This is a genomic window from Xanthomonas sp. LF07-6, from assembly GCF_034105445.1.
Lineage (GTDB): Bacteria > Pseudomonadota > Gammaproteobacteria > Xanthomonadales > Xanthomonadaceae > Xanthomonas_A > Xanthomonas_A sontii.
Genome location: NZ_JAXGGI010000001.1, coordinates 798653 through 911427, shown reverse-complemented (window position 1 = coordinate 911427; position 112775 = coordinate 798653). Strand labels below are relative to the sequence as shown.

The 112775-nt window shown below is 68.0% G+C and carries 104 protein-coding genes and 8 tRNA genes (2 of these 112 running past the window's edge); 84 read left to right on the top strand and 28 right to left on the bottom strand.

Annotated features, from left to right (window positions below; genetic code table 11):
- From rpoB to SLW56_RS03715, 34 genes are all read left to right on the top strand, one after another.
- A protein-coding gene (rpoB, locus tag SLW56_RS03880) for a DNA-directed RNA polymerase subunit beta (RefSeq protein WP_017908393.1) crosses the window boundary here: on the top strand, positions 1-3840 show its 3' portion. Its footprint begins 312 nt before the window's first position; the window shows 3840 of its 4152 coding nt (coding positions 313-4152); its start codon lies beyond the left edge, outside the window; it ends in the stop codon at positions 3838-3840.
- A gap of 130 nt (positions 3841-3970) precedes the next feature.
- Positions 3971-8188, top strand: a complete 4218-nt coding sequence (rpoC, locus tag SLW56_RS03875; protein ID WP_267100714.1) for a DNA-directed RNA polymerase subunit beta' — start codon at positions 3971-3973, stop codon at positions 8186-8188.
- A gap of 228 nt (positions 8189-8416) precedes the next feature.
- The gene (rpsL, locus tag SLW56_RS03870) at positions 8417-8791 is read left to right on the top strand and encodes a 30S ribosomal protein S12 (RefSeq protein WP_003469157.1); all 375 of its coding nucleotides are present in this window, start codon (positions 8417-8419) and stop codon (positions 8789-8791) included.
- A gap of 12 nt (positions 8792-8803) precedes the next feature.
- Positions 8804-9271: a 30S ribosomal protein S7 gene (rpsG, locus tag SLW56_RS03865; RefSeq protein WP_010341334.1), complete on the top strand. Its 468-nt coding sequence runs from the start codon at positions 8804-8806 to the stop codon at positions 9269-9271.
- Between the two features lie 138 nt (positions 9272-9409).
- Positions 9410-11500: an elongation factor G gene (gene fusA / locus SLW56_RS03860; RefSeq protein WP_320694364.1), complete on the top strand. Its 2091-nt coding sequence runs from the start codon at positions 9410-9412 to the stop codon at positions 11498-11500.
- Between the two features lie 90 nt (positions 11501-11590).
- A complete protein-coding gene (gene tuf, locus SLW56_RS03855; protein ID WP_043093035.1) occupies positions 11591-12781 on the top strand; it encodes an elongation factor Tu in 1191 nt (396 codons plus the stop codon).
- A 475-nt stretch (positions 12782-13256) separates the two neighbouring features.
- Positions 13257-13568: a 30S ribosomal protein S10 gene (gene rpsJ, locus SLW56_RS03850; RefSeq protein ID WP_010341589.1), complete on the top strand. Its 312-nt coding sequence runs from the start codon at positions 13257-13259 to the stop codon at positions 13566-13568.
- Positions 13569-13579: 11 nt separating this feature from the next.
- Positions 13580-14230 carry a 50S ribosomal protein L3 gene (gene rplC, locus SLW56_RS03845; RefSeq protein ID WP_010341590.1) on the top strand — a complete coding sequence of 217 codons (651 nt, stop codon included), beginning with the start codon at positions 13580-13582 and terminating at the stop codon, positions 14228-14230.
- Positions 14231-14242: 12 nt separating this feature from the next.
- Positions 14243-14848: a 50S ribosomal protein L4 gene (gene rplD / locus SLW56_RS03840; protein ID WP_010341591.1), complete on the top strand. Its 606-nt coding sequence runs from the start codon at positions 14243-14245 to the stop codon at positions 14846-14848.
- Entirely contained in the window at positions 14845-15144 is a 300-nt protein-coding gene (gene rplW / locus SLW56_RS03835; RefSeq protein WP_010341592.1) for a 50S ribosomal protein L23, read from the top strand. The genes rplD and rplW overlap by 4 nt, the downstream gene beginning before the upstream one ends.
- Positions 15145-15154: 10 nt before the next feature.
- Positions 15155-15982: a 50S ribosomal protein L2 gene (gene rplB / locus SLW56_RS03830; protein ID WP_010341593.1), complete on the top strand. Its 828-nt coding sequence runs from the start codon at positions 15155-15157 to the stop codon at positions 15980-15982.
- 6 nt (positions 15983-15988) lie between these two features.
- Positions 15989-16258, top strand: a complete 270-nt coding sequence (gene rpsS / locus SLW56_RS03825) for a 30S ribosomal protein S19 (protein WP_010341594.1) — start codon at positions 15989-15991, stop codon at positions 16256-16258.
- A gap of 12 nt (positions 16259-16270) precedes the next feature.
- Positions 16271-16606: a 50S ribosomal protein L22 gene (gene rplV / locus SLW56_RS03820; RefSeq protein WP_003470663.1), complete on the top strand. Its 336-nt coding sequence runs from the start codon at positions 16271-16273 to the stop codon at positions 16604-16606.
- Positions 16607-16623: 17 nt separating this feature from the next.
- Positions 16624-17358 (top strand): 30S ribosomal protein S3, encoded by a 735-nt coding sequence (rpsC, locus tag SLW56_RS03815; protein WP_010341595.1) that lies wholly within the window; start codon positions 16624-16626, stop codon positions 17356-17358.
- 5 nt (positions 17359-17363) lie between these two features.
- Positions 17364-17777, top strand: coding sequence for a 50S ribosomal protein L16 (rplP, locus tag SLW56_RS03810; protein WP_003470657.1), 414 nt, complete (start codon positions 17364-17366; stop codon positions 17775-17777).
- Positions 17777-17962, top strand: coding sequence for a 50S ribosomal protein L29 (gene rpmC, locus SLW56_RS03805; protein ID WP_010341597.1), 186 nt, complete (start codon positions 17777-17779; stop codon positions 17960-17962). The genes rplP and rpmC overlap by 1 nt, the downstream gene beginning before the upstream one ends.
- A gap of 11 nt (positions 17963-17973) precedes the next feature.
- The gene (rpsQ, locus tag SLW56_RS03800) at positions 17974-18243 is read left to right on the top strand and encodes a 30S ribosomal protein S17 (protein ID WP_010341599.1); all 270 of its coding nucleotides are present in this window, start codon (positions 17974-17976) and stop codon (positions 18241-18243) included.
- Between the two features lie 14 nt (positions 18244-18257).
- The gene (rplN, locus tag SLW56_RS03795) at positions 18258-18626 is read left to right on the top strand and encodes a 50S ribosomal protein L14 (RefSeq protein WP_003486699.1); all 369 of its coding nucleotides are present in this window, start codon (positions 18258-18260) and stop codon (positions 18624-18626) included.
- A gap of 15 nt (positions 18627-18641) precedes the next feature.
- Complete coding sequence (rplX, locus tag SLW56_RS03790; protein WP_043093029.1) at positions 18642-18959, top strand: 50S ribosomal protein L24; 318 nt, start codon at positions 18642-18644, stop codon at positions 18957-18959.
- An 11-nt stretch (positions 18960-18970) separates the two neighbouring features.
- Positions 18971-19513, top strand: coding sequence for a 50S ribosomal protein L5 (gene rplE, locus SLW56_RS03785; protein WP_010341606.1), 543 nt, complete (start codon positions 18971-18973; stop codon positions 19511-19513).
- 108 nt (positions 19514-19621) lie between these two features.
- Positions 19622-19927 (top strand): 30S ribosomal protein S14, encoded by a 306-nt coding sequence (gene rpsN, locus SLW56_RS03780; protein WP_010341607.1) that lies wholly within the window; start codon positions 19622-19624, stop codon positions 19925-19927.
- 254 nt (positions 19928-20181) lie between these two features.
- The gene (gene rpsH / locus SLW56_RS03775; RefSeq protein WP_010340446.1) at positions 20182-20580 is read left to right on the top strand and encodes a 30S ribosomal protein S8; all 399 of its coding nucleotides are present in this window, start codon (positions 20182-20184) and stop codon (positions 20578-20580) included.
- A 16-nt stretch (positions 20581-20596) separates the two neighbouring features.
- On the top strand, positions 20597-21124 hold the full coding sequence (gene rplF / locus SLW56_RS03770) for a 50S ribosomal protein L6 (protein WP_017908703.1): 528 nt from the start codon (positions 20597-20599) through the stop codon (positions 21122-21124).
- A 91-nt stretch (positions 21125-21215) separates the two neighbouring features.
- Positions 21216-21575 carry a 50S ribosomal protein L18 gene (gene rplR, locus SLW56_RS03765; protein WP_010340448.1) on the top strand — a complete coding sequence of 120 codons (360 nt, stop codon included), beginning with the start codon at positions 21216-21218 and terminating at the stop codon, positions 21573-21575.
- A 155-nt stretch (positions 21576-21730) separates the two neighbouring features.
- Positions 21731-22276: a 30S ribosomal protein S5 gene (gene rpsE / locus SLW56_RS03760; protein ID WP_010340449.1), complete on the top strand. Its 546-nt coding sequence runs from the start codon at positions 21731-21733 to the stop codon at positions 22274-22276.
- Positions 22269-22460 (top strand): 50S ribosomal protein L30, encoded by a 192-nt coding sequence (gene rpmD, locus SLW56_RS03755; protein WP_010340450.1) that lies wholly within the window; start codon positions 22269-22271, stop codon positions 22458-22460. The genes rpsE and rpmD overlap by 8 nt, the downstream gene beginning before the upstream one ends.
- Positions 22461-22466: 6 nt before the next feature.
- A complete protein-coding gene (rplO, locus tag SLW56_RS03750) occupies positions 22467-22910 on the top strand; it encodes a 50S ribosomal protein L15 (RefSeq protein ID WP_010340451.1) in 444 nt (147 codons plus the stop codon).
- Positions 22911-22917: 7 nt separating this feature from the next.
- Entirely contained in the window at positions 22918-24288 is a 1371-nt protein-coding gene (secY, locus tag SLW56_RS03745; RefSeq protein ID WP_026143874.1) for a preprotein translocase subunit SecY, read from the top strand.
- A gap of 340 nt (positions 24289-24628) precedes the next feature.
- On the top strand, positions 24629-24985 hold the full coding sequence (rpsM, locus tag SLW56_RS03740) for a 30S ribosomal protein S13 (protein WP_010340453.1): 357 nt from the start codon (positions 24629-24631) through the stop codon (positions 24983-24985).
- A 9-nt stretch (positions 24986-24994) separates the two neighbouring features.
- Positions 24995-25387 (top strand): 30S ribosomal protein S11, encoded by a 393-nt coding sequence (gene rpsK / locus SLW56_RS03735; protein ID WP_003470632.1) that lies wholly within the window; start codon positions 24995-24997, stop codon positions 25385-25387.
- A gap of 14 nt (positions 25388-25401) precedes the next feature.
- Complete coding sequence (rpsD, locus tag SLW56_RS03730; protein WP_010340454.1) at positions 25402-26031, top strand: 30S ribosomal protein S4; 630 nt, start codon at positions 25402-25404, stop codon at positions 26029-26031.
- Between the two features lie 51 nt (positions 26032-26082).
- Entirely contained in the window at positions 26083-27081 is a 999-nt protein-coding gene (gene rpoA, locus SLW56_RS03725) for a DNA-directed RNA polymerase subunit alpha (RefSeq protein WP_010340455.1), read from the top strand.
- Between the two features lie 200 nt (positions 27082-27281).
- Positions 27282-27665, top strand: coding sequence for a 50S ribosomal protein L17 (gene rplQ, locus SLW56_RS03720; protein ID WP_010340456.1), 384 nt, complete (start codon positions 27282-27284; stop codon positions 27663-27665).
- 194 nt (positions 27666-27859) lie between these two features.
- Positions 27860-28372, top strand: coding sequence for a disulfide bond formation protein B (locus SLW56_RS03715; RefSeq protein WP_152237238.1), 513 nt, complete (start codon positions 27860-27862; stop codon positions 28370-28372).
- A 137-nt stretch (positions 28373-28509) separates the two neighbouring features.
- Here SLW56_RS03715 and SLW56_RS03710 read toward each other — a convergent pair whose 3' ends face one another.
- Entirely contained in the window at positions 28510-29412 is a 903-nt protein-coding gene (locus SLW56_RS03710; protein WP_320694363.1) for a CocE/NonD family hydrolase, read from the bottom strand.
- A 316-nt stretch (positions 29413-29728) separates the two neighbouring features.
- Entirely contained in the window at positions 29729-31870 is a 2142-nt protein-coding gene (locus SLW56_RS03705) for a TonB-dependent receptor (protein ID WP_320694362.1), read from the bottom strand.
- Between the two features lie 200 nt (positions 31871-32070).
- Here SLW56_RS03705 and SLW56_RS03700 point away from each other — a divergent pair, with 200 nt between their 5' ends.
- Together SLW56_RS03700 and SLW56_RS03695 are read left to right on the top strand one after the other, a co-directional pair.
- Positions 32071-33465, top strand: a complete 1395-nt coding sequence (locus tag SLW56_RS03700) for a 3-deoxy-7-phosphoheptulonate synthase class II (RefSeq protein WP_043093024.1) — start codon at positions 32071-32073, stop codon at positions 33463-33465.
- A 267-nt stretch (positions 33466-33732) separates the two neighbouring features.
- A complete protein-coding gene (locus tag SLW56_RS03695; protein WP_026143871.1) occupies positions 33733-34896 on the top strand; it encodes a mechanosensitive ion channel domain-containing protein in 1164 nt (387 codons plus the stop codon).
- A 162-nt stretch (positions 34897-35058) separates the two neighbouring features.
- Here the strand turns inward: SLW56_RS03695 and SLW56_RS03690 are convergent, their stop codons facing one another.
- Positions 35059-35544, bottom strand: coding sequence for a DUF2127 domain-containing protein (locus SLW56_RS03690; RefSeq protein WP_017913015.1), 486 nt, complete (start codon positions 35542-35544; stop codon positions 35059-35061).
- A 16-nt stretch (positions 35545-35560) separates the two neighbouring features.
- Positions 35561-37390: a translational GTPase TypA gene (gene typA / locus SLW56_RS03685; RefSeq protein ID WP_010340464.1), complete on the bottom strand. Its 1830-nt coding sequence runs from the start codon at positions 37388-37390 to the stop codon at positions 35561-35563.
- Positions 37391-37589: 199 nt separating this feature from the next.
- On the opposite strand from typA, the gene SLW56_RS03680 reads away from it, so the two are divergent.
- The 10 genes from SLW56_RS03680 (at position 37590) to prpE (ending at position 47373) form a co-directional block, all read left to right on the top strand.
- On the top strand, positions 37590-38084 hold the full coding sequence (locus SLW56_RS03680; protein ID WP_048490063.1) for a peptidylprolyl isomerase: 495 nt from the start codon (positions 37590-37592) through the stop codon (positions 38082-38084).
- Between the two features lie 91 nt (positions 38085-38175).
- A complete protein-coding gene (locus SLW56_RS03675; RefSeq protein WP_267100336.1) occupies positions 38176-38553 on the top strand; it encodes a glutaredoxin family protein in 378 nt (125 codons plus the stop codon).
- Positions 38554-38590: 37 nt separating this feature from the next.
- Positions 38591-39577 (top strand): malate dehydrogenase, encoded by a 987-nt coding sequence (locus SLW56_RS03670; RefSeq protein ID WP_152182218.1) that lies wholly within the window; start codon positions 38591-38593, stop codon positions 39575-39577.
- Positions 39578-39646: 69 nt separating this feature from the next.
- Positions 39647-40525 (top strand): LysR family transcriptional regulator, encoded by an 879-nt coding sequence (locus tag SLW56_RS03665; RefSeq protein WP_320694361.1) that lies wholly within the window; start codon positions 39647-39649, stop codon positions 40523-40525.
- A 79-nt stretch (positions 40526-40604) separates the two neighbouring features.
- The gene (gene gstA / locus SLW56_RS03660) at positions 40605-41225 is read left to right on the top strand and encodes a glutathione transferase GstA (protein ID WP_152182216.1); all 621 of its coding nucleotides are present in this window, start codon (positions 40605-40607) and stop codon (positions 41223-41225) included.
- Between the two features lie 99 nt (positions 41226-41324).
- On the top strand, positions 41325-43835 hold the full coding sequence (locus SLW56_RS03655; RefSeq protein ID WP_320694360.1) for a prolyl oligopeptidase family serine peptidase: 2511 nt from the start codon (positions 41325-41327) through the stop codon (positions 43833-43835).
- A gap of 21 nt (positions 43836-43856) precedes the next feature.
- Complete coding sequence (locus SLW56_RS03650; protein ID WP_267093581.1) at positions 43857-44171, top strand: hypothetical protein; 315 nt, start codon at positions 43857-43859, stop codon at positions 44169-44171.
- Between the two features lie 59 nt (positions 44172-44230).
- Positions 44231-45058: a hypothetical protein gene (locus SLW56_RS03645; protein ID WP_152182213.1), complete on the top strand. Its 828-nt coding sequence runs from the start codon at positions 44231-44233 to the stop codon at positions 45056-45058.
- Between the two features lie 49 nt (positions 45059-45107).
- Positions 45108-45374, top strand: coding sequence for a hypothetical protein (locus tag SLW56_RS03640; protein ID WP_152182212.1), 267 nt, complete (start codon positions 45108-45110; stop codon positions 45372-45374).
- A gap of 127 nt (positions 45375-45501) precedes the next feature.
- Positions 45502-47373 (top strand): propionate--CoA ligase, encoded by a 1872-nt coding sequence (prpE, locus tag SLW56_RS03635; RefSeq protein ID WP_320694359.1) that lies wholly within the window; start codon positions 45502-45504, stop codon positions 47371-47373.
- 49 nt (positions 47374-47422) lie between these two features.
- On the opposite strand, the gene SLW56_RS03630 is transcribed toward prpE, so the two are convergent.
- The 6 genes from SLW56_RS03630 to SLW56_RS03605 form a co-directional block, all read right to left on the bottom strand.
- The gene (locus tag SLW56_RS03630; RefSeq protein WP_017911124.1) at positions 47423-48031 is read right to left on the bottom strand and encodes a glutathione binding-like protein; all 609 of its coding nucleotides are present in this window, start codon (positions 48029-48031) and stop codon (positions 47423-47425) included.
- 122 nt (positions 48032-48153) lie between these two features.
- Positions 48154-48615, bottom strand: a complete 462-nt coding sequence (locus SLW56_RS03625; RefSeq protein ID WP_019797714.1) for a cell wall hydrolase — start codon at positions 48613-48615, stop codon at positions 48154-48156.
- A gap of 299 nt (positions 48616-48914) precedes the next feature.
- A complete protein-coding gene (locus SLW56_RS03620) occupies positions 48915-50219 on the bottom strand; it encodes a hypothetical protein (protein WP_320694358.1) in 1305 nt (434 codons plus the stop codon).
- A 275-nt stretch (positions 50220-50494) separates the two neighbouring features.
- Positions 50495-51652 (bottom strand): glycerophosphodiester phosphodiesterase family protein, encoded by a 1158-nt coding sequence (locus tag SLW56_RS03615; RefSeq protein WP_017911121.1) that lies wholly within the window; start codon positions 51650-51652, stop codon positions 50495-50497.
- Positions 51653-51861: 209 nt separating this feature from the next.
- Positions 51862-52758 (bottom strand): glycerophosphodiester phosphodiesterase family protein, encoded by an 897-nt coding sequence (locus tag SLW56_RS03610; RefSeq protein WP_320694357.1) that lies wholly within the window; start codon positions 52756-52758, stop codon positions 51862-51864.
- Between the two features lie 23 nt (positions 52759-52781).
- On the bottom strand, positions 52782-55280 hold the full coding sequence (locus SLW56_RS03605; protein ID WP_320694356.1) for a TonB-dependent receptor: 2499 nt from the start codon (positions 55278-55280) through the stop codon (positions 52782-52784).
- Between the two features lie 113 nt (positions 55281-55393).
- On the opposite strand from SLW56_RS03605, the gene SLW56_RS03600 reads away from it, so the two are divergent.
- On the top strand, positions 55394-56515 hold the full coding sequence (locus tag SLW56_RS03600; RefSeq protein WP_320694355.1) for an ROK family protein: 1122 nt from the start codon (positions 55394-55396) through the stop codon (positions 56513-56515).
- A gap of 101 nt (positions 56516-56616) precedes the next feature.
- Here the strand turns inward: SLW56_RS03600 and SLW56_RS03595 are convergent, their stop codons facing one another.
- Positions 56617-57981, bottom strand: a complete 1365-nt coding sequence (locus SLW56_RS03595; RefSeq protein WP_320694354.1) for an MFS transporter — start codon at positions 57979-57981, stop codon at positions 56617-56619.
- Between the two features lie 140 nt (positions 57982-58121).
- Here SLW56_RS03595 and SLW56_RS03590 point away from each other — a divergent pair, with 140 nt between their 5' ends.
- Entirely contained in the window at positions 58122-58457 is a 336-nt protein-coding gene (locus SLW56_RS03590; protein WP_267104414.1) for a Rap1a/Tai family immunity protein, read from the top strand.
- 170 nt (positions 58458-58627) lie between these two features.
- Here SLW56_RS03590 and SLW56_RS03585 read toward each other — a convergent pair whose 3' ends face one another.
- The 5 genes from SLW56_RS03585 to SLW56_RS03565 form a co-directional block, all read right to left on the bottom strand.
- The gene (locus SLW56_RS03585) at positions 58628-60676 is read right to left on the bottom strand and encodes an NADPH-dependent 2,4-dienoyl-CoA reductase (protein WP_320694353.1); all 2049 of its coding nucleotides are present in this window, start codon (positions 60674-60676) and stop codon (positions 58628-58630) included.
- Positions 60677-61201: 525 nt separating this feature from the next.
- Positions 61202-62224, bottom strand: coding sequence for a zinc-binding alcohol dehydrogenase family protein (locus SLW56_RS03580; protein ID WP_295961849.1), 1023 nt, complete (start codon positions 62222-62224; stop codon positions 61202-61204).
- 42 nt (positions 62225-62266) lie between these two features.
- Positions 62267-63301 carry an aldo/keto reductase gene (locus SLW56_RS03575; RefSeq protein ID WP_267107709.1) on the bottom strand — a complete coding sequence of 345 codons (1035 nt, stop codon included), beginning with the start codon at positions 63299-63301 and terminating at the stop codon, positions 62267-62269.
- A 45-nt stretch (positions 63302-63346) separates the two neighbouring features.
- Positions 63347-64642: an SGNH/GDSL hydrolase family protein gene (locus SLW56_RS03570; protein ID WP_295961846.1), complete on the bottom strand. Its 1296-nt coding sequence runs from the start codon at positions 64640-64642 to the stop codon at positions 63347-63349.
- Entirely contained in the window at positions 64639-65889 is a 1251-nt protein-coding gene (locus SLW56_RS03565; RefSeq protein ID WP_267100323.1) for an MFS transporter, read from the bottom strand. The genes SLW56_RS03570 and SLW56_RS03565 overlap by 4 nt, the downstream gene beginning before the upstream one ends.
- A 99-nt stretch (positions 65890-65988) precedes the next feature.
- On the opposite strand from SLW56_RS03565, the gene SLW56_RS03560 reads away from it, so the two are divergent.
- The 4 genes from SLW56_RS03560 (at position 65989) to SLW56_RS03545 (ending at position 69929) form a co-directional block, all read left to right on the top strand.
- Complete coding sequence (locus SLW56_RS03560; protein ID WP_017914119.1) at positions 65989-66900, top strand: LysR family transcriptional regulator; 912 nt, start codon at positions 65989-65991, stop codon at positions 66898-66900.
- 277 nt (positions 66901-67177) lie between these two features.
- On the top strand, positions 67178-68275 hold the full coding sequence (locus SLW56_RS03555; RefSeq protein WP_160966123.1) for an OmpA family protein: 1098 nt from the start codon (positions 67178-67180) through the stop codon (positions 68273-68275).
- A 282-nt stretch (positions 68276-68557) separates the two neighbouring features.
- Complete coding sequence (locus SLW56_RS03550; RefSeq protein WP_152236546.1) at positions 68558-69052, top strand: hypothetical protein; 495 nt, start codon at positions 68558-68560, stop codon at positions 69050-69052.
- A 136-nt stretch (positions 69053-69188) separates the two neighbouring features.
- The gene (locus SLW56_RS03545; protein ID WP_295916333.1) at positions 69189-69929 is read left to right on the top strand and encodes a pseudouridine synthase; all 741 of its coding nucleotides are present in this window, start codon (positions 69189-69191) and stop codon (positions 69927-69929) included.
- Here the strand turns inward: SLW56_RS03545 and SLW56_RS03540 are convergent.
- Both SLW56_RS03540 and kbl read right to left on the bottom strand, forming a co-directional pair.
- Positions 69883-70272: an HNH endonuclease gene (locus tag SLW56_RS03540; protein ID WP_320694352.1), complete on the bottom strand. Its 390-nt coding sequence runs from the start codon at positions 70270-70272 to the stop codon at positions 69883-69885. The genes SLW56_RS03545 and SLW56_RS03540 overlap by 47 nt on opposite strands.
- Position 70273: 1 nt before the next feature.
- The gene (gene kbl / locus SLW56_RS03535; protein ID WP_017910772.1) at positions 70274-71476 is read right to left on the bottom strand and encodes a glycine C-acetyltransferase; all 1203 of its coding nucleotides are present in this window, start codon (positions 71474-71476) and stop codon (positions 70274-70276) included.
- 193 nt (positions 71477-71669) lie between these two features.
- Here kbl and SLW56_RS03530 point away from each other — a divergent pair, with 193 nt between their 5' ends.
- The 5 genes from SLW56_RS03530 to SLW56_RS03510 all read left to right on the top strand — a co-directional run bounded on the left by SLW56_RS03530 (position 71670) and on the right by SLW56_RS03510 (position 76803).
- Positions 71670-72692, top strand: coding sequence for a sulfate ABC transporter substrate-binding protein (locus tag SLW56_RS03530; protein WP_267084692.1), 1023 nt, complete (start codon positions 71670-71672; stop codon positions 72690-72692).
- Positions 72693-72948: 256 nt separating this feature from the next.
- Positions 72949-73797: an ABC transporter permease subunit gene (locus SLW56_RS03525; protein ID WP_320694403.1), complete on the top strand. Its 849-nt coding sequence runs from the start codon at positions 72949-72951 to the stop codon at positions 73795-73797.
- Positions 73797-74753, top strand: coding sequence for a sulfate ABC transporter permease subunit CysW (cysW, locus tag SLW56_RS03520; RefSeq protein WP_295925499.1), 957 nt, complete (start codon positions 73797-73799; stop codon positions 74751-74753). Before SLW56_RS03525 ends, cysW begins: the two co-directional genes overlap by 1 nt.
- A 7-nt stretch (positions 74754-74760) precedes the next feature.
- Complete coding sequence (locus tag SLW56_RS03515; RefSeq protein WP_017914302.1) at positions 74761-75801, top strand: sulfate/molybdate ABC transporter ATP-binding protein; 1041 nt, start codon at positions 74761-74763, stop codon at positions 75799-75801.
- A gap of 303 nt (positions 75802-76104) precedes the next feature.
- Positions 76105-76803 carry a TorF family putative porin gene (locus SLW56_RS03510; protein ID WP_152244630.1) on the top strand — a complete coding sequence of 233 codons (699 nt, stop codon included), beginning with the start codon at positions 76105-76107 and terminating at the stop codon, positions 76801-76803.
- Between the two features lie 89 nt (positions 76804-76892).
- On the opposite strand, the gene tdh is transcribed toward SLW56_RS03510, so the two are convergent.
- Positions 76893-77924: an L-threonine 3-dehydrogenase gene (tdh, locus tag SLW56_RS03505; RefSeq protein WP_026144006.1), complete on the bottom strand. Its 1032-nt coding sequence runs from the start codon at positions 77922-77924 to the stop codon at positions 76893-76895.
- 151 nt (positions 77925-78075) lie between these two features.
- Between tdh and SLW56_RS03500 the strand changes: the two genes are divergently transcribed.
- The 10 genes from SLW56_RS03500 to SLW56_RS03455 all read left to right on the top strand — a co-directional run bounded on the left by SLW56_RS03500 (position 78076) and on the right by SLW56_RS03455 (position 89737).
- Complete coding sequence (locus SLW56_RS03500; protein WP_320694351.1) at positions 78076-80235, top strand: S46 family peptidase; 2160 nt, start codon at positions 78076-78078, stop codon at positions 80233-80235.
- Positions 80236-80400: 165 nt separating this feature from the next.
- A complete protein-coding gene (locus tag SLW56_RS03495; RefSeq protein WP_152236555.1) occupies positions 80401-81045 on the top strand; it encodes a histidine phosphatase family protein in 645 nt (214 codons plus the stop codon).
- A 422-nt stretch (positions 81046-81467) separates the two neighbouring features.
- Positions 81468-82727, top strand: coding sequence for a bifunctional tetrahydrofolate synthase/dihydrofolate synthase (gene folC, locus SLW56_RS03490; protein ID WP_320694350.1), 1260 nt, complete (start codon positions 81468-81470; stop codon positions 82725-82727).
- Positions 82728-82796: 69 nt separating this feature from the next.
- On the top strand, positions 82797-83882 hold the full coding sequence (locus SLW56_RS03485; protein WP_320694349.1) for an SPOR domain-containing protein: 1086 nt from the start codon (positions 82797-82799) through the stop codon (positions 83880-83882).
- Positions 83883-83977: 95 nt separating this feature from the next.
- Positions 83978-84739 carry a CvpA family protein gene (locus tag SLW56_RS03480; RefSeq protein WP_017908612.1) on the top strand — a complete coding sequence of 254 codons (762 nt, stop codon included), beginning with the start codon at positions 83978-83980 and terminating at the stop codon, positions 84737-84739.
- Positions 84740-84767: 28 nt separating this feature from the next.
- Positions 84768-86234: an amidophosphoribosyltransferase gene (gene purF, locus SLW56_RS03475; RefSeq protein WP_017913998.1), complete on the top strand. Its 1467-nt coding sequence runs from the start codon at positions 84768-84770 to the stop codon at positions 86232-86234.
- 37 nt (positions 86235-86271) lie between these two features.
- Complete coding sequence (locus tag SLW56_RS03470; RefSeq protein ID WP_150410606.1) at positions 86272-86820, top strand: hypothetical protein; 549 nt, start codon at positions 86272-86274, stop codon at positions 86818-86820.
- Positions 86772-87623, top strand: coding sequence for a ferritin-like domain-containing protein (locus SLW56_RS03465; RefSeq protein WP_267100339.1), 852 nt, complete (start codon positions 86772-86774; stop codon positions 87621-87623). The genes SLW56_RS03470 and SLW56_RS03465 overlap by 49 nt, the downstream gene beginning before the upstream one ends.
- A 230-nt stretch (positions 87624-87853) precedes the next feature.
- Entirely contained in the window at positions 87854-89098 is a 1245-nt protein-coding gene (locus SLW56_RS03460) for a zinc-dependent metalloprotease (RefSeq protein ID WP_152236565.1), read from the top strand.
- Positions 89099-89239: 141 nt separating this feature from the next.
- Entirely contained in the window at positions 89240-89737 is a 498-nt protein-coding gene (locus SLW56_RS03455) for a hypothetical protein (protein WP_320694402.1), read from the top strand.
- Between the two features lie 317 nt (positions 89738-90054).
- Here SLW56_RS03455 and lpxH read toward each other — a convergent pair whose 3' ends face one another.
- The 8 genes from lpxH to SLW56_RS03415 form a co-directional block, all read right to left on the bottom strand.
- A complete protein-coding gene (gene lpxH, locus SLW56_RS03450) occupies positions 90055-90792 on the bottom strand; it encodes a UDP-2,3-diacylglucosamine diphosphatase (RefSeq protein ID WP_320694348.1) in 738 nt (245 codons plus the stop codon).
- A 269-nt stretch (positions 90793-91061) separates the two neighbouring features.
- Positions 91062-91586 carry a phosphatase PAP2 family protein gene (locus SLW56_RS03445; protein ID WP_152180698.1) on the bottom strand — a complete coding sequence of 175 codons (525 nt, stop codon included), beginning with the start codon at positions 91584-91586 and terminating at the stop codon, positions 91062-91064.
- Entirely contained in the window at positions 91570-92703 is a 1134-nt protein-coding gene (locus SLW56_RS03440) for a glycosyltransferase family 1 protein (protein ID WP_017907842.1), read from the bottom strand. The genes SLW56_RS03445 and SLW56_RS03440 overlap by 17 nt, the downstream gene beginning before the upstream one ends.
- 422 nt (positions 92704-93125) lie before the next feature.
- Positions 93126-94652, bottom strand: coding sequence for an exopolyphosphatase (ppx, locus tag SLW56_RS03435; RefSeq protein WP_017907841.1), 1527 nt, complete (start codon positions 94650-94652; stop codon positions 93126-93128).
- A gap of 55 nt (positions 94653-94707) precedes the next feature.
- On the bottom strand, positions 94708-96807 hold the full coding sequence (gene ppk1 / locus SLW56_RS03430) for a polyphosphate kinase 1 (RefSeq protein WP_267084683.1): 2100 nt from the start codon (positions 96805-96807) through the stop codon (positions 94708-94710).
- An 11-nt stretch (positions 96808-96818) separates the two neighbouring features.
- On the bottom strand, positions 96819-98144 hold the full coding sequence (gene phoR, locus SLW56_RS03425; protein WP_017907839.1) for a phosphate regulon sensor histidine kinase PhoR: 1326 nt from the start codon (positions 98142-98144) through the stop codon (positions 96819-96821).
- Positions 98145-98208: 64 nt separating this feature from the next.
- Positions 98209-98898 carry a phosphate regulon transcriptional regulator PhoB gene (gene phoB, locus SLW56_RS03420; protein WP_017907838.1) on the bottom strand — a complete coding sequence of 230 codons (690 nt, stop codon included), beginning with the start codon at positions 98896-98898 and terminating at the stop codon, positions 98209-98211.
- An 83-nt stretch (positions 98899-98981) separates the two neighbouring features.
- On the bottom strand, positions 98982-100625 hold the full coding sequence (locus SLW56_RS03415; RefSeq protein ID WP_017907837.1) for a M48 family metalloprotease: 1644 nt from the start codon (positions 100623-100625) through the stop codon (positions 98982-98984).
- Between the two features lie 149 nt (positions 100626-100774).
- Between SLW56_RS03415 and grxC the strand changes: the two genes are divergently transcribed.
- The 3 genes from grxC to SLW56_RS03400 all read left to right on the top strand — a co-directional run bounded on the left by grxC (position 100775) and on the right by SLW56_RS03400 (position 102662).
- On the top strand, positions 100775-101086 hold the full coding sequence (gene grxC, locus SLW56_RS03410) for a glutaredoxin 3 (RefSeq protein ID WP_017907836.1): 312 nt from the start codon (positions 100775-100777) through the stop codon (positions 101084-101086).
- Positions 101083-101493: a carboxymuconolactone decarboxylase family protein gene (locus SLW56_RS03405; RefSeq protein WP_017917387.1), complete on the top strand. Its 411-nt coding sequence runs from the start codon at positions 101083-101085 to the stop codon at positions 101491-101493. The genes grxC and SLW56_RS03405 overlap by 4 nt, the downstream gene beginning before the upstream one ends.
- 161 nt (positions 101494-101654) lie before the next feature.
- Positions 101655-102662 carry an isocitrate dehydrogenase gene (locus SLW56_RS03400; RefSeq protein WP_017907834.1) on the top strand — a complete coding sequence of 336 codons (1008 nt, stop codon included), beginning with the start codon at positions 101655-101657 and terminating at the stop codon, positions 102660-102662.
- A 144-nt stretch (positions 102663-102806) separates the two neighbouring features.
- On the opposite strand, the gene SLW56_RS03395 is transcribed toward SLW56_RS03400, so the two are convergent.
- Positions 102807-103607, bottom strand: coding sequence for a Bax inhibitor-1/YccA family protein (locus tag SLW56_RS03395; RefSeq protein WP_017917385.1), 801 nt, complete (start codon positions 103605-103607; stop codon positions 102807-102809).
- Between the two features lie 153 nt (positions 103608-103760).
- Between SLW56_RS03395 and SLW56_RS03390 the strand changes: the two genes are divergently transcribed.
- The 14 genes from SLW56_RS03390 to SLW56_RS03325 all read left to right on the top strand — a co-directional run.
- Positions 103761-103837: transfer RNA gene (locus SLW56_RS03390), tRNA-Pro, on the top strand.
- A 44-nt stretch (positions 103838-103881) separates the two neighbouring features.
- Positions 103882-103958, top strand: a tRNA-Arg gene (locus SLW56_RS03385).
- 34 nt (positions 103959-103992) lie between these two features.
- Positions 103993-104069: transfer RNA gene (locus SLW56_RS03380), tRNA-His, on the top strand.
- Positions 104070-104145: 76 nt separating this feature from the next.
- Positions 104146-104221 (top strand) — tRNA-Lys (locus SLW56_RS03375).
- Positions 104222-104310: 89 nt separating this feature from the next.
- Positions 104311-104395, top strand: a tRNA-Leu gene (locus SLW56_RS03370).
- A 190-nt stretch (positions 104396-104585) separates the two neighbouring features.
- Positions 104586-105881, top strand: a complete 1296-nt coding sequence (gene tig / locus SLW56_RS03365; protein WP_295908074.1) for a trigger factor — start codon at positions 104586-104588, stop codon at positions 105879-105881.
- Between the two features lie 141 nt (positions 105882-106022).
- A complete protein-coding gene (gene clpP / locus SLW56_RS03360; protein WP_267095971.1) occupies positions 106023-106649 on the top strand; it encodes an ATP-dependent Clp endopeptidase proteolytic subunit ClpP in 627 nt (208 codons plus the stop codon).
- A gap of 128 nt (positions 106650-106777) precedes the next feature.
- Complete coding sequence (gene clpX / locus SLW56_RS03355; RefSeq protein ID WP_017907830.1) at positions 106778-108064, top strand: ATP-dependent Clp protease ATP-binding subunit ClpX; 1287 nt, start codon at positions 106778-106780, stop codon at positions 108062-108064.
- 177 nt (positions 108065-108241) lie between these two features.
- On the top strand, positions 108242-110710 hold the full coding sequence (gene lon / locus SLW56_RS03350) for an endopeptidase La (protein WP_267123383.1): 2469 nt from the start codon (positions 108242-108244) through the stop codon (positions 110708-110710).
- Positions 110711-110798: 88 nt separating this feature from the next.
- Positions 110799-111212 carry an HU family DNA-binding protein gene (locus tag SLW56_RS03345; protein ID WP_157835168.1) on the top strand — a complete coding sequence of 138 codons (414 nt, stop codon included), beginning with the start codon at positions 110799-110801 and terminating at the stop codon, positions 111210-111212.
- Between the two features lie 11 nt (positions 111213-111223).
- A tRNA-Val gene (locus SLW56_RS03340) sits at positions 111224-111298 on the top strand.
- 27 nt (positions 111299-111325) lie between these two features.
- Positions 111326-111402, top strand: a tRNA-Asp gene (locus SLW56_RS03335).
- A gap of 117 nt (positions 111403-111519) precedes the next feature.
- A tRNA-Asp gene (locus SLW56_RS03330) sits at positions 111520-111596 on the top strand.
- A 186-nt stretch (positions 111597-111782) separates the two neighbouring features.
- Positions 111783-112775, top strand: the 5' portion of a protein-coding gene (locus SLW56_RS03325; protein WP_152237579.1) for a peptidylprolyl isomerase. 996 nt of this gene lie beyond the right edge of the window; the window shows 993 of its 1989 coding nt (coding positions 1-993); it begins with the start codon at positions 111783-111785; its stop codon lies beyond the right edge, outside the window.

Genomic DNA, 112775 nt, shown 5'->3' with positions numbered 1-112775 from the left:
GTGCGCCTGGTGATCTACGACCGCGAGTCCTCGACCAAGGCGATCAAGTACGTCAAGGAGCAGGAGGTCTACCTCGGCGAAATCCCGCTGATGACCGACAACGGCACCTTCATCGTCAACGGCACCGAGCGCGTCATCGTTTCGCAGCTGCACCGTTCGCCGGGCGTGTTCTTCGACCACGACCGCGGCAAGACCCACAGCTCGGGCAAGCTGCTGTACAGCGCCCGCATCATCCCGTACCGCGGCTCCTGGCTGGACTTCGAGTTCGACCCGAAGGACGCGCTGTTCACCCGTATCGACCGCCGCCGCAAGCTGCCGGTGTCGATCCTGCTGCGCGCGCTCGGCTACTCGAACGAGGAGATGCTGTCCGAGTTCTTCGAGATCAACACCTTCCACATCGACCCGAAGGAAGGCGTGCAGCTGGAGCTGGTGCCCGAGCGCCTGCGCGGCGAGACCCTGAACTTCGACCTGGCCGACGGCGACAAGGTCATCGTCGAAGCCGGCAAGCGCATCACCGCGCGCCACGTCAAGCAACTCGAGGCCTCCGGCATCGCCGCGTTGGCCGTGCCCGACGAGTACCTGGTCGGCCGCATCCTGTCGCACGACGTGGTCGATGCCTCGACCGGCGAACTGCTGGCCAGCGCCAACGACGAAATCAGCGAAGATCAGCTGACCGCGTTCCGCAAGGCCGGCGTCGATGCCGTGGGCACGCTCTGGGTCAACGACCTGGATCGCGGCCCGTACCTGTCCAACACCCTGCGCATCGATCCGACCAAGACCCAGCTCGAGGCGCTGGTCGAGATCTACCGCATGATGCGTCCGGGCGAGCCGCCGACCAAGGACGCCGCGCAGAACCTGTTCCACAACCTGTTCTTCACCTTCGAGCGCTACGACCTGTCGACGGTCGGCCGCATGAAGTTCAACCGCCGTGTCGGCCGCAAGGAAGTCACCGGCGAGTCGGTGCTGTACGACAAGAAGTACTTCGGCGAGCGCAACGACGAGGAGTCCAAGCGCCTGGTCGCCGAGCACGCCGACAGCTCCGACATCCTGGACGTGATCAAGGTCCTGACCGAGATCCGCAACGGCCGCGGCGTGGTCGACGACATCGACCACCTGGGCAACCGTCGCGTGCGTTCGGTCGGCGAAATGGCCGAGAACGTGTTCCGCGTGGGCCTGGTCCGCGTCGAGCGCGCGGTCAAGGAGCGCCTGTCGATGGCCGAGTCCGAAGGCCTGACCCCGCAGGAACTGATCAACGCCAAGCCGGTGGCCGCCGCGATCAAGGAGTTCTTCGGCTCCTCGCAGCTGTCGCAGTTCATGGACCAGAACAACCCGCTGTCGGAAGTGACGCACAAGCGTCGCGTCTCCGCGCTGGGTCCGGGCGGTCTGACCCGCGAGCGCGCCGGCTTCGAAGTGCGCGACGTGCATCCGACCCACTACGGCCGCGTCTGCACCATCGAAACGCCGGAAGGCCCGAACATCGGCCTGATCAACTCGCTGGCGGTGTATGCCCGCACCAACCAGTACGGCTTCCTGGAGACGCCGTACCGTAAGGTCGTGGACGGCCAGATCACCGACGAAGTCGAGTACCTGTCGGCGATCGAAGAGAACGAGTACGTCATCGCCCAGGCCAACGCGCTGCACGACGCCAAGAGCCGCCTGACCGAGCAGTTCGTGCCGTGCCGCTACCAGGGCGAGTCGCTGCTGAAGCCGCCGGCGGAAGTGCACTTCATGGACGTGTCGCCGATGCAGACCGTGTCGATCGCGGCCGCGCTGGTGCCGTTCCTGGAGCACGATGACGCCAACCGCGCACTGATGGGCGCGAACATGCAGCGCCAGGCCGTGCCGACGCTGCGTGCGCAGAAGCCGCTGGTCGGTACCGGCATCGAGCGCGCCGTGGCGCGCGACTCGGGCGTGACCGTGAACGCCCGCCGTGGCGGCGTGATCGAGCAGATCGACGCCGGCCGCATCGTGGTCAAGGTCAACGAGGCCGAGATCGGCGGCGGCACCGACGCCGGCGTCGACATCTACAACCTGATCAAGTACACCCGCTCCAATCAGAACACCTGCATCAACCAGCGTCCGCTGGTGAACGTGGGCGACGTGATCGCGCGCGGCGACGTGCTGGCCGATGGTCCCTCGACCGACATCGGCGAGCTGGCCCTGGGCCAGAACATGCTGATCGCGTTCATGCCGTGGAACGGCTACAACTTCGAAGACTCCATCCTGCTCTCCGAGCGCGTGGTGGAAGAGGATCGCTACACCACGATCCACATCGAAGAGTTGACCTGCGTGGCGCGCGACACCAAGCTGGGGCCGGAGGAAATCTCCGCCGACATCCCCAACGTGTCCGAGCAGGCGCTGAACCGTCTGGACGAGAGCGGAGTGGTGTACATCGGTGCGGAAGTGCGTGCCGGCGACATCATGGTCGGCAAGGTCACGCCGAAGGGCGAGAGCCAGCTGACCCCGGAAGAGAAGCTGCTGCGCGCGATCTTCGGCGAGAAGGCCTCGGACGTGAAGGACAGCTCGCTGCGCGTACCGCCGGGCATGGACGGCACCGTCATCGACGTGCAGGTGTTCACCCGCGACGGCATCGAGAAGGACAAGCGCGCCCGCCAGATCGAGGAAAACGAGATCAAGCGGGTCAAGAAGGACTTCGACGACCAGTTCCGCATCCTGGAAAGCGCGATCTACGCGCGTCTGCGTGGCCAGCTGATCGGCAAGGTCGCCAACGGCGGTCCGAACCTGAAGAAGGGCGACACCATCAGCGACGCCTACCTGGACGGTCTGAAGAAGTCCGACTGGTTCGCGCTGCGCATGAAGGACGAGGACGCCTCCGAGGCGATCGAGCGCGCGCAGAAGCAGATCCAGGCGCACGAGAAGGAGTTCGAGCGTCGCTTCGCCGACAAGCGCGGCAAGATCACCGCCGGCGACGACCTCGCCCCGGGCGTGCTGAAGATGGTCAAGGTGTTCCTGGCGGTGAAGCGCCGCATCCAGCCCGGCGACAAGATGGCCGGTCGCCACGGCAACAAGGGTGTCGTGTCGATGATCCAGCCGATCGAGGACATGCCGTACATGGCCAACGGCGAGACCGTGGACATCGTGCTGAACCCGCTGGGCGTGCCGTCGCGTATGAACATCGGTCAGGTGCTGGAAGTGCACCTGGGCTGGGCCGCCAAGGGCCTGGGTCGCAAGATCCAGAACATGCTCGAGGCCCAGGCCAAGGTCGCCGACCTGCGCAAGTTCCTGGCGCAGATCTACAACCACGACCAGAAGCTGGGCGAGGACCGCGTGGATCTGGACCAGTTCAGCGACGCGGAGCTGCTGGCGTTGTCGAAGAACCTGACCGACGGCGTGCCGATGGCCACCCCGGTGTTCGACGGTGCCACCGAGGCCGAGATCAAGCACATGCTCGAGCTCGCCGACCTGCCGATCAGCGGCCAGACCCAGCTGTACGACGGCCGCACCGGCGAGGCGTTCGATCGCCACACCACGGTCGGCTACATGCACATGCTGAAGCTGAACCACCTGGTCGACGACAAGATGCACGCGCGCTCCACCGGCCCGTACTCGCTGGTCACCCAGCAGCCGCTGGGCGGCAAGGCGCAGTTCGGCGGCCAGCGCTTCGGCGAAATGGAAGTCTGGGCGCTGGAAGCCTACGGCGCGGCCTACACCCTGCAGGAAATGCTGACGGTGAAGTCCGACGACGTGCAGGGCCGCAACCAGATGTACAAGAACATCGTCGACGGCGAGCACGAGATGGTCGCCGGCATGCCGGAGTCCTTCAACGTGCTGGTGAAGGAAATCCGCTCGCTGGCGATCAACATGGAACTGGAAGACTGAGGGCAGGGAATGAGGAGTCGGGACTAGGAAACCGCCCGGGCGTTTGCCCACAGGCCGCCGGCGTTTCCTGTCCCGCCTCTCCGCTTCCAACGATTCCCTATTCGCTATTCCCGATTCCCGGAGAAATCAAATGAAAGACCTGCTCAACCTCTTCAACCAGCAGCGCCAGACGCTGGACTTCGACGCGATCAAGATCGCGCTGGCCTCGCCGGACCTGATCCGTTCGTGGTCCTTCGGCGAAGTGAAGAAGCCGGAAACCATCAACTACCGGACCTTCAAGCCCGAGCGCGACGGCCTGTTCTGCGCCGCCATCTTCGGCCCGATCAAGGACTACGAGTGCCTGTGCGGCAAGTACAAGCGCATGAAGCACCGCGGCGTGGTCTGCGAGAAGTGCGGCACCGAAGTGACCCTGGCCAAGGTGCGCCGCGAGCGCATGGGCCACATCGACCTGGCCTCGCCGGTCGCGCACATCTGGTTCCTGAAGTCGCTGCCGTCGCGCATCGGCCTGATGCTGGACATGACCCTGCGCGACATCGAGCGCGTGCTGTACTTCGAAGCCTACGTGGTGACCGAGCCGGGCCTGACCGCCCTGGAGCGCCGCCAGCTGCTGACCGAAGAGCAGTACCTGACCGCGCGCCAGGAGCACGGCGACGACTTCGACGCCGCCATGGGCGCCGAGGCCGTGTACGAACTGCTGCGCACCATCGACCTGCAGTCGGAGATGACCCGCCTGCGCGAAGAGATCGCCAGCACCGGTTCGGAAACCAAGCTCAAGCGCTTGACCAAGCGCATCAAGCTGATCGAGGCCTTCATCGAGTCCGGCAACCGTCCGGAGTGGATGGTGATGACCGTGCTGCCGGTGCTGCCGCCGGATCTGCGTCCGCTGGTGCCGCTGGACGGCGGCCGCTTCGCGACCTCCGATCTGAACGACCTGTACCGCCGCGTCATCAACCGCAACAACCGCCTGCGCCGCCTGCTCGAGCTGAACGCGCCGGACATCATCGTGCGCAACGAAAAGCGCATGCTGCAGGAATCGGTCGATGCGCTGCTGGACAACGGCCGTCGCGGCCGTGCCATCACCGGCACCAACAAGCGCCCGCTGAAGTCGCTGGCCGACATGATCAAGGGCAAGCAGGGCCGGTTCCGCCAGAACTTGCTCGGCAAGCGCGTGGACTACTCCGGCCGTTCGGTGATCGTGGTCGGCCCGACCCTGCGCCTGCACGAGTGCGGCCTGCCGAAGAAGATGGCGCTGGAGCTGTTCAAGCCGTTCGTGTTCGCCAAGCTGCAGCGTCGCGGCCTGGCCACCACCATCAAGGCCGCCAAGAAGCTGGTCGAGCGCGAAGAAGCCGAGGTCTGGGACATCCTGGAAGAGGTGATCCGCGAGCACCCGGTGCTGCTGAACCGTGCGCCGACCCTGCACCGCCTGGGCATCCAGGCGTTCGAGCCGGTGCTGATCGAAGGCAAGGCGATCCAGCTGCACCCGCTGGTCTGCACCGCGTTCAACGCCGACTTCGACGGTGACCAGATGGCCGTGCACGTGCCGCTGTCGCTGGAAGCGCAGCTGGAAGCGCGCGCGCTGATGATGTCCACCAACAACATCCTGTCGCCGGCCAACGGCGAGCCGATCATCGTGCCGTCGCAGGACGTGGTGCTGGGCCTGTACTACATGAGCCGCGCGCTGGAGAACAAGAAAGGCGAGGGCATGGTGTTCGCCAACATCGCCGAAGTGAAGCGCGCCTACGACAACCGTGCGGTCGAACTGCACGCCAAGGTCAAGGTCCGCATCACCGAGACGGTGATCGACGAGGACGGCAACCGCAGCAAGAAGACCTCGATCGTGGACACCACGATCGGGCGCGCGCTGCTGGCCGAGATCCTGCCGGAAGGCCTGCCGTTCGCGCTGGCCAACACCGAGCTGACCAAGAAGAACATCAGCCGCCTGATCAACTCCAGCTACCGCCAGCTGGGTCTGAAGGACAGCGTCGTGTTCGCCGACAAGCTGATGTACACCGGCTTCGCCTACGCGACCCGCGCCGGCGTGTCGATCGGCATCGACGACATGCTGATCCCGTCGGAGAAGAAGGGCATCCTCGGCGAAGCCGAGCAGGAAGTGCTGGAAATCCAGGAGCAGTACCAGTCCGGCCTGGTCACCGCCGGCGAGCGCTACAACAAGGTCGTGGACATCTGGTCGCGCACCAACGAGCGCATCGCCAAGGCGATGATGGACACCATCGGCACCGAGAAGGTGGTCAACGCCAAGGGCGAGACCATCGACCAGAAGTCGATGAACTCGCTGTACATCATGGCCGACTCCGGCGCGCGTGGTTCGCAGGCGCAGATCCGTCAGCTGGCCGGCATGCGCGGCCTGATGGCCCGCCCGGACGGCTCGATCATCGAGACGCCGATCAAGGCGAACTTCCGCGAAGGCCTGAACGTGCAGGAGTACTTCAACTCCACCCACGGTGCCCGTAAGGGTCTGGCCGATACCGCGCTGAAGACCGCCAACTCCGGTTACCTGACCCGTCGCCTGGTCGACGTGGCGCAGGACGTGGTGATCACCGAGCCGGATTGCGGCACCACCGACGGCCTGACCATGACCCCGATCGTGGAAGGCGGCGACGTGGTCGAGCCCTTGCGCGACCGCGTGCTCGGCCGCGTGGTGGCCGAGGACGTGTTCCTGCCGGGCAACGACGAGGATCCGATCGTCACCCGCAACACCCTGCTCGACGAGCAGTGGGTGGCCAAGCTGGAAGAGGCCGGCGTGCAGTCGGTCAAGGTCCGCTCGACCATCACCTGCGAATCGGCGTTCGGCGTGTGCGCGCGCTGCTACGGCCGCGACCTGGCCCGTGGCCACCTGGTCAACATCGGTGAAGCGGTGGGCGTCATCGCTGCGCAGTCGATCGGCGAGCCGGGTACCCAGCTGACCATGCGTACCTTCCACATCGGCGGCGCGGCCTCGCGTGCGGCGGCGGTGGACAACATCACGGTCAAGACCACCGGTTCGATCAAGTTCAACAACCTCAAGTCGGTCGAGCACGCCAACGGCTCGCTGGTGGCGGTGTCGCGTTCGGGCGAACTGTCGGTGCTCGACGGCCACGGCCGCGAGCGCGAGCGCTACAAGCTGCCGTACGGCGCCACCATCACCGCCAAGGACGGTGACGCGGTCAAGGCCGGCCAGTCGGTGGCGAACTGGGATCCGCACAACCACCCGATCGTGTCGGAAGTGGCCGGTTTCATCCGCTTCATCGACTTCATCGACGGCGTCACCGTCATCGAGAAGACCGACGAACTGACCGGCCTGGCCTCGCGCGAGATCACCGATCCGAAGCGTCGCGGCACCCAGGCCAAGGACCTGCGCCCGATCGTGCGCATCGTCGACGCCAAGGGCAACGACCTGACCATCCCGGGCACCGATCTGCCGGCGCAGTACCTGCTGCCGCCGCGCTCGATCGTCAACCTGCAGGACGGCGCGCCGGTCGGCGTGGGCGACGTGGTCGCCAAGATCCCGCAGGAAGCGTCCAAGACCCGCGACATCACCGGTGGTCTGCCGCGCGTGGCCGACCTGTTCGAAGCGCGCAAGCCGAAGGATCCGGCGATCCTGGCCGAGCGTTCGGGCATCATCAGCTTCGGCAAGGACACCAAGGGCAAGCAGCGCCTGATCATCAAGGACACCGACGGGTCGGAGCACGAAGAGCTGATCCCGAAGTACCGCCAGATCATCGTGTTCGAAGGCGAGCACGTGGCCAAGGGCGAAACCGTGGTGGACGGCGAGCCGAGCCCGCAGGACATCCTGCGTCTGCTGGGCGTCGAGCCGCTGGCCGCGTACCTGGTCAAGGAAATCCAGGACGTGTACCGCCTGCAGGGCGTGAAGATCAACGACAAGCACATCGAGGTCATCACCCGGCAGATGCTGCGCAAGGTCGAGATCACCGACCAGGGCAACAGCAAGTTCCTCAACGGCGAGCAGGCCGAGCGCCAGCGCGTCATCGAGGAGAATGCCCGCCTGGTGACCCGCAACGAACTGCCGGCCAAGTACGAGCCGGTGCTGCTGGGCATCACCAAGGCCTCGCTGGCGACCGAGTCGTTCATCTCGGCCGCGTCGTTCCAGGAGACCACCCGCGTCCTCACCGAGGCGGCGGTCCGCGGCACCAGTGACACGCTGCGCGGCCTGAAGGAAAACGTGATCGTGGGTCGCCTGATCCCGGCCGGTACCGGCCTGGCGTACCACAACACGCGCCGCCGCAACGCCAGCGGCCTGACCGAGTCGGAGATGCAGACCCTGTCCGGCGGCAGCGCCGAGCCGGCGGTCGAGACCTCCGCCCCGGCGGCTGCCGGCAGCGAAGAGTAAGCAACACGCCGGACCGGTCCCGCCCGCGGGGCCGGTCTACCACGCGAAAGGGGGCGCAGCGGAAGCGCCCCGTATTCCGGCCCCGGATGGGCCAGCAAGTAAAAATTCCGTTGTGTTGACGGCGCTTTGACTTGCCCGCTATACTTTCCTGTCTCGGCAGGCCGTCCTTCGGCCTGCCTTCGTTTTCACGCATCCAGGCCCGACGGCCTCAATCAGAAGAATCCACTGATGGCGACGATCAACCAGCTGGTCCGCAAGCCGCGGCAGGCGACCACCTACAAGAGCGCCTCTCCGGCGCTGGACAAGTGCCCGCAGCGCCGTGGCGTCTGCACGCGCGTGTACACCACCACCCCGAAGAAGCCGAACTCGGCCCTGCGCAAGGTCGCCAAGGTGCGCCTGACCAACCAGGAAGAGGTCATTAGCTACATCGGCGGCGAAGGCCACAACCTGCAGGAGCACTCCGTGGTCCTGATCCGCGGCGGCCGCGTCAAGGATCTGCCGGGCGTGCGCTACCACACCGTGCGCGGTTCGCTCGACGCCGCCGGCGTCGCCAAGCGTCGCCAGGGTCGTTCCAAGTACGGCGCCAAGCGCCCGAAGAGCTAAGGGAAAGTACACATGTCTCGTAAAGGTAATACGCCGCAGCGCGCCGTTCTCCCGGACCCCAAGCACGGGAGCGAAACCATCGCCCGCTTCATCAACATGGTGATGCTGAGCGGCAAGAAGTCGGTCGCCGAAAAGATCGTGTACGGCGCGATGGACGTGATCGGCGAGAAGAACCCCAACGCCATCGAGCTGGTGCAGAAGGCGCTGGACAACGTCGCTCCGGCGGTCGAAGTCAAGTCCCGCCGCGTCGGCGGTGCCACCTACCAGGTGCCGGTCGAGGTGCGTTCCTCCCGTCGCATGGCGCTGGCGATGCGCTGGCTGATCGACTCGGCGCGCAAGCGCGGCGAGAACTCGATGCCGCGCAAGCTCGCGGCCGAGCTGGTCGATGCTTCGGAAAACCGTGGCGGCGCCATCAAGAAGCGCGAAGAGACTCACCGCATGGCGGAAGCGAACAAGGCGTTCGCGCACTACCGCTGGTGACCTTCCGGGCCTTGGAAACGGGGCCCGCTGGCACCATCTGAGTGCCGCTAGCCGCGCCGTTGCGCGTGGCACAAATCCGAAGGCCGCCGCAAGGCGGCGTTCGGCCATCCGAAATCCAAGAAATTTGAGAGGCTCCCTGTGGCCCGTACCACTCCCATCGAGCGTTACCGCAACTTCGGCATCATGGCTCACATCGATGCCGGCAAGACCACCACCTCCGAACGCATCCTGTTCTACACCGGCGTCAGCCACAAGATCGGCGAGGTGCATGACGGTGCCGCGACGATGGACTGGATGGAGCAGGAGCAGGAGCGTGGCATCACGATCACCTCCGCGGCCACCACCGCGTTCTGGACCGGCATGGACAAGTCCATGCCGCAGCACCGTTTCAACATCATCGACACCCCCGGGCACGTGGACTTCACCATCGAAGTCGAGCGCTCGCTGCGCGTGCTCGACGGCGCGGTGTTCGTGCTGTGCGCGGTCGGCGGCGTGCAGCCGCAGTCCGAGACCGTGTGGCGTCAGGCCAACAAGTACGCGGTGCCGCGTCTGGCGTTCGTCAACAAGATGGACCGCACCGGCGCCAACTTCGACAAGGTCGTCGAGCAGCTGAAGGCCCGCCTGGGCGCCTACCCGGTGCCGATGCAGGTGCCGATCGGCGCCGAAGACGGCTTCGAGGGCGTGGTCGACCTGGTCAAGATGAAGGCGATCCACTGGGATACCGCCTCGCAGGGCACCGTGTTCGAATACCGCGACATCCCCGCGCACCTGGTCGACAAGGCCACCGACGCGCGCGCGTTCATGGTCGAGGCCGCTGCCGAAGCCAACGAAGACCTGATGGACAAGTACCTCAACGAGGGCGACCTGTCCGAGGCCGAGATCCTGGGCGGTCTGCGCGAGCGCACCCTGAAGGTGGAAGTGGTGCCGGTGTACTGCGGTACCGCGTTCAAGAACAAGGGCGTGCAGGCCATGCTCGACGGCGTGATCCAGCTGCTGCCGTCGCCCAGCGACCGTCCGCCGGTCAGGGGCATCGACGAGGACGAGAAGGAAGACAGCCGTCCGGCCACCGACAACGCCCCGTTCTCGGCGCTGGCGTTCAAGATCATGACCGACCCGTTCGTCGGCTCGCTGACCTTCTTCCGCGTCTACTCGGGCACGCTGAACTCCGGCGACCAGGTGTACAACCCGGTCAAGTCGAAGAAGGAGCGCGTGGGTCGCATCCTGCAGATGCACTCCAACAACCGCGAAGAGATCAAGGAAGTGCGCGCGGGCGACATCGCCGCGGCGGTGGGCCTGAAGGACGTCACCACCGGCGACACGCTGTGCGCGCAGGACCACATCATCACCCTGGAGCGCATGGTGTTCCCGGAGCCGGTGATCTCGATGGCGGTCGAGCCGAAGACCAAGTCGGACCAGGAAAAGATGGGCATCGCGCTGAGCCGTCTGGCGCAGGAAGATCCCTCGTTCCGCGTCAACACCGACGAAGAGTCCGGCCAGACCATCATCCGTGGCATGGGCGAGCTGCACCTGGAAATCATCGTCGACCGCATGAAGCGCGAGTTCAACGTCGAAGCCAACGTCGGCAAGCCGCAGGTGGCCTACCGCGAGACCATCCGCAAGGCGGTCAAGCAGGAAGGCAAGTTCGTGCGTCAGTCCGGCGGTAAGGGCCAGTACGGTCACGTCGTGCTCGAGATCGAGCCGCAGGAACGCGGCCAGGGCTACACCTTCGAGAACGCGATCGTCGGCGGCGTGGTGCCGAAGGAATACATCCCGGCGGTGGACAAGGGCATCCAGGAAGCGGTGGCCAACGGCGTGATGGCCGGCTATCCGATCGTGGACGTCAAGGTGCGCCTGATCGACGGTTCGTACCACGACGTCGACTCGTCGGAAATGGCGTTCAAGATCGCCGGCTCGATGGGCTTCAAGGAAGGCTTCAACAAGGCCAACCCGGTGCTGCTGGAGCCGATCATGAAGGTCGAGATCGTCACCCCGGAGGATTACCTGGGCGACGTGATGGGCGACGTGAGCCGTCGTCGCGGCATCCTGCAGGGTCAGGACGACAGCCCGTCGGGCAAGGTGATCAACGCGATGGTGCCGCTGGGCGAAATGTTCGGCTACGCCACCACGCTGCGCTCGATGTCGCAGGGTCGCGCCACCTTCTCGATGGAGTTCGACCACTACGCCGAAGCGCCGGCCAACATCGCCGACTCGGTCATCAAGAAGAACTGAGATTAGAGCGACGGGATGCGTGCCGCGGACCCGGTCCGCGCCGCATCCCGCTCGCTCGTCCCCCAATACGAATCACGAGGTAGAGAAGACATGGCAAAGGGTAAGTTCGAGCGCACCAAGCCGCACGTCAACGTCGGCACCATCGGTCACGTCGACCACGGCAAGACCACGCTGACCGCGGCGCTGACCAAGATCGGCGCAGAGCGCTTCGGCGGCGAGTTCAAGGCGTACGACGCGATCGACGCGGCGCCGGAAGAGAAGGCGCGCGGCATCACGATCTCGACCGCCCACGTGGAATACGAATCCCCGACGCGCCACTACGCGCACGTGGATTGCCCGGGTCACGCGGACTACGTCAAGAACATGATCACCGGTGCGGCGCAGATGGACGGCGCGATCCTGGTGTGCTCGGCCGCTGACGGCCCGATGCCGCAGACCCGCGAGCACATCCTGCTGTCGCGCCAGGTCGGCGTGCCGCACATCGTGGTGTTCCTGAACAAGGCCGACATGGTCGACGACGCCGAGCTGCTTGAGCTGGTCGAGATGGAAGTGCGCGAGCTGCTGAGCAAGTACGACTTCCCGGGCGACGACACCCCGATCATCCACGGTTCGGCCCGTCTGGCGCTGGAAGGCGACCAGAGCGAGATCGGCGTGCCGGCGATCCTGAAGCTGGTGGACGCGCTGGACTCGTTCATCCCGGAGCCGCAGCGCGACGTGGACAAGCCGTTCCTGATGCCGGTAGAAGACGTGTTCTCGATCTCGGGCCGCGGCACCGTGGTGACCGGTCGTATCGAGCGCGGCATCATCAAGGTGGGCGACGAAATCGAAATCGTCGGCATCCGTGCGACGCAGAAGACCACCGTGACCGGCGTGGAAATGTTCCGCAAGCTGCTGGACCAGGGCCAGGCGGGCGACAACGCGGGCCTGCTGCTGCGCGGCACCAAGCGTGACGACGTGGAGCGCGGCCAGGTGCTGTGCAAGCCGGGTTCGATCAAGCCGCACACCGAGTTCGAAGCCGAGGTGTACGTGCTGTCGAAGGACGAAGGCGGCCGTCACACCCCGTTCTTCAAGGGCTACCGTCCGCAGTTCTACTTCCGCACCACCGACATCACCGGTGCGGTGCAGCTGCCGGAAGGCGTGGAGATGGTGATGCCGGGCGACAACGTCAAGATGGTGGTGACGCTGATCAACCCGGTGGCGATGGACGAAGGCCTGCGCTTCGCGATCCGCGAGGGCGGCCGTACCGTCGGCGCCGGCGTGGTGGCCAAGATCATCAAGTAATGCCCTCCGGCGGCGCAGGCCGCCGGCTGGAATCGCCAGTGACCTCGGTCGCCGGCATCGCGAAGGGTCGGCGCAAGCCGGCCCTTCGTCGTTTCCGGGCAGGCGAATGTTCTGGCGATTTGTTGTCCCGAGGTGTTGCGGAGGCGTGAAGTCGTCGCTATAATGCGCGGCTCGGCGTTCCTGGGTAGGGCGCCGGTAAGACAGCGAAAAGAGAGGCAGGACGCCGCTCGTGTTCGCAGGACCGGGAAGGTCGCGTCGCATGGAGCACTCAACAGCCCCGGGTTGTTGACGCTGCTCTAGCTGCGCATTATACTTTTCCGTCTGGGCAGGCCGGGTCGACTGGTCTGCCCCAGTTTTTGGGGCGGAGGAATGCCCCCGCCGAGCCGGATGCTCTGCGGTACGACATCAGGAAACAACCGGGGCAGGTATCCCAGAGGCCTTGCCCGTCGCTCTTTTAACGAAGGAACCCACCGTCATGGCGGACCAAAAGATCCGGATTCGGCTGAAGGCGTTCGATCATCGTTTGATCGACCGTTCGGCCAGCGAGATCGTCGAGACGGCCAAGCGGACCGGCGCGCAAGTGCGTGGCCCGATCCCGCTGCCGACCAAGATCGAACGCTACACCATCCTCGTTTCCCCGCACGTCGACAAGGACGCGCGTGACCAGTACGAGACCCGCACGCACAAGCGCGTGCTCGACATCGTCGACCCCAACGACAAGACCGTGGACGCGCTGATGAAGCTCGAGCTCGCGGCTGGCGTCGATGTCCAGATCAAGTTGACCTGAGGACTACGACCATGACGAAGAAGTATTCGTTGGGCTTCGTGGGCCGCAAGGCCGGCATGAGCCGCGTCTTCACCGAAGACGGCCGCTCCATCCCGGTCACCCTGATCGAAGCGACCCCGAACCGCATCACCCAGCTCAAGACCGTCGAAGCCGACGGCTACAGCGCCGTGCAGATCACCGTGGGCGCCCGTCGCGCCGCGCTGGTCAACAAGCCGGCGTCCGGCCATTTCGCCAAGGCGAAGGTCGAAGCGGGTCGCGGCCTGTGGGAGTTCCGCGTCGAGGACGCGCAGCTGGGCGAGTTCGCCGTCGGCGGCGAAATCAAGGCGGACATCTTCGCTGTCGGCCAGAAGGTCGACGTCCAGGGCGTCACCAAGGGCAAGGGCTTCCAGGGCACCATCAAGCGGCACAACTTCCGCATGGGCGATGCCACTCACGGTAACTCGCTGTCGCATCGCGCGCCGGGTTCGCTGGGTCAGCGCCAGACCCCGGGTCGCGTTTTCCCGGGCAAGAAGATGTCCGGCCACATGGGCGCGGTGCAGCAGAGCACGCAGAATCTGGAAGTGGTCAAGGTCGACGTCGAGCGTGGCCTGATCGCCATTCGCGGCGCTGTGCCTGGCGCTGCCGGTGGCGACGTGATCGTGCGTCCGGCTAGCAAGGCATAAGGAGAGATGACGATGGAACTCGTTATCACGGGTAGCAACAACAAGGTCTCGGTCTCCGACGCCGTGTTCGGCCGCGATTTCAGCGAAGATCTGGTTCACCAGGTCGTCGTCGCCTATCGCAACGCCGGCCGCGCCGGCACCAAGGCGCAGAAGACGCGTTCGGAAGTCAACGGCACCACCAAGAAGTCGAAGAAGCAGAAGGGCGGTGGCGCTCGCCACGGCGCGCTGACCGCTCCGATCTTCGTCGGCGGTGGCGTGACCTTCGCGGCCAAGCCGCGCAGCTTCGAGCAGAAGGTCAACCGCAAGATGTACCGCGCGGCCATCTGCGCGATCCTCTCGGAACTGAACCGTCAGGGCCGCCTGATGGTCGTCGACGCGTTCGACGTCGAGGCCAGCAAGACCAAGGGCCTGGTCGAGAAGCTGAAGGGTCTGGAAGTGGGCAAGCGCCCGCTGATCGTGACCGAAGAAGCGTCCGAGCATCTGTACCTGTCGGCCCGCAACCTTCCCTACGTGGAAGTGCGCGACGTGCAGGGCCTGGATCCGGTGTCGCTGGTCGGGGCCGACACGGTCGTGATCACCGCCGATGCGGTCAAGAAGGTCGAGGAGTGGCTGGCATGAGCAGCAACGAAAAAATCTTCAGCGTGCTGCGCGCTCCGCGTGTCTCCGAAAAGACCGCGCGCCTGCAGGAACTCTCCAATCAGTACGTCTTCGAGATTTCGAACGAAGCCACCAAGGCCGATGTCAAGGCCGCGGTCGAGCAGCTGTTCGACGTCAAGGTCGAGTCGGTCAACGTGTTGAACGTCAAGGGCAAGAACAAGTCCTTCCGTTCGCGCAGCGGTCGTCGCGGCGATTGGCGCAAGGCGTACGTGCGTCTGGCCGAAGGCCAGTCCATCGACGTAACGGCCAAGGCCTGAGGTACATCCCATGCCATTGATGAAATTCAAGCCCACCTCCGCAGGCCGTCGTTCGGCCGTGCGCGTGGTCACGCCCGATCTGCACAAGGGCGCCCCGCACGCTGCACTGGTGGAAAAGCAGAGCAAGTCCGGTGGTCGTAACCACCACGGCCGCATCACCACCCGCCACGTCGGCGGTGGCCACAAGCAGCACTACCGCGTCATCGACTTCAAGCGCAACAAGGAAGGTATCCCGGCGCGCGTGGAGCGGATCGAATACGATCCCAACCGCACCGCCCATATCGCCCTGCTGTGCTACGCCGACGGCGAGCGCCGCTACATCATCGCGCCGAAGGGCCTGAAGGCCGGCGACCAGGTGATCGCGGGTTCGGATGCGCCGATCAAGACCGGCAACACCCTGCCGCTGCGCAACATCCCGGTCGGTACCACCGTCCACGGGATCGAGCTGAAGCCGGGCAAGGGCGCGCAGATCGCGCGTGCCGCCGGCGCCGCGGTGCAGCTGGTCGCGCGTGAAGGCATCTACGCCACCTTGCGTCTGCGCTCCGGCGAAATGCGCAAGGTGCCGTCCGAGTGCCGCGCCACCATCGGCGAAGTCGGCAACGACGAGCACAACCTCGAGAAGCTGGGCAAGGCGGGCGCCAAGCGCTGGCGCGGCGTGCGTCCGACCGTTCGCGGTGCGGCCATGAACCCGGTCGACCACCCGCACGGTGGTGGTGAGGCGAAGGCCGGTCAGGGTAATCCGCATCCGGTCACCCCGTGGGGTGTCCCGACCAAGGGTTACAAGACGCGCCATAACAAGCGCACCGAACAATTCATCGTCCGCGATCGTAGGGGCTAATCGACCATGGCACGTTCACTCAAGAAGGGCCCGTTCGTCGATCACCACCTCGTCAAGAAGGTGGAGGCCGCGGCCGGTAGCAAGCGTCCGATCAAGACTTGGTCGCGTCGCTCGATGATCCTGCCGGAGATGGTGGGTTTCACCATCGCCGTGCATAACGGCAAGAACCACGTTCCGGTGCTGGTCAACGAGAACATGGTCGGCCACAAGCTCGGCGAATTTGCCGTCACCCGGACCTTCAAGGGTCACGGTGGCGACAAGAAGTCGGGCCGGTAAGGAGAGATGACGATGGAAGCGAAAGCAATCCTGCGCACCGCGCGCATCTCCCCGCAGAAGGCCCGCCTGGTCGCCGACCAGGTCCGTGGTCTTTCCGCCGAGCGGGCGGTCAACCTGCTGAAGTTCTCGGACAAGAAGGCTGCCCACCTGATCAAGAAGGTGGTGGAGTCGGCGATCGCCAATGCCGAGAACAACCAGGGCGCGGATGTCGACGAGCTGAAGGTCAAGACCATCATGGTTGATGAAGGTCCGACCCTGAAGCGTTTCATGGCGCGGGCGAAAGGCCGCGGTACCCGCATCCTCAAGCGCACCAGCCACATCACTGTGGTTGTGGGCGCCGCCAAGTAAGCGGAAAGGAAAAGACGATGGGTCATAAAGTTCATCCGATCGGAATCCGCCTGGGTATCGCCAAGGACTGGAATTCCAAGTGGTACGCCAACAAGGCCGAGTTCGCCGGTTACCTGGCAGCCGACCTCAAGGTCCGCGAAATGCTGCGCAAGAAGCTGGCGCAGGCGGGCATCAGCAAGATCCTGATCGAGCGTCCGGCCAAGACCGCGCGCGTGACGATCCACACCGCCCGTCCGGGCGTGGTGATCGGCAAGCGTGGTGAGGACATCGAGAAGCTGCGCAAGGAAGTGAGCGAGATGATGGGCGTCCCCGCCCACATCAACGTCACCGAAGTGCGCAAGCCGGAGCTGGACGCGCAGCTGGTCGCCGAGTCGATCGCGCAGCAGCTGGAGCGTCGCATCATGTTCCGCCGCGCGATGAAGCGCTCGGTCGGCAACGCGATGCGCCTGGGTGCCCTGGGCATCAAGGTCAACGTCGCCGGCCGTCTGAACGGTGCGGAAATCGCCCGTTCCGAGTGGTACCGCGAGGGCCGCGTGCCGCTGCACACGCTGCGTGCCGACATCGACTACGGCTTCGCTGAAGCCAAGACGACCTACGGCATCATCGGCATCAAGGTCTGGATCTACAAGGGCGAGATCTTCGATTTCTCCCAGGTTGGCCAGGAAAAGCAGGACGATTCCCCGCGCAACGATCGTAATGATCGCGGCGACCGTGGCGACCGTCCGTCGCGTCCGGCCCGTGAAGCGAGGTAACGGCAATGTTGCAACCCAAGCGAACCAAATACCGCAAGATGCACAAGGGTCGTAACGACGGCCTGGCATGGAGCGGAAACGCCGTCAGCTTCGGCGAGTACGGGCTGAAGGCCACGGCGCACGGTCAGCTGACCGCGCGCCAGATCGAGGCGGCGCGCCGCTCGATCAGCCGCTACGTCAAGCGCGGCGGCAAGATGTGGATCCGCGTGTTCCCGGACAAGCCGATCACCAAGAAGCCGATCGAAGTGCGAATGGGCTCCGGTAAGGGTAACGTCGAGTACTGGGTCGCGCAGATCCAGCCCGGTCGCATGATCTATGAAATCGAAGGCGTCGGCGAAGATGTCGCGCGCGAGGCGTTCCGCCTGGCCGCTGCCAAGCTTTCGGTGACCACCACCTTCGTGACCCGGACGGTACGCTGATGGACATCAAACAACTCCGCGAGAAGTCGGCCGACGATCTGAAGGCCCACCTGACCGATCTGCGCAAGGAGCAGTTCGCCCTGCGCATGCAGCAGGTCACCGGGCAGCTGCCGAAGACTCACGAAACCCGCCGGGTGCGCCGCGAGATCGCTCGCGTCAAGCACCTGCTCGGCAGCACGAAGTAAGGATGGCCGCGATGAGCGACAATAACGAAAGCAAGACGCTGCGCACGGTCGAAGGCCGTGTGGTCAGCAACAAGATGGACAAGACCGTCACCGTGCTGGTGGAGCGTCAGGTCAAGCATGCGCTGTACGGCAAGTACATCAAGCGCTCGACCAAGCTCCACGCCCACGACGCCGACAACGCCTGCAACGAAGGCGATGTCGTGCGCGTGACCGAGATTGCGCCGATGTCCAAGACCAAGAACTGGCGGGTGGTGGAAATCGTCACCCGCGCGGCCGAATAAGGGAGATCTGAATCATGATCCAGATGCAGAGCTACCTCGACGTCGCCGACAATTCCGGTGCCAAGGAAGTGATGTGCATCAAGGTGCTCGGCGGCTCCAAGCGCCGCTACGCGCACATTGGCGACATCATCAAGGTCACCGTCAAGGACGCGATCCCGCGCGGCAAGGTCAAGAAGGGCGAAGTCTACGACGCCGTCGTCGTGCGTACCCGCAAGGGTGTGCGTCGTCCGGACGGTTCGTTGATCCGCTTCGACGGCAACGCCGCGGTGTTGCTCAACAACAAGCAGGAGCCGATCGGCACGCGCATCTTCGGGCCTGTGACCCGCGAGCTGCGGTCCGAGAAGTTCATGAAGATCGTCTCGCTCGCTCCCGAAGTGCTGTGAGCGGAGGACATACACATGGCTAACCGTATCAAGAAGGGCGACCAGGTCGTCGTCACCACCGGCAAGGACAAGGGCAAGCAGGGCGAAGTCGTCCGCGTCGACGGCGACCGCGTGGTCGTCTCCAACGCGAACATCGTCAAGCGCCACACCAAGCCGAACCCGCAGGCGGGCGTCGCCGGCGGCGTGGTCGAGCGCGAAGCGTCGATCCATATTTCCAACGTGGCGATCGTCAACCCGGCGACGGGCAAGGGCGACCGCGTTGGCTTCAAGGTGCTGGAGGATGGACGCAAACTGCGTGTGTTCCGCTCCAGCGGTGAGGCGCTCGACGCCTGAGGAATGACACAATGACTTCCCGTCTCGAAAAGATCTACAAGGAAGAAGTGGTACCGGCTCTGATGAAGAAGTTCGGTTACACCAATCCGATGGAAGTGCCGAAGCTGGTCAAGGTCACGCTGAACATGGGCGTGGGCGAAGCCGCGACGAACAAGAAGATCCTGGAAAACGCTGTCGCCGACATGGCCAAGGTCTCCGGCCAGAAGCCGGTGGTGACCAAGTCGCGCATCTCGGTGGCGTCGTTCAAGATCCGCGATGGTTGGCCGATCGGCTGCAAGACCACGCTGCGTCGCGCCAAGATGTACGAGTTCCTGGACCGCCTGATCAACATCTCGCTGCCGCGCGTGCGCGACTTCCGTGGTGTCTCGGGGCGTTCGTTCGACGGCCGCGGCAACTTCAACATGGGCGTGAAGGAGCAGATCATCTTCCCGGAAATCGACTTCGACGCCGTCGACGCGATCCGCGGTATGGATATCGCCATCACCACCACCGCCAAGACCGACGCCGAAGCCAAGGCGCTGCTCGAAGCGTTCAAGTTCCCGTTCCGTAACTGATTGACGCCGGGATTCGGGATTCGGGATTCGGGATGGAAGGGCGTCAGGCCCGCCACCCCGAGTTCCGCAGATCTCAAATCCCCAATCTCGAATCCCGAGGATTTACAGATGGCAAAGACCTCCATGGTCAACCGCGACATCAAGCGCAAGAAGCTGGCGAAGAAGTTCGCCGACAAGCGTGATGCGCTGAAGAAGATCATCGCCTCCGGCACCGCCTCGTACGACGAGAAGGCCGAGGCCGTGACCAAGCTGCAGAAGCTGCCGCGCGATTCGTCGCCGAGCCGCCAGCGCACCCGTTGCGAACTGTCCGGCCGCCCGCGTGGCGTCTACGGCAAGTTCGGCCTGGGCCGCAACATGCTGCGCAAGGCGACCATGAACGGCGACGTTCCGGGCCTGCGCAAGGCCAGCTGGTAATGCCAGCGGCGCCGGTCCCGTTCGCGGGGCCGGGCAGGGCGGTGTAGCCGCCCGCGTGTCGTTCAAACAACGAGTCCGACGCAAGTCGGACTTTTTGTCGTATACTCCCGCTCCTTGCCTCGCGGCAGGGACGGGTATGGCAGCCGCCGCGGGTTCCTCCGGCGGTTGCGCGCTTCACCCCCTGCGTCATTCCACCGCTCCACCACACAAGATTTTCGCGAAAGCGGATATCGGTGCACTCAAAGGTAGACACCATGAGCATGACTGATCCCATCGCCGACCTGCTGGTCCGCATCAAGAATGCGGCTGCGGTTGGCAAGCCGACGGTGAAGATGCCGTCCTCCAAGATCAAGGTTGCGATCGCCGAAGTGCTGAAGGCCGAAGGCTACATCAGCGATCTGCGCGTCAACGCGATCGAGAACAACAAGTCCGAACTGGAAATCGTGCTGAAGTATTTCGAGGGCCGTCCGGTCATTGATACGCTCAAGCGCGTTTCGCGTTCGGGTCTGCGCCAGTATCGCGGCAAGACCGAGCTGCCGAAGGTTCTCGGCGGTCTGGGCGTTGCCATCATTTCCACGTCCAAGGGCATCATGACCGATGCGCAGGCCCGTCAGGCCGGCGTCGGTGGCGAAGTCCTGTGCTTCGTGGCCTAAGGGAAGGAGTACTCACATGTCCCGCGTAGCCAAGAAGCCGATCTCCCTCCCGAAGGGCGTCGAACTCACCGTCCAGGCCGATCAGGTCAGCGTCAAGGGCCCGAAAGGCACCCTGTCGCTGCCGAAGCCGGCCGGCGTCGAAATCAAGCAGGAAAACGGTGTCGCCACGCTGTCGGCGAACGATCCGTCGCACATCGCCATCACCGGCACCGTTCGCGCCATCCTGGCGAACATGGTGCAGGGCGTGTCCGCGGGCTTCGAGCGCAAGCTTGAGCTGGTGGGCGTCGGCTACCGTGCCACGATGCAGGGCAAGGACCTGAGCCTGGCGCTCGGTTTCTCGCACCCGATCGTGTTCAGCGCGCCGGAAGGCATCACCCTGGCCGCTCCGACCCAGACCGAGATCCTGGTGCAGGGCGCCGACAAGCAGCGCGTCGGCGAAGTCGCCGCCAAGATCCGCGGTTTCCGTCCGCCGGAGCCCTACAAGGGCAAGGGTGTGAAGTACGCCGGTGAAGCCATCATTCGCAAGGAAGCCAAGAAGGCCTAAGGCAGGTCCTTCTGCGAGGAGCCCGGCCATCCATGGCCGGACTCTCCACTGCAAAAGCCTGTTCCCCTTCAGCTTTCCTAGGACACATACCATGAGCATCAACAAGAACATCGCCCGCCTGCGTCGCGCCAAGTCGACCCGCGCCCACATCCGCGAGCTCGGCGTCGCCCGCCTGTCGGTGCTGCGCACCGGCCAGCACCTGTACGCGCAGGTCTTCACCGCCGACGGCTCCAAGGTCCTCGCCGCGGCGAACACCCTGCAGGCTGACGTCAAGGACGGCCTGAAGAACGGCAAGAACAGCGACGCCGCCGCCAAGGTCGGCAAGCTGATCGCCGAGCGCGCCAAGGCCGCGGGCGTCGAGAAGGTCGCCTTCGACCGTTCGGGCTACCGCTACCACGGCCGCATCAAGGCGCTGGCCGACGCCGCGCGCGAAGGCGGCCTGCAGTTCTGATCCTTGCGGGCGCGGCGATGCCGCGTCCGTCCCGCCGATGCGGGCTGCATCGGACCTTGGCGCGCCTTCTGCGCGCGTCCGGGGAACACGGCTCCAGACCACAACCACAAGCGGCAACGAAGCCGTAAATCTTTTCCTCTATCAAGGACATCACAATGGCTGAAGAACAGCGTGCACCGCGGGGTCGTGATCGCGACCGCAACCGCGAAGAGAAAGTCGACGACGGCATGATCGAGAAGCTGGTCGCGGTCAACCGCGTCAGCAAGACGGTCAAGGGCGGTCGCCAGTTCACCTTCACCGCGCTGACCGTGGTCGGCGACGGCAACGGCAAGATCGGCTTCGGTTACGGCAAGGCGCGCGAAGTGCCGGTCGCGATCCAGAAGTCGATGGAATATGCGCGCAAGGGCATGCTCAACATCGATCTGAACAACGGCACCCTGTGGCACCCGGTGAAGTCCGGCCACGGCGCGGCGCGCGTGTTCATGATGCCGGCCTCGGAAGGTACCGGCGTGATCGCCGGCGGTGCCATGCGCGCCGTGCTGGAAGCGGTGGGCGTGAAGAACGTGCTGGCCAAGGCCGTCGGTTCGCGCAACCCGATCAACCTGGTGCGCGCCACCCTGCGAGGCCTGGAAGACATGCAGTCGCCGGCCCGCATCGCGGCCAAGCGCGGCAAGAAGGTGGAGGATCTGACCCATGGCTAATGAATCCACCAAGACCGTCAAGGTGCGCCTGGTGCGCGGCCTGCGTGGTACCCAGTCGCGTCACCGCCTGTCGGTGCGTGCCCTGGGCCTGAACAAGCTCAACGATGTGCGCGAACTGAAGGACAGCCCGCAAGTGCGCGGCCTGATCAACAAGGTTCAGTACCTCGTCCAGGTTGAGGAGTAATCGACCATGACTTTGCATCTGAATGATCTGAAGCCCGCGCCGGGCGCGCGTACCGAGCGCACCCGCGTCGGTCGCGGCATCGGTTCCGGCCTCGGCAAGACCGCCGGCCGCGGCCACAAGGGTTCGTTCGCGCGCAAGGGCGGCGGCAAGATCAAGGCTGGCTTCGAAGGCGGCCAGACCCCCATGCAGCGCCGTCTGCCGAAGATCGGCTTCCGTTCGAAGATGGCCAAGGACACCGCCGAGGTGCTGTCCTACCAGCTCGACAACCTGCCGGCTGGCGAGATCGATTTCGCTGCGCTGCGCGCCGCTAAGCTGGTCCCGAGCACCGCGAAGAAGGCCAAGGTGGTCCTGAAGGGCGAACTGACCAAGAAGTTCGTGCTGAAGGGCGTTGCGGCGACCGCCGGTGCCAAGGCGGCAATCGAAGCTGCCGGCGGCAGCGTGCAGGAGTAACACGCAGATGGCGCAGGCTGGCATGGGTAACCTCGGCGGCGGGCTCGGCAAGTTCACGGAACTTCGCCAGCGCCTGTTGTTCGTTCTCGGCGCATTGATCGTCTATCGCATCGGCTGCTACGTGCCGGTGCCGGGCGTCAATCCCGAAGCCATGCTTGCGCTGATGCAGGCGCAGGGCGGCGGCATCGTGGACATGTTCAATATGTTCTCGGGCGGCGCCCTGCACCGTTTCAGCATCTTCGCGTTGAACGTGATGCCGTACATTTCGGCATCGATCGTGATCCAGCTGGCCACGCACATCTTTCCGTCGCTGAAGGCGATGCAGAAGGAAGGCGAGTCGGGCCGGCGCAAGATCACCCAGTATTCGCGCATCGGCGCGGTGCTGCTGGCGGTGGTGCAGGGCGGCAGTATCGCCCTGGCGCTGCAGAACCAGACTGCACCGGGCGGTGCGCCGGTCGTCTACGCCCCCGGCATGGGCTTCGTGCTCACCGCGGTGATCGCGTTGACCGCTGGCACCATCTTCCTGATGTGGGTCGGCGAGCAGGTGACCGAGCGCGGCATCGGCAACGGCGTCTCGCTGATCATCTTCGCCGGCATCGTCGCCGGCCTGCCGGCGGCGGCGATCCAGACCGTGGAAGCCTACCGCGACGGCAACATGAGCTTCATCTCGCTGTTGCTGATCGTCCTGACCATCCTCGCCTTCACCCTGTTCGTGGTGTTCGTCGAGCGCGGGCAGCGGCGGATCACGGTGAACTACGCGCGCCGCCAGGGCGGCCGCAACGCGTACATGAACCAGACCTCGTTCCTGCCGCTGAAGCTCAACATGGCCGGCGTGATTCCGCCGATCTTCGCCTCGAGCATCCTCGCCTTCCCGGCGACGCTGTCGATGTGGTCGGGCCAGGCCGCTTCCAACAGCACGTTCGGTATGTGGCTGCAGCGCATCGCCAACGCGCTGGGCCCGGGCGAGCCGGTGCACATGATCGTGTTCGCCGCGCTGATCATCGGCTTCGCGTTCTTCTATACCGCGCTGGTGTTCAACTCGCAGGAAACCGCGGACAACCTGAAGAAGTCCGGCGCGCTGATTCCGGGCATCCGTCCGGGCAAGGCCACCGCCGACTATGTCGACGGCGTGCTGACCCGCTTGACTGCGGCCGGCTCGGTGTACCTGGTGATCGTGTGCCTGCTGCCGGAAGTGATGCGCGCCCAGCTCGGCACCTCGTTCCACTTCGGCGGCACCTCGCTGCTGATCGCGGTCGTGGTGGTGATGGACTTCATCGCGCAGATCCAGGCGCACCTGATGTCGCACCAGTACGAAAGCCTGTTGAAGAAGGCCAACCTCAAGGGTGGCTCGCGCGGCGGCGGTTTTGCCCGCGGTTGATTGCTATACTGTTTGAATCCTTCCGCGAAGACGCCCCCGGATCCCGGGCGCAGTCTTCCGACTTGAAGGGCGGCCCGTGCAGCGGTCTCGTGCGCGGGTGAGACGTGGTGGTCCTGCGCTGGAGTAGCGCGGGCGACAGGGCGGAGGTTTCTCCCTGTCAACGACGTCCGGCGCCGGAGCATGGGCACACTCCCCATGCCGGGCTTGCGGAACCTTGCGGTTCCGCGGGCTTCCATGTAACCCGAGACCTTGCTAGACTTACAAGTTCACTTTTTGATCCATCCTGCCGGATGGCGCCGTGGTGCGCCGTCGGGCCATCACTCAGTTGGAGAACCGCGTCATGGCGCGTATTGCAGGCGTCAACCTGCCAGCCCAGAAGCACGTCTGGGTCGGGTTGCAAAGCATCTACGGCATCGGCCGTACCCGTTCGAAGAAGGTCTGCGAAGCCGCAGGCGTGACCTCGACCACCAAGATCCGCGACCTGTCCGAGCCGGAAATCGAGCGCCTGCGTCTCGAAGTCGGCAAGTACATCGTCGAAGGCGACCTGCGTCGCGAAATCGGCATCGCCATCAAGCGACTGATGGACCTGGGCTGCTACCGCGGCCTGCGTCACCGTCGTGGCCTGCCCCTGCGCGGTCAGCGCACCCGTACCAACGCCCGCACCCGCAAGGGTCCGCGCAAGGCGATCAAGAAGTAAGGGACCGACATGGCTAAGCCCGCAGCAGCAAAGACCAAGAAGAAGATCAAGCGCGTCGTCACCGACGGCGTCGCCCACGTCCACGCTTCGTTCAACAATACCATCGTGACCATCACCGACCGTCAGGGCAATGCGTTGTCCTGGGCGACCTCCGGTGGCGCCGGTTTCCGCGGTTCGCGCAAGTCCACGCCGTTCGCGGCGCAGGTGGCCGCCGAGAAGGCCGGGCGCGCTGCGCTCGACTACGGCGTGAAGTCGCTGGAAGTGCGCATCAAGGGCCCGGGTCCGGGTCGCGAGTCCGCCGTCCGTTCGTTGAACAACGTCGGATACAAGATCACCAACATCATCGACGTGACGCCGATCCCGCACAACGGGTGCCGTCCGCCGAAGAAGCGTCGCGTCTAAAGGAGCGATAAGAAATGGCTCGTTATATCGGTCCTACCTGTAAGCTCGCGCGCCGCGAAGGCGCCGATCTTTCCCTCAAGAGCCCGGCGCGTGCGCTGGACTCCAAGTGCAAGCTGGAGCAGAAGCCCGGCCAGCACGGCGCGACCGCCCGCAAGGGCAAGCTGTCCGACTACGCCACCCAGCTGCGCGAGAAGCAGAAGGTCAAGCGTATCTACGGTCTGCTGGAGCGTCAGTTCCGCAACTACTACAAGAAGGCCTCGACCAAGAAGGGCAACACCGGCGAGAACCTGCTGCAGCTGCTGGAAACCCGCCTGGACAACGTCGTCTACCGCATGGGCTTCGCCGTCACCCGTCCGGCCGCGCGCCAGCTGGTGTCGCACCGCGGCGTGCTGGTCAACGGCAAGTCGGTGAACCTGGCCTCGTACCAGGTCAAGGCCGGCGACGCGATCGCCCTGTCGGAAAAGGCGCAGAAGCAGCTTCGCGTGCAGGAAGCGCTGACCGTTGCCGAAACGCACGACCTGAACCCGTCGTGGGTCGAGGTCGATTCGAAGAAGTTCAGCGGCATCTTCAAGGCCGTGCCGGACCGTGCGGACCTGCCTGCCGACATCAACGAAGCGCTGATCGTCGAGTTGTATTCGAAGTAATCACATCGGAGAGCCTCCGGTCCACGGAGGCTCGTCAGGAGAACCCGCAACATGACGGTTACCGCCAACCAGGTTCTGCGCCCGCGTGGGCCGCAGATCGAACGCCTTACCGACAACCGCGCCAAGGTCGTGATCGAGCCCTTGGAGCGCGGGTATGGGCATACGCTGGGCAACGCCCTGCGTCGCGTGCTGCTGTCCTCGATTCCCGGCTTCGCGATCACCGAAGTCGAGATCGACGGCGTGCTGCACGAGTACACCACGGTCGAAGGGCTGCAGGAGGACGTGCTGGAAGTCCTGCTGAACCTCAAGGACGTGGCCATCCGCATGCATACCGGTGACAGCGCCACGCTGTCGCTGTCCAAGCAGGGGCCGGGCACGGTCACTGCCGCCGACATCAAGACCGACCACAACGTCGAGATCCTCAACAACGACCACGTGATCTGCCACCTGACCAAGGACACGGCGATCAACATGCGTCTGAAGATCGAGCGTGGCTTCGGCTATCAGCCGGCCGCCGCGCGCCGCCGTCCGGACGAAGAGACCCGCACCATCGGTCGCCTGGTCCTGGACGCCTCGTTCTCGCCGGTGCGCCGCGTCGCCTACGCGGTCGAATCGGCCCGCGTCGAGCAGCGTACCGACCTGGACAAGCTGGTCCTGGACATCGAAACCAACGGCACGATCGATGCCGAGGAAGCCGTGCGCACCGCCGCCGACATCCTCAGCGACCAGCTGTCGGTGTTCGGCGACTTCACCCATCGCGACCGTGGCGCGGCCAAGCCGGCCAGCAACGGCGTGGATCCGGTGCTGCTGCGTCCGATCGACGATCTGGAACTGACCGTGCGTTCGGCCAACTGTCTGAAGGCCGAGAGCATCTACTACATCGGCGATCTGATCCAGAAGACCGAAGTCGAGCTGCTCAAGACCCCGAACCTGGGCAAGAAGTCGCTCACCGAGATCAAGGAAGTGCTGGCCCAGCGTGGCCTGTCGCTCGGCATGAAGCTGGAGAACTGGCCGCCGGCCGGCGTCGCCCAGCACGGCATGCTCGGCTGAGTTTTGCGCATCCGGCCGGTGCCGCAAGGCATCGGCCGCGTGTCGTTCGCTTCATCCGCATCACCACGTCGACGGGTCGCCAAGCCCGCGGCGTCGCCCGGTCAGGGACGGCCGGCACGGACCATCCGCAGTCCACTTTCAACGCCAGGACGGCGACAGCGATCTCCAACAGTCACACTCTTCCATAGGAATCCCAACCCATGCGTCACCAGAAATCCGGCCGCAAGTTCAGCCGCACCAGCGCCCACCGCGAAGCGATGTTCAAGAACATGGCGGCGTCGCTGATCAAGCACGAGCTGATCAAGACCACCCTGCCGAAGGCCAAGGAACTGCGCCGCGTCGCCGAGCCGCTGATCACCCTGGCCAAGGTCGACAACGTCGCCAACCGCCGCCTGGCGTTCGCCCGCCTGCGCGACAAGGAAGCGGTCGGCACCCTGTTCACCACGCTGGGCCCGCGCTACCAGGCGCGCCCGGGTGGCTACCTGCGCATCCTCAAGTGCGGCTTCCGTGCCGGCGACAACGCGCCGATGGCGTACGTCGAGCTGGTCGATCGCCCGGCCGTGGCCGAGGAAGTGGCCGAGTAATCGGTTCGCATCTGCAGCATCAAGAAGCCCGGCATGTCCGGGCTTTTTGTTTTTGGGGGATCGCGGAGTCGGGCTTGGGGACGGGGAGAGCGCGGTCGCGGCGCGGGCTGGGGCGGCGGACAGCGCCATGACACATGGTGATGGAGCGCACGATCGCGGATAATGCGTGGATCGTCGATGCGAGTTCGAGTCCGATGAATCCGTTACGTTGGGGTTTCCGCGCGCAGTTCCTGCTCGGCTTTCTGATCTGTGCCGCCCTGCTGGGCTATGCGATCTTCGTGCAGCTGCAGCTGGGCATCGAGCCGTGCCCGCTGTGCATCTTCCAGCGCATCGCGTTCGCCGCACTGGGCGTGCTGTTCCTGCTCGGTGCCCTGCACGGGCCGCGCAGCGCCGGCGGGCGCAAGATTTATGGCGTCCTGGCGTTCCTGGCCGCGCTCGTGGGCGCCGGCATCTCCACCAAGCATGTCTCGGTGCAGCTGTTCCCGGACCCGATGGCGTCCTGCGGCCCGCCGCTGAGTTTCCTGCGCGAGACCATGGGGCCGTTCGAGGTGCTGCGCCGGGTGCTGACCGGAACCGGCGACTGCGGCAACATCGACTGGCGCTTCCTCGGCCTGTCGATGCCGATGTGGTGCCTGATCTGCTTCGTGTTGCTGGGGGTGTTCGCGCTGTATGCGGGCTTCAAGAGCCGCAAGCGCACGTTGATCTGAGCATGCGCCTGCTGCGCGTCGATCGCCCGGCCTGACCGGGCGCCTGGCGGCAGCGTTGCTGGGCGGTGCCGCGGTCACGCCGGGAAGCGTCGGCGCTCGCTGTCGTCGCGTACAGGTCGCCCTGCGATCCTGCCGACCTACTTGGCTGGCGCCTCCATCGCTGGCGCGAGACCGGCCTGCGCAGGCGCCTTCGCAGCCTTCGGCAGGACCTGGGCGAGAAACGCCGCCACCGGTGTTGCCCACACCGACGGATCGGCCTGGGCGAAGCTCTTGTGGCCATCGTCGCCGAACGGCGGCAGGTCGACGAAGGTCACCGGCGGGGTCGAGCCCGCGCGGTAGGCGGCGTACATGCGGTGCGCCAGGTCGCGCCGGAAGAAGTGATCGTTCTCGGCGTACAGCCATAGCTGTGGCAGCATATTCGCCGCGCCCAGGGTTTTCTCCGCCTCGACCAGGCGGTCCTCGCCGGCGCAGATGACCTCCTTGCCGTTGCTGCCGCGCCCGCCGGCGAAGCTGATCACGCCACGCACGCCGGGTGGCGGCGCATCGGCCAGCGCCACCGCGCCGAGGCCGCCGGCGGACTGGCCGACCACGACGATGCGCTGCGGGTCCACGTCGGGAAGGCGAGCGGCGGCGTCGACGATTGCCGCCTCGGCCGCCGCGATCCTGCGCCCGGCGACGACGAAATCGACGTCGTGGCAGTTGCCTGCGCCTTCCAGGTAGCTGCCGCTGGAACTGCCGTAGCCAGGCCGCAGCGCCAGCACCACCATGTAGCCACGGGCGGCGAACCAGCGCGCGGCGCGGGCGAAGCCGAGGCGGGTGTCGGCGAGCTTGCGCTTGTCCGCGGGCGTGCCGTGGTGGATGACGATCAGCGGGAACGGACCGTGGCCCGTGGGGCGATACACGCGCGCGGCGAGATCGTAGCCGACGCCTTCTAAGACCACCGGCATCCGGAAGTCCGTAACGCGCTTGGCATGCACCGGCAATGGCGCAACGCAGGCGAGAAGGGTGGCCGCGAAGGCGGCGAACAGGTGCTGGCGCATGTGCGAAACCTGCCTGGACGGGCGTGGCAACGCGTCGTGGCGGTTCGTGTGCGATCGGCGTGCCGTGTGGCGCTGCCTCCGCTGGCGATCCCACGGCCACGACGCGGCGCGCGGCTTCGCTGTCCTGCTGGACGTGCCTTGGTCGGGTGGTCCGGATGCATCTTACCCGGCGATTGGCGGCGGCCCCTCGACCGATCGGTAGCGGCTTCCTGGCCACCGTTGCGTTTGCATCACTCCGCCACAACCGCCGTCATCCATCGTGTCGTGGCCTGCGGCACGTCGCGCGACATGCCGCAGGCCGCCGTCAGGGACTTGCTCAGAAGTCCTGCTGCAGGCTCAGGTAGACGCCACGGCGCGGCGCCCACTGCGGCGCGAACACGCCGATGCCGCCGCCGTCGCGCAACTGGTAGTGGCGGTCGAGCACGTTGAGCACCGCTAGCTGCGCGTGCAGCGGGTGGCTGCTGGCCAGGGCGAAGTCGTGGCCGGCGCTGAGGTTGAGCTGGAAGTAGGCCGGCAGCTCGCCGCCATTGGGCACGCCGTCGGCGTCGGTGCGCAGGCCGCTGCCGAACAGGTAGTCGGCGCCGATGCGGCTGTCGTCGGCCAGGGCGTAGTTGATGCCGCCGGAGGAGGTCAGCTTCTGGTCGTGGTCCAGGTGGATCCAGTGGTCGTAGGCGTAGGCCAGCGCATCCGGGTCGAAGTTGTACAGGCTGGTCATCACCCGCTTGCCCATGGCCTTGCTGTAGGCCGCGTTGAAGTAGGCGTTGATCGGGCCGTTGCTGTAGTCGGCGCTGAACTCGGCGCCGCGGATGCGACCGTAGCGGTAGTTGAAGGTGGAGTAGACGTAGGCGGCGCCGAACTGGCCTTCGTCCTGCAGGCGATCGGCCTTGCGGTAGTAGGTGTCCAGGCCCAGGGTCAGGTGGTCGCCGACCATCTGCGAGATGCCCAGGTCGTAATAGTCGCTGCGCTCGCTCAGCGGCTTGGTCGGGCCGCCCGCCGCCGACTGCTGGTTGGTGGTGCCGTCGTACAGGGCGATGTCGCTGGTGGAGATCAGCTCGGTGGCCGGCGGGGTGAAGTAGCGCGCATAGCCGGCGTGCAGGGTGGTGCTGTCGCTGGCGTGCCAGACCACGCCCAGGCGCGGGCTGAGCTGGCCCTCGGTGGTGCCGAAGGCCTTGTAGCGGTCGCCGCGCACGCCGTAGTTGATGGTCCAGGCGTCGCTCGGCTGCCATTCGTCCTGCAGGTAGACCGCGTAGGTGCTGGCGTGGAAGCGGCTGCTGTCGGGAATGAACAGCGGCACGTCGCTGCTCTGGCTGCCGTCGTCGTTGGCCGGGAACACATAGGCGTTGTTGCTGGCGTTGGCGTGTTCGAAGTTGCCGTACACGCCGTAGCGCAAGGTGTGGGTGCTGCCCCACGGCGTGGAGAAGTCGGCCTGCAGGGTGCTGGCGCGGTTGGCGCGCTGCACCTGCGAGGCGATGCCGTTGAAGATCAGGTCGCCGGCGATGTCCGGGGAGAAGGCGACGCTGCTGTAGCGCTGGCCGGCCGACAGCTGGTAGCTGGTGTCGCCGAGCGCGCCCTGCAGCACCAGGGTGCCGAAACGGGTGTTCTCGCGCTGGTTCTCGTCGAGCTGCGCCGAATCGAAGGTGCTGTTGCCCTGGTAGGTGAACGCCGGCGTCTGTCCCGGGTTGTTGGGGATCTGGAAGCGGTTGTTGGCGTAGCCGACCAGCAGGCTGAGCCGGGTGTTCTCGTTCAGCAGATAGCTGAGGTCGGCGAAGCCCTTGCCCTGGTGGGTCTTGTCGTGGATCGGGTTGTCGCTGTCGGTCGGGTTCTCCATGCCGATGCGGTTCTGCAGGTAGTTGCCGCTGGCGAACCAGCTGAAGCGGCCGTCGCTGCCCCACCACGAGGCGTTGGGGTTGAGCGTGCCGTAGGAGCCGCCGGTGATGCCGACGCTGCCGCCGTTGCCCAGTTCCACGCCGTTCTTGGTGGTGATGTCGACCACCGCCGCGGTGCGGTCGCCGAACTGCGCCGGCAGTGCGCCGTCGAGCAGGCGGATGTTCTTGATCGTGCGCGGATCCAGGGTCTGGCCGAAGCCGGAGATGGATTCGGGGATCATCACGCCGTTGATGCGGTACTGCAGGTTGGCGTGGTCGCCGCGCACATGGATGCCGCCATAGGAATCCTGGACCACGCCCGGTGCCTGCAGCAGCACCTGGTTGAGCGGGGTGGAAGCGCCCAGCGGCAGGCGCGCGATGTCCTCGGCGCTGATCGCGTACTGGCTGCTGCCGATGTCCGGCGACAGCGCGTTGCGCGCGGCTTCCAGCTTGGCGGTGACGGTGACCGGATCGAGATCGACGGTCGGCTCGGCGGCAGCGCTGCTGTCGGCGGCGGTATCCGCAGCGAGGGCGAGGCCGGGGGCGAGCAGGAGGATCAGGGCGATGGCGGAGGAGAGGGGGCGAGGTGTCATGGCGAGGTGGACCGAATGGAAAGGAATTGTTACTTAATAACAGTGTGCTTTCGCAAAAACGCCGGCGTAGGCCGGAAGTCATGGTGGCGTCGCGATGTTGCTTGCCGTTCATGTCCTGGCGCTGCCAGCGTGACCGGTATGCGGCGCTATGCGGCGCGCCCCGGCTCTGCGAACATCGCACACTGCCAAGGAGTCCTTTCATGAATCTGTCCGCCGCCGCCGTGTCCGCATCCGCCTCGTCGTCCTGGTCACCTGCCAGTTGGCGTGACAGGCCGGCGCTGCAGATGCCGGTGTATCCGGACCCGCAGGCGCTGGAGACTGCGCTGACGGAACTGCGGCAGTTGCCGCCGCTGGTGACCTCCTGGGAGATCTTCGCGCTGAAGAAGCAGCTGGCCGAGGCGCAGGAAGGCAAGCGCTTCCTGCTGCAGGGCGGCGATTGCGCGGAGAACTTCAGCGATTGCGAATCCGGCACCATCTCCAACCGGCTCAAGGTGCTGCTGCAGATGAGTCTGGTGCTGGTGCACGGCCTGCGCCTGCCGGTGGTGCGGGTCGGTCGCTACGCCGGGCAGTACGCCAAGCCGCGCTCGGCCGATACCGAGACCCGCGACGGCGTGACCCTGCCCAGCTACCGCGGCGACGTGGTCAATGGCCCGGAGTTCACCGCGCAGGCGCGGGTGCCGGACCCGCGGCGCATGATCACCGCGCACTCGCGTTCGGCGATGACCATGAACTTCGTGCGCGCGCTGATCGACGGCGGCTTCGCCGATCTGCACCATCCAGAGTACTGGAACCTGAGCTGGGTCGGCTGCTCGCCGCTGGCCGAGGACTACCAGAAGATGGTGGCCTCGATCGGCGATGCGGTGCGCTTCATGGAGACCCTGTCCGGCGCGCAGCTGTACAACCTCAACCGCGTCGATTTCTACACCTCGCACGAGGCCTTGCTGCTGCCCTACGAGGAAGCGCTGACCCGCGAGGTCCCGCGGCAGTGGGGCTGGTTCAACCTAAGCACGCACTATCCGTGGATCGGCATGCGCACCGCGGCGCTGGACGGCGCGCATGTGGAGTACTTCCGTGGTATCCGCAATCCGATCGCGATCAAGGTCGGGCCGTCGGCGCAGCCGGACCAGTTGCTGCGCCTGATGGACGTGCTCAATCCGGAAGACGAGCCGGGCCGGCTGACCTTCATCCACCGCATGGGCGCGGCGCAGATCGCCGAGAAGCTGCCGCCGCTGCTGGACGCGGTGAAGCGCGACGGCCGCCGCGTGCTGTGGGTGTGCGATGCGATGCACGGCAACACCGAAAGCACCAGCAACGGCTACAAGACCCGGCGCTACCAGAACGTCCTGGGCGAGGTGGAGCAGTCGTTCGACATCCACGCCGCGGCCGGCACCCGCCTGGGCGGCGTGCATCTGGAGCTGACCGGTGAGGACGTCACCGAGTGCACCGGCGGCGCGCGCGAACTCACCGAGCGCGACCTGGAGCGGGCCTACCGTTCCAGCGTCGACCCGCGCCTGAACTACGAGCAGTCGCTGGAGATCGCGATGGCGATCGTGCGCAAGCAGAACGGGCGCAACGTCGCCACGCCGCTGGCGTAGTCGGTTGGTGTAGTCCGCGGCGCGTGCCGCTGCCGCACGTGCGGCGCATTATCGTGCCGTGGCCCGAGGGCTGCGGCATCGCTGCGTGCGATGCCGCGCATCGGCTTCGCGTCGCCAGCGGCATGCGCCGCTTTTCGGAAGCGCTTGCACGCGCGCCTGTATGCCATGCGGCTGCCGTCGCCCGGCGCCGCCGCGCGTGCTCGACATCGCGCTAATCCCTCCACTGCCAGACTGTCGCGACTCCTCCCCCCGACAAAGGAGCGCATCTTGACCCTCGATCTTCATTGGGTGCCCTGGCGTGCCTATACGCTGCCGATCGGCGCCGCGCTGATTCTCGGTTTTCTGGCCTGGTGGCTGCTGTTGCGCATCGCCCAGCGCATGCGCGGCCGCGACTACCGGCGTGCGCGCATCGTGCGCGTGATCAGCGTGCCGGTCGCCTTCCTGCTGCCGATGCTGATGCTCAGCTTCGCGCTCGAATCCACGCCGCTGGACGAGAAGGCGCTGACCGACCTGCAGCACCTGCTGCACATCGGCATGATCGGCTGCGTGACCTGGCTGCTGGTGCGCGGCGTGGCGGCGCTGGAAACGGCGATCCTGCGCAGCCATCCGATCGAGGTGGCGGACAACCTCACCGCACGCCGCGTGCAGACCCAGACCCGGGTGCTGGCGCGGGTGGCGATGGGCACGATCATCCTGGTGGGCACCTCGATCGTGCTGCTGACCTTCCCGGCGGTGCGGCAGATCGGCACCACCTTGCTGGCCTCGGCCGGCATCATCGGCCTGGTCGCCGGTATCGCCGCCAAGCCGGTGTTCGGCAATCTGATCGCCGGCCTGCAGATCGCGCTGACCCAGCCGATCCGACTCGACGACGTGGTCATCGTCGAAGGCGAGTGGGGCCGCATCGAGGAGATCGGCAGTTCCTACGTGGTGGTGCGGATCTGGGACGAGCGGCGCATGGTGGTGCCGCTGACCTGGTTCATCGAGAACCCGTTCCAGAACTGGACGCGCAACAGCGCCGACCTGCTCGGCACCGCGTTCCTGTGGCTGGACTACCGCACGCCGATCGCACAGGTGCGCGCCGAGCTGGAGCGGATCTGCAAGAGCGAGCCACTGTGGGACGGACGGGTCTGCGTGACCCAGGTGACCGACACCAGCGAGCGCACGATCCAGGTGCGCCTGCTGGTCAGTGCGCGCAACTCCGGCGACGCCTTCGACCTGCGTTGCATCGTGCGCGAACGCATGCTGGATTTCCTGGTGCGCGAGCATGCCTACGCGTTGCCGCTGCTGCGCGCGGAAGTGGCGCCGGAGCCGGTGCGGCTGTCGCACCCGCCGGTGCGCGCCAGCGATTCGGAGGCGATGCGTTCGCCCGGTGCGGAGGATGGGGCGCCGGCAGTGAATGCGACAGCGGGCGAGGCACGTGCGTCCCGCTGATCGCTGAGCGGTCTTGCCGCATGATCATGCGGCGTGGGATGGGATTTTCTGCGCGACCACCAGCGGTGCCCGCCGAATGCCAGGAACGCGAATGCGCCCACCGGTGACTGGCAGGCGCATATCGCTTGAAGAAAGCCGGCACCGCCGCGGCGCGGGGTGCGGCTAGGCTGCAGGAGGATGCCGCCGCCGCCGCACCAGGTCGCGGGCGAGGATGCCGACCACGGCGAGATTGATCGCCAGCACCGCCCACGACGCCCAGCCGGGGTGGCGCACGATCGCGTAGACGTCGAAGGGCAGGTAGATCGCCGCGGAGATGCAGCCTAGCAGCGAGGCCCAGGCCTTGGCGCGCCACAGGCCCCAGGCCTCGATGATGTGCAGCACGCCGTAGGCGAGCATGCCGGCGGCGGCCAGGTGCACCGCGCCGGGGTTGATCATGGTCAGCAGCGAGGGCAGGGCGCCGTGGTCCGGGTCCAGGCTGAAACGCACGATCAGCTTGTCCACCCCCGCGCGCAGCGGGGCCGGACCCATCAGTTCCAGCCCCGTGGCCGCCAGCACCGCGAGCAGGCCCTTGCCGGCCTCCAGCAGTGCGATCAGGTGCAGACCCGGATGCGCGTGCGGATCCGGGTTGTACGCCTTGTCGGCGGCCATGGGCGTGCGCTATCCCTTAGCCCGCGCGACCGGCGCGCTTGCGCTCGTTTTCGGTCAGGTGCTTCTTGCGCAAGCGGATCTCCTTCGGGGTGACTTCGACCAGTTCGTCGTCCTCGATGAAGTCCAGCGCCTGCTCCAGCGTGTACTTGATCGCCGGAGTCAGCTTGATCGCATCGTCCTTGCCCGAGGCACGCATGTTGGTCAGCGGCTTGGTCTTGATCGCGTTGACGGTCAGGTCGTTGTCCTTGGAGTGGATGCCGACCAGCTGCCCTTCATACACGTTGTCGCCTTCGGCGGCAAACAGGCGGCCGCGCTCTTCCAGCGGGCCCAGCGCGTAGGCGGGGGTGGCGCCCGGCGCATTGGCGATCATCACGCCGTTCTGGCGCTTGGCGATGGCGCCCTGCTCCTTCGGGCCGTAGTGGTCGAACACGTGGAACAGCAGGCCCGAGCCCTGGGTCAGGGTGCGGAACTCGTTCTGGAAGCCGATCAGGCCACGCGCCGGGATCATGTAGTCCAGGCGCACGCGGCCCTTGCCGTCCGGCTCCATGTTCTTCAGCTGGCCCTTGCGGATGCCCAGCTTCTCCATCACGCCGCCCTGGTGCTGCTCCTCGATGTCCACCACCAGCTGCTCGACCGGCTCCATCAACTGCCCGTCGATCTCCTTGATGATCACTTCCGGGCGCGACACGGCCAGTTCGAAGCCCTCGCGGCGCATGTTCTCGATCAGCACCGACAGGTGCAGTTCGCCGCGGCCGGAGACCAGGAACTTGTCGGCGTCTTCCAGCTGCTGCACCTTCAGCGCCACGTTGTGCACGGTCTCGCGCTCCAGCCGGTCCTTGAGCTGGCGGCTGGTCAGGAACTTGCCGCCGGACAGGTCCTTGTTGCCGGCGAACGGCGAGTTGTTGACCTGGAAGGTCATCGAGATGGTCGGCTCGTCCACGGTCAGCGGCGGCAGCGCCTCGGGGGCTTCCAGCGCGCACACGGTGTCGGAGATGGTCAGCTCCTGGATGCCGGAGATGGCGACGATGTCGCCGGCCTGCGCGCTGTCCTGCTCGATCCGCTCCAGGCCCAGGAAGCCCAGCACCTGCAGCACCTTGCCCTGGCGCTTCTTGCCTTCGCGGTCGATCACCGCCACCGGCATGTTCTTCTTCAGCACGCCGCGCTGGATGCGACCGATGCCGATCACGCCGACGAAGTTGTTGTAGTCCAGCTGGCTGATGCGCATCTGGAACGGACCGTCCGGGTCCACGTCCGGCTTCGGCGCGTGCTGCATGATCGCTTCGTACAGCGGGGTCATGTCGCCGTCGCGCACGCTGTCGTCCAGCGAGGCGTAGCCGTTCAGCGCCGAGGTGTAGACGATCGGGAAGTCGAGCTGCTCGTTGGTGGCGCCGAGCTTGTCGAACAGGTCGAACACCTGGTCGATCACCCAGTCCGGGCGCGCGCCGGGGCGGTCGATCTTGTTGACCACCACGATCGGCTTGAAGCCCATCGCGAACGCCTTCTGGGTCACGAAGCGGGTCTGCGGCATCGGGCCGTCCATCGCGTCGACCAGGATCAGCACGGTGTCCACCATCGACAGCACGCGCTCCACCTCGCCGCCGAAGTCGGCGTGTCCGGGGGTGTCGACGATGTTGATGCGGTTGCCCTGCCAGGTGATGGCGGTGTTCTTGGCCAGGATGGTGATGCCGCGTTCCTTTTCCTGGTCGTTGCTGTCCATCACGCGCTCGGCCAGCACCGTGCGCTCGGACAGGGTGCCGGACTGCTTCAGCAGGCAGTCGACGAGGGTGGTCTTGCCGTGGTCGACGTGGGCGACGATGGCGATATTGCGAAGATTTTCGATGGACATGCGAAAGGGGGCCAGCCGGCGCCAGAAGGAAGGAAAGGAAGCCACCTAGTATACCCGGATCCCGTGACGCCTGCCGGCGGCCGGCGGCGGTGGGAAGGGCGGGGGCATTCAGGCGCCGGCGGCGGGCGCGGGCAAAGCCTGAACGAGGCGACGTGTATCCTATGCGCCCCTCATGACGCCCCCGTTTCCAAGGAATCCCATGTCCCTGATCGCCCATTTCGACACCGCCCGCGGCCCGATCAAGATCGAGCTGTATCCCGACAAGGCCCCGCTGACCGTGGCCAACTTCGTGAACCTGGCCAAGCGCGGCTTCTACGACGGGCTGAACTTCCACCGCGTGATCGCCGACTTCATGATCCAGGGCGGTTGCCCGGAAGGCTCCGGCCGCGGCGGCCCGGGCTACCGCTTCGAGGACGAGACCAACAACGGCGTGCGCCACGACCGCGGCGTGCTGTCCATGGCCAACGCCGGCCCCAGCACCAACGGCAGCCAGTTCTTCATCACCCACACCGCTACTCCGTGGCTGGACGGCAAGCACACCGTGTTCGGCAAGGTGCTCGAGGGCCTGGACGTGGTCGACAGCGTCGCCCAGGGCGACGTGATCAACAAGATCACGATCGAAGGCGACGCCGACGCGGTGCTGGCGGCCAAGGCCGACCGCGTCGCCGAGTGGAACCGCACCCTCGACGCCTGATCCGGCGCTGTCCGCGCGACCGGCCCTGCGGCCGGGCGCGCGGAACCTGCGTGCTACCATTTTCCCGATTGATTGCCGCACCCGACCGCCGATGACGATGCGCCCCCTTGTGTTGTGCCTGCTGCTGCTCGTGATCGGCGGCGGCGTGCACGCGTGGTGGCGCAGTGCGGCCTCGACACCGTCGGCCGCACTGGCCGCCGGCGACCCGCGGCTTCTGACCGGCGAGGCCGGCATCGTCATGCTCGCCGCCGACTGGTGCGGCTATTGCCGCCGGCAACAGGCCGATTTCGCCCGCGCCCAGGTCCGCTACACGGTCCTGGACGTGGAGCAGGAGGCCGGCCGCCAGGCCACCGCCGCGCTGGGCCTGGAAGGCGTGCCGATCACCGTGATCGGCCAGCACGTGGTCGAAGGCTACGACACCACCGCCCTGGACCTGCACCTGCAGCCGCTGGGCTATCGCGTCTACTGATCCACCCCACCCACTTTCTTAGCAGAGGAATCCCCCCATGAAAGCACCCGTTCGTGTTGCCGTGACCGGCGCCGCCGGCCAGATCGGTTATGCCCTGCTGTTCCGCATCGCCTCCGGCGAAATGCTGGGCAAGGACCAGCCGGTGATCCTGCAGTTGCTGGAACTGCCGATGGAGAAGGCCCAGGCCGCGCTGAAGGGCGTGATGATGGAGCTGGAAGACTGCGCGTTCCCGCTGCTGGCCGGCATGGTCGGCACCGACGACGCCGAAGTCGCGTTCAAGGACGCCGACATCGCCCTGCTGGTCGGCGCGCGTCCGCGCGGCCCGGGCATGGAGCGCAAGGACCTGCTGCTGGAGAACGCCAAGATCTTCACCGCGCAGGGCGCGGCGCTGAACAAGGTGGCCAAGCGCGACGTCAAGGTGCTGGTGGTCGGCAACCCGGCCAACACCAATGCCTACATCGCCATGAAGTCGGCACCGGACCTGAACCCGAAGAACTTCACCGCGATGCTGCGCCTGGACCACAACCGCGCGCTGAGCCAGCTCTCGCTCAAGCTCGGCAAGCCGGTCGGCGGCATCGAGAAGCTGGTGGTGTGGGGCAACCACAGCCCGACCATGTACCCGGACTACCGTTTCGCCACCGCCGACGGCGCCTCCATCGCCGATGCGATCAACGATCAGGAATGGAATGCCGGCACCTTCATCCCGACCGTGGGCAAGCGCGGCGCGGCGATCATCGAAGCGCGCGGCCTGTCCTCGGCCGCCTCGGCCGCCAACGCCGCCATCGACCACGTGCGCGACTGGGTGCTGGGCAGCAACGGCAAGTGGGTGACGATGGGCGTGCCGTCCGACGGCTCCTACGGCATTCCCGAAGGCGTGATCTTCGGGTTCCCGGTTACCACCGAGAACGGCGCGTACACCATCGTCAAGGATCTGCCGATCGACGACTTCAGCAAGAAGTACGTCGACAAGACCCTGGCCGAGCTGGAAGAAGAGCGCAGCGGCGTGGCCCACCTGCTGGGCTGATCGCCAACGCGATCGCGTCGTCACGGAACGCCGGGCCCCGCCCGGCGTTTCGCGTTGTGGGAATCCGACATGATGAATCTGATCCACTGGCGGCTGTACGTCGCCGTGGTCGAGTGCGGCAGCATCAGCGCCGCTGCCGCGCGCTGCGGCATCACCCAGTCCGGCGCCAGCCAGGCCATCGCGCAGATGGAGCACGTGCTGGGCGCGGCGCTGCTGCTGCGCGAGCGCGGGCGGATCCGGCCGACCCCATTCGGGACGCGTGCGCTGGAACATGCACGGGCGATGCTGGCCGAACTGGGGCAGATCCAGGCCCTGGCCAGGGCGCAGCGTGCAGCGGGTGCGGCCTCGCTGCGGGTGGCAGGCTTCGCCTCGTCGCGGCCGTGGCTGGCGCCGCGCCTGCGCGCGTTCGAGCGGGCGCATCCGGACACGGGCGTGGTCTGGCTGGAAGGCAGCGACGAGGAGGTCGAGGCCTGGCTGGCCGACGGGACGGTCGACCTGGGCGTGGTGCTGGATCCGGCGCCGGAGCGCGACGCCATGGTGTTCGGCATGGACGACTGGCTGGCGGTGCTGCCGCCGGCACTGGCGCGTCCGCAGGCGCGCGACATCGCCCTGGCGGAACTGCTGGCGCTGCCGTTCGTGCTGGCCACCGGCGGTTGCTGGCTGCACGCGCAACGCCTGGCCGAACGCGCTGGGCTGGCGATCGCCGACCTGCGCCTGCAGGTGCGCGACTGGTCCAGCGCCTGGGCGCTGGTGCGCGACGGCGCGGGCGCCAGCCTGCTGCCGACGTCGGTGCTGCCGGCCGAGCGCGACGGCGTGCAGGTGCTGCCGTTGCAGCCGCGGCTGCAGCGCCGCTTCGCCCTGGTCGCTGCTGCACACGCGGCGCCGGCCGCGCTGCAACTGCGCCGGTTCCTGGACGAGGCCATTAGCGGCGCTACTGACCCGGCCTGACATTCTTGTTTCTCCGCAGGCCGCCGTGCCGCACACACTGCGCGCGCCGACTGTCCGGCGCCTCTTCGAGACCGTTCCGATGCTCCTCTATGCCGCCCCTGGCGCCTGTTCCCTGGCGCCGCACATCGTGTTGCGCGAACTGCAGCTGCCGTTCCGGTTGGTGCGCGTGGACAACCACAGCAAGCGCACCGCCGATGGCGAGGACTTCCGCGCGATCAATCCCAAGGGCTACGTGGCCGCGCTGCAACTGGAGGACGGCCAGGTGCTGACCGAGGGGCCGGCGATCCTGCTGTACCTGGCCGACCGCTGCCCACAGGCGGCGCTGGCGCCACCGGCGGACGCAGACACTTTGCCGCGCTACCGCCTGTACGAGTGGCTGGCCTTCATCAACAGCGAACTGCATGCCGGCAGCGTGCCGCTGTTCGATGCCGGGCTGGCACCGGCGCGGCGCACCGCGGTCGCCGCTCGCCTGCTGCAGCGCTATGCCCATGCCGAGGCTGCGCTGCGCACGCAGCCGTACCTGCTCGGCGAGCGCTTCGGTGTGGCCGATGCCTATCTGTTCACCGTGCTCGGCTGGCTGCCGCGGTTCGGCCTGTCGCTGGACGCGCATCCGGCGTTGGCGGCGTACGCGGTGCGCATCGCGCAGCGTCCCAGCGTGGCGGCGGCGCTGGCCGCCGAGCAGGCGCTGCAACCGGCCTGAGCGCGGCACGCAGGCGGTGCCAGGCATGACCTTCGGCGCTCGGCCGCAGCGCGGCGGCCGTGCTAGGTTGCCCGGGCCATTCGAAAGGGGATTTCGACCATGCTCATGCCGTTCCGCTGGATCGGCGCCCTGGCGCTCGCCAGTGCGTTGCCTGTCGCCGCCCACGCCGCCACCGCCGATAGCGGTTACCGGCAACCCCCCGAGCCGCTGCTGGGGGTAATGCGCGCGCCGCTCAATCCGTCGCCGCGGCTGGATCCGACCGGGCGCACCCTGTTGCTGGTGGAGCGCCAGGCCTACCCGCCGATCGCGCGCGTCGCCGAGCCGTACCTGAAGCTGGCCGGGGTGCGCGTGGAACCGCGCACCCACGCCCGCCACGACATGTCCAACGGCTACGGCATCCGCGCCTGCCTGGACGGCTTCAGCCTGGTCGACGTGGCCAGCGGCAAGCAGACCGCGGTGACCCTGCCGGCCGGCGCCTGCCCGGCGCAGCCGGTGTGGTCGCCGGACGGGCGCCGCTTCGCCTTCAACAACACCGCGGCCGACCGCGTCGAACTGTGGCTGGGCGACGTCGCCACCGGCGCGGTGCGTCGCATCGACGGCGTGCAGCTCAACCCGGTACTGGGCGGCGAGATCCAGTGGCTGGGCGGCAGCGACACGCTGCTGGTGCGTGCGGTGCCGCAGGACCTCGGCCCCGCGCCGGTGAAGGCGGCGGTACCGCCGGGGCCGGAGGTCAAGGAAGCGATCCGCGGCAAGGGCGAGAGCAGTACCTACGAGGCCCGCGACACCCTGTCCAGTCCCGAGGACGAGGCCCAGTTCACCTACTACGCCACGGCGCAGCTGGTCACTGTGGATGCCGCCAGCGGCAAGCTGCGCACGGTCGGCAAGCCGGCGGTGTACTCGGTGGTCGACGGTGCGCCGGACGGCCGCCACGTGCGCGTGGAGCGCCTGCAGCGCCCGTACTCCTACGTCACCACCTACGGCCGCTTCGCCCACGACGTGGCGGTGCTGGACCTGGCAGACGGCAGCGAGCGCGTGCTGGCGAACCTGCCGGTGGCCGATCGCGTGCCGGTACACGGCGTGCCCACCGGGCCGCGCGCCTACGGCTGGCGCGCCAACCAGCCGGCCACCCTGGTCTGGGCCGAGGCGCTGGACGGCGGCGACTGGAAGACCAATGTGCCGGCGCGCGACAAGCTGCTGACCCTGTCGGCACCGTTCACCGGCAAGCCGCGCGAACTGGCCAAGGTGACCCAGCGCTACGCCGGCCTGAGCTGGTTCGCGCAGGGCGGGCAGGCGCTGCTGGACGAGTACGACGAGAACCGCCACTGGCGCCGCACCACGCTGCTGGACGCGGACCGCCCCGGCAGCGCCGGGCGGGTGCTGTTCGACCTGTCCACCGACGACCTCTACGCCGATCCCGGCACGCCCGAACTGCGTCGCCTGGCCAACGGCGAATACGTGCTGCGCGAGGACAACGGCGCACTGTTCCTGAGCGGGCAGGGCGCCACCCCGGCCGGCGACCGGCCGTTCCTGGACCGCTATGATCTGGCGAGCGGCAAGACCCAGCGTCTGTTCCGCAGCGGCGCCGATGTTGATGAGGCCTTCGCCGGGTTTGCCGGCGAGGACACCACCCGCCTGCTGACCTGGCGGCAGTCGCCGAGCGACCCGCCGAACGTCTACCTGCGCACGCTGGGCCAGCCGCAGCCGGCTGCGGCAGCCGGCGAGGCGGTGGTCGCCTCCACCCTGGCGCCAGTGACTCGCTTCCCCGATCCGACCCCGCTGGTGCGGCAGATCAAGAAGCGGCTGGTGACCTACAAGCGCAAGGACGGCGTGGAACTGTCCTTCACCCTGTACACGCCACCCGGCTACAAGGAAGGCACGCGGGTGCCGGCGATCCTCTACGCCTATCCGCTGGACTACGCCGATGCCTCCAAGGCCGGCCAGGTCAGTGGCGCCAACGACCGCGACTTCACCCGCCTGCATTCCTACCAGCTGTTGCTGCTGGCCGGCTACGCGATCATCGACGACGCCGCGTTCCCGATCGTCGGCGATCCCAAGACCGCCTACGACACTTACCTGCAGCAGCTGGTGGAGAACGCGCAGGCGGCGGTGGACAAGGCGGTGGCGCTGGGTGTGGTCGACCGCGACCGCATCGGCGTCACCGGCCACAGCCACGGCGCGCTGATGGCGGCCAACCTGCTGGCGCACACCGACCTGTTCCGCGCCGGCGTGGCCACCAGCGGCAGCTACAACAAGACCCTGACCCCGTTCGGCTTCCAGAACGAGCGGCGGTCGTTCTGGGCCGCACCGGAGGTGTACGCGCAGGCGTCGGCGTTCTTCCACGCCGACAAGATCAACGAGCCGCTGCTGCTGGTACACGGCATGGACGATGCCAACCCCGGCACCGAGACCACCCAGGCCCCGCGCATGTTCCAGGCCATCCGCGGCCTCGGCGGCACCGCGCGGCTGGTGCTGCTGCCGTTCGAACCGCACTGGTACACCGCGCGCGAGTCCAACGAGGACGTGGTGGCGGAAATGCTGGAGTGGTTCGACCGCTACGTGAAGCAGGCGCCGCCGCGTGCGGCGTCGGCGGACAAGGCGAAGACACAGTAGTCGGCCGACCTAGCGCGCACGATGACATGGCGTTTGCTCTGCGCGCCGGTGTTGCTGGCGCTCACTGCATGCGGTGCGGTCGACACAGTGAAGAATGCGTACGCGTATTCGCGGGAGGTGGCTGCCGACTTGGAGAAATCGGTCGGCAGCAAGCCAGCGGTGGGCTTCGACTGGGCGAACGGCGCGCTGGTCCAGGTCACGGTCAATTTCCAGGGCGTGCCGCACAAGCCGTTGGCGCAGATCATGCAACTCAGCAAGGATTCGGTGGCCACGCGCTTCGAGCAGGCGCCGGGGGGGGGGGGCGTTTACGGTGCCGGGGAAGTAGCTAGTAATTGATGCTCATGGTCGCGGAAGCACTGTGCGCATCTCAGTCAACCGTCTAGGAAGACGTATCCATGGATCCTCTGTCCTTCAGTTTGCCGACCGTCATTTGGTCGGGAATTGTCGCTGCATTTATCTCTTTGAGTGGCGTGGTCCTTTCCAATCGTGCCAGCATGAGCCGGCTTAAGGAGCAGTTGCGGCATGATGCAAAAGAGAAGCATCAGGATCGTCTCGCAAGTCTGAGGCGAGATGTGTACTTGCCGCTTATTGCCGAAACAAATAGAGCGAATGGGTACCTTGGATCTCTCTCTGCTCAAGATCCAACTGAGGGCGGTTTTGGAGAGCCTCTGCAAGGTGTGATCGCAATGTTGGCGAAAGTCCAACTTGTTGGCTCTCGAGAAGCTACAGCGGCCGCGGCCGAGTTGACTGCGCTGTATGGGGAGGCGCTTCTAAGGCTTATCGGCTTTGCAAAGCCAATGCATGAGGCAAAGATCGACATTAGGATTTCGGATGAACTGTATCAACAGAGTGCTGCTCAGGTGCAGCGAGTGCTTTCCGAGATTGCAGCGGAAAACGAATCAGGGGTGCCAAATCAAATTCGGCTGGCTTCGCTGTTTAACTCATTGAGCAACTATCGTGAGCAGTCTTCAATTCATTCAGGCGCGCGCAATGCCGCCTGGGATGTCTACAACTCTAATCAGCAAGGCTTCGCAAGAGCGGTCCTTGAGGAAATAAAAAGGCTTGGCCCCGCGCAGATCAGTCTAATGTGCGCAATTCGAAGTGAATCAGGTTTGGATGGTGATGCTTCTGAGCTCAGGGCTCGGCTAGAGGAGAATAGCAAGAGGGGAGGTCAGGCAATTGATGAGTTGCTGAGTAAGCTGAATTCATCTGTTGATGGCTGAAAATTGCTGGGCTCAGTGCGTTTGCCGGCGGATCTTTGGGGTAAATACGATGAAGAATGAATTTGAAGACGATCTCATCATTGTGCCAGTGCCTCCGCTAGTTGCAGTTTTGCTTAATCTGGAAAAAAAGAAGGGATCTTCTCTCACAGAAGGCGAAGTCCTGGAGGCGAGAGACAATGCTGTTTGCATCGCATTGCCAAAGGGCGTATGCGATGCTATCGCGGAATCTCGCGGATACAACGACATCGATCCTGAGCGGGCCTGGGAAGAGTGGGTTGAGATTCGCTCCTCACTTCAAGCTGGGTCTGACAGTTAGCTCAGCCCAAACTCGCCCCTAGGGATTGTGAGGAGAACGTTTATGTTCTTCGACCAAGGTCGGAACGACGCCCTCCCCACCGAAGGACTATGCTCGGAGCCGGTGCACCGGCCTTGGGAGGGGCGGCATGGACTACGCGACGCTGTACCGACGTTCGATCGAGCGGCCCGAAGAGTTCTGGGCCGAGCAGGCCAGGGCGATCCACTGGGAGCGGCCGCCGCAGGCGATCCTGGAGTACGACACGCCGCCGTTCCGGCGCTGGTTCGTCGGCGGCCTGACCAATCTGTGCCACAACGCGGTGGACCGGCATCTGCCCGAACGCGCCACGCAACTGGCGCTGGTCGCGGTGTCCAGCGAAACCGGGCAGACTCAGGAGATCACCTATGCGCAGCTGCATCGCGAGGTCAACGCCTTCGCCGCGGTGCTGCAGCGGCTGGACGTGCAGCGGGGCGACCGCGTGGTCATCTACATGCCGAACATGGCCGAGGCGGTGTACGCGATGCTGGCCTGCGCGCGCATCGGCGCGGTGCATTCGGTGGTGTTCGGCGGCTTCGCCGCGCACAACCTGGCGCTGCGCATCGACGACGCGCGGCCCAAGCTGCTGATCGCCGCCGATGCCGGCAGCCGCGGCGGCAAGCGCATTCCCTACAAGCCGCTGGTCGATGCCGCCTGCGCGGAGGCCAGTGCGCCGCCGCCGACGGTGCTGATCGTCTCGCGCGGGCTGGACCCGGCGCTGCCGCGCGTGCCCGGGCGCGACGTCGACTATGCCGAGCTGCGTGCCGACGTCGGCGATGCGCAGGTGCCGGTGGCGTGGCTGGAATCCAACGAGCCCAGCTACCTGCTGTACACCTCCGGCACCACCGGCAAGCCCAAGGGCGTGCAGCGCGATGTCGGCGGGCATGCGGTGGCGCTGGCGTTGTCGATGCGCACGGTGTTCGACTGCGGCCCGGGGCAGACCATGTTTTCCACCTCCGACGTGGGCTGGGCGGTGGGGCATTCGTACAACGTGTACGGTCCGCTGATCGTCGGCGCGACCTCGCTGTTGTACGAAGGCCTGCCGGTGCAGCCGGATCCCGGCGTGTGGTGGGCGCTGTGCGAGAAGTACCGGGTGCGCACCATGTTTTCCTCGCCGACCGCGATCCGCGTGCTGAAGAAACATCCGGCGCGCTACCTGCGCGAGCGCGACCTGAGCGCGCTGCGCTATCTGTTCCTGGCCGGCGAGCCGCTGGACGAGCCGACTGCGTTGTGGATCGGCGAGGCGCTGGGCAAGCCGGTGATCGACAACTACTGGCAGACCGAAACCGGCTGGCCGGTGCTGACCCTGTTGCCGGGCGTCGAGTTGCGGCCGGTGAAACCGGGATCGCCCGGCTTTCCCAATCTTGGGTACCGCACGCGCATCGTCGACGAGCACGGCGTCGAGGTGCCGGCCGGGCGCAAGGGCGTGCTGGTGATCGAGCCGCCGTTGCCGCCGGGCTGCATGACCACGGTGTGGAACGACGACGCGCGCTTCCTGCGCAGCTACTTCAGCCATTTCGATACGCTGCTGTACAGCTCGCTGGACTGGGCGATCCGCGACGAGGACGGCTACACCTTCATTCTCGGCCGCACCGACGACGTGATCAACGTGGCCGGACATCGCCTGGGCACGCGCGAGATCGAGGAAGCCATCGCCGGCCATGCCGACGTGGCCGAGGTCGCGGTGATCGGCATGCACGACGAATTGAAGGGGCAGGTGCCGGTGGTGTTCGCGACGCTGAAGCAGGTCGCGCCGGATGCGGCGGCAGTGATCGAGGAACTGCGCCAGTGCGTGGTGCAGCGTCTTGGCGCGGTGGCGCGGCCGGCGCAGGTGTATCTGGTGCAGGCCTTGCCGAAGACGCGGTCGGGCAAATTGTTGCGGCGCTCGCTGCAGGCGCTGGCCGAGCAGCGCGATCCGGGCGATCTGTCGACGCTGGACGATCCCGGCGCGCTGGAGGAAATCCGTCGCGCCTTGCGCGGTTGACGTGCGACCGGCGACGCCGGCGCAGCCGCGCCGGCGTCCGCATCATCGCTTAGCTCAGGCCTTCGGCCTGCAGCGCCGCCTGCACCTGCGGATCGGCGGACATGCGTTCGAAATGCAGCTGCAGATTGGGGCCGAGCGCGATCTGCTGCGCGCGCGCCCAGCGCAGGGTGACGAACAGGTAGGCATCGGCGATGGAACGGCGCGCGCCGCCCAGCCAGGTCTGCTGTTCCAGCGCAGCTTCCACGCGCGCGTACAGCGTGCGCACGCGTTCGCGTGCATGTTCCTGGGTGCGGGCGATCACCGCGGCATCGTCGAGATAGCGGGTGCTGCCGAACAGCGGATGAAACGCCGGGTGCAGATCGGCGTTGAGGAAGGCCAGCCAGCGCTGCACTTCGGCACGGCTGCGCGGGCTGCCGTCGCCGGCCAGGTGCGCGTCGGGCGCGAGATCGGCGATGTAGTTGAGGATCGCCGAGTTCTGGGTGAGCACCCAGTCGTCCATCTGCAGCGCAGGCACCGCGCCGGCCGGATTGATCGCCAGGTACGCCGGCGCCTTCATCGCCGCGGCATCCAGCAGCTTCAGTTCGAACGGCAATCCGGCCCAGCGCAGCGCGATGTGATCGGCCAGCGAACAGGCGCCGGGCTTGGAATAGAGTTTCATGGCAGGCGGCTCCGCATCGGTCAGGACGGCAGAGCGTACCTGCTGCGCGGGGCGCTTGGCGATGAAGGCGCGCCTTGCGTGGCGCGCGCGCCTGCGTCAGGACATGCCTGTGTGGCGAACAATCAGGACGCGTTGCGTGGACGCAGCTTCTGCACGCGATAGAACGTGTGGTCGCCGATGGTCGCGACCTGATAGGCATTGCGCCAACTCGGGCTGGCGATGGCATGCGCGGCGAAGTGGCTGGCGCCCGGCACGATCTCCTTGCGCTGGCCCTGCGGCAGCGCCCAGTTGCGCTCGGCGGCGAAGGCGACCTTGACCGCATCGGCCCAGGCGTCGTCGTTCTTCAGTTCGGTGCCCGGCTTCACCAGGCCTGGCGCGAACTGCTTGCGTGCGGTGACCACCTGGCACATCGAATCGCCCCACAGACCGCTGTCCAGGCGACGCAGCGCCACTTCGGCGACGGCTTGTTGTCCGCGCAGCGTCTGGTCGCGCGCTTCCAGGTACACGGTGGTGCTGAGGCAAAGCGAATCGGCAGCGGGTTGCGGCAACAATTGCGAGAGCCAGAGAATCCAGGCCAGTTTCATCGTACTCCTTGCTCCGTATGGGCCGTCGTCGTGGCGCTGCGCCGGGATGGCGCGGCAAGCGATGCGGCTTGGCGTCATGGGGAGGCGGCCTGTCACGGGCCGCCCGGGTGCCGGCAATCTGAAGTCCGGCGGATCCGCCAAGATGGGCGGATCGAGAAGAGGCGCGAACGATAGGGGCCGGTTCCCGAATCGCAACTGAATCCCGAGTGTTGACAGGGTTCACATCTCGCTGTGTCGAGATGCCGTCGTGCCTGGCCGCACGACGGCATTGTGCAGCGCCGCACTGCGGCGCATGAGGCTCAGGGAAACTGCTTGCGCTGCATCAGCATGGCGTACACCTTGACCACCGGATCGGCGTGCCCGCTCAGTTGCGCCAGGCGTTGATCGCGATCCGGCCAACGCTGCGCCTGATCGGCGAGCACGCGCAGATCGCCGAACCAGGTGTCGTGATCGCGTGCGTAATACGGGCCGCTCAGCAGCGTGGCGAGCAGGTGCATGCCGCGGTCGCGCGCCGCGCCCGCCGGCGCGTACTCGAGATAGCGCAACAGTTCGCGCAGGCGCGCGCGCTGCACGCGGCCGCTGTCGTCGCTGGCGGCGGTCTGCTGCAGCACGCCGTGGTCGAGTTGGTCGAGGAACTCGATCGATGCTTTTTCCGTCGCCGCATCGCCTGCACTGGAAGCCGGATCCAGCAACTGCGTGCGGATGTTGTAGCCGGCCTGGCGGATCAGCGAGATCGCATCGGCGTCGATCGACTGCGCGGGGAGCTGCGGTGCCGGCACGATGCGCTCGGCCGGCAGCTCGGCGACGAAGCGCTGTTCCAGCAGCCAGTGGTTGCCGAGCACGCTGGAAGCGCAGCGCGTCTGCGCTAGATGCGCGGCGACGTAGCCGCGGTAGGCGGCGTGCAGGCGCTCGCGCAGGGCGCTGTCGGACATTTGTTGCAGCACCAGCGGCATGTCGCCGGCCACGCTGAGTTCGGTGGCGGTGAAACCGGCATCGTCGCCGCGGATGCGTTCGAACATGCGCACCAGGCCGTCGCCGAGCTGTGCCTGTCCCGCAGTATCCAGCGGTGCCGCGGCGAGCGCCATCTTCAGTGCCGGGGCGGTGTCGGTTTCGTGTTGCGCCGCGTCCACGCGTGCGGCGATTGCGCTGGCGCGCGCTGCCGGTGACGCTGGCTGCAATGCGCTGGCCAACGCATAGGTCGGGCTGGGATCGTCGAGATAGTCCGCATCGCAACTGCCGGCGTGCGGCGTCGGCAGCGCGGCGAACAACGCCTGAACCTGCGCTGGCGTGGCGTGTTGTGCGGCGCGTGTCTGCAGCGTCAGCCGATCCAGACCAGCGGTGCGCGGTGAGCGAAGTTCGTCGTCGTGCTCTTCGTCGATGCTGCCGACGCGGGCCAGGCCTGGCATGCGCCGTTGCGCGCGCTCGGCCAGTGCCACGGCCTGTTGGGTCAGCCGTTGCGCGGCAGCGGCCCGGTTGCCGTCGGCTGGAAGATCGGCGGATGCAGCCAAGCGCAGCAGCACATCGGCCTGGAAGTCGGCAGGCAGCGCCTGCGCCGCGGCCAGCACCGCACTCGCAGGTGGCCCGGGCACGGCGCTACCGTTCATCGAAGCGGCACCAGTGGACGGCGGCGTCTGCGCACTGGCCGGGCCGGCATGCGGGTGTGTTGCGAGGGAAGCTGGCGCTGTGGGTTGCGCGCCGTGGGCGGTGGCCGCGCGTTGCAGCAGCGGCACACAGGCGCCGGCGACCAGCAGCGCGAGAAGCAGATGGCGGGGACGTGGGGCGGAACGCATGCGAACTCCTGAAGGCGGGCGACGGACTGCACGGCGCATGGGCGCCGTGCAGGACCGGGGAGCGCACTCCCCGGGCGACCATCCAGTGGTCAGTTGTAGCGCGCGGTGTTGCGCGGCACGTTGGCGCGAATCACCCCGAGCGGATCGTCGGTGATGATGCTGGTGAAGCCGGCTGTGACCTGCGCGCGGAAGTCCGGACGGTCGTCGGCGGTCTCGTTGCCGAAGTACTTGGTACGGGTCAGGTAGTCGTCGAGCGAGGCACAGCAGGTGCCGTTGCTGCGCACGTAGTGCTGGCCGTCATGGCTGCTGAGGCGGTACTCGGGCACCGGCGAGAACGCGCCGATCGCGCGTTTCTGCGCCTGGTTCTCGGCCAGCAGTTCGGCGGTCGGGTCGCCGCGGCGGGGCTGCTTGTTGCCGATTTCCAGCCAGGCGAAGCCGTTTTGGCGACGCGCCTCGTTGATCCAGGCGTTGACCCGGCACGCCGGCGTGTCGCCGCGCCCCGAGCCGCACTCGCCGACGTAGCCGCCATCGGCCAGCCTGTCCATGTCGCCAGCGTAGATGGTCGGCGCGAATGGCACACCCTTGGTGAAGCGGGTGATCTCGCTGGGCGTCTTCGGCAGCAGCGAGGCGCTGAATTTCAGCACCACCTGGTTCTCCATGCGGAACGCATGGACCTGGTCGGCCGCGCGCGAGACTGCATCCAGGTTCTTCAGATCAAGCACCACCACCATGTGGTTGGCGTAGGTCACCACGGTGTTCAGCGCCTTGGCCAGCGAGGTCGGATTGTCGTTGGTCTTGGCGAAGTTCTTGTCGCGCAGGAACGAGTTGACCAGATCATGACTGGTCAGGGTGCTGATGTCCGGATTCCAGCCCTTCGGATTGGTCGCCGGCTGGAAGATATAGAAGCCGGGTTCGTGATACACCACGCGACCGGCGTTCTGGTCGTGGAACAGCCAAAGGATGCCGTCGGAGGCCTGCTTGACATCGAGTTCGATCGCTTCGATGTTGTTGTTGTAAGTGCTGAGGATCGAGCAGGTGGAGTTTTCCGCGCAGCCGTTGCCGACCAGCCCGCGATGCGAGATCACCACGACGTCGGCGTGATTCCCCTGGTAGGGATTCTTCATCACGTTGAGGATATGTTGCGGGTTCCAGTTGCTGGCGGCCGACGCCATGCCGGACAGCGTGGCCAGCGACGCGCAGGCCAGCGCCAGGGCGAGAACCTTGGCGGGTTTCTTGGGCAGTTTCATGTGCTCTCTTCCGTTCGGGGTTGATGGAATGAAGTGAAGCAGCGCAGCGCGCGGCAACCGCCGCGCCCATGGGCGCGGTTGTCTGCAGCGCAATGCTCGAAGCGACGGGCATCGTCCTGGCGTTGCACGCCACCCGTCTGAAACTGGACTCCTGGCGACACCGCGCGTGGGCCACCGCGTGATGTCGCCGGGATTTGGACCGAGGCCCGCTACCGGGGCGTGTCCGCGCCGTGCAGGTAGCGTTGCAATGCCAACGGCTCGTCGGTTTGGATCATGCTGACGCCGTGCTTGCGCAGCCCGCCCCAGACCGCAGCCGGATCGCGCAGCGCGCGCTGGTCGGTGTAGTGCGCCGACAGCCGCATCGGTTTGCCGCTGGCGATGTCGTTGGTCATGGTGTTGACGAACAGCCGCGCGTGCGGCGCCAGTTCGCGTTGCGCAATGTCCAGCACCACCGGGTCGTCGAACATCAGCTGCACCACCGCCGGCTGCAAGCTGGCGGCGCGGCGCAGGGCCTGCTCGGGCGGCAGCGTCGATTCACGCTGCAGGTACAGCGCCTGCACCGCGATGTCGGCCTTGCGCGCGCGCTGCAGCACCGCAGCGGGCGCGTCCAGCGGCACGTTGAGCAGCACGTCGCGCTGCGCGCCGGCGGCCTCCACCACGTCGATCACCTGGTCCAGCGCCGCGGCCTTGACGTCCAGGTTCACCAGGACCTTGCCGCGCGCCATGGCCAACGCCTGCGCCAGCGTCGGCGGATGCCGCGCGGTGAGCGTGCTGTCGCGGCCGCCACCCCGGCTGCGCACGCGCAAGGCGGCGATCTGCACCGCGTCCAGATCGGCCACCGCGCCGTGCCCATCGGTGGTGCGGTCCACCGTCTCGTCGTGCATCAGCACCAGCGCGCCGTCGCGGGTGGTGCGCACGTCGATCTCGACCATGTCCACGCCGCGCGCGATGCACGCGGCGATGCCGTCCAGCGTGTTCTCCGAGGCGAACGTCCAGCAGGCGCGGTGCGACACCACCAGCGCCGGCCCATGCGGGTCGCGTAGCTGGTCGGGCAGGCTCGGCGTTGCCGCCATGGCCAGGACCGGCATCGACAGCACGGCGCTCATCAGCAGTCTCCGGCAGCGCATGCTCACCATCTCCAGGTCAGCGACGCGTTGTAGTTGCGGCCGAAGATCGGCCGCGCGTAGATCGCGTCGGCGGTGCCCTGGCCGGACAGCGTGTCCACGCGCGCATTGCCTTCGGTCAGGCCGAGCGCGTTGCCGACGTTGGCGGCGTGCAGCTGCAGTTCCAGGTGGTCGGTCAGCCGCGCGAACAGGCTCAGGTCGTAGGTGGTGTAGGCGGGCAGGGCGGTGGCGTTGGTGTAGTCCACATAGCGCTGGCCCATGCGATAGGCGGTGGCCGACAGTTCCAGCGGCCGGCCGTCGATGTCGAAGTACAGGGTCGGGCTGATCGACGCCATGAACTTCGGGATGCGCGAGATCTGCTTGCCGTCCAGGTTGCCGTAGCTGAGGCCGGTGGTCGCGTTGCTCAGGCCGCGCGTCTGCGGATCCTGCAGCGTGGCCGAACCGGTGATGCCGAACAGCGGCGACGGCCGCCAGGTGAACTCCGATTCCAGGCCCAGGGTGCGCGTCTTGCCGACCAGCGCCAGGCTCTGCACCGCACCGCTGCCGTCGAGCACGATGGCGCTGATCGACAGATCGTTGAAGCGGCTCCAGAAGCCGACCGTGGAGAACGAGAAGCTGTCGCCGAAGCTGCCGCGCAGGCCGGCCTCGGCCTGGTCGATATCGGTGACGTCGGCGTTCTGGGTCTGGTAGACGTTCTGCAGCCGCGGCAGGCGCTGCGACTGGGTGTAGCGGGCGAAGGTCTGCAGCTGCGGGGTCAGCGCGAACTCGGCGCCGAGCGTCCACTGGGTGGCATGGCGATGATCGGTGCGCGGGCTGAACGCGCCGCTGAGGCCGCCGACGTTGTCGTCGGCCAGCGTGGTCGGATCGCCGAGATTGCGCGTGGTGTTGGCGTAGACGCCGCCGTTGGCGTTGTAGCGGGTGTAGCGCACGCCGGCATCCAGGCCGAGGCGGCCGAAGCGCACCGAATCCCACAGGTACGGCGACAGGTAGGTGCCGTTGGCGAAGCCGCGGGTGACGCCATTGCCGTAGCGCACGAAGCCGTTCTGGGTGACCGAACCGACCACGTTGCCGGCGGCGTCGTAGGCCAGCACGTCCAGGCGCTGCGCGTTGTTCTGCAGCGTGGTCAGCACGGTGTTCTGCAACCGGTCCTGGCGGTATTCGAAGTGCTGCACGTTGAGGCCGGCGGTGAGCGTGTGCTGGCCCAGCGCGGTGTCGTCGAACGCCTTGCTCAGGCGCAGGTCGTCGGACAGCGTGCGCAGATGCGTGCGCGCATTCCACAGGCCGCTCTCCAGCACCAGGCCGTCGGCCGCGGCTGGATCGTAGGCGGCGCCGTTGCGGCTGGCGACGTAGCCGACCCGCGCCACCCGCGTGCCGAAGCCGCTGCGCGCACGGCCGAGTTGCGTGTTGAGGTAGGTGCCGGCGTCGTAGGGTGCGGCGCCGGAGAACAGCGCGGTGTAGTCCACCTCCGCATCGACGAAGCGCATGCGGTTGTTGAGGGTCAGGCCGTCGCCCAGATCCCACTCCAGGTGCGTGCCGAGTTGCTTGACCTTGCTGTGGATGCCGTCGGCCAGGTCCAGGTTGCGCGCCAGCGGTGTAGTGCCGTCGAAGGTCAGGGCCGTGGTGTGGCGCAGGTCGTTGGACAGCAGGGTGCCGTCCAGCGGGTCGATCAGCGCCGACAGCGATTGCGACGGGTTGCGCGGGTCGGCCAGCGGGATCGGGTTGTAGAAGGCGGTACGGTCGTTGAGGTACTTGGCGTCGACGTCGAGGATCGCATCGCCCATCAGGAAGGTCAGGTTGCCGCGCAGCTGGCCACCCTGGTCGGCGGTGTAGCCGGTGCGACGCAGGCCGTCGTCGCTGCGGTGGTAGCCGCCGATGCTGTACAGCACGTTCTCGCTGAGCGGGCCGGCGCTGTAGGCGTCCTCGCGGCGCAGGCCGTCGCTGCCCACGCTCATGCGCACCGCGCCTTCGGGCGTGGCGGTGCCGTGGCGGGTGATGGCGTTGACCGTGCCGCCCGGCGCATTGGTCGCGAACAGCGGCGAGGTACCGCCGCGCACCACTTCCAGGCGCTCGGTCATCATGTCCAGCGCGAACAGGGTATCGACGTTGAAGAAGCTTTCCTGCGGCTCGTCGAACAGGGTCAGGCCGTCTTCCTGGTACTGCACGTAGTACCAGCCGCCGGCCGGCAGGCCGCGCACGTAGAGATTCTGGCCGCCGCCCTGGCCGCCGGAGGGTTCGGCGGAGAAGCCGGGGACCGCCCGCAGCATGTCCACGCTGCTGCTCGGGGTGCTCCGCTCCAGGCGTTCCTTGGACACCACGCTGATCGCGAAGGGGGCGTCCTTCTGCGACTGGCCCTGCGGCGTGCCGGTGACCACCATCTGGTCCAGCGTGGTGGTGGCGTCTGCCGGGGGCGCTGGCGCGTCCTCAGCATGGACGGTCGCGGCGCTGCCGAGGATGGACGCGAGCGCCAGGGCCAGCAGGCTCGGGTGCGGATGAACGGTACGCATGAAGACCCCCAGTAAAAGAATGTTGGATTAATACTATTTGTCATGTATGAAAATTGGATGTCCACGTGCTAGGTTGTTGCGGTTCGTGCATCCATCACGCTTTGCGTCCGCCTATGCCGCATCCCGATTTCCCGCCGCGCGTCAGTGCCGGCGGCCGCCAATTGCTCGACCGTGTGTTCAAGACCGGGGTGCAGACCCAGGCGGCGCTGAGCCGCGACCTGGCTCTGTCGCAGCCCACCGTGGCGCGCCTGCTGCAGGGCTTCGTGCAGGACCGCATGGTCCAGCTCAGCGCCCGTGCCGCCGAGGGTCGCGGCAACCCCAGCGTCGATGTGCGGCTGGCGCCGGATTACGCCTACGCCTTCGGCATCGGCCTGATGGGCGACGTGGTGGCGCTGGCGCTGGTGGATTTCGCCGGCACCGTGCGCGGCCAGCGCCGCGTGGGCCTGGCCGACATGCGCCGTGCACCGGTGCTGGCGCAATTGCAGCGATTCCGTGCGGAGCTGCTGGCCGAGACCGGAGTGGACCCGGCGCGGGTGGTCGGCATGGGCATGGCGATTTCGGCGTTCTTCACCGGGCAGGGCCGGCAGATGGCCGGGCCGCCGGCGCTGGAGGACTGGACCCAGGTGGACCTGGTGCCGATTCTGGAAGAAGCCCTGGGCTGCGCGGTCACCATCGAGAACGATGGCGCGGCGGCGGCGGTCGCCGAGAGTCTGTACGGGGTCGGCCGCGACTGCCGCGACTTCGTCTACCTGCACCTGACCAACGGCTTCGGCGGCGGCATCATCGCCGATGGCCGGCTGTTCCGCGGCCACCGCGGCAATGCCGGCGAGTTCGGCGGCATCTGGACCGTCGGCGGCATGGCCTATCCGAACCTGGACGCGCTGCTGTCGCTGGTGCGGGCCGCCGGCCAGGACTACGCCGGAGTCGAGCAGATGCTCGGCGCGATCGACGCGCACACCCCGGGCGTGGACGCCTGGCTGGACATGGCCGAGGCACCGTTCTCGCAGTTGTGCGCGTATCTGGCCTATGCGCTGGATCCGCAGGCGATCGTGATCGGCGGGCGCCTGCCGGCCGCGATCGGCGCACGCCTGATCGAGCGCCTCCGCATCCCGCGCGCACCCAACCGGCACGGCCTGGCGCCGCCGCTGCCGCAACTGTGCATCGCCCGCACCGTCGGCGACGCGGTGACCCTGGGCGCGGCGTTGATGCCGCTGCAGCGGGCGTTTTTCGCCTGAGACATGCAGCGGCGGGCGCAGTGCGTCGCGCCGCGGTGCAGGTGTTGCTTGCCAGACGGCTAGCCCGCGTTGTATCGCGGTGGCGTCGACCGTGCGCCGCCTCAGCCGCTGCTCGCGTTCGCCGCCAGGCCGGCACCGATCGGATGCGATCGCCGGCGTCCCGTCAACAGCGCCAGCAGCAGGCATAGCGCCCCGCACAGCAGCGGGCCGGCCGCCATCGCCCAGCACAGCAGCAGGCAGTGCCCGTCGCGGTAGTCCAGCGCATCCAGCAGCACGCCGATCAGCACCACCCCGGCGGCCAGCGCGACCTGTGCGGCGGCGGTCAGTGCGGCGAAGCACAGCGCATGCTCGGCGACCGCCCGGGTCGCGGTGCACTGCGCGTGCCAGGCCCATACCAGTTGCCCGCCGCTGCCGCCGATGGCGCCGATGCAGGCGGCCGCGGCCAGGCTCAGCAGTGGCTGCGCCGGCAACGCCAGGGCGAACAGCGGCGCGCACAGCAACAGGGCGCTGCCGAGCCAGGCCAGCCGTTGTGTCGGCGTGCGCTGTCGGCCCCAGCGCGCGGCCAGCGGCTGCACCAGCACCGTGCCGAGCGCATAGGCGATCAGGACCGCGCTGCCCCAGCCGGGCGAGAGCAGACCGTAGGCAGCCACGTACGGGGCGAGCTTGGTGAACGCGGGCAGGGTCAGCGAGACCGCTGCGATCAGTGCCAGCGGCTGCCAGGGAATCGCGCGCCACGAGGGCGCTCGGTCGATCGCGATCACGGCCGTGGCGTCGGCCGGGGCCGGGTGCGCAGTGGCGTGATGGCGCAGCACCCGCTGCAACTGCCAGGCGCACAGCATCGCCACCGCCGCCAGCACCGCGCTGGCCTGCAGCGCCAGGCTGCCGCCATCGGTCCCGCGCGCCAGCACCGCACCGACCACACTGCTGATCAGCAGCGCCGCCGCGCCGCTGCCGGCCAGGCGCAGCGCGCTGGCGCCGTCGTGGCCGCGCCAGGGCCACTGCGCCAGGCTCAGCAAGGTGTTCTGGGCCACGTCGCAGGCGGCGTAGGCCAGCCGGAACAGCAGGCTCACCGCCAGCACATAGCCCGGCCGCCACGGCGGCGGCAGCAAGGGTGCGGCGAACACCAGCAGCAGCGCCAGCGCCGCGGCGGCCAGACCGTGCCATTGCAGGCGCCCGGCGCTGCGCACGTCGCGCAGGCGCCGGCGCAGGCCCCAGCCGGCGCCGAGGCCGATCGCGGCGCTGAGCAGCAGGCCCAGCGCCAGCACCAGCCCGGCCGTGATCGCGCGCAGGCCGGCATGTTCGGTCATCGAGTAGATCAGCAGCAGTTCGCCGGCGTACCACAGCAGGCTCTTGCCGAAATGCGCGCCGGCATACGCCGCCAGCGCCGTTTGCGGCAGGCGGGGCAGGGCGGGCAGGGGCGAGGCGGGCGGCATGCCCAGGCTTATAGCCGCGCGATGCGACAGCACCAAGTCCGCCGCGCCGGCTTGCTAGGATCGAAGGCGCTGGTCCCCGTCGTTCGAGGAGTTCGCCGATGTCGCTGTCATGGTCATGGCCCCGGTTGCTGTGCCTGTGTCTTGCCGCCTTCGCTGCGCCTGCCGTCGCGTCCGTGGCCGCGCGCCCGCAGGCGGTGTATCAGCTGTCCGCCGCCGACCTGTTGCGTCTGCTGCGCGGCGATGCGCAGGCCGCGGCGACGCCGCTCGCCGGCAGCGCCGAGCAACGCCGCGCGCAGGCCGGCGCGCTGGCGCGGCTGTACATCGCCGGCGTCGCCGACGCCAGCGAAGGCAGACAGTGGTGCGCCGGCGCGCAGGGCGTGCTGACGCACGAACTGGTCGATCGCGTGTTCACCGCGCTCGCCGCGCTGCCGCCGGCGCAGTTGCGGCAGCGCGCCGCGGTTCCGGTGGAGCAGGCGCTGCACGACGCGTTCCCCTGCGCGGCGCGTTGAGCGTCACAGGCCCGTCGGTGGCGGGCGCCGGGCGTGACTGCTGCGGGCGACCTGGGCTTGCGCGTGCCGGGATCGAGAGCGATCGCCGACTGTGCCCGACAGAGCGCCGCGTGCCTCGACACGACGCTGCCCGCGATGGTCGCCGATGGCCGACCAGGTCAGCGCACGCCCTACAACTGCGCCGCCAGCCGGCTGCCCTGGGCGATGGCGCGCTTGGCGTCCAGTTCCGCGGCGATATCGGCACCGCCGATCAGGTGCGCGCTGCGGCCGGCGGCCTGCAGCGCCGCCTGCAGGTCGCGCCGCGGTTCCTGGCCGGCGCAGACCACCACCGTGCCCACCGGCAACAGTTGCTCGGCGCCGTCCACGCGGATGCGCAGGCCGCTGTCGTCCACGCCCAGGTATTCGACGCCGCCGAGCATGGTCACGCCCTTGGCCTTGAGCGTGGCGCGATGGATCCAGCCGGTGGTCTTGCCCAGCCGCGCGCCGGGCCGGCCCGGGCTGCGCTGCAGCAGCCACACGCTGCGCGCCGGCGGCTCCGGGCGTGGCTTGCACAGCGCGCCACGGCCTTCGAATTGCGGGTCCACGCCCCACTCGGCCATCCAGCGCGCCGGGTCCAGCGCGGTCGACTCGCCGGCGTGCACCAGGAACTCGCCGACATCGAAGCCGATGCCGCCGGCGCCGATGATCGCGACCTTGTCCGCGGCCTGTACCCGGCCCTGCAGCACGTCCAGATAGCTGACCACACTGGGATGATCGGCGCCGGGGAAATCCACCGTGCGCGGCACGATGCCGGTGGCCAGCACCACCTCGTCGAAGTCGGCCAGCAGGGCCGCATCGGCGGTGGTGTGCAGGCGCAGTTCCACGCCGGTGGCGTCGAGCTGGTGGCGGAAGTAGCGCAGCGTCTCGTGGAATTCCTCCTTGCCGGGAATCCGCTTGGCCACGTTGAACTGGCCGCCGATCTCGCTGGCGCTGTCGAACAGGGTGACGCGGTGGCCGCGCTGTGCGGCCACGGTCGCGCAGGCCAGGCCTGCAGGGCCTGCGCCGACCACGGCGATGCGCTTGGGCGCGCGGGTCGGCAGGTAGTTCAGTTCGGTCTCGGCGGCCGCGCGAGGATTGACCAGGCAACTGGCGGTCTTGTTCTCGAACACGTGGTCCAGGCAGGCCTGGTTGCAGGCGATGCAGGTGTTGATCGCCTGCGCCTGGCCGCGCTGCGCCTTGTTCGCCCATTCCGGGTCGGCCAGCAGCGGCCGCGCCAGCGACACCATGTCGGCGCCGCCGCCGGCCAGGATGCGCTCGGCCACGTCGGGCATGTTGATGCGGTTGGTGGCGATCAGCGGCAGCCGCACGTGCGGCTTGAGCTTGGCGGTCACCGCCGCGAACGCCGCGCGCGGCACCGAGGTGGCGATGGTCGGCACGCGTGCTTCGTGCCAGCCGATGCCGGAGTTGATGAGGGTCGCGCCGGCGGCCTCGATCGCCTGCGCCTGCAGCACGATCTCCTGCCAGTCGCTGCCGTCCTCGACCAGGTCCACCAGCGACAGCCGGTAGACGATGATGAAGTCCGGTCCGCAGGCGGCGCGGATGCGGCGCACGATCTCCACCGCAAAGCGCATGCGCTTGGCCGCATCGCCGCCCCAGGCGTCGTTGCGGCGGTTGCTGCGCGGGGCGATGAACTCGTTGATCAGATAGCCTTCCGAGCCCATTACCTCGACGCCGTCGTAGCCGGCCTCGCGCGCCAGCCTGGCGGCGTGCGCGTAGGCATCGATCTGGCGTTCGACGCCGCGCGCCGACAGTGCGCGCGGGGTGAACGGGTTGATCGGCGCCTTGAGCTTCGACGGTGCCACCGACAGGGGGTGGTAGGCGTAGCGCCCGGCGTGCAGCAGTTGCAGGCAGATCTTGGCGCCATGCGCGTGCACCGCGGCGGTCACCTGCCGGTGCGGGCGCACTTCCCATGGCCAGGACAGCTTGCCGCCAAACGGTTTCAGCCAGCCGACCACGTTCGGTGCGAAGCCGCCGGTGACGATCAGGCCGACGCCGCCGGCGGCGCGCTCGGCGAAGTACGCGGCCAGTTTGGGGAAGTCGCGGGCGCGGTCTTCCAGGCCGGTGTGCATGGAGCCCATCAGGATGCGGTTGCGCAGTTGGGTGAAGCCCAGGTCCAGCGGGGCGAACAGGTGCGGGTAGGCGGCGGGGGCGGGGACGGGCTGGCCGGGGGCGGGCGACATGGCGTGGATACGCAGGCGTACGGAAGGGCGCAGGGTGCCGTGAAACCGGGCTGGCGGCAAGAGGGGCGTTGCTTTTACGTAGACCTAAACGTTGCCTTGGTCCTGGTGCTTGGACTTCTGAAGCTTGGAGCTAAGAGCTTCGAAGCAAGAGCAACAGCTTCCGCTGACGCGGGTTACTTTTCTTTGCTTGTGCAAAGAAAAGTAACCAAAAGAAGCGCTTCACCACAGCCGAAGGCTGGTCAAGCACACCCCGCAGCGCGCCCTCCGCGCTGCGCGCTCCGGGTTCGCAGCCACGACGGGGATTCGCGGAAGGGGCATCCTGCCCCCGCCGCGAACGGCGCACATCCATGTGCGCCGCCCTTCGGGTTTTTCCCCGCCGCGTCTGCCGCGCTGAGGGGACCCGGTAGATCAAAAGCACAGCAAAAGCACAGCAAAAGCACAGCAAAAGCACAGCAACAGCACCAACGGGAGCGGTTACGGTCGGCGGGGCGGTCGCGCCAATGTTTCGATCGCTGCGCCGCCTGCTCAGCCCCAGCCGACCAGCGCCAGTTTGCCGATGGTGCTGCCCGACTCCAGGCGCCGGTGCGCCTCGCGCAGGGTGGTGGCGTTGATCGGGGTCAGGGTCTCGGTCAGGGTGGTGCGCAGTTCGCCTGCGTCCACCAGGCTGGCGGTGCGTGCCAGGATGCGGTGCTGTTCGATCATGTCGTCGGTGCGGAACCGGGCGCGTGCGAACATCATTTCCCAGTGGATGCCGATGCACTTGGCCTTGTACGGGTCGCCGATGTGCAGCGGACCGCTCGGTTCGACGATCAGGCCGACGTGGCCCTGCGGCGCCAGCAGCTCGCCCAGCGCCTGCCAGTAGCGGTCGGTGTCGGCCAGGTTCAACGCGGCGTCCACTTGGTCGATGCCCAGTGCCTGCAGCTGCGGCGCCAGCTCCTGGCGATGGTCGATCACGTGGTGCGCGCCGAGTTGCAGGCACCAGTCGCGGGTCTGCGGCCGCGAGGCGGTGGCGATCACCTCGAAGCCGGCATGCCGCGCCAATTGGATCGCGATCGAGCCGACCCCGCCGGCGCCGCCGATCACCAGCAGGCGGCGGCCGCGGTTGTGTTCGTCGTCGAAGTCGAAGGGCATGCGCTGGAACAGCAGTTCCCAAGCGGTCAGGGTGGTCAGCGGCAGCGCCGCGGCCTGGGCGAAGTCCAGCGTGGCCGGCTTGCGCGCGACGATGCGCGCATCCACCAGTTGGTATTGCGCGTTGCTGCCGGCGCGGGTGATGTCGCCGGCGTAGTAGACCTCGTCGCCCGGCTCGAAGCCGTCGACCTCGGGTCCGACCCCCTCGACCACGCCGGCGGCGTCGTAGCCCAGCACCTTGGGCTGGCCGTCGCTCGCGCCCTTGGCGCGAACCTTGGTGTCCACCGGATTGACCGACACCGCCTCCACCCGCACCAGCAGGTCGTGGCCGGCGGGCGCGGGCGGCGTCGGAAGGTCGAGGTCGTGCAGCGACTGCGGATCGTCGATCGGCAGGGGATGGAGGGTGGCGACCGCTTTCATGGAGGCTCCTGGACGTGAAGGAAAGGAGGGCACGGCCGCAGCTCAGACCGGCCGCGGGTTGCGCTCGGCGAAGCCGCGCTGGTGCCAGTACGGATACGCCGGTACCGCCGCGCTGGCCGCATCCAGCTGTTGCACGTGGGCGGGATCGAGGGTCCAGCCGACCGCCCCCAGATTCTGCCGCAACTGGTCTTCGGTCCGTGCGCCAATGATCACGCTGCTGACCGTCGGTCGCTGCAACAGCCAATTCAGTGCGATCTGCGGCACGCTGCGGCCGGTTTCGGCGGCGATGGCTTCCAGGGCGTCGATCACCCGGTACAGGCGCTCTTCCTCCACCGGCGGCCCGGCCTCGGTGACCGCCTTGTCGTGCAGGCGGCTGCTTTCCGGCAGCGGCTGGCCGCGGCGCAGCTTGCCGGTCAGCCGGCCCCAGCCCAGCGGGCTCCACACCAGCGCGCCCACGCCCTGGTCCAGGCCCAGCGGCATCAGTTCCTCCTCGTAGTCGCGCCCGATCAGCGAGTAATAGGCCTGGTGCGCGACATAGCGCGACCAGCCGTGGCGGTCGGCCACCGCCAGCGACTTCATCAAGTGCCAGCCGGAGAAGTTGGACACGCCCAGGTAGCGGATCTTGCCGGCACGCACCAGGTCGTCGAGCGTGGACAGGGTTTCCTCCACCGGCGTGTGCGCGTCGAAGCCGTGCAACTGGAACAGGTCGAGGTAGTCCGTGCCCAGGCGGATCAGCGCCGCTTCCACCGCGCGCACCAGGTGGAAGCGCGAGGAACCGACACTGTTGGCTGCGGCCCGGTCGAAGCGGAAGCCGGCCTTGGTCGAGAGCAGCACCTGGTCGCGGCGGCCCTTGATCGCCGCGCCCAGCACCGATTCGGCGGCGCCGCCGGAATAGACGTCGGCGCTGTCGAACAGGGTGACGCCGGCTTCCAGGCAGATGTCGATCAGGCGCCGGGCCTGATCCACGTCCGAATTGCCCCAGGTGGCGAAGAAGGGATCGGTGCCGGCGAAGGTGCCGGTGCCGAAGCTGAGCACGGGGACCTTGAAGCCGGACGCGCCGAGATGACGGTATTCCATGGAGAACTCCTGATAGCGAAGGGGGAAGTGAGGAGAGAGAAGGCGTCAGCGCGCCGCGGCGTCGGTGTCGACGGCGTCGGTCGCAGCGGAGGTGGAAGCGGCTGCGGTGGCGCCGAGCAACTGCGCGGCGGCCTCGGCCATGGCCGCGTAGCCGGCGTCGCCGGGATGCAGGTGATCGCCCGAGTCGAAATCCGCGCGCATCCGCGTGGGATGCGCGGGGTCGCGTAGCAGGGCGTCGAAATCCAGGATCGCGTCGAAGCCGTTGCCGGCGCGCAGCCAGGCATTGACCTGCTGGCGCACGGCTTCTTTCTGCGGGCTGTAGTAGCCGGGGATCGGCGAGTCCGGCAGCGCGCCCTCGAACGGGGTGAGGGTGGCGCCGATCACCCGCAGGCCGCGCGCCTGCGCGCGCTGCAGCACCTGCCGGTAGCCGGCGATCAGGTCCTCGGCCGGCACCGGCGCATCGTCCGGCGCGAACGGCGTGGCGTACCAACTGATGTCGTTGATGCCCATCAGCAGAATCACGGTGTGCACGCCGGGCTGCGCCAGCACGTCGCGGTCCAGCCGCGCCAGCGCGTTGCGGCCCATGCGGTCGCGCAGCACGCGCCCGCCGGAGATGCCCGCGTTGAGCACCGCCACCCGCTGCGCGGCCAGCCGCGTGGCCAACTGGTCCGGCCAGCGCCGGTCCTGCCCCGGCGTCGACGCGGCGCCGTCGGTGATCGAATCGCCCAGCGCCACCACCGCGCCGATGGCATCGGCACGGCGCACCTGGATGCCGCTGACGAACAGCCGCACCGGCAGCGCGCTGGCGCCGGCCAGCGTGGCGTCGGCGGTGCGCTCGCCCGCGGCCAGCCAGGCGCTTTGCAGGCCCTCCCAGTGGAAGGTGGACGGCGCGGTCGGCTGCGGCAGGTACAGGCTGATGCTGAGCCGGGCCAGGTCCGGCACGCTCAGCGCCACCGGGTCGCTGAGCACCGGCGCGCCCGGCGGCACGGTCACCTCGGTCTTGCCGCCGAAGCGCAGCGGCCGCTGCGAGCCGGGCAGGGTCGCGGCGCCGTCGCCGGCCAGGGCCAGCGAGGCGGCGCCGATGTGTAGCGGCGCATCGCCATAGGCGTTGCTCAGTTCCACCCGCACCTCGCTGCCGCCGAGGCTCACCCGCGCCACCTGGCGCACGGTCTGCCGCCACAGGCGGAACGGCGTCTGCGTCGGGAACGGGAAGTCCGCGGCCCACAGCGGTTGCGGGCTGGCCTGCCAGGTCGCGACCCACTCGCGCGACGCCGCGTCCCCAACGAGCGCCGCGCCCAGCAGCGCCGTCGCCAGCGCAGCCCGCGCCATCGGCCGGCTCATGCCGCACCGCCGGCGGCGCAACCCGCGCCGTGATTGGCGGCGGGTGTGGCGGTGGCCGGCGACAGCCGCAGCGCGCCCAGCGCCACCGCCAATCCGGCCAGGGTCAGCAGTGCCGCCACCCAGGGCAGTTGCGACAGGCTGCCGCCATGGCCGAGCACCAGGCCGCCCAGCCAGGCACCCAGCGCATTGCCCAGGTTGAACGCACCGATGTTCAGGCTTGAGGCCAGATGCCGGCCGGCCTCGCCGGCCTTGCCCAGCACCCACACCTGCAGGGGCGCCACCGTGGCGAACGCGGCCACGCCCAGCAGGCCGATGCCCAGCGTCATCGCCGGCGCCGACGGCAAGGCGAGGGGCAGTGCCGCCAGCACCACCGCCAGCACGCCCAGGCTCAGCGGCAGCGCCTGCTGCGGGCGGCGGTCGGCCAGACGTCCGCCGAGCACGTTGCCGACGATCATGCCCACGCCGAACACCAGCAGCAGCGGCGACACCGCACTCTCGGAAACTCCAGTGACCTGGGTCAGCAGCGGCTGCACATAGGTGTACACGGCGAACACGCCCGCATAGCCCAGCACCGTCGTCGCCAGGCCCAGCAGCACCGGGGCGCGGCCGACCGCGCGCAGTTCCTCGCGCAGCGGCACGGCCGCCGGTGCGGCACGATCGGCCGGCACCAGCGCGGCGATCACCACGGTGGCCAGCGCGCCGATCCCCGCCACCGCCCAGAACGTGGCGCGCCAGCCGTAATGCAGGCCCAGCCAGGCGCCGGCCGGCACTCCGAGCAGGGTGGCGACGGTGAGGCCGGTGAACATGGTCGAGATCGCCGAGGCCTTGCGCTGCGGGGGCACCAGGGTGGTGGCGACCACCGCGCCGACGCCGAAGAAGGTGCCGTGCGCCAGCGAGGTCACCACCCGCGCCGCCATCAGCGCCGCGTAGCTCGGCGCCAGCGCGCAGGCCAGGTTGCCGGCGGTGAACACCAGCATCAGCGCCAGCAGCACGCGCTTACGCGGCCAGCGCCGGCTGGCCACGGTCAGCAGCGGCGCGCCGAGGAACACGCCCAGCGCATAGCCGGAGATCAGCAGTCCGGCGGACGGAACGCTGACCCGCAGGTCGGCGGCGACCTGCAGCAGCAGGCCCATGATCACGAACTCGGTGGTGCCGATGCCGAAGGCGCCAGCGGTCAGCGCGAACAGCGCGATCGGCGTGCGCCCGGCAGCGGGCGGATGGGGAGGCGGGGCGAGCGAGGCGGCCATGCGGCGGCTCCGGAAGTGACGGGAGGACGGCAGCCTAGGCCTGCAGGTTCTCAGCAAAAACAGTAAAAATATTGAACGACTTTCAATGGAATCCACACAATGGACCGGATCGGCGATATCGCCCTGTTCCTGCGCGTGCTCGACCTCGGCTCGATCAGCGCCGCCGCGCGCAGCCTGGACCTGTCGGTGGCGGTGGCCAGCCAGCGGCTGCAGCGGCTGGAGCGCGCGCTCGGCGTGCGCCTGCTGCACCGGACCACGCGGCGCCTGCACCCGACCCCGGAAGGCCTGCAACTGGCCGAGCAGGGGCGGCCGCTGGTCGAGGACCTGGAATCGCTGGCCGGCGGCCTGCGCCAGGCCGGTGTCGTCGCCGCCGGCACCTTGCGGGTGACGATGTCGGCGGCATTCGGCCGCCTGTATGTGTCGCCGCTGCTGCCGCGCTTCATGGCGCTGCATCCGCAGGTGCGGCTGAGCGTGCACCTGAGCGACAACGTCGTGGACCTGGTCAGCGAAGGCTTCGACCTGGCGATCCGCATCGGCACCCTGCGCGACTCCAGCCTGGTCGCGCGGCGCCTGGCCGGCAATCGGCGCATGCTCTGCGCCTCGCCCGACTACCTGCGCCGCCACGGCACCCCGGCCACGCCGGCCGACCTGGCCGCGCACGCCTGCCTGCTGCTGACCGGCAGCGACGGCCGCCAGGACACCTGGCGGCTGCAGGGACCCGACGGCGAAATCGCCGTCCGCGTGGCCGGGCCGCTGGAGACCAACTTCGGCGAGGTGCTGCGCGATGCCGCGGTCAACGGCCAGGGCATCGCCCTGCATTCGGAATGGCACGTGGCCGAGGACCTGCGGCAGGGGCGGTTGCGTCAGGTGCTGGCCGATTACCCGCTGACCGAAACCGGCATCCACGCGGTGATGCCGCAGCGCCGGCTGGTGCCGCCGCGGGTGCGGGCCTTCGTCGAGTTCATGCAGGCCGAGTTGGCCGACCCGCCGCCATGGGCGCGGCCGCGGTGAGAACTGGGTCGCCCTGCTGGCCGTTGTCTACGACCGCAAACGGTCATCTCCGTGCCGCATTGCGGGATTTCATTAACCTGTATAGGGTGTATCCACGGCCTAGGAGGGGCTGGCGTTGACTTTCACATGTTACGTGCTCGTTAACGCCATCTTCACTATGCCGCGCATAATGTGCGCGGCGATGGCGTGCGGAAACGGCCGTCTGGATGTGACGAGACATCTGTACTGAACCATGCCTCTACCGGTTTCTATCTCCCCGAAACAAGGAGTTGTATTAATGAACAAGAAAATTCTCACCGCCGCGTTGCTGGGCGGTCTGGCCGTCGCCCAGGCAGCGTCCGCGCAGGAATTCGACGACCGCTGGTACCTGACCGGTTCGGCTGGTTTCAACTTCCAGGACAAGGACCGCACCACCAACGATGCGCCCTTCGTCACCCTGGGCCTGGGCAAGTTCATCAACCCGAACTGGTCGCTGGACGGTGAGCTGAACTATCAGAACCCGAACTTCGACAAGAACCAGGACCTGAACTGGAGCCAGTACGGCATCTCGTTCGACCTGCGTCGCCACTTCATCCAGGAAGGCCGCGGCTGGAACCCGTACCTGCTGTTCGGCCTGGGCTACCAGCGCTCGGAAGAAGAGTTCGACACCGGCGGTCCGGTCTCCCCGGGCCAGCGCAAGGACGGCAACTTTGCCGCCAAGGCCGGCGTCGGTCTGCAGACCACCTTCGACAAGCGCGTTGCCGTGCGTGCCGAAGTGGCCTACCGCGCTGACTTCGACGACCAGAGCGTTGCCGCTCCGTCGCAGAACTGGTTCGGCGACGTGCTGGCTTCGGTCGGCGTCGTGATCCCGCTGGGCCCGCCGCCGGCTGCCCCGGTCGCCCCGCCGCCGCCGCCGGCCGCTGCGCCGAGCTGCGCCGATCTGGACGACGACGGTGACGGCGTCAACAACTGCGACGACAAGTGCCCGAACTCCCAGCCTGGCCAGACCATCGGTCCGGACGGCTGCCCGGTGCCGGTGTCGATCGACCTGAAGGGCGTCAACTTCGACTTCAACAAGGCGAACCTGCGTCCGGACGCTGTGGCGATCCTGGGCGAGGCCACCGAGATCCTGAAGCGTTACCCCGACCTGCGCGTCGAGGTTGCCGGTCACACCGACTCGAAGGGTACCGAAGCCTACAACCAGAAGCTGTCCGAGCGCCGCGCCCGCGTCGTGTACGACTACCTGACCAAGAACGGCGTGGACGCTTCGCGTCTGGTCGGTCCGATCGGCTACGGCGAGAGCCGTCCGATTGCCCCGAACACCAACCCGGATGGTTCGGACAATCCGGAAGGCCGTGCGAAGAACCGTCGTACCGAGCTGAACGTCCAGAACTAATCGGACGCTTCCAGTCTCGAGCAAAGCCCGGCCTCGTGCCGGGCTTTGTTTTTGTGGGTGGGAAATGTATGTCGGTGTCGTTGTGGGAGCGGCTTCAGCCGCGACAGACGTCCTGGAAATGCCTGCCGCAGCTGAAGCCGCTTCTGCAGGATGCACAAAGCATTCAAGCTGAATTTTTTCAGCAATCCCAATTATTTAGCGCATGTAGTGCCGGTAACAGTTGAAAGCACGCCGGGGCCTGCCTACACTCGCTCGTCGACTCGCCTGAATGGAAAAAAACCGATGCTGCGTATCGTGACGGCCAGCCTGCTCGCGCTCGCCCTGATTCCTGCGGCCCATGCCGCACCGGATTGCTCCGGCGATCTGCTGCCCAAGCCGCTGGCGTTGCCGGCCACGGTCGCCGCGCCGGTCGCTTCGGAACTGTTCAGCCGCAACGTGCAGCTGGGCATGCCCAGCGGCGTGCTGACCCAGTCCTACAGCAGCGACCAGTCGCTGGACCGCGTGCTGCTGCGACTGCGCGCCGAAGGCTGCCAGAGCCTGGCCAACGCCACCCCGGGCGCGGTGAAGCCGAACGATCCGGCTGCCTACAAGCCGGCCACGGCCTTCGACAACACGCCGTGGCGGTTCGACATGAGCCAGAACGGCAAGCGCATGACCGCCGAGGAGTTCGACGCCTGGATGAAGGCGCGCGGCGTGCGCGTGGTCAAGGCGCGTCCGGCTCCGGCACCCGCCGCCGCCGCCGAGGCGCCGGCGCCGGCCGACGCCAACAAGCAGTAAGTCCGGCGCGCGGCCGCTCGCGGCCGCGCCCGTTCGCGCCGTGCGAGGGGCCAAGCCGCCGCGTTCCCGCCGTCCGGCGTCGTCCCCGGCGGCGCCCGCGCGTCCGCGCTCGCCCGCGCGCAGCACCGCGCCGGCCGTGCCGAGGCACGGCCTGGCCCGCACCCTGTCCAAGCTGGGCCTGTGCTCGCGCACCGAGGCCGCGCGCTGGATCGCCGCCGGCCGCGTCGCCGTCGACGGACGCATCGTCACCGATCCCGAATTCCCGATCCTGCAGGGCCGCCACCGGCTGGCCGTGGACGGCGCGCCGCTGGCCGACACCGCGCGCCGGTACCTGATGCTCAACAAGCCGCGCGGGCTGGTCACCAGTGCGCAGGACGAACGTGGCCGCGACACCGTGTACCGCTGTTTCGACGGTGCCGGCCTGCCGTGGCTGGCGCCGGTCGGGCGCCTGGACAAGGCCAGCGAGGGCCTGCTGCTGTTCAGCAACGACCCGCAGTGGGCGGCGCGGGTCACCGATCCGGGCAGCGGCCCGGACAAGACCTATCACGTGCAGGTGGACGCGGTGCCCGACGCGGCGCTGCTGGCACGGATGTGTGCCGGCGTGGTCGACGATGGCGAACCGCTGCGGGCCAAGCAGGCGCGCCTGCTGCGCCAGGGCGAGCGCCATGCCTGGCTGGAAGTGGTGCTGGACGAAGGCCGCAACCGGCAGATCCGGCGGCTGCTGGCCGCGCTTGGCCTGGACGTGCTGCGGCTGGTGCGGGTAGCGATCGGCGACCTGGTGCTGGGCGACCTGGGCAAGGGCGCGTGGCGCGAGCTCAGCGCCGCCGAAGTCACGGCGTTGGCGCCGGCGGACGCCAGCGCGCCAGCCGCGCGCTGAGCAGGGCGGCGACCACCTCACGGGCGCGCGCGTCCTGCGGCCCGCGTGCGTCGTGGTGGCGGCCCTTGGCGTGATTGCAGCCGGCGCAGGCCAGCGCCAGGTTTCGGGCATCGTTGGGATCGTCGCCGACCTGGGCGCAGAGCGCCGCGGCGACGCGGCGCCCGAACCAGGCCTGCGGCACTACGTGTTCCAGCGTGCTGTGTCCGAGCGGTTCGCCGTCAGCGCGCAGGCGCAGGCGCCGGCGGCAATGCAGGCAGCGGGTCTCCCAGCCGTCCTCCAGCGCTTGCGCCTGGGCGTCGGTCTGCGCCGCCAGCAACAGCCGTTGGCGCAGCGCGGCGCGCATCTCAGGCGGCGAGTACGCCCAGTTCGCGGCCGATGCGGGTGAACGCGTCGATCGCCTGGTCCAGGTGGGCGCGGGTGTGCGCGGCGCTGATCTGGGTGCGGATCCGCGCCTGGCCCTTGGGCACCACCGGGAAGAAGAAGCCGATGGCGTAGATGCCCTCCTCCAGCAGCCGCTCGGCGAAGCGCTGCGCCAGCGGCGCGTCGTACAGCATCACCGGGCAGATCGGATGGGTACCGGGCTTGATGTCGAACCCGGCGGCGGCCATGCGCTCGCGGAAGTAGGCGGTGTTCTCGACCAGGCGCGCGCGCAGGTCGTCGGCCGCGTCGAGCATCGCGAAGGCCTTGATGCCGGCCGCGACCACGTGCGGCGGCAGCGAGTTGGAGAACAGGTAGGGTCGCGAGCGCTGACGCAGCAGTTCGATCACCTCGCGGCGGCCGGTGGTGAAACCGCCCAGCGCGCCGCCCATGGCCTTGCCCAGGGTGCCGGTGACGATATCGATCCGGTCCAGCACGCCCTTGACCTCGGCCGAGCCGCGGCCGCTGGCGCCGAGGAAGCCGGTGGCATGGCATTCGTCGATGTGCACCAGCGCGTTGTACTTCTTCGCCAGCGCGGTGATCTCGTCCAGCGGGGCGATGAAGCCGTCCATCGAGAACACGCCGTCGCTGGTGATCAGCTTGGTCTTGCAGCCGGCGGCGTCGGCCGCCTGCAGCTGCGCTTCCAGGTCGGCCATGTCGCAGTTGGCGTAGCGGAAGCGCTTGGCCTTGCACAGGCGCACGCCGTCGATGATCGAGGCATGGTTGAGCGCGTCGGAGATGATCGCGTCGTGCTCGCCGAGCAGCGGTTCGAACAGGCCGCCGTTGGCGTCGAAGCAGGCGGCGTAGAGGATGGTGTCCTCGGTGCCGAAGAACGTGGCGATCTGCGCTTCCAGTTGCTTGTGCAGGTCCTGGGTGCCGCAGATGAAGCGCACCGAGGCCATGCCGAAGCCGTGCGTGTCCAGCGCGTCCTTGGCGGCTTGGATCAGTGCCGGATGATCGGCCAGGCCCAGGTAGTTGTTGGCGCAGAAGTTCAGCACGCGGCGGCCGTCGGCGAGGACGATTTCCGCCGCCTGCGGGCCGACGATGATGCGCTCGGACTTGAACAGGCCCTGGGCGCGGATCGCGTCCAGTTCCTCGGCGTAGTGCTGGGTGAGGCGGGAGTCGGTCATGACGGGCACGCGCGGCGGAAAGAAGCGGCGATGTTACCGCGGCGCCCGCGCCGGCCGCGGCCGTCATGCACAAATGGCATGAGTCGCTGCCGGGAAGTCATTTCACCCGCCGCCTGCCGCTGCGCAGCATGCGTCATGGTCCGCGGCGGGTATCGGCCGCGGCGTCGGCCTGTGTGTTTTCGGAGAACCGCCCATGTCCAGCCTTCCGCCGCGCCGCTGGCGCCCGCTGCTCGCGCTCGCCTTGTGCGTGTTCGCCGGGGCCGCGGCCGCCGCCGAGACGCAACTGCTCAACGTATCCTACGATCCCACCCGCGAGCTGTACCGGGACTACAACGCCGCCTTCGCCAGGCACTGGGCGCAACTGCATCCCGGCGAGCAGGTCGCGGTGGAGACCTCGCACGGCGGCTCCGGCAAGCAGGCGCGCGCGGTGATCGACGGGGTCGAGGCGGACGTGGTGACGCTGGCATTGGCCTACGACGTCGATGCGATCGCCGCCAAGAGCAAGCTGATCGATGCGAACTGGGCCACGCGCCTGCCCGACAACAGCGCGCCGTACACCTCGACCGTCGTGTTCCTGGTGCGCAAGGGCAATCCGAAGGGGATCAAGGACTGGCCCGACCTGCTGCGCAGCGGCGTGTCGGTGATCACGCCCAATCCCAAGACCTCCGGCGGCGCGCGCTGGAACTATCTGGCCGCCTGGGCCTACGCCGACCACATCTTCAAGGGCGACCGCGAGCGCATCCTCAACTACATGCGCGCGCTGTTCCGCAACGTGCCGGTGCTGGATACCGGCGCGCGCGGCGCCACCACCACCTTCGTCCAGCGCGGCATCGGCGACGTGCTGCTGGCCTGGGAGAATGAGGCGTTCCTGGCGCAGCAGGAACTGGGCCAGGACAAGTTCGAGATCGTGGTGCCGAAGCTGTCGATCCTGGCCGAGCCGTCGGTGGCGCTGGTCGACAAGAACGTGGACAAGCACGGCACCCGCGCGGTGGCCGAGGAATACCTGAAGTACCTGTACTCGCCGGAAGGACAGAAGATCGCGGCCAGACACTATTACCGGCCGCGCCATCCCGAGTACGCCGATCGCGCCGATCTGGCGCGGCTGCCGAAGGTGCGCCTGGTCACCATCGATCAGGCGTTCGGGTCCTGGGCCAAGGCGCAGGCCACGCACTTCGACGACGGCGGCCTGTTCGACCAGATCCAGGCGAGCAAGTGACGCGATGGCCGTGACCGCCGCCGCCGTCGCCCGCGCCCCGCGCCAGCGCCGGGTGATGCCGGGGTTGGGGCTGAGTCTGGGCATCACCCTGACCTGGCTGGGACTGGTGGTGCTGATCCCCTTGTTCGCGGTGCTGCTCAAGACCAGCGGGCTGGGCTGGGACGGCGTGTGGCGGGTGTGGAGCGAGCCGCGGGTGCTGGCGGCGTTGCGCTTGAGCTTCGGCACCGCGTTGGCCGCGGCCGCGTTCAATGCGGTGATGGGCACCTGGGTGGCCTGGGTGTTCGTGCGCTATCGCTTTCCCGGCAAGCGCCTGTTCGACGCGATGATCGATCTGCCGTTCGCGCTGCCGACCGCGGTGGCCGGCATCGCCCTGACCGCGTTGTACGGCAGCAACGGCTGGATCGGACGCTGGCTGGAGCAGCCGACGCAGGCGCTGGCGGCCAGCCTGCCGACGCTGGTCTGGTGGTGGCCACGGCTGGCGCTGCTGCTGGCGCTGGCGGCGACCGGCTACGCGCTGCTGCGGCGTAGCCAGGCGCTGCTGCCGGCACCGCTGCGTGCGCTGCAGCGCCTGCTCGGCACGGTCGCCGTGCTGAGCCTGGCCGCACTGGGCGTCGGCGGCCTGCTGATCGGCTATGTCGGGCTGATGCAGGTCAGCGGGGCGAGCGGGGTCAAGGTCGCTTACGCGCCACTGGGCATCGTCGTGGCGCTGGTGTTCGTGGGGCTGCCGTTCGTGGTGCGGATCGTGCAGCCGGTGCTGGCCGAGGCCGAGCGGGAACTGGAAGAGGCGGCGGCCACGCTCGGTGCCGGGCGCTGGCAGACGGTGCGCCGGGTCGTGCTGCCGACCCTGTGGCCGGCGGTGCTGACCGGATTCGCGCTGGCCTTCGCGCGTGGCGTCGGCGAGTACGGCTCGGTGATCTTCATCGCCGGCAACCTGCCCAATGCCACCGAGATCGCGCCGTTGCTGATCACCATCCGCCTGGAAGAGTTCGACTACGGCGGCGCCAGCGCGATCGCCGCGGCGATGCTGCTGTTGTCGCTGCTGTCGCTGCTACTGGTGAATGGGGCGCAGGCCTGGTTCGCGCGGCGCGGCAGGGCGGTGGCGTGATGGTGTCGGTCGTGTCCGCGCTGGCCGCGCACGTCCCCGGGCAGGCCGGTGCGGTCGCCGTCGCCGCGCACGTGCAGGCTTCGGTGGTCGACGAGCCGCGCTGGGTGCGGCGGTTGCTGATCGGCGGCGCGCTCGGCTTCCTGCTGGCGTTCCTGCTGCTGCCCTTGCTGCTGGTGTTCACCGAGGCGTTGCGCAGCGGCGTCGGCGTGTTCTGGCGCGCGATCTCCGATCCGGACGCGCTGGCGGCGATCCGCCTGACGCTGCTGGTGGCGGCGATCGTGGTGCCGTTGAACCTGGTGTTCGGCGTGGCCGCGGCCTGGGCGGTCAGCAAGCACCGTTTCCCCGGCAAGCGCCTGCTGGTGAGCCTGATCGACCTGCCGTTCTCGGTGTCGCCGGTGGTCGCCGGCCTGTTGTTCATCCTGATCTTCGGCCGCAACGGCTGGGCCTGGCCGTTGATCGACAAAGGCGTGTGGCTGCACCTGCCGCCGCTGGGCGACGTGTCGCTGCATCTGCCGCGCATCGTGTTCGCGCTGCCGGGCATCGTGCTGGCGACCACCTTCGTCACCTTTCCCTTCATCGCCCGTGAGCTGATGCCGCTGATGGAGCAGCAGGGCGACGACGAGGAACTGGCGGCGCTGAGCCTGGGCGCCAGCGGTTGGCAGACGTTCCTGCGGGTGACCTTGCCGAACATCCGCTGGGGCCTGCTGTATGGCGTGCTGCTGTGCAGTGCGCGGGCGATGGGCGAGTTCGGCGCGGTGTCGGTGGTGTCCGGACAGATCCGCGGGCGCACCAACACGCTGCCGCTGCATGTGGAGATCCTCTACAACGAATATGCCTACAGCGCGGCCTTCGCCTGCGCCAGCCTGCTGGCGCTGACCGCGCTGCTGACGCTCGCCGTCAAGTCCTGGCTGCACTGGCGCCACGGCGCGGCGCTGGCCGCCACTCACCGACATTGAGGTTGCAATGAGCATCCGCGTACAGCATCTGGGCAAGCGCTTCGGCGATTTCGCCGCGCTCGACGACGTCAGCCTGGACATCCGCCAGGGCGAACTGCTGGCGCTGCTGGGGCCCTCCGGCTCCGGCAAGACCACGCTGCTGCGGGTGATCGCGGGGCTGGAACATGCCGACCGCGGACGCGTGCTGATCCACGGCGAGGACGCCACCGCGCTGTCGGTGCAGGCGCGCCGGGTCGGCTTCGTGTTCCAGCACTACGCCTTGTTCAAGCACATGAGCGTGTACGAGAACATCGCCTTCGGTCTGCGTGTCCGCCGCGAGGCGCGCTGGAGCGAGTCGCGCATCCGCGCGCGGGTGCAGGAACTGCTGGCGCTGGTGCAGTTGCACGACCTGGAGCGACGCTACCCGGCGCAACTGTCCGGCGGCCAGCGCCAGCGCGTGGCGCTGGCCCGCGCGCTGGCGATCGAGCCGCGCGTGCTGTTGCTCGACGAACCGTTCGGCGCGCTCGACGCGCAGGTCCGCCGCGACCTGCGGCGCTGGCTGCGCGAGCTGCACGAACGCACCGGCCTGACCACGGTGTTCGTCACCCACGACCAGGAAGAGGCGCTGGAACTGGCCGACCGCGTGGCCATCCTCAACCGCGGCCGGATCGAGCAGATCGGCAGCCCGGCACAGGTCTACGAACAGCCGGCTTCGCCCTTCGTCTACGCCTTCGTCGGTGCGGTGAACCGGCTGCCCGCGCGTCTGCACGACGGGGCGGTGCAGGTCGGCGGCCTGGCCTTGCCGGCGCCGTCGACGCCGCTGTCCAGTGGTCCGGTCGAGCTGTATGTGCGGCCGGAAGACCTGGCGCCAGGCAACGAGGGCTGGGCGGCGACGGTGCTGTCGATCCAGCGCAGCGGCCCGCGGCTGCGCCTGCGTGCGCAGTTGGCGCACGGCCACGACGAGGTCGAGGTGGAACTGCCGGCGGGTGAGGGGGCACCCGACTACGCGCCGGGCCAGCCATTGCACCTGCGCGCACGCCGTTTCGGGGTCTTCGCCCGGCCCGACTGAGGCGCCATCGCGCCCTGCCGATCGGCGATCGCCCGCGCCTGCGCATTGGTGTGGCCAGCGGCTGCCTGCCCGGTCGCGGCCTGACCGCCAACTCCCGGACGAGGGCCTTCCCTGGCAGGCCGGCTCCCGCTGTCGGCGGCTCGCTGTGTCCGCGCTTGGCGCGAATCCGGGGTTTTGTGTCACGGCGTGGCATGCGCCGCGTGAAAAGTTGTTGCACTGCACGATCAAAGCAGTTAAAAAACCGTAAAGGCGCATCCGCCTCGTCGCTGCACCCCTCCCTCGTCAACCCTAGGAGAATGACCGGTGAACAAGACCACTCTCGCCCTGGCCGTCGCACTGGCCGCTTCGCCGCTCACCGTCCTGGCCCAGGACGAGCCCACCTCGCCGATCACCGGCTCCTATGGCGTGGTCAGCGACTACGTGTTCCGTGGCGTCTCCCAGACCGACAAGGGCCCGGCGTTCCAGGCCGGCCTCACCTACACCTCGCCGTTCGGCCTGTACGTGGGCACCTGGGGTTCCAACGTCGATTTCGGCGCGGGCGATCCGGATTGGGAAGTGGACGGCTTCGTCGGCTACAACGTCGATTTCTCGCCGGACTGGAACTTCGACGTGATGGTCAACCGCTACGGCTATCCGGGCGCCGGCAAGTCGAACTACAACGAACTGATCACCAAGACCAAGTTCCTCAAGACCTACACCCTGACCGTGGCCTACACCGACAACGTGTACAACCTGGACCGGGACAGCTTCTACTACGCGCTGGACGGGAACTGGTCGCTGCCGCAGGGCTTCAGCGTCGGCGCGCACGTCGGCCGCACCACCTACGAAAGCGCGTTGACCGCGTACCAGGACTACACCGACTACAACGTCAGCGTGGGCAAGATGGTCGGCCCGCTGGCGTTGAGCGTGGGCTACTACGACACCGACAACAAGGGCGCGGCGAACTTCACCGAGCGCCTGGCCGGTCACCGCGTGGTGGTCTCGGGCACGATCGCGTTCTGATCGCATCGTCTCGTGAAACGACGAAGGGCGCCGCGAGGCGCCCTTCGTCTTTTTCGGCATCGCATCGCCGCGTAGCCGCGGCGCGCGCATCACCAGCTCAGCACGACCTTGCCGGCCTTGCCTTCTTCCATCAGGTCGAAGCCCTTCTGGAATTCGTCGATGGTCAACTGGTGGGTGAGCACCTTGCCCAGCGGGAAGCCGGACAGCACCAACTGGGTCATCTTGTACCAGGTCTCGTACATCTTGCGGCCGTAGATGCCCTGCACGGTCAGGCCCTTGAAGATGATCTTGTCCCAGTCGCAGCCGGCGCCGCGCGGCATGATGCCGAGCATGGCGATCTTGCCGCCGTGGTACATGCAGTCGAGCATGTCGTTGAACGCGCGCGGATTGCCGCTCATCTCCAGGCCCACGTCGAAGCCTTCCATGTGCAGGTCGGCCATCACGTCCTTGAGCGAGGTGTTGGCGACGTTGACCACGCGGGTCGCGCCCATGTCCGCGGCCAGCTTCAGGCGGAAATCGTTGACGTCGGTGACCACCACGTTGCGCGCGCCGATGTGCTTGCAGATGCCCGCGGCGATGATGCCGATCGGGCCGGCGCCGGTGATCAGCACGTCCTCGCCGATCACGTCGAACTCCAGCGCGCAGTGCGCGGCGTTGCCGTAGGGGTCGAAGAACGCGGCCAGTTCGGACGGGATCTGGTCGGGGATCGGCCACAGGTTGGAGGCCGGCATCACCATGTACTCGGCGAAGGCGCCGTTGACGTTGACGCCGATGCCGACCGTGTTCGGGCACAGGTGCGGACGCCCGCCGCGGCAGTTGCGGCAGTGGCCGCAGACGATGTGGCCTTCGGCCGAGACGCGCTGCCCGACCTCGTAGCCGGTGACCGCCGAGCCGAGCTGGGCGATGCGGCCGACGAACTCGTGGCCGATGGTCAGGCCGGGCTTGATGGTGCGCTGGCTCCACTCGTCCCACAGGTAGATGTGCAGGTCGGTGCCGCAGATCGCGGTCTTTTCCAGCTTGATCAGCACCTCGTTGGGGCCGGGCACCGGCACCGGCACCTGTTCCAGCCAGATGCCCTTGGCGGCCTCGCGCTTGACCAGCGCCTTCATTGTTTGCGCCATGTCGGTGCAGATTCGATGGGAAGAGGGCGCGCAGTATAAGCGCCCGGCCGACGCGGCCATGTTGCGGCGCGGTCAGGGTGCCATTGGTCACGGTCCGGCCGCTTGATGACAGCCGTTACACTCTAACGTCTGTCATCAAGGAAGCTATTCGATGCGTTCGAATTCGTTGGCTGTCGCCATCGCCGCCGTGGCCGCCCTGTCCGGCGCCTCCGTCGCCCACGCTGGCGAGGGCATGTGGGTCCCGCAGCAGTTGCCGGACATCGCCGGGCCGCTGCAGCAGGCCGGCCTGAAGCTGTCGCCGCAACAACTGTCCGATCTCACCGGCGACCCGATGGGCGCGGTCGTCTCGCTCGGCGGCTGCACCGCCAGCTTCGTCTCGCCGCAGGGCCTGGTGGTGACCAACCACCACTGCGCCTACGGCGCGATCCAGCTCAACTCCACTCCGCAGAAGAACCTGATCCGCGACGGCTTCAGCGCCGCCAGCCAGGGCGCCGAACTGAGTGCGGGCCCGAACGCGCGCATCTACGTGCTCGACCGCATCACCGACGTCACCGCGCAGGCCAAGGCGGCGATGGCCGCCGCCGGCAACGATGCGCTCAAGCGCACGCAGGCGCTGGAGGATTTCGACAAGGCCCAGGTCGCCGCGTGCGAAGCCGATGCCGGCTACCGCTGCGAGCTGTACAGCTTCTCTGGCGGCAACACCTACCGCCTGTTCCGCACCCTGGAAATCCGCGACGTGCGCCTGGCCTACGCGCCGCCGTCGGGCATCGGCAAGTTCGGCGGCGACGTCGACAACTGGATGTGGCCGCGCCACACCGGCGACTTCTCGTTCTACCGCGCCTACGTCGGCAAGGACGGCAAGCCGGCCGCCTACGCCAAGGACAACGTGCCGTACCAGCCCAAGCACTTCCTGAAGTTCGCCGACCAGCCGCTGGGCGCCGGCGATTTCGTCATGGTCGCCGGCTACCCGGGCCGCACCAACCGCTATGCGCTGGCCTCCGAGTTCGACGCCACCGCGAGCTGGGGCTACCCCATCGCCGCGCGCCAGTACCGCGACCTGATCGCGTTGGTCGAGCAGGCCGGCAAACAGAACCCGGACATCCAGGTGAAGTACGCCGCGACCATGGCCAGCTGGAACAACGTCGCCAAGAATTACGAGGGCCAGCTGGAGGGCTTCAAGCGCATCGACGCGGCGGCCAAGAAGCACGCCGAGGAAGACGCGGTGCTGGCCTGGCTCAAGCGCCAGGGCGGCGAGGGCAAGGCCGCCCTGCAGGCGCATGCGCAACTGCTGGCGCTGGGCGAGCAGGCCAAGGCCACCCGCGATCGCGACCTGGTGCTGCGGCAGATGCGCCGCACCGGCGTGCTCGGCAGTGCGGTGTCCCTGTATCGCCTGTCGATCGAACGCGCCAAGCCGGACGCCGAACGCGAGCCGGGCTACCAGGAGCGCGACCTGCCCGAGATCGAGGGCGCGATGAAGCAGATGGAGCGCCGCTACGTCGCCGCCATGGACAGCCAGTTGCAGCGCTACTGGTTCGACCAGTACCTGAAGCTGCCGAAGGCGCAGCGCCTGCCGGCGCTGGACCAGTGGCTGGCCGGTGCCGACGCGCAGGCCGCCGCCACGCGTCTGGCCGGCACCCAGCTGGGCAATACCGAGGCGCGCCTGAAGTGGCTGCATGCCGACCGCGCCGCGTTCGAGGCCAGCGACGACCCGGCGCTGCGCTATGCGGTGGCACTGATGCCGACCCTGCTGCAGATCGAGCAGGACGAGAAGCGGCGTGAGGGCGAGGAACTGCTGGCGCGTCCGCGCTACCTGCAGGCCGTGGCCGACTACAAGAAGAGCCAGGGCGAGTTCGTGTATCCGGACGCCAACTCCTCGCTGCGCATCACCTTCGGCAACGTCAAGGGCTACGTGCCGAAGGACGGCGTGGCCTACACCCCGTTCACCACGCTGGAAGGCGTGGTCGCCAAGGACACCGGCGTGGAGCCGTTCGACTCGCCCAAGGCGCTGCTGGAGGCGGCCAAGGCCAAGCGCTACGGTGGGCTGGAGGACAAGCGGCTGGGCACGGTGCCGGTCAACTTCCTGTCCGACCTGGACATCACCGGCGGCAATTCCGGTTCGCCGGTGATGGACGCGCACGGCAAGCTGGTCGGCCTGGCCTTCGACGGCAACTGGGAGTCGGTGAGCTCGAACTGGGTGTTCGATCCGGCGATGACGCGCATGATTGCGGTCGATTCGCGCTACCTGCACTGGATCATGCAGGAAGTGATGCCGGCGCCGCGGCTGTTGAAGGAGTTGAACCTGGCCAGGTGAGCCGGGTTCCGGCGGGCGGCGGCTACGGCCGCCGTCCGCATGTCCGCCCCGGCACGCGGCGGCGGGCACGCGGGATGCAGCACAGGGTTTCCGGCGACGGAGCGGGTATCATGCCGCTCCGTTTTCGTTTGCGAGACGGCCCCTTCCCCCCAAGGAATCCAGCGCATGCGCATTCTGCTCGCCCGCCATGGCGAAACCCCGTGGAACGCCGAAGGCCGCTACCAGGGCCAGATCGACATCCCGCTGTCGCCGGTCGGCGACGCCCAGGCGCAGGCGCTTGGCGCACGCCTGCGCGAGGTGTCGCTGACCCGCGCCGTGGCCTCGCCGCTGTCCCGTGCGCAGCGCACCGCGCGCTTCGCGCTGGGCCCTGAGCGCGAGGCGTTGCTGCAGACCGATCCGGACCTGCAGGAGATCGCCCATGGCGAGTGGGAAGGCCTGCTGGCCAGCGAGATCCACGAGAAGGACCCGGCACGCCTGCGCGCCTGGCGCGAGGAACCGGATACGGTGCTGATGCCGGGTGGCGAGTCGCTGCGGCAGGTGCTGGAGCGTTCCTGGCGCGGCCTGACCCGCGCCGCCGAGGGCCTGGGCGAGCACGACACGCTGCTGGTGGTGGCGCACGATGCGGTCAACCGGGTGATCCTGTGCCGGGTGCTGGGCCTGCCGATCGCGCGGCTGTGGAGTTTCCGCCAGGCGCCGACCACGCTGAACCTGCTGGAAGGGCCGGATGTGGAGCATCTGGAAGTGGTGCGCTTGAACGATTGCGCGCACCACACGCCGTTCTTCGGCGAGGCGAAGCATCGGGCGCTGTAGGACGAACAAGATGCGCGTATAGCGTGCGTCGTCTCGTCGACGAGTTGATCTGTCCCGCTTCCGATGCGGTTCGCTTGGCCGTTGCCGTTGCCGTTGCCGTTGCTGTGCTTTTGCTTTGCTTTTCGGGATCCCGTGAGCCGCGGCACTTGGCCTGGGCGAAAACCCCGAAGGGGCGGCGCGCAGGAAGCGCGCCGTTTTTCGCCGGCACATGGATGTGCCGTCGAAAAATGCCCAGGCCAAGTGCGCACCCGGAGCGCGTAGCGCGGAGGGCGCGGCGCCCGGGTGTGCTTTCTTTTGGTTACTTTTCTTTGCACAAGCAAAGAAAAGTGACTCGCGCGTCAGCGCGAAAGCTGTCGCTCCAAAGCTGTTGCTTCTGACGAAGGCGAGCGAGCGCGCTTGCCTGAAAGGCTAGAAATACACAAATGAACACCCTCCCCGAATGGCTCGCCTACATCGAGCGCCAGCACCCCCAGGACATCGCCATGGGCCTGGAACGGGTGCGCGCGGTCGCCGCACGCATGCACCTGACCAAGCCAGCCAAGCACGTCATCACCGTTGGCGGCACCAACGGCAAGGGCTCGACCGTCGCCTTCGTCGAGGCCATCGCGCGTGCCGCCGGCTGGCGGGTGGGCAGCTACACCTCGCCGCACCTGCTGCGCTACAACGAGCGCGTGCGCATCGACGGCGAAGAGGCCAGCGATGCCGATCTGGTGACCGCCTTCGCGGCAGTGGAGGCCGCGCGCGGCGACACCGCGCTGACCTACTTCGAGTACGGCACGCTGGCGGCGTTGTGGCTATTCCAGCAAGCCAAGTTGGATCTGGCCGTGCTGGAAGTCGGCCTCGGCGGCCGCCTGGATGCGGTGAACCTGGTCGATGCCGATGTGGCGGTCATCACCACCGTGGACATCGACCACACCGACTGGCTCGGCACCGACCGCGAAGCGATCGGTGCGGAGAAGGCCGGCATCGCGCGGCCGTGGAAACCGCTGGTGCTCGGCGAGATCGATCCGCCCTCCAGTGTGCTGCGCCGCGCCTACGCGATCGGCGCCAACGCGCTGCGCGCCGGCAGCGACTTCTTCCACGAGCCGATCGACGCCGGCCGCTGGCGCTGGCGCGACGTCGGCACCGAACTGCAGTTGCCGTTGCCGCAGCTGCGCGCGCCGGTGCAGCGCGCCAACGCCGCCACCGCCATCGCTGCCTTGCGCGCGCTGCGCCGCTCGCTGCCACGCAACGCCTACGCCGAAGGCATCGGCGCCGCGCGCCTGCGCGGACGCCTGCAGCCGTGCGTGCGCGACGGGGTGGAGGTGCTGGTCGACGTCGGCCACAACCCGCAGGCGGCCCGCGAACTGGCCACCGCGCTGCAGGCGCAGCCGGTCGCCGGCCGCACCTGCGCCGTGTTCGCGGCGCTGGCCGACAAGGACGCCGCCGGGGTGGTGGAGGCACTGGCCGCGCAGGTCGATGCCTGGCACCTGGCCGGCCTGGCCGGCAACCGCGGCCAGAGCGCTGCGCAGTTGCGCACGCGGCTGGCGGGGACCGCCGCCGCCGAGGCCGGCGGCGCCGAGAGCGTGGCGCAGGCGCTGCAATCGGCGTTGGCGCAGGCGCATCCGGGCGACCGGGTGCTGGTGTTCGGTTCGTTCCATACCGCCGCCGAGGCCTTGCACTGGCTGCATTCAGCCGGCTGATCCCGCCTCCGCGCGGGCCCACCTTATAATCGGCACGGCACTCCGCCACGCCGCCCCCTCAGCCTTTCCGTGGATACCGTCCTGAAACAGCGATTGATTGGCGCCCTTGTCCTGGTAGCGCTCGCCGTGATCTTCCTGCCGATGCTGGTGAAGGGGCCTGCGCCCGACAGCGGCGTGGCCAATGTGCCGCTGAAGGCGCCCGACGCGCCGGCCGACGGCCAGTTCGAGACCCGCGAGCTACCGCTGGTGACCCCGGGCGACGCACCCAGTGGCGGGGCGGTGGGCATGGCCAAGGCGCCGGGCGCCGCCGCTGCGCCGGCGCCGGTCAAGGACAACCCCGATGCCGCCGATCTGGCCGATCCGGCCGCCGGCAGCGCCGCGCAACCGTTGCCGCCGAGCACGGCCGCCGGCAACTACGCGGTGAATTTCGGCGCCTACGCCACCGCCGCCGACGCCGATGCGGTGATCGCGCGGCTCAAGCAGGCGCAGCTGCCGGGCTTCCGCGAGCAGGCCACGATCGGCGGGCGCCAGGCCTGGCGGGTGCGGATCGGGCCGTATGCCGATCGCGCCCAGGCCGAATCCGTGCGCCTGCAGGCGGTCAAGGTCCGCAACGACGTCAACGCCCAGGTGGTGACCCTGGATGCGGCGCCGAGCAACGCCACCCCGGCCAGCGCTACGCCGGCCGCCGCCAGCAACGTCGCCGCCGTCGCGCCCGCCGCCCCGGCCAGGACCGAGGCGCTGCCGCCGGAGCCGGCCAAGCCGGTCGCCACCACCAAGCCGGCGACGCCGCCGGCGCCCAAGCCGGAGCCGGCCAAGCCGGCTGCGACCAAGCCCGAACCCGCCAAGCCCGTGGCCACCCCGGCCACCACGGCGGCCGCCAAGCCGGCGCCGAGCGTGCCCGCCGCGCCTGCCGCTTCCGGCACCGGCTTCGCCGTGCAGCTGGGCGCGTTCGGCAAGGCCGAGGACGCCAATGCCCTGCGCGACAAGGTGCGCGCGGCCGGCTTCAGCGCCTTCGTCGAGCAGGTGCGCACCGACAAGGGCGCGCTGAACCGGGTGCGGGTCGGCCCGGTCGCCAACCGCGCCGATGCCGAGCAGTTGCGCGCCCAGGTGGCAGCCAAGGTCGGTATCAGCGGTATGGTACGTCCACATCCTTGATCGGGCTTCGGCCCATGGAGTAGCACGATGGTCCAGGGAAGGCAGGCGCGACGCGCGATCGGCGCGATGCAGCGGCTCGGCCGCGGGAGGCGCGCATGATCGACATGGTGCTGTTGACGGTGATCCTGGTCTCGGCCCTGCTCGGGGCCCTGCGCGGGTTCGTCGGCATCGTGGTCGGCACGCTGTCCTGGTTCCTGGCCGGCTGGGCCACGTTCCAGTTCGGCGGCAATGCCGGGCAGTGGCTGGCCAACGGGTCCCGGCCGAGCATGAGCTACTACCTGGGCGGCTACGCGCTGACCTTCGTGACGGTGATGGCGGTGGTCGGCATCACCGGCATGGTGATCCGCACCGCGGTGCGCTCGACCGCGCTGTCGGGCACCGACCGCGCGCTCGGCTTCGGCCTGGGTGCGGCGCGCGGCGGCTTCTTCGCCGCGGTGCTGGCGTTCCTGATGAGCTTCACTCCGCTGACCCGCGAGCCGGACTGGCAGCATTCCATGGTGCTGCCGGTGCTCAAGCCGGGCGTGGGCTGGATGCGCGCGCAGATACCGGACTGGCACATGCCGCAGATGCCGCAGATGAACCTGTCGCAGATGCCGCAACTGAACGTGTCGCAGATGAATTTGGGCAACTTGCCCGCGGCAGGCGATAATGCCGCGCTGGGCAACGCCCTGCAGGCCAGTGGGCTGCAGGAGATGATGTCCAAGGCCCTGGGACGTCCCGGGGTGCGGTCCGCGCAGCCCGGGGGCGATCCGTCGCAACTGATGCCCGCGAACATCGATCCGGCGCAGGCGCGTCCGGCGCAATTCGACCCGGCACGGGTCGAACCCAACGGCCAGGCACGGCCACCTTCCCAATAGCGGCATCCCCGCCGCGGAGAGCGTTGACATGTGTGGCATCGTCGGAATCGTCGGCAACCAGAACGTGGCCGGGCAACTCTATGACGGCCTGGCCGTGCTGCAGCACCGCGGCCAGGACGCGGCGGGCATCGCCACCGCCGACGGCACCCGCCTGCGCGTGCAGAAGGCCAACGGGCTGGTCCGCGACGTCTTCGACGAGAAGCGCATGGCGGTGCTGGAAGGCCGCGTCGGCATCGCCCATTGCCGCTATCCGACCGCCGGCTCGGAAGGCATGGACGAGGCGCAGCCGTTCTACGTGAATTCGCCGTACGGCATCGCGCTGGCCCACAACGGCAACCTGGTCAATACCGAAGCCCTGCGCCAGCAGGTGTTCGAGGCCGACCGCCGCAACATCAACACCGATTCGGACAGCGAAGTGCTGCTGAACGTGTTCGCCTACGAGCTCGACGCGCAGCGCATGCTGACCCCGGAGGCGGCGATCCGCGCCGTGGCCGGCGTGCACCGCCGCTGCAAGGGCGGCTACGCGGTGGTCAGCGTGGTGCTGGGCCTGGGCCTGGTCGCGTTCCGCGACCCGCACGGCATCCGTCCGCTGGTGCTGGGCAAGCGCGAGAGCGTGGAGGGCGACGAGTACATCGTCGCCTCCGAGTCCTCGGCGCTGGACATCCTCGGCTTCACCCGCGTGCGCGACGTGCGCCCCGGCGAAGCGCTGGTGATCACCGGCCGCGGCGAGCTGTTCTCCGAGGTCTGCGCCTCGCCCACCGACCACACCCCGTGCATCTTCGAGTACGTGTACTTCGCGCGGCCGGACTCGATGATCGACAACGTCTCGGTGCACAAGGCGCGCATGCGCATGGGCATGAAGCTGGGCGAGAAGATCCTGCGCCTGCGCCCGGACCACGACATCGACACCATCATTCCGATCCCGGACACCTCGCGCGACGCCGCGCTGGAGATCTCCAACGTGCTCGGGGTGAAGTACCGCGAGGGCTTCGTCAAGAACCGCTACATCGGCCGCACCTTCATCATGCCGGGGCAGGGCGAGCGGGTGAAGTCGGTGCGCCGCAAGCTCAACCCGATCCACCTGGAATTCCGCAACCGCGTGGTGCTGCTGGTCGACGACTCGATCGTGCGCGGCACCACCAGCCGGCAGATCGTGCAGATGGCGCGCGACGCCGGCGCGCGCAAGGTGTACCTGGCCAGCGCCGCGCCGCCGGTGCGCTATCCCAACATCTACGGCATCGACATGCCGGCCGCCGACGAACTGGTCGCGCACGGCCGCAGCGAGCAGGAGATCCAGGAATTCCTCGGCTGCGACTGGCTGATCTACCAGGACCTGGAAGACCTGGAGACCGCGGTGCGCGAGGGCAACCCGGAACTGAAGGCGTTCGACTCCTCGTGCTTCAACGGCCAGTACACCACCGGCATCGAACCCGGCTATTTCGAGCGGATCATGCAGCTGCGCTCGGACGAGGCCAAGCGCAAGCGCCGTGCCTGAGTCCCGCCGCCGCCGCGCCCGGGCGCGGGCGCGGCGCATGCTCGCGCTGGCGGGTCTGGCGGCGCTGTGCGGCGGCTGCACTGCTGACGACGCCACGCGGCCGGTGCAGGCGCTGGACGATCCGCGCCTGCGCGACGGCAGCGTGCCGAGTGCGCAGTTGACCATGCTGCAGCTGTACATGGCCCCGGACCAGCTGGCGGTGCTGCAGCCGGGCTACCGCGCACCGTTGGCGATCGCCGGCGCGCAGCGCATTGGCGAGGACCTGCTGCTGCTGCGCCTGCGTGCGCAGGGCTCCTCCGACGACGTGCGCGCCGATGCGCCGCAGTGGGGGTATGCCGTCGATTGCCGGGATGGCACGGCGCGCCTGCTTGCCGCCGGCATCGGCGTCGACGCCGGCTGGCCGTCGGGCGCACCGCTGGCGAGCATCCCCGAACCGCCCGCGGCCGACCGCCGCAGCGCCTTCGCCCTGGCCTGCGCACATCGCGTGGACTGCGTGTTCAAGGTGCCCGGCAACCGCTGCGAGCAGGCCCAGCGCACCTGGCTGGAACGGCGCCAGGCGGCAGCGCATCCGCCGGTGGCACCGTGAACGGCGACCTGTACCAGGCCGCGCGCGCCTGCCTGGACGCCGCCGACCCCGACGAGAAGGTGGCGCTGACCCAGCGCCATGCCGCGGCCTGGCGCGACGGCGCGCTCGCGGTGCCGGCCGTGGCGCCGGCGCCCGAGCCGATCCGCATGCCGGGGCGGCCACCGCGACCGCTGCTGGTGCATCCACGCGAGCTGCCGCGGCGCGGCCTCGGCAGTGCCGAGGGCCGTGCGGCGTTCATCCACGCCATCGCCCACATCGAACTCAACGCCATCGACCTGGCCTGGGACGCGGTCTACCGCTTCCGCGGCCTGCCGCCGGCGTTCTACGCCGACTGGGTGGCGGTGGCGGACGACGAATCGCGCCATTTCGTGCTGCTGCGCGACCGCCTGCGCGCGCTGGGCCATGCCTACGGCGATTTCGCCGCGCACAACGGCCTGTGGGAGATGTGCGAGAAGACCGCCCACGACGGCCTGGCGCGGATGGCGTTGGTGCCACGCGTGCTGGAGGCGCGCGGCCTGGACGTGACCCCGGGCATGATCGCCAAGCTGCGCGCGCTCGGCGACGACGCCACCGCCGATATCCTGGACATCATCCTGCGCGAGGAAGTGGCGCACGTGGCCGCCGGCTCGCGCTGGTACCGCTGGTACTGCGCGCAGGCCGGGATCGAACCGCGCGCCCGCTTCGCGGCGCTGCTGCGCGAGTACGCCGGCGGCTACCTGCACGGCCCGTTCAACCTGCAGGCGCGCCTGCTGGCCGGGTTCGACGAGGAGGAATTGCTGGCGCTGCAGCAGCAGGCCGGCTGAGGCGGCGTCCTCCCGCGGCATGGCGCCCGGGTCGCGTCAACGCGCAGGCGGCGGCATGAACGCCTGCGCGCGCGTTCTGTGACGCCTATCTCCGAGCGGAGACCCCGCTGCATTTGTTGCTTGCGCTGAACGGTGGCTGAGCGGCTAATCGAACTCCCCCGCGCGGCCTCCCCCGTCTCCGGCCGCGCGCGGGGCGACGTTCGTCCCTACTCACCACCCAGGAGTCCGACATGAAGTCGATGTGCAGCCTTACCGCGATGCTTGCCCTGTGTGTCGCCGGTTCCGCCTCCGCAGCCGGAACGCCCCTTTTCCAGAGCAGCCAGTACGTCTCCAAATCCATCGCCGGCGAGCCGGCGCTGAGCCGCCTGCTGGCCAATCCCGCCACCGGCGCGGTGCAGCGGGTCGGCGTGAACGCCGCCGCGGTCACCGCCGGACAGAAGCAACTCGAACTGGACCTGCTGGGCCAGCGCATCACCGCCACGCAATTGAAGACCGAGCAATTGGAAGGCGGCAACAGCATCTGGTACGGCAATCTCGGCAATGCCGCGGTGGCGCGGACCCGCGCGCTGTCCGGCCTGGATCCGCTGAACTCGGCGATCCTGGTGCGCAGCGGCGACACCATCACCGGCAGCATCCGCAGCAACGGCACCCTGTTCCACCTGCGTCCGATCGCCGGTGGCGGCCATGTGCTGGTGGAGGTCGACGAACGGCGCATGCCGGCCGAGCATCCGGCCGACTACGCGCTGTTGCCGACCGTGCAGATGCCGCAGTCGGTGATCGACGAACGCGTGACCGCCGCCGGTGCCTCGTCGGGCTCGCCCGCGACCATCCGCGTGCTGGTGGTCGCGACCAACAAGGCGGTGACCAGCTACGGCGGCAACATGCAGTCGCTGGTGCAGTTGGCGGTGGCCGAGTCCAACCAGGGCTATACCAACAGCAACGTCGGCATCACCATGCAACTGGCCGGCTACGAGACCACCAACTACACCGAGTCGGGCGACTTCAACACCGATCTGACCCGCTTCCGCGGCACCAGCGACGGCTACATGGACAGCATCCATACCTCGCGCAACAGCACCGCGGCCGACGTCGGCGTGCTGATCATCGACAACTCCGCCTATTGCGGCCTCGCCTCGGGCATCGGTTCCACCGCCGCCACCGCGTTCGCGGCGGTGTACTGGGATTGCGCCACCGGCTACTACAGCTTCGCCCACGAGATCGGCCACCTGCAGAGCGCGCGCCACGACGTGGCCACCGACTCCAGCACCTCGCCGTACGCCTATGGCCACGGCTATCGCTACGGCAACAGCTGGCGCACGATCATGGCCTACAACTGCACCAGCAGCTGCCCGCGGCTGAACTACTGGTCCAACCCGAACGTGTCCTACAACGGCGTGCCGATGGGCAATGCCAGCACCGCCGACAACCAGCGCGTGCTGGTCAACACCAAGGCGACGGTGGCCGGGTTCCGCTGAGCCGGCGCGCGCGTGGCGCAGGCTGCCTGCCTGCGCCACGTGCGGCGAAGACGGCCGGAGCGGGCGCGGCGGCGCCCGCTTCGGCTATGCTGGGAAGCGGCGCCGGCACGGCCGGTGGCGACCGACTTCCTGGGAACGACGATGTTCAAGCGCATGCGACTGCCGGCCGCGCTGCTGCTGGCGATGCTGAGCGCGGGCTGCGGCCCCGCCCCCGATCGGCAGACCGATACGCCGTCGCCGACCGCCAAGACCGAGGCGCCACGGGCGACCCCGCCGGCCGCACCGGCCGACACCTTCGACGGGAACCGCGCGATGGACGTGTTGCAGGCGCGCCTGTCGGCCGATCATGCCTATCCCGATCTGCAGTGCCTGGGCTACGCCGTCGAGGACGGCGAGGGCGCCGCCTCCCCGGCAGCGTCTGCAGCGGCCGCACCCGGGGCCGCCGCGCCGGCGGCGATCGAGATCGCCGTACGCGAAAAGCACGGCGACGGCTGTCCGGGCGACCCGCAGACCGAGCCGGTCCGCGACCGCTTCCGTGTCGAGCGCTCCGGTGCGATCCAGTGGTACGACGTGGTCGACGGCGATTTCGTCGAATACGCGCAATGGCGGCAGCAGCAAGCCGGTGGCGGCTTGCCCTGACAGGCGGATTTTCGCACCGCGCCGCGCGCGTGGTCGCGGCGCTGCGCGGCCAGAAAACGCGGGTGGAGGACGGTGGCCTGGATGTGAGCGGTGTCGACGTCGCGGCCCGGATTGTCAGGCCTGATTGCGGACTGCCATGAAGTGGGCGGAGACGACCCGGTGTACTGGGATGCCGTCATCGGCGGCCCTGCGGAATCCGGGGCCGGAGCGCTATTCGGCGCCGTCCTGTAGCCGCGCCGCGTTCTCAGGGAAATGCGTTGCCGCGAAGTGCCGGGTGCGCATCGCCGGGCTGCCCGCGGCCGCGCCGGACGCTGGCGCTAGAGCTGTTGCAGTTGGCAGCCCTGCGCGTCCACGCGCAGCACCGAACCCTGTTCGTACCAGTCGCCGAGCACGATGCGGGTGCAGGCGCGGCCCTCCACGTCCAGCGCATGCACCGCTGGCCGGTGGGTGTGACCATGGATCATCCGCGCCACGCTGTAGCGGGCGAAGGTGGCGGCGACTTCGGCCGGGGTCACGTCGGTGACGGTTTCGAACTGCGCGCTGTCGTCCTGTTTCAACTCGGCCTGGCGCGCCTGGCTGGCGGCGCGCGCCTGTTGCGCGTAGGCGATGCGCGCGGCCAGCGGCTGCGCCAGGAACTGCTGCTGGAAGGCCGGGTCGCGGGTCTGCGCGCGGAACGCCTGGTAGGCGGTGTCGTCGGTGCACAGCAGGTCGCCGTGCAGCAGCAGGGTCGGCTCGCCGTACAGATCGATCACGCAGGGATCGGGCAGCAGGCGCAGGCCGGCACGCTGCGCGTAGTCGGCGCCGAGCAGGAAGTCGCGGTTGCCGTGCATGAAGAACACCGGCACCCCGGCCTCGTGCAGCGCGTGCAGCTCCACCGCCACCGCATCGGCCGCCTCGGACGGCGTGTCGTCGCCGATCCAGGCCTCGAACAGGTCGCCGAGGATGTACAACGCCTCGGCCTGCCGCGCCTGCCCGCGCAGGAAGTCGAGAAACAGCGCGGTGATCGCCGGCCGTGCCGGGTCCAGATGCAGGTCGGAGATGAACAGCGTGGTCATTCGGCCATTGTAAGGCCGGGAGTGGGGAATCGGGATTGGGGAATGGTGAGTGTTCGCGAGCGCAGGCGTTGCTACGCTTTCGAAGGGCCGGGATTGGGATTCGGAACGGGAATTAGGGATTCGGAGGGTGCGCTAACGCAGGCGATGTTGCGCTCTCGTAGGAGCGGCTTCAGCTGCGACCTTGTCCGGAGCCAGGAGTGAGGAGAGAGCATGGAGCCGGACGGCGCCGGCTGTTTCCATTCCCTATTCCCGGTTCCCCATTCCCGGCCTTATATCAACCACAACGACACGCCCGCCAACAACGTGCCGATGCCGGTGGCGGCGAGCACGTCGCTGGGGTAGTGCAGGCCCAGCACCACCCGCGACAGCGCCACGCAGGCGATGAAGGGCACCAGCAGGGGCGCCAGCCAGGGGTAGTAGGCCAGGGCGACGATGCCGAAGGACACCGCGTGCAGGGTGTGGCCGGAGGGGAAGCTGAACTCGTCCAGCGGCGCCACCCAGGCGCGGATGCGCATATCGGCGGCGTACGGACGCGGGCGGCGGGTCCAGCGCTTCAGACCCTTGTACAGGCTCAGCGCGACCACGCCGGTGGCGGCCATGTGCGCGGAGGCGAACACGCCGTCCATGCCGTCGCACAGCACCAGCAGGGTCATCAGCGCGTACCAGAACACGCCGTCGCCGAGGCGGCTGATCACCGCGAAGAAGCGTCGCACCGAGCGCCGCCGGCACCAGTGGTTGGCGCGCCGGCACCAGCGGGTCTCGTGCCCGCGCAGGATCTCAAGCCGCGTCGACATGCGTCCTCCGGGTGTCCGCCAGTTGGTTGAGCAGGGCATCGAAATCGGCCACCACGCGCTCCGGGCGCAGTTGCTGCATCGACGCGCAGGCCGCCTCGCCGAGACGCTGGCGCAGCGCGTCGTCGCTGCCCAGGCGCAGCGCGGCGGCGATGAAGGCCTCGTCGTCGGCCACCGCCGCACCATTGATGCCGTCGCGCAGGTATTCGCGTGCCGCGCCGTAGTCGAAGGCGACGGTGGCCACGCCACTGGCCATCGCTTCCAGGGTCACGTTGCCGAAGGTCTCGCTGCGGCTGGGGAACAGGAACAGGTCGCCGCTGGCGAAATGCCGCGCCAGCGCGTCGCCGCGCTGGATGCCGCAGAAAATGAAGTCGGGATTCTCCTGCGCCAGGCGCTCGCGCAGCGGGCCGTCGCCGACCCAGACGAAGCGCGCCCGCGGACGCTGCTGCTGCAACTGGCGGAACGCGCGCACCGCCAGCGGCAGGTTCTTCTCCGAGGCGATGCGGCCCACGTAGAGCACCGCGCAGTCGTCGTCCTGCAGGCCCCACTGCGCGCGCAACTGCGGATCGCGGCGCTGCGGCTCGAACTGCTTGCTGTCCACCGCGCGCGCCAGCAGGCGCACCCGCTCGAAACCCTGGGTGGCGAGGAAGTCGCGCAGTTCGCGGGTCGGGACCAGGGTCGCCTGGGCCTGGTTGTGGAAGCGCCGCATCCAGCGCAGCGCGGTCGACTGCAGCCAGGCCGCGCCATACTGCGGCAGGTACTCGTCGAAGCGGGTGTGGAAGCCGGTGGCGATCGGAATGCCCAGGCGCCGCGCGCTGCGCAGCGCCGACCAGCCCAGCGGGCCCTCGGTGGCGATGTACACCGCATCCGGCGGCGCCGCCTGCCACAGCTTGGTCAGGCGCCGCGGCGCGGGCAGGCCGAACTTCAGTCCGGGGTAGCGCGGCAGCGCCGCACCGCGCACCAGCCGCAGATCCGCCGGGTCGGCGTCGCCGGCCTGGCGCGGACGCACCACGTCGACCGTATGGCCGCGCGCGCGCAGCCCCAGTTCCAGCCCCTGCACGGTCAGCGCGACGCCGTTGACCTCAGGGGGATACGTCTCGGTGACGATCGCGTAGCGCATGCGGGGGCTCCGGTTTGACTAAGCCTCGCGCAATGCAGTGAAGCGAACATGTCCAGCGCATGTAGGAACGATGACGCTAAAAGCCGGGATTGGGGATTGGGGATTGGGGATTCGGGGTTTTTCGCAAGTGCGTCGCCGTGCCGCTTTTCTGTGGGAGGGGCTTCAGCCCCGACGCTGTATCGGTAAGGCGTCGGGGCTGAAGCCCCTCCCACAAAAAAGCCGCGGTGTCGCGGCTTCACGAGGGGCGGGTTTTCTTTCAAAAACCGGCACTTTTCTCATCAAATCGCTTGACCACCATTTGACCGCGGACAGCATGCTGCCGTCCCGAGTCCCGAGTCCCGAGTCCCGAGTCCCGAGTCCCGAGTCCCGAGTCCCGAGTCCCGAGTCCCGAGTCCCGAGTCCCGAGTCCCGAGTCCCGGCTTTCAAGCGACAAATGGACGGAAATTGATCCCCAACCCGGCCATGCCCTCGACCTCGCCGATCAGGTCGGCACGCTGCAACGGCCGCGACTCGATCCACGGCTGCGACAGGATCAGGTGCAGGTTGGCGCCGTCGGCCTTCAGTTCCAGCGCCGGGATCGGGTCGGCCTCGTGCGCGCGGTGCAGCAGCACCGCCAGACGCAGCAGCGCGGCCTTGCGCTTGGCGCTGAGCAGCAGGCGGTCGGGCAGTGCGTCGAACGCGGTCTTGGACACGTTGCGGCGGTGCGTGCGCACCAGCGTGGCCAGCACCTGCTGCTCCTGCCGCGAGAAGCCGGCAATGTCCGAGTGCTCCAGCACGTAGGCGCCGTGCACGTGGTACTGGCTGTGCGCGATGGCCTGGCCAAGTTCGTGCAGGCGCGCGGCCCAGCCGAGCATGCGCGCGTCGTCGGCATCCAGCGCCCAGTCGCCGGCGACCTGCTCGAACAGCGCCATCGCGGTGTGCTCCACGCGCGCGGCCTGCGCCTCGTCGATGCCGTAGCGCTGGGTCAGCGCGGCGATCGCGGTTTCGCGCGGATCGTTCTCGCCGCCGCGGCCGAGCATGTCGTAGAGGATGCCTTCGCGCATGGCCGCCTTGCTCACCATCAGCCGTTGCAGGCCCAGGGCCTGGAATGCCGCCTCCAGCACCAGCACGCCGCCGGCGATGATCGGCCGGCGGTCGGCGGACAGGCCGGGCAGGTCGATGTCCTCGATGCGCTTGGCCAGCAGCAGGCGGTCGCGCAACTGCGGCAGCGCCTCGGCGGTGATCGCGCCCTTGGTCAGCTTCATCGCCGCGCAGATCTCGCCGATCGCCTTGTGCGTGCCGGACGAGCCCAGCGCCTCGTGCCAGCCCAGCGCACGGTACTGCCCGGCGAACTGCTGGAACTCGGCGCCGATCTCGGTCAGCGCGTCCTTCCACTTCTTCTTGGACAGCTTGCCGCCCGGGAAGAAGCGCCGCGTGCTGGCGATGCAGCCGGCCTGCAGGCTCTCGCGTTCCAGGGTTTGGAAGCCGCTGCCGATGATGAATTCGGTGGAGCCGCCGCCGATGTCGATCACCAGGCGGCGTTCGTCCGGCTTGGGCGGCTGCGCATGGGCCACGCCGAGGTAGATCAGGCGCGCTTCCTCGCGGCCGCTGACCACTTCGATCGGATGGCCCAGCGCGGTTTCGCCGGGAATCAGGAAGGTCTGCGGCGAGCGCAGCTGGCGCACGGTGTTGGTGGCCAGCGCGCGCACCCGCAGCGAGGGCAGGTCGCGGAGGCGCTGGCCGAAGCGCGCCAGGCATTCCAGCGCGCGCTGTCGCGCCTCGGTGGACAGTCCGCCCTTGTTGTCCAGGCCGTCGGCCATGCGCACGGTCTCGCGCAGGCGGTCCACCACCCGCAGCTGCCCGAGCTGGTAGCGGGCGATGACCATGTGGAAGCTGTTGGAGCCCAGGTCGATGGCGGCCAGCAGGTCGCCGTCGCGCAGCGGCGGATGAGTGGGGGAGGTGGCAGGCATGGCGGAATGGTAGCCGATGCGCGGCGCGCGCCGTTGGCGCTGCGCCGCGGTGTGCTCAGAGCCCGTCGAGCAGGGCCAGCTGCGCCGAATGCGGCGGCTGGTCCTGGCCCGGGGCCAGCTTGCGGTAGTTGCCGTCGGCGTCCAGTTCCCAGGCGTTGAGATTGTCGGCCAGGTAGTTCTGCAGCACCTCGCGGTGGATGCGCTTGACCAGGTCCGGATCCAGGATCGGGAAGCCGGTCTCCACGCGCCGCAGCAGGTTGCGTTCCAGCCAGTCGGCGCTGGCGCAGAACAGTTCCGGCGCACCGTCGTTGCCGAACCAGTAGACCCGGCTGTGCTCGAGGAAGCGGCCGACGATCGAGCGCACCCGGATGTTGTCGGACACGCCCGGCACGCCCGGGCGCAGGGTGCAGGCGCCGCGCACGATCAGGTCGATCTTGACCCCGGCCTGCGAGGCCGCGTACAGCGCGCGGATCACCTGCGGCTCGTTGAGCGCGTTCATCTTGGCGATGATGCGGCCCGGGCGGCCGGCATGCGCCAGCTTGGTCTCGCGTTCGATCCGGTGCAGCACGCCCGGATGCAGGGTGAAGGGCGATTGCAGCAGGCGCTTGAGGCGGATCTTCGGCGCCAGCCCGGACAACTGCTGGAACAGCAGGTGCACGTCGTTGCCGATGTCCACGTCGGAGGTGATCAGGCTGAGGTCGGTGTAGGCGCGCGCGGTGCCGCTGTGGTAGTTGCCGGTGCCCAGGTGCACGTAGCGGCGCAGCTTGCGGCCCTCGCGGCGCACGATCAGCAGCATCTTGGCGTGGGTCTTGTAGCCGACCACGCCGTACACCACCTGCACGCCGGCTTCCTGCAGGCGGTCGGCCAGGCCCAGGTTGGCCTCTTCATCGAAGCGCGCGCGCAGTTCCACCACCACGGTGACGTCCTTGCCGTTGCGCGCGGCCAGCACCAGCGCATCGACGATCGCCGAGTCCTTGCCGGTGCGGTACAGGGTCTGCTTGATCGCCAGCACGTTGGGGTCGATCGCGGCCTGCTTGATCAGGTCCAGCACCGCGGTGAAGGCGTCGAACGGGTGGTGCAGCAACACGTCCCCGGCGGCGGCGATCTCGAAGATGCCTTCGCTGTCGCGCAGGGTGCGCGGATTCATCGGCGGATACTTCAGGTCCGGGCGCTGCACCAGGTCGTAGACCTGGTTGACCCGGCTCAGGTTGACCGGGCCGTTGATCCGGTAGACCGCGTTTTCCGGCAGTTCGAAGTTCTGCAGCAGGGTGCGCACGATCGACTTCGGGCAGTCCTCGGCGATTTCCAGTCGCACCGCCGGCCGGTAGCCGCGGTTGACCAGTTCGTCGCGCAGCGCCAGCGCCAGGTTCTCCACTTCCTCCTCGTCCACCACCAGTTCCGAGTTGCGGGTGACGCGGAACTGGTAGGAACCCATCACCTCCATGCCCGGGAACAGCTCGTCGACGAAGGTGGACAGCACCGAGGACAGGAACACGAAGCTCTGGCCGCCCTCGGCCAGGCTTTCCGGCAACTGGATGATGCGCGGCAGCGAGCGCGGCGCGCGCACGATCGCCAGGTGGCCGACGCGGCCGAACGCGTCGGTGCCTTTGAGCACCACCACGATGTTTAGCGACTTGTTGAGGATCTTCGGGAACGGATGCGCCGGGTCCAGGCCCAGCGGCGACAGCACCGGCATGATCTCGTTGCGGAAGTAGGCGCGCAGCCAGCGCTTCTGCCGCGCGTTCCAGGAATGCCGGCCGAGCACGCCGATGCCGGCCTCCTTCAGCGCCGGGCGCAGCACCTCGTTCCAGCAGCGGTACTGCTGGTCGACCAGTTGCGCGGCGCGGTCGTGGATCGAGGTGAGGATGGCATTGGGGCTCATGCCGTCCGGTGCCGGCGGCAGCCCGAATTCCTGCGCGTGGCGCACGGTGGCGGCGCGGATCTCGAAGAACTCGTCGAGGTTGGTGCAGGAGATGCACAGGAAACGCAGCCGCTCCAGCAACGGCACCTGCGGATCCTGCGCCTGCGCCAGCACCCGGAAGTTGAAGTCCAGTTGCGACAGCTCGCGGTTGATGTACAGCGCGGGGTCGCGCAGCGGGTCGCTGGGAATGTCCGGGGGCGGCGTGGGCGGCAGGGCAGGGGCGCGGCGGGGCATGGTGTCTCTCGTTAGGCGGAGGTCAGGGTGGCATGGTCGTGCCGCGGATGCACGCGCCCGGCGCCGAAGTGGCAGGAGAAGGTGCTGCCCTTGCCGACTTCGCTCTCGATCTCCAGCCGCGCCTGGTGCAGGCCGAGGACGTGCTTGACGATCGACAGGCCCAGGCCGGTGCCGCCGCTCTCGCGCGAGCGGCTGCTGGAGACGCGGTAGAAGCGCTCGGTGATCCGCGGCAGGTGATGCGCGGGAATGCCGTAGCCGCTGTCGCGCACCGCCAGCACCGCGCCATCGCCCTCGCGGGCGAAGGTGATGCGGATGGTGCCGCCGGCCGCGGTATAGCGCACCGCGTTGGTGACCAGGTTGGAGAAGGCGCTGTGCAGTTCCTTGTTGGAGCCGACCAGGTCGCAATCGGCCTCGTCGTGGACCTCGATGCGGTGCCGGCCCTGGCTGTGCGCCTCGGCCTCGCGGCGCAGCGTGGCCAGCATCGGCGCCATCGCGATCGACTCCTCGTTGGCGTGTTCCTGCGATTCCAGCCGCGACAGGGTCAGCAGATCCTCGACCAGCTGGGTCATGCGCTGCGACTGCTTGCGCATCTCGGCGATCATCGGCCCCGAATCCGGGAAGTCCTCCGGGTCGAGCATGTCCAGGTAGCCGTGGACCACGGTCAGCGGCGTGCGTAACTCGTGCGAGACGTTGGCGACGAAATCGCGGCGCACCTGCTCCAGTTGCAGCAGCTTGCTGACGTCGCGCGCGACCAGCAGCCAGTGGTCGTCGGAATAGGGGATCAGGCGCAGGTTCAGGCGCAGACGGTCGTCGACCGGGGAGGGCATGTCCAGCATCGGCTCGGCGTTGCGGCCGCCGCTGAGCCAGTGCGCCAGCGGCATCGGCTGCAGCCGCTCCACCACCGGCGCGCCGAGGTCGCCGGGGTGGCGCAGGCCGAGCAGGGTGCCGGCCGCCTCGTTGAACCACTGGATGCGCTGGCTGTTGCGGTCCACCACCACCACCGCGTCCGGCAGTGCCGCGGCGGCGGCGCGGTAGGCGCGCAGCATGTCCAGCAGGCGCCGCTTGCGCACGCGCATTTCCGCCTGGCTGCGGTACAGCAGCCGGTCCAGTTCGTTCCACACGCCGGTGCCGGCCGGCGGCTCCCAGCGCTGGCGCGCGGTCAGCCGCCGCAGCACCCGCCGCAGTCGCCAGTAGTGCCAGCCCATCACCCCCAGCGACATCAGGGTCAGCGCCATCCACACATGGCCGCCGATCCAGCCGATCAGCAACGCCAGCAACAGCAGGCCGGCGAGCGTGCCGAGGGTCTTCAACCAGGCGGAGCGGATGTGGCGGGGCATCGGGAACGCACTCTGTCGCAAAGGATCGTGATCCGTCCGCCGTTATAGCAGGCGAAGGCGGCGGTCAGATGGACGCAGAGAAGCGATAGCCGGAACCGCGGACGGTCTGCACCATGTTTTCCACCGAGAACGGCTCCAGCGTCTTGCGCAGGCGGCGGATGTGCACGTCGATGGTGCGCTCTTCCACGTAGACGCTGCCGCCCCAGACGTGATCGAGCAACTGCGCGCGGCTGTAGACGCGCTCGGGGTGGGTCATGAAGAAGTGCAGCAGGCGGTACTCGGTCGGGCCGATCGGCACCGGCGCCTCGCCGGCGAACACCCGGTGCGCGGCGCCGTCGATGCGCAGGCTGCCGACCGAGACGCTGCCGTCCTCGTCGTCCTCGCGGGTGCGACGCATCACCGCGCGGATCCGCGCCAGCAGCTCGCGTGCCGAGAACGGTTTGACCACATAGTCGTCGACGCCGGCCTCCAGGCCGCCGACGCGGTCGTTCTCCTCGCCGCGGGCGGTGAGCATGATGATCGGCACTTCGCGGGTCATCGCATCCTTGCGCCAGCGCCGGGCCAGTTCAAGGCCGCTGGTGCCGGGCAGCATCCAGTCCAGCAGGATCAGGTCCGGGACCCGGTCGGCGATCGAGGTCTGCGCTTCGCGGGCATCGCCGGCGTGCACCGGCTCGAAGTCGCCCTTGCGCAGGGCGAACGCGACCATGTCGCGGATGGCCGGCTCGTCGTCGACGATCAGGATGCGTTTCTGCACAACGGCACCGTGGAACTGGGGAGGAAGGTCGCCAGTAGACTACGGTTTTATTACGTTTGAGTGACGCCTGACACGGGCGCGTTTCAGCGCCGTTGCATGTCCGGGTCCTGCACGCCCTGGCGGCGCAGTTCCAGCACCGTCGGGGTGATCGCGGCGATGCGGGCGTCGATGCGCGCGCGCGCCACGTAGTCCAGGTCGCTGCGCTTCTTCAGGTTGCTCAGCTGGATCAGGGCCTGCTCCGGATGCCCGTTCAGGTACGCCGCCTCGGCATACGCCTCGCCGGCCCGGGTGTCGTCGCCGGCCAGTTCGCAGGCACGGGCGAAGGTGCGCTGGAACACCGGATCCTCCGCGGCCGCCCCGAGCAGCGGCCGCAGCACCGCCTGGGCGCGCTGGCCGGCCTGGCGGCCGCCCTGTTCGTTGAGGGCAGTCGCATAGCTCAGCGCCACTGCCCGGTTGCTGGGCATGCGCTTGACCAGCGCCTCGAAGCGCTGGTCGGCGGCCTGGTTGCGGCCGGCCTTGGCCTCGGCCTCGGCCACCGCCACGGTCAGCCACCAGTTGTCCGGGTGCGCCTGCAGCAGGCTTTCCAGCGTCTGCGCGACCTCCTGCGCACTGCCGCCGGCACGCAGCCGGGCCAGCGCCAGGCCGTAGCGCTGGGCATCGCTCAGGCCCTGTTTGCTGCCCTGGCGCAGGCCTTCGTACTCGCGGATCGCATCGGCCGGGGTGTTGGCGCTGAACACCCGCAGCCGCTCGCGGGCCCATTCGAACTGGCCGCTGGGGCCGCGCGCGTAGTTGGCGAACGGCAGTTGCAGGCCGCCGGGCAGCAGCGGGTTGCTGGGCGCGCCCAGCGGCTGGCTCAGCGACACGTCGTTCGGATCGACCCGCTCCTTCAGGGTGCCGCCGGGCACGCTGGTGGTCAGGGTCAGGGTGTTCTTCTTCATCTGCTCGGCGCGCTCGCGGGCCTCGCTGATGCGGGTGGTGGTGACCGGGTGGGTCATCAGGAAGTCGGGGGTGCTGTAGCCGCCCTGGTTGCCGCGCATCGCCAGCGACATGCGCTCGAAGAAGCCGGCCATCGCGTCGACGTCGTAGCCGCTGCGCGCCAGGGTGCGGATGCCCAGACGGTCGGCCTCCGATTCGTTGGAGCGGGTGTAGTCGATCTGGCGCTGCTGCATCAGCCCCAGGCCGCTGGCGATCGCCGCCTGGGTGGCGTCGCCGCTGGAGCGCCCGCCGGCCTGCTGCGCCGCGACCACCGCGGCGAGCATGCCGAGCAGGATCGGGATCTGGTCGCGCTGCGCCCGCTCGACCCCGCGCAGCACGTGCTGCTGGGTGACGTGGGCGATCTCGTGCGACAGCACCGCGGCGACCTCGTCCTCGCGCTCGGCGGTCAGCACCAGCCCGGCGTTGACCGCCACGTAGCCGCCGAGAGTGGCGAAGGCGTTGATCTGGCGGTCGCGCAGCATGAAGAAGGTGAACTTCTGCTGCGGCTGGTCGCTGTTGGCGCCGAGCCGGGTGCCCATGGTCTGCAGCCAGTCGTCGATCAGCGGGTCTTCGAGCACGTAGCCGTAGCTGCGCAGCTCGGCCAGCATCATCTTGCCGTACTCGGCCTGGCGCGCCGGGGTCAGCAGCTCGCCGGCCGAGGAGCCGATGTCCGGCAGCTTGTTCTCCTGGGCCGGCGCCACGGCGCAGGCGGTGGCCAGGGTGATCGCGAAGGCGAGCGGCAGCAGGCGCAAGACAGGCTCCAGGGGGGCAGGCGGACGCCGGGTGGCGGCCGGGACGACGGTGAATCCGGGATGATTCGCAGTGTTGCGGCAGCGGCCTCGAAAATCCACCCGGCCGCTACCATAGTGGCTTGGACCTTCTACACCGCCCGGAGTTTCCCGTGGACAACCCAACTGCCGACACCGGCCACGCCGGCGGCCCGCCGATCACCCTCTATTCCACCGCGATCTGCCCGTACTGCGTGGCGGCCAAGAACTTCCTCAAGAGCAAGGGCCGCACCTGGAACGAGGTGCGGATCGACCTGGACCCGGCCGAGCGCGAGAAGATGGTCGCGCTGGCGCGGCGCACCAGCGTGCCGCAGATCTTCGTCGGCGACGTCCACGTCGGCGGCTACGACGACATGATGGCGCTGCACCGCGCCGGCAAGCTGGAGCCGCTGCTCGACGGCCACGCCCCCGAGGCGCAGGCATGAGCGGCGCCGCGACGGGCGAGGGCGGCGCCTCCGGGCAGGACCGCGTCCGCGAGTTCACCGAGTTCCGCCAGCGCATGAACCAGCGCATCCTGGCCGAGCCGAACCAGGTGGTGCGGCGCTTCTTCGCGCTGGACACCCAGACCTACCAGGCCGGCGCGCTGGACGTGAAGACCAAGGAGCTGCTCGGCCTGGTCGCCTCGCTGGTGCTGCGCTGCGACGACTGCATCAGCTACCACGTGGCCCAGTGCAAGGAGGCCGGGGTCAGCCGCGAGGAGTTCTTCGAGACCTTCTCGGTGGGCCTGGTGGTCGGCGGATCGATCGTGATCCCGCACCTGCGCCGCGCGGTGGACTTCCTCGACACACTGGAGGCCGGCGCCGCCGCCCCGGCGCAGCACGCGCACGACTGAGCCCACCGCGGCCTGTCGACGGCCGCCGGCACCGCGCCGGCGGCCGCCCGGTTTTGGGCGCCTTCACCGGCTTCGGGCATAATTACCGCTGAAACCTCCTTGCGCCTGCAGCCCCGGTTCCCGGGCGGCGCTCCCCCCTCTTGTACGGAAACCGCAACCCTATGACGCAGACAATCACGGTCATCCGTGGCGATGGCATCGGCCCGGAGATCATGGACGCCACGCTGTTCGTGCTCGACGCGCTGAACGCCGGCCTCACCTACGAATACGCCGATGCGGGCCTGGTGGCGCTGGAGAAGCACGGCGACCTGCTGCCGGCCGCCACGCTGGAGTCGATCCGCAAGAACAAGGTGGCGCTGAAGAGCCCGCTGACCACGCCGGTGGGCGAGGGCTTCAGCTCGATCAACGTGGCCATGCGCCGCCAGTTCGACCTGTACGCCAACGTGCGTCCGGCCAAGTCGTTCCCCAACACCAAGTCGCGCTTCGGCGCCGGCGTGGACCTGATCACCGTGCGCGAGAACACCGAAGGCGCCTACCTGAGCGAAGGCCAGGAAGTGTCCGCCGACGGCGAGACCGCGCTGTCGATGGCCAAGGTGACCCGCAAGGGTTCCGAGCGCATCGTCCGCTACGCCTTCGACCTGGCCCGCGCGACCGGCCGCAAGAAGGTCACCGCGGTGCACAAGGCCAACATCATCAAGTCCACCTCGGGCCTGTTCCTGAAGGTGGCGCGCGACGTGGCGGCGAACTACCCGGAGATCGAATTCCAGGAAATGATCGTCGACAACGCCTGCATGCAGTTGGTGATGCGCCCGGAGCAGTTCGACATCATCGTCACCACCAACCTGTTCGGCGACATCCTGTCGGACCTGTGCGCCGGCCTGGTCGGCGGCCTGGGCCTGGCACCGGGCGCCAACATCGGCGTGGACGCGGCGATCTTCGAAGCCGTGCACGGCTCGGCCCCGGACATCGCCGGGCAGGGCAAGGCCAACCCGTGCGCGCTGCTGCTGGGCGCGGCGCAGCTGCTGGACCATATCGGCCAGCCGCAGAACGCCGAGCGCCTGCGCAACGCCATCGTCGCCACGCTGGAAGCCAAGGACGGTCTGACCCCGGACCTGGGTGGCAGCGGCAACACCATGGGCTTCGCCAAGGCCATCGCCAGCCGCCTCTGAGCGTCCGGAAGATCGCAGAAAAAAGAAAGGGCGCCCCAGGGCGCCCTTTCTTTTGCTCGGAAACTTGTCTGAAGCCAAGCCCGCTCATCGATCAAGGGGAGTTCGCTTTTACGATTCCCCAATCCCGATTCCCGACTCCCGGCTTCAATTCCGCGACTGCAGCTTCGACAGCAGGCGCAGGAACTCCAGGTACAGCCACACCAGCGTCACCATCAGGCCGAACGCGCCGTACCACTCCATGTACTTGGGTGCGCCCTGTTCGACGCCGCTCTCGATGAAGTCGAAGTCCAGCACCAGGTTCAGCGCCGCCACCACCACCACGAACAGGCTGAACAGGATGCCGACCGTGCCGGAGGCGTGGATGTAGGGGATCTGGATGTTGAAGAAGCCAAGCACCATCGTGGCCAGATACACCAGCGCGATGCCGCCGGTGGCCGCGACCACGCCCAGCTTGAAGTTCTCGGTGGCCTTGATCATGCCGCTGCGGTAGGCGAACAGCATCGCGAACAGGGTGCCGAAGGTCAGCAGCACGGCCTGCAGCACGATGCCGTTGAAGCGCACTTCGTACATCGCCGAGATCGATCCCAGGAAGAAGCCTTCCACCAGCGCGTACAGCGGCGCGGTGATGGGCGACCATTCCTTCTTGAAGATCGTGATCAGGGCCAGGATGAAGCCGCCGATCAGGCCGCCCAGCGCGTAGCCGGCCACGCCAGGAGCGATCATCGCGTTGCCCGCGGCATCGATCGAAACCGACTGGCTCCAGGCGAATACGGCGGTGAGCGCTGTCAGCATCAACAGGATGCCGGTCTTGTTGGCGGTGCCGTTCAGGGTCATCGCACCGCTGTCGCGCGCGACGACCGTGCCGTTGCCGGGCGAGACCACGTTGCCGCTGTGCAGATCGAGGAAGGTGGATTCCTTCAGGGCGGGGTTGCCGCTGCGAAGCATGCTGTTTTCTCCTTCAAAATGGCTCTCGGCCGATGCCGATGGCAAGCCGTGAGCATAGCGCAGGCGATGTTGCGTGCATGCGACGTTGACAGCGGGCCGCAAGCTTCCCACAATAGCCGACCTTTCCGGCCTTGGCCGCGAGGGATGTTCCGCCGGGGTATAGCGCAGTCTGGTAGCGCGCCTGCTTTGGGAGCAGGATGTCGGGGGTTCGAATCCCTCTACCCCGACCAATCCGATGTCCAACGGCGGAAAGGAATGCGACAATCCAGCCAGGGCGCCCGTAGCTCAACTGGATAGAGCACCGGCCTTCTAAGCCGGCGGTTACAGGTTCGATTCCTGTCGGGCGCGCCACATGGCGCCGGGCAGGAGATGCAAGGTTTCAATGGTGGCTGTAGCTCAGTTGGTTAGAGTACTGGATTGTGATTCCAGATGTCGGGGGTTCGAGTCCCCTCAGCCACCCCATTGATCGCGTGACCCGATGCTTCGCGGGGTGTTGCAACGAAGCAAAAAAGCACATAGAATGTGCGACTCAGTTTCAGGGCCGTTAGCTCAGTTGGTAGAGCAGTTGACTCTTAATCAATAGGTCCAAGGTTCGAATCCTTGACGGCCCACCAAAACAAAAGGCACCTGCTCCGGCAGGTGCCTTTTTCTTTGCCGGCCGGCCTGCAACAATGTGCCGGCAGGCGCCTTCCGGCGCCGCAGCGCGAAAGTGGCGGAATTGGTAGACGCCCTGGTTTTAGGTACCAGTGCCGCAAGGCGTAGGGGTTCGAGTCCCCTCTTTCGCACCATCCAGCCCCCGATGGCCCCTTGTGGCGATGGCGGGTTCGGCGTCGCCACGGCGGCCTCCCGGCCCTGCGCTGGCAGGCGCCGCGGGAATAGGCGAAACTATCCGGCTGCGGCGGCTGTCCCGTGCCCGCGCCAACCCGTACTTTTCTACATCGTGCCGAGAGCCGTGGGCTCCCGGTGGCAGGAGTCCACATGCAAGCTTCGATCGAAACCACCGGTACCCTGGAACGGCGTCTGACCTTCACCCTGCCGGAGGATCGCCTGGAAACCCATGTCGGCGGCCGCCTGCGCGAAGTCGCGCGCACCGCGCGGATCAAGGGCTTCCGTCCGGGCAAGATTCCGGCCAAGGTGATCGAGCAGCGCTTCGGGCCGCAGATCCGCGCCGAGGCGCTGGACGGCCTGCTGCGCGAGACCTTCGACTCGGCCGTGCGCGAGCACGAACTGCGCCTGGCCGGCAACCCGCGCATCGACCGCGCCGACGACAACGAGCTGCAGTTCGTGGCCACCTTCGAAGTGGTGCCTGACTTCGGCGACATCGACGTGTCCAAGCTGCAGGTGATCCGCCACACCGCCGAGGTCACCGACGCCGACATCGAGCAGATGATCGAGAACCTGCGCCTGCAGCGTCGTACCTGGCAGCCGGCCGCGCGTCCGGCGCAGGACGGCGACCTGGTGACCCTGGAGACCTGGTCGCAGGTCGGCGACGAGCGCCTGCCGGCCGAGGGCGTGGAGAAGGGCAGCAGCGTGATCGGCTCGGGCGTCATGTTCCCGGCGATCGAGCAGGGCCTGGTCGGCCTGTCCAAGGACGAAGAGAAGACGCTGACCGTCGACTTCCCGGCCGACTGGCGCGTGCCGCAGTTCGCCGGCAAGCAGGTCCAGGTCCATGTGAAGGCGGTCGACGTCGCCGCGCCGGTGCTGCCGGAGGTGGACAAAGAGTTCATCAAGAGCTTCGGCGTGAAGAGCGGCGATGCCGAGCAGTTCCGCAAGGACATCCGCATCAACCTCGAGCGCGAGCTCAAGGGCGCGCTGATGAACCGCCTGCGTCGCGAAGTCGGCGAGCAGCTGATCGCCGCCTACGCCTCGGTCGAAATGCCGCCGCGCCTGGTCGAGAACGAAGCGCGCGCCATGCTGGCGCAGCAGGTCGAGCAGATGCGCCGTTCCGGCCGCGACCCGGGTCAGGTGCCGGACGACGCCCACCAAGGCTTCATGGACGCTGCGCGCAAGCGCGTGCTGGTCGGCCTGCTGGTCGGCGAGGTCGCCCGCCGCAACGAACTGCGCCTGGACCCGAAGCGGGTCTCGGAGACGCTGCGCCTGATCGCCTCGACCTACGAAGAGCCCGAGCAGGTCATTGAGATGTACCGCAACGATCCCCAATTGATGGGGGGACTGCAGAGCCGTGTGATGGAAGAGCAGGTGATCGACTGGATCGCCGAGCGCGCCCAGCACACCGAGCAGGCGATGTCGTTCCAGGACGCGATCCGTCAATAAGACGACGCGTCGCCGCGTTGCGCAGCCGACCTGCGCGACGCGGATCCCGTTTCACCTCCCCGCGGCGGCGGGGCGCAACACGATGCGAAGCCCTGCACACCCCCGTGCAGGGATGGACCCCGAGCAGCAGGAGATCACCGCGTGGACAATGTGACCAAGGCCTTGAATCTGGTTCCGATGGTGGTCGAACAGACCAGCCGCGGCGAGCGCGCCTACGACATCTATTCGCGCCTGCTGAAGGAGCGCCTGATCTTCCTGGTTGGCCCGATCGACGACCACATGGCCAATGTGATCGTGGCCCAGCTGCTGTTCCTGGAAGCGGACAATCCGGAGAAGGACATCAGCATCTACATCAACTCGCCGGGCGGCGTGGTCACCGCCGGCATGGCGATCTACGACACCATGCAGTACATCAAGCCGGACGTGAGCACCATCTGCGTCGGCCAGGCCGCCTCGATGGGCGCGCTGCTGCTGGCGTCGGGCGCTGCCGGCAAGCGCTATGCGCTGCCGAACTCGCGGGTGATGATCCACCAGCCGCTGGGCGGCTTCCAGGGCCAGGCCACCGACATCGACATCCACGCCCGCGAGATCCTGACGCTGCGCGCGCGGCTGAACGAAATCCTGGCCAAGCACACGGGCCAGTCGCTGGAAGCCATCGCCCGCGACACCGAGCGCGACAACTTCAAGAGCGCCGTCGACGCGCAGGCCTACGGCCTCGTCGACCAGGTCCTGGAGCGTCGTCCGGATGAGTCCATCCAGCCGGCATAAGGCTTGCATGTACTGCAAAACGCAGCGTATTCCGCAGGGCCGGGGTCGGGCTAGCGTCCTCCCGGCCCTGTGCTATTCTCGAAATCGAACCCCCGTTCATCGGGTGGGGTAACTGGGTAAGCGAAGCAATGAGCGAAGACCGGCAAGGCCGTTCCGGCGACAGCAACAAGATCCTGTACTGCTCGTTCTGCGGCAAGAGTCAACACGAGGTCCGTAAGCTGATCGCCGGGCCCAGCGTGTTCATCTGCGACGAATGCGTCGAGTTGTGCAACGACATCATCCGCGAGGAGCTCGAGGAGAAGGCGCAGTCGGCACGCAGCAGCCTGCCCAAGCCGCGCGAGATCCTGGAAGTGCTCGACCAGTACGTGATCGGCCAGCAGCGCGCCAAGCGCACGCTCGCCGTGGCCGTGTACAACCACTACAAGCGCATCGAGAGCCGGCAGAAGAACGACGAGGTCGAACTGGCCAAGTCCAACATCCTGCTGGTCGGTCCGACCGGCTCGGGCAAGACGCTGCTGGCCGAGACGCTGGCGCGCTTGCTCAACGTGCCGTTCACCATCGCCGATGCGACCACGCTGACCGAGGCCGGCTACGTCGGCGAGGACGTGGAGAACATCATCCAGAAGCTGCTGCAGAAGTGCGACTACGACGTCGACAAGGCGCAGCAGGGCATCGTCTACATCGACGAGATCGACAAGATCTCGCGCAAGAGCGAGAACCCGTCGATCACCCGCGACGTGTCCGGCGAAGGCGTGCAGCAGGCGCTGCTGAAGCTGATCGAAGGCACGGTCGCCTCGGTGCCGCCGCAGGGCGGGCGCAAGCATCCGCAGCAGGAATTCCTGCAGGTGGACACCAAGAACATCCTGTTCATCTGCGGCGGCGCGTTCGCCGGCCTGGACAAGGTGATCCAGCAGCGCTCCAACGACGCCGGCGGCATCGGCTTCGGTGCCAAGGTGAAGAGCTCCGAGCGCAAGCGCGAGGTCGGCAAGATCCTGGCCGACGTCGAGCCGGAAGACCTGATCAAGTTCGGCCTGATCCCCGAGTTCGTCGGCCGCCTGCCGGTGGTCGCCACGCTCGAGGAGCTGGACGAGCCGGCGCTGATCAAGATCCTCACCGAGCCGAAGAACGCCATCACCAAGCAGTTCAAGAAGCTGTTCGAGATGGAAGGCGTGGAGCTGGAGTTCCGCCAGGACGCGCTGCTGGCCATCGCCAAGAAGGCGCTCAAGCGCAAGACCGGCGCGCGCGGCCTCCGCACCATCGTCGAGTCGGTGCTGCTGGACACGATGTACGAGCTGCCGTCGCAGGAAAACGTCAGCAAGGTGGTGGTGGACGAGTCGGTGATCGAGCACAAGTCCGAGCCGTACCTGATCTACCAGACCCCGCCGGCGGCGCCGAAGGTCGCCTCCGCGGAGTGACCCGGGCGGGCGGTGCGCGGCGACCCCGTCGCGCGCCCCGTGCCTGCCGGTAAGTCGCTGAAACATAAAGGGGTTATGCGCTCCCCTTGCATCGTCCAGCCGATGGCCCCATAACGGGGCCATCGGCGTTTTTATGGCCGCCCGCATCGCGTTCCCGCCTCCCAAATCGGAATCCTCATGGCCCAGTCCCAATCCGAAGTCCTCGACCTGCCGGTCCTGCCGTTGCGCGACGTCGTGGTCTTTCCGCACATGGTCATCCCGCTGTTCGTCGGTCGCGACAAATCCATGCGCGCGCTCGAGCACGCGATGGAGGCCGACAAGCGCATCCTGCTGGTCGCGCAGAAGTCCGCCGAGACCGACGACCCGGCGGCGGCCGACTTGTACAACGTCGGCACGCTGGCGCAGGTGCTGCAACTGCTGAAGCTGCCCGACGGCACCATCAAGGTGCTGGTCGAGGGCTTGTCGCGCGTCAGCGTCGACAAGGTCGCCGAGCGCGACGGCGCGCTGCAGGGCGAAGGCCGCGAGATCGACGCCGCCGAATCGCGCGAGGAGCGCGAAGTCGAGGCGATCGCGCGCTCGCTGATGTCGCTGTTCGAGCAGTACGTCAAGACCAACCGCAAGCTGCCGCCGGAGCTGCTGCAGACCCTGTCCGGCATCGACGAGCCCGGCCGCCTGGCCGATACCATCGCCGCGCACATCGGCGTGCGCCTGGCCGACAAGCAGCGCCTGCTGGAAACCCTGGAAGTGGGCGAACGCCTGGAGATGCTGGTCGGCCTGGTCGACGGCGAGATCGACGTGCAGCAGCTGGAAAAGCGCATCCGCGGCCGGGTCAAGTCGCAGATGGAGAAGAGCCAGCGCGAGTACTACCTCAACGAGCAGATGAAGGCGATCCAGAAGGAACTGGGCGACCTCGACGACGCGCCAGGCGAGCTGGAGGAGCTGGCGCGCAAGATCGCCGAGGCCGGCATGCCCAAGCCGGTCGAGACCAAGGCCAAGGCCGAACTCAACAAGCTCAAGCAGATGTCGCCGATGTCGGCCGAAGCCGCGGTGGTACGCAACTACCTCGACTGGCTGCTGGGCGTGCCGTGGAAGAAGCGCAGCAAGGTGCGCAAGGACCTGAAGGTCGCGCAGGAAACCCTCGACGCCGATCACTACGGCCTGGAGAAGGTCAAGGATCGCATCCTCGAATACCTCGCGGTGCAGTCGCGGGTGAAGCAGATGAAGGGGCCGATCCTGTGCCTGGTCGGACCGCCGGGCGTGGGCAAGACCTCGCTGGGCCAGTCCATCGCCAAGGCCACCAACCGCAAGTTCGTGCGCATGTCGCTGGGCGGCGTGCGCGACGAGGCGGAGATCCGCGGCCATCGCCGCACCTATGTCGGCTCGATGCCGGGCCGCATCGTGCAGAACCTCAACAAGGTCGGCAGCAAGAACCCGCTGTTCGTGCTCGACGAGATCGACAAGATGTCGATGGATTTCCGCGGCGATCCGTCCTCGGCGCTGCTGGAAGTGCTCGACCCCGAGCAGAACAACGCCTTCAACGACCACTACCTGGAAGTGGACCTGGACCTGTCCGAAGTGATGTTCGTGGCGACCTCCAATTCGCTGAACATCCCCGGCCCGTTGCTGGACCGCATGGAAGTGATCCGCATCCCCGGCTACACCGAGGACGAGAAGCTCAACATCGCGACGCGCTACCTGGTGCCCAAGCAACTCAAGGCCAATGGCCTGAAGCAGGAAGAGCTGGAGATCGGTGCCGACGCGATCCGCGACATCGTGCGCTACTACACGCGCGAATCCGGCGTGCGCAACCTCGAGCGCGAAGTGGCCAAGATCTGCCGCAAGGTGGTCAAGGAGATCGCGCTGGCCGGTCCGCAGCCAGCTGCCCCGGCGAAGAAGGCCGCAGCGAAGAAGGGCGCCGCGCGCAAGGACAAGGCGCGCGTCAGCGTCGGCTCGAAGAACCTGGACAAGTACCTGGGCGTTCGCCGCTACGACTTCGGTCGCGCCGAGGAGCAGAACGAGATCGGCCTGGTGACCGGCCTGGCCTGGACCGAGGTCGGCGGCGATCTGCTGCAGATCGAATCGACCCTGGTCCCGGGCAAGGGCGCGGTGATCCTGACCGGCCAGCTCGGCGACGTGATGAAGGAATCGGCGTCGGCCGCATTGTCGGTGGTGCGTTCGCGCGCCGAGCGGCTCGGCATCGAGGCGGACTTCCTGCAGAAGCACGACGTGCACCTGCACGTGCCCGACGGCGCCACGCCCAAGGACGGCCCCAGTGCCGGCATCGCGATGGTGACCTCGCTGGTGTCGATGCTGACCAAGGTGCCGGTCAAGTCGGAGGTGGCGATGACCGGCGAGATCACCCTGCGTGGCCGCGTCTCGGCGATCGGCGGACTCAAGGAGAAGCTGCTGGCCGCATTGCGCGGCGGCATCCGCACCGTGCTGATCCCCGAGGAGAACCGCAAGGATCTGGCCGACATCCCGGAGAACGTCACCCGCGATCTGAAGATCGTGCCGGTGAAGTGGATCGACGAAGTGCTGGATCTGGCACTGGAGCGTCCGCTCGCGCCCAAGCCCGCCGCCGACGCCGAACAGGCGCCGTCGCGGCGCAAGCAGAAAGCATCCTCGAACCCGCGCGTCAAGCACTGACGCGCGCTGAACCGCACCCGCGCAAACGGCTCAAACCCGCGCCGTTGTTGGCTTTTCGGCTTGCGCGGGTATGGGCCCGCTGGTATAAATGCAGCGCTTGCGAGCACCGCGAACGGGCGTGCTTGGTAGTGCAAAACATATCCATCGGGGTCTCGCCCAGGCGAGGCAGGCCACGCCGACACCCGATCCTCAATCCGCGGTCTTCTGCCGCACATGGAGTCATCAAGAAATGAATAAAGCCGAACTGAACGACGCGATCGCCGCTGCCGCCGACATCTCCAAGGCCGAAGCCGGTCGTGCCATCGACGCCTTCGTGTCGGAAGTGACCAAGGCCCTGAAGAAGGGCGACAGCGTCACGCTCGTGGGCTTCGGCACCTTCCAGGTGCGCGACCGTGCCGAGCGCACCGGCCGCAACCCGAAGACCGGCGACTCCATCAAGATCGCGGCGTCGAAGAATCCGACGTTCAAGGCTGGTAAAGCGCTGAAGGATGCCGTAAACTAATCGACTCGCTAGGGTGCTTAGCTCAGCGGTAGAGCGTCTCCTTTACACGGAGAGGGTCGGGGGTTCGAAACCCTCAGCACCCACCAGAGCACCAAGCGACAAGTTTCAAAAGCGGAGTGGTAGTTCAGTCGGTTAGAATGCTGGCCTGTCACGCCGGAGGTCGCGGGTTCGAGTCCCGTCCACTCCGCCAGTTGTACCGAAGCCCCCGAGCGATCGGGGGTTTCGTTTCTCGCAGTCGCCGCCACGCGCCAGCGTTGGCCCGGCCGCTGCGGGAAAGCGGGCCTCGCGCCCGCCTCCGTTCAAACGCGGAGTGGTAGTTCAGTCGGTTAGAATGCTGGCCTGTCACGCCGGAGGTCGCGGGTTCGAGTCCCGTCCACTCCGCCATTTGTACGCGAAACCCCCGAGCGATCGGGGGTTTCTTTTTTTCCGCAGTGCGCTGGTTTGGTCGTCGATGCGCTCCGGATTCGCCGCCTCGACGCATGAGCGGCGCGGGTTGCCGGGCCGCCGGTTCTGCCGCAAGGCGTGAAGCGGGTTAAACTGCGCGGCTCGCCAATAGGCCGTCGGTTCCCAATGCTGCAGAAACTTCGCGAAAAGACCTCGGGCTGGATCGCCACCGCGATCATCGGTCTGTTGATGATTCCGTTCCTGTTCGTCATCGACAACAGCTACCTCGGTGGCGTCGGTGCCAACAATGTCGCCAAGGTGCAGGCGCCGCCGTCGTGGTGGTCGTCGGCGCCGTCGTGGTGGCCGGTGTCGCTGCTGTGGCAGCACCACGAAGTGAGCACGGAGCAGTTCCGTACCCGCTTCGAGCAGGCGCGCATCCAGGCGCGCGAACAGCAGGGCGAGAACTTCGATCCGCGCGCGTTCGAAAGCATCGACAACAAGCGCAAGCTGCTCGATCAGCTGATCGACGAGCAGGTGGCGAAGCTGTCGGCAGAACGCGCCGGCGTGGTCATCGGCGATGCCGCGGTGCGCGATTACATCAGCTCCATGCCTGCGTTCCAGAACGACGGCAAGTTCGATCCGGAGCGCTACCGCCTGGCTCTGGCCTCGGGCACGCCGCCGCGTACGCCGACCATGTTCCAGCAACTGGTGCGCGACGCGCTGCAGCAGTCGGTGATTCCGTCGGGCATCGCCGAATCGGCGTTCGCCACCAAGCCGGAAACCGAGCGCCTGCTGAAGATGCTGGGCGAGACCCGCGACGTGGAGATGGCGCTGTTGCCGGAAATGCCGGCCGACACCGCACCGGTCAGCGACGCGCAGGTGCAGCAGTGGTACGACTCGCACAAGTCCGACTTCAAGCAGCCGGAAACCGTGACGATCGAGTACGTCGACCTCAACGCGGCCAGCCTGCCGCCGGTCAAGCCGGCCGACGAGGCGACGCTGCGCAAGCGCTACGACGACGAGAAGGCGCGCTTCGTCGAGCCCGATCAGCGGCTGGCTTCGCACATCCTGATCAGCGCCGGCAAGGACGCGGCCTCGCAGAAGGCGGCCGAGGCCAAGGCGGCCAAGCTGGCGGCCGAAGCCAAGCAGCCCGGCGCCGATTTCGCCGCGCTGGCCCGC

What these genes read in the sequence shown, in the direction of transcription:
- rpoC (WP_267100714.1), top strand. Translation starts at nt 3,971, where the DNA reads ATGAAAGACCTGCTCAACCTCTTCAACCAGCAGCGCCAGACGCTGGAC.
- rpsL (WP_003469157.1), top strand. Translation starts at nt 8,417, where the DNA reads ATGGCGACGATCAACCAGCTGGTCCGCAAGCCGCGGCAGGCGACCACC.
- rpsG (WP_010341334.1), top strand. Translation starts at nt 8,804, where the DNA reads ATGTCTCGTAAAGGTAATACGCCGCAGCGCGCCGTTCTCCCGGACCCC.
- tuf (WP_043093035.1), top strand. Translation starts at nt 11,591, where the DNA reads ATGGCAAAGGGTAAGTTCGAGCGCACCAAGCCGCACGTCAACGTCGGC.
- rpsJ (WP_010341589.1), top strand. Translation starts at nt 13,257, where the DNA reads ATGGCGGACCAAAAGATCCGGATTCGGCTGAAGGCGTTCGATCATCGT.
- rplC (WP_010341590.1), top strand. Translation starts at nt 13,580, where the DNA reads ATGACGAAGAAGTATTCGTTGGGCTTCGTGGGCCGCAAGGCCGGCATG.
- rplD (WP_010341591.1), top strand. Translation starts at nt 14,243, where the DNA reads ATGGAACTCGTTATCACGGGTAGCAACAACAAGGTCTCGGTCTCCGAC.
- rplW (WP_010341592.1), top strand. Translation starts at nt 14,845, where the DNA reads ATGAGCAGCAACGAAAAAATCTTCAGCGTGCTGCGCGCTCCGCGTGTC.
- rplB (WP_010341593.1), top strand. Translation starts at nt 15,155, where the DNA reads ATGCCATTGATGAAATTCAAGCCCACCTCCGCAGGCCGTCGTTCGGCC.
- rpsS (WP_010341594.1), top strand. Translation starts at nt 15,989, where the DNA reads ATGGCACGTTCACTCAAGAAGGGCCCGTTCGTCGATCACCACCTCGTC.
- rplV (WP_003470663.1), top strand. Translation starts at nt 16,271, where the DNA reads ATGGAAGCGAAAGCAATCCTGCGCACCGCGCGCATCTCCCCGCAGAAG.
- rpsC (WP_010341595.1), top strand. Translation starts at nt 16,624, where the DNA reads ATGGGTCATAAAGTTCATCCGATCGGAATCCGCCTGGGTATCGCCAAG.
- rplP (WP_003470657.1), top strand. Translation starts at nt 17,364, where the DNA reads ATGTTGCAACCCAAGCGAACCAAATACCGCAAGATGCACAAGGGTCGT.
- rpmC (WP_010341597.1), top strand. Translation starts at nt 17,777, where the DNA reads ATGGACATCAAACAACTCCGCGAGAAGTCGGCCGACGATCTGAAGGCC.
- rpsQ (WP_010341599.1), top strand. Translation starts at nt 17,974, where the DNA reads ATGAGCGACAATAACGAAAGCAAGACGCTGCGCACGGTCGAAGGCCGT.
- rplN (WP_003486699.1), top strand. Translation starts at nt 18,258, where the DNA reads ATGATCCAGATGCAGAGCTACCTCGACGTCGCCGACAATTCCGGTGCC.
- rplX (WP_043093029.1), top strand. Translation starts at nt 18,642, where the DNA reads ATGGCTAACCGTATCAAGAAGGGCGACCAGGTCGTCGTCACCACCGGC.
- rplE (WP_010341606.1), top strand. Translation starts at nt 18,971, where the DNA reads ATGACTTCCCGTCTCGAAAAGATCTACAAGGAAGAAGTGGTACCGGCT.
- rpsN (WP_010341607.1), top strand. Translation starts at nt 19,622, where the DNA reads ATGGCAAAGACCTCCATGGTCAACCGCGACATCAAGCGCAAGAAGCTG.
- rpsH (WP_010340446.1), top strand. Translation starts at nt 20,182, where the DNA reads ATGAGCATGACTGATCCCATCGCCGACCTGCTGGTCCGCATCAAGAAT.
- rplF (WP_017908703.1), top strand. Translation starts at nt 20,597, where the DNA reads ATGTCCCGCGTAGCCAAGAAGCCGATCTCCCTCCCGAAGGGCGTCGAA.
- rplR (WP_010340448.1), top strand. Translation starts at nt 21,216, where the DNA reads ATGAGCATCAACAAGAACATCGCCCGCCTGCGTCGCGCCAAGTCGACC.
- rpsE (WP_010340449.1), top strand. Translation starts at nt 21,731, where the DNA reads ATGGCTGAAGAACAGCGTGCACCGCGGGGTCGTGATCGCGACCGCAAC.
- rpmD (WP_010340450.1), top strand. Translation starts at nt 22,269, where the DNA reads ATGGCTAATGAATCCACCAAGACCGTCAAGGTGCGCCTGGTGCGCGGC.
- rplO (WP_010340451.1), top strand. Translation starts at nt 22,467, where the DNA reads ATGACTTTGCATCTGAATGATCTGAAGCCCGCGCCGGGCGCGCGTACC.
- secY (WP_026143874.1), top strand. Translation starts at nt 22,918, where the DNA reads ATGGCGCAGGCTGGCATGGGTAACCTCGGCGGCGGGCTCGGCAAGTTC.
- rpsM (WP_010340453.1), top strand. Translation starts at nt 24,629, where the DNA reads ATGGCGCGTATTGCAGGCGTCAACCTGCCAGCCCAGAAGCACGTCTGG.
- rpsK (WP_003470632.1), top strand. Translation starts at nt 24,995, where the DNA reads ATGGCTAAGCCCGCAGCAGCAAAGACCAAGAAGAAGATCAAGCGCGTC.
- rpsD (WP_010340454.1), top strand. Translation starts at nt 25,402, where the DNA reads ATGGCTCGTTATATCGGTCCTACCTGTAAGCTCGCGCGCCGCGAAGGC.
- rpoA (WP_010340455.1), top strand. Translation starts at nt 26,083, where the DNA reads ATGACGGTTACCGCCAACCAGGTTCTGCGCCCGCGTGGGCCGCAGATC.
- rplQ (WP_010340456.1), top strand. Translation starts at nt 27,282, where the DNA reads ATGCGTCACCAGAAATCCGGCCGCAAGTTCAGCCGCACCAGCGCCCAC.
- SLW56_RS03715 (WP_152237238.1), top strand. Translation starts at nt 27,860, where the DNA reads ATGAATCCGTTACGTTGGGGTTTCCGCGCGCAGTTCCTGCTCGGCTTT.
- SLW56_RS03710 (WP_320694363.1), bottom strand. Translation starts at nt 29,412, where the DNA reads ATGCGCCAGCACCTGTTCGCCGCCTTCGCGGCCACCCTTCTCGCCTGC.
- SLW56_RS03705 (WP_320694362.1), bottom strand. Translation starts at nt 31,870, where the DNA reads ATGACACCTCGCCCCCTCTCCTCCGCCATCGCCCTGATCCTCCTGCTC.
- SLW56_RS03700 (WP_043093024.1), top strand. Translation starts at nt 32,071, where the DNA reads ATGAATCTGTCCGCCGCCGCCGTGTCCGCATCCGCCTCGTCGTCCTGG.
- SLW56_RS03690 (WP_017913015.1), bottom strand. Translation starts at nt 35,544, where the DNA reads ATGGCCGCCGACAAGGCGTACAACCCGGATCCGCACGCGCATCCGGGT.
- typA (WP_010340464.1), bottom strand. Translation starts at nt 37,390, where the DNA reads ATGTCCATCGAAAATCTTCGCAATATCGCCATCGTCGCCCACGTCGAC.
- SLW56_RS03680 (WP_048490063.1), top strand. Translation starts at nt 37,590, where the DNA reads ATGTCCCTGATCGCCCATTTCGACACCGCCCGCGGCCCGATCAAGATC.
- SLW56_RS03675 (WP_267100336.1), top strand. Translation starts at nt 38,176, where the DNA reads ATGACGATGCGCCCCCTTGTGTTGTGCCTGCTGCTGCTCGTGATCGGC.
- SLW56_RS03670 (WP_152182218.1), top strand. Translation starts at nt 38,591, where the DNA reads ATGAAAGCACCCGTTCGTGTTGCCGTGACCGGCGCCGCCGGCCAGATC.
- SLW56_RS03665 (WP_320694361.1), top strand. Translation starts at nt 39,647, where the DNA reads ATGATGAATCTGATCCACTGGCGGCTGTACGTCGCCGTGGTCGAGTGC.
- gstA (WP_152182216.1), top strand. Translation starts at nt 40,605, where the DNA reads ATGCTCCTCTATGCCGCCCCTGGCGCCTGTTCCCTGGCGCCGCACATC.
- SLW56_RS03655 (WP_320694360.1), top strand. Translation starts at nt 41,325, where the DNA reads ATGCTCATGCCGTTCCGCTGGATCGGCGCCCTGGCGCTCGCCAGTGCG.
- SLW56_RS03650 (WP_267093581.1), top strand. Translation starts at nt 43,857, where the DNA reads ATGACATGGCGTTTGCTCTGCGCGCCGGTGTTGCTGGCGCTCACTGCA.
- SLW56_RS03645 (WP_152182213.1), top strand. Translation starts at nt 44,231, where the DNA reads ATGGATCCTCTGTCCTTCAGTTTGCCGACCGTCATTTGGTCGGGAATT.
- SLW56_RS03640 (WP_152182212.1), top strand. Translation starts at nt 45,108, where the DNA reads ATGAAGAATGAATTTGAAGACGATCTCATCATTGTGCCAGTGCCTCCG.
- prpE (WP_320694359.1), top strand. Translation starts at nt 45,502, where the DNA reads ATGGACTACGCGACGCTGTACCGACGTTCGATCGAGCGGCCCGAAGAG.
- SLW56_RS03630 (WP_017911124.1), bottom strand. Translation starts at nt 48,031, where the DNA reads ATGAAACTCTATTCCAAGCCCGGCGCCTGTTCGCTGGCCGATCACATC.
- SLW56_RS03625 (WP_019797714.1), bottom strand. Translation starts at nt 48,615, where the DNA reads ATGAAACTGGCCTGGATTCTCTGGCTCTCGCAATTGTTGCCGCAACCC.
- SLW56_RS03620 (WP_320694358.1), bottom strand. Translation starts at nt 50,219, where the DNA reads ATGAACGGTAGCGCCGTGCCCGGGCCACCTGCGAGTGCGGTGCTGGCC.
- SLW56_RS03615 (WP_017911121.1), bottom strand. Translation starts at nt 51,652, where the DNA reads ATGAAACTGCCCAAGAAACCCGCCAAGGTTCTCGCCCTGGCGCTGGCC.
- SLW56_RS03610 (WP_320694357.1), bottom strand. Translation starts at nt 52,758, where the DNA reads ATGAGCGCCGTGCTGTCGATGCCGGTCCTGGCCATGGCGGCAACGCCG.
- SLW56_RS03605 (WP_320694356.1), bottom strand. Translation starts at nt 55,280, where the DNA reads ATGCGTACCGTTCATCCGCACCCGAGCCTGCTGGCCCTGGCGCTCGCG.
- SLW56_RS03600 (WP_320694355.1), top strand. Translation starts at nt 55,394, where the DNA reads ATGCCGCATCCCGATTTCCCGCCGCGCGTCAGTGCCGGCGGCCGCCAA.
- SLW56_RS03585 (WP_320694353.1), bottom strand. Translation starts at nt 60,676, where the DNA reads ATGTCGCCCGCCCCCGGCCAGCCCGTCCCCGCCCCCGCCGCCTACCCG.
- SLW56_RS03580 (WP_295961849.1), bottom strand. Translation starts at nt 62,224, where the DNA reads ATGAAAGCGGTCGCCACCCTCCATCCCCTGCCGATCGACGATCCGCAG.
- SLW56_RS03575 (WP_267107709.1), bottom strand. Translation starts at nt 63,301, where the DNA reads ATGGAATACCGTCATCTCGGCGCGTCCGGCTTCAAGGTCCCCGTGCTC.
- SLW56_RS03570 (WP_295961846.1), bottom strand. Translation starts at nt 64,642, where the DNA reads ATGAGCCGGCCGATGGCGCGGGCTGCGCTGGCGACGGCGCTGCTGGGC.
- SLW56_RS03565 (WP_267100323.1), bottom strand. Translation starts at nt 65,889, where the DNA reads ATGGCCGCCTCGCTCGCCCCGCCTCCCCATCCGCCCGCTGCCGGGCGC.
- SLW56_RS03560 (WP_017914119.1), top strand. Translation starts at nt 65,989, where the DNA reads ATGGACCGGATCGGCGATATCGCCCTGTTCCTGCGCGTGCTCGACCTC.
- SLW56_RS03555 (WP_160966123.1), top strand. Translation starts at nt 67,178, where the DNA reads ATGAACAAGAAAATTCTCACCGCCGCGTTGCTGGGCGGTCTGGCCGTC.
- SLW56_RS03550 (WP_152236546.1), top strand. Translation starts at nt 68,558, where the DNA reads ATGCTGCGTATCGTGACGGCCAGCCTGCTCGCGCTCGCCCTGATTCCT.
- SLW56_RS03540 (WP_320694352.1), bottom strand. Translation starts at nt 70,272, where the DNA reads ATGCGCGCCGCGCTGCGCCAACGGCTGTTGCTGGCGGCGCAGACCGAC.
- kbl (WP_017910772.1), bottom strand. Translation starts at nt 71,476, where the DNA reads ATGACCGACTCCCGCCTCACCCAGCACTACGCCGAGGAACTGGACGCG.
- SLW56_RS03530 (WP_267084692.1), top strand. Translation starts at nt 71,670, where the DNA reads ATGTCCAGCCTTCCGCCGCGCCGCTGGCGCCCGCTGCTCGCGCTCGCC.
- SLW56_RS03525 (WP_320694403.1), top strand. Translation starts at nt 72,949, where the DNA reads ATGGGCACCTGGGTGGCCTGGGTGTTCGTGCGCTATCGCTTTCCCGGC.
- cysW (WP_295925499.1), top strand. Translation starts at nt 73,797, where the DNA reads ATGGTGTCGGTCGTGTCCGCGCTGGCCGCGCACGTCCCCGGGCAGGCC.
- SLW56_RS03515 (WP_017914302.1), top strand. Translation starts at nt 74,761, where the DNA reads ATGAGCATCCGCGTACAGCATCTGGGCAAGCGCTTCGGCGATTTCGCC.
- tdh (WP_026144006.1), bottom strand. Translation starts at nt 77,924, where the DNA reads ATGGCGCAAACAATGAAGGCGCTGGTCAAGCGCGAGGCCGCCAAGGGC.
- SLW56_RS03500 (WP_320694351.1), top strand. Translation starts at nt 78,076, where the DNA reads ATGCGTTCGAATTCGTTGGCTGTCGCCATCGCCGCCGTGGCCGCCCTG.
- SLW56_RS03495 (WP_152236555.1), top strand. Translation starts at nt 80,401, where the DNA reads ATGCGCATTCTGCTCGCCCGCCATGGCGAAACCCCGTGGAACGCCGAA.
- folC (WP_320694350.1), top strand. Translation starts at nt 81,468, where the DNA reads ATGAACACCCTCCCCGAATGGCTCGCCTACATCGAGCGCCAGCACCCC.
- SLW56_RS03480 (WP_017908612.1), top strand. Translation starts at nt 83,978, where the DNA reads ATGATCGACATGGTGCTGTTGACGGTGATCCTGGTCTCGGCCCTGCTC.
- purF (WP_017913998.1), top strand. Translation starts at nt 84,768, where the DNA reads ATGTGTGGCATCGTCGGAATCGTCGGCAACCAGAACGTGGCCGGGCAA.
- SLW56_RS03470 (WP_150410606.1), top strand. Translation starts at nt 86,272, where the DNA reads ATGCTCGCGCTGGCGGGTCTGGCGGCGCTGTGCGGCGGCTGCACTGCT.
- SLW56_RS03460 (WP_152236565.1), top strand. Translation starts at nt 87,854, where the DNA reads ATGAAGTCGATGTGCAGCCTTACCGCGATGCTTGCCCTGTGTGTCGCC.
- SLW56_RS03455 (WP_320694402.1), top strand. Translation starts at nt 89,240, where the DNA reads ATGTTCAAGCGCATGCGACTGCCGGCCGCGCTGCTGCTGGCGATGCTG.
- lpxH (WP_320694348.1), bottom strand. Translation starts at nt 90,792, where the DNA reads ATGACCACGCTGTTCATCTCCGACCTGCATCTGGACCCGGCACGGCCG.
- SLW56_RS03445 (WP_152180698.1), bottom strand. Translation starts at nt 91,586, where the DNA reads ATGTCGACGCGGCTTGAGATCCTGCGCGGGCACGAGACCCGCTGGTGC.
- SLW56_RS03440 (WP_017907842.1), bottom strand. Translation starts at nt 92,703, where the DNA reads ATGCGCTACGCGATCGTCACCGAGACGTATCCCCCTGAGGTCAACGGC.
- ppx (WP_017907841.1), bottom strand. Translation starts at nt 94,652, where the DNA reads ATGCCTGCCACCTCCCCCACTCATCCGCCGCTGCGCGACGGCGACCTG.
- ppk1 (WP_267084683.1), bottom strand. Translation starts at nt 96,807, where the DNA reads ATGCCCCGCCGCGCCCCTGCCCTGCCGCCCACGCCGCCCCCGGACATT.
- phoR (WP_017907839.1), bottom strand. Translation starts at nt 98,144, where the DNA reads ATGCCCCGCCACATCCGCTCCGCCTGGTTGAAGACCCTCGGCACGCTC.
- SLW56_RS03405 (WP_017917387.1), top strand. Translation starts at nt 101,083, where the DNA reads ATGAGCGGCGCCGCGACGGGCGAGGGCGGCGCCTCCGGGCAGGACCGC.
- SLW56_RS03400 (WP_017907834.1), top strand. Translation starts at nt 101,655, where the DNA reads ATGACGCAGACAATCACGGTCATCCGTGGCGATGGCATCGGCCCGGAG.
- SLW56_RS03395 (WP_017917385.1), bottom strand. Translation starts at nt 103,607, where the DNA reads ATGCTTCGCAGCGGCAACCCCGCCCTGAAGGAATCCACCTTCCTCGAT.
- tig (WP_295908074.1), top strand. Translation starts at nt 104,586, where the DNA reads ATGCAAGCTTCGATCGAAACCACCGGTACCCTGGAACGGCGTCTGACC.
- clpX (WP_017907830.1), top strand. Translation starts at nt 106,778, where the DNA reads ATGAGCGAAGACCGGCAAGGCCGTTCCGGCGACAGCAACAAGATCCTG.
- lon (WP_267123383.1), top strand. Translation starts at nt 108,242, where the DNA reads ATGGCCCAGTCCCAATCCGAAGTCCTCGACCTGCCGGTCCTGCCGTTG.
- SLW56_RS03345 (WP_157835168.1), top strand. Translation starts at nt 110,799, where the DNA reads ATGCAGCGCTTGCGAGCACCGCGAACGGGCGTGCTTGGTAGTGCAAAA.